Genomic DNA, 113417 nt, shown 5'->3' with positions numbered 1-113417 from the left:
GCCACCCCCGCCTCCAGCAGCACCGCCCGGACCTCTTGCAGGGTCACGTACGCGCCGGGGGCCGGAACGACGTACAGGCACACGGTCTCGCCCAGCTCCTGGTCGGGCATCGCCACCGCGGCGGCCTGCCGGACGCCGGGAACCCGATGGGCGAAGTTCTCGACCTCCTCGGCGTTGATCTTCTCGCCGCCCCGGTTGATGACGTCCTTGTCCCGGCCCGTCACCACCAGGTTGCCGTCCGGGGTCCGGCGCACGACGTCGCCGGTGCGATACCAGCCGTCCCCGACGAACGAGCGGCTGTTGAGCTCGGGCGAGCGGTAGTAGCCCCTGATCGTGTAGGGGCCGCGGGCCAGCAGCATCCCCGGCTCTCCGGGCGGCACCGGCCGCCCGTCCTCGCCCACGATGAGGATCTCGTCGTCGGGGGAGATCGGGCGTCCCTGCGTCCTGGTGATGACGTCCCGCGGATCGTCGAGACGGGTCAGGCACAGCAGGCCCTCTCCCATCCCGAACACCTGCTGCAGCGTGCAGCCCAGCGTGGGGCCGATCTCCTCGGCGACGCCGTCGGCCAGCCTGGAGGCGCCGACCTGCAGCAGTCGCAGCGAACTCAGGACCGCGCCCGGATCGGCGGCGCGATGCTCCAGCCAGCGCTGCACGATCGCCGGCACCACGGACGTGGCGGTGACCCGCTCTCGCTCGATCAGCGGCAGCGCCTGCTCTGGAGCGGGGGAGCGGGCGATCACGACCCTGCCGCCGGCCAGGAGCGCGCCGAGGACACCTGGCCCGGTGTTGACGAACCCGTGGCCGAGCGGGAGCACGGCGAGGTACGTCGTGTCCGGACCGAACGCGCAGATCTCGGCGGCGCTTTTGATCATGTACGTGAGGTCGTTGTGGGTGCGCGGGATGAGCTTGGGCACGCCGGTGCTCCCACCGGAGAGCAGCAGCGTCGCGACGGCGTCCCCGTCCGGCGCGGCCGAGTCGAGCTCCTTCGCGGTCGCGTCCGGATCCTCGGCGGGCTCGCACAAGGCCCCGAAGCCGATGGCCCCTGGCCCGGCCTCGGCGCCCACCACGACGACGTGTTCGCAGCTGGGGACGGCTGCCGCGATCTCCAGCGCCATCGCCCGGTGGTCGAAGCCCTTGAACGTGCCGGGCACGACCAGCATCCGGGCCTCGGCATGGGCGACCACGCCGAGCACCTCGTTCCGGCGATGCTGGGGCAGCAGCCACACCGGCACCGCGCCGAGCCGCAGGCACGCCACGGTCAGGACGACGAACTCCCAGCGGTTCGGCAGCTGTATCGCGACCCGGTCGTCGGGACGCAGCCCGAGCGCGCGCATCCGGGCGGCGAGGCCGTCGGCCCCGGCCATGAGCTCCCGGTAGGTCATCCGGGTCGTGCCGTCGACGAGGCACGTGGCGTCCGGATGCTCCCGCGCGGCCCGCGCCAGGTGCGTGCCCAGCGACAGCCCCTCCCAATAGGAAAGGGCCGTGTAGCGGGCCGCCGCGGCTTCCGGCCACGGAACCATGCCCGATCTGGTCGGGTGTACTGCTGCCGACATGACGCTCCCCGGAAATAGCGGCTCGCACTCTCGCCTGGAGCATAGGAAGCGCTGTCTGAATCCGTCATCTCGGTTATTGCGTGGCCCGAGCGGCACGACTGGAGATGTCCCGGAGATTCGCGCCTGCCGAAAATAGCCTCACCAGGATTGTCAGCTCCCATGATTTCCGCGGTATCCGTTGCAGAGGAGAGATCACTTGAGTGAGCACGCAGTGTCCGGCGAGCCCATTGCCATTATCGGAATGAGTTGCAGGTTCGCGCCGGACCTCAACTCTCCCGAGCGGCTCTGGGAATTTCTCGCCGCCGGCAGGAGCGCAGTCGGTGATATGCCGGAGAAACGCTGGAAGCCGTACGCGGCGAGCAGCCCGCAGGCGACAATGATCATCCGAGAGGCGACCCGCCGCGGCTCGTTCCTCGACGACATCGAAGGGTTCGACGCCGACTTCTTCGGGATCTCGCCCAAGGAGGCCGACTTCCTCGACCCGCAGCAGCGCTTCATGCTCGAGCTCTCCTGGGAGGCCCTGGCGAACGCCGGCATCGCGCCGCTCTCGCTGACCGGCACCGACGCGAGCGTCTACGTCGCCGCCAACTCCAACGACTACGGCCGCCGCCTGCTCGAGGACATACCGCGGACCGGCGCCTACGCGGTGAACGGAACCACGTTCTACGGCATCGCGAACCGGGTCTCGTACTTCCTCGGCCTGCGCGGGCCGAGCATGGCCGTCGACACGGCGTGCGCGGGCTCCCTGACCGCACTGCACGTCGCCGGCCAGGCCCTGCGGTCGGGGGAGACGTCGCTCGCGATCGTCGGCGGCGTCAACATCATCGCCACGCCCGCGCTCAACGTCGCCCTGGAAGGCGCGGGCGCGATGTCCCCCGACGGCCGCAGCAAGGCGTTCGACAAGGACGCCGACGGCTACGGCAGGGGCGAGGGCGCGGGAGTCGTCGTCATCAAGCGCCTGGCCGACGCGCGCCGCGACGGCGACCCCGTGCGGGCGGTCATCCTCGGCAGCGGGGTCTTCCAGGACGGGCGCTCCGACGGCATGATGGCGCCCAACGCCGAGGCGCAGGAGCACATGCTCCGCGAGATCTACGCCCGCATCGGGGTGGCGCCGCAGGACGTCGACTACGTCGAGGCCCACGGCACGGGCACCCCGGCCGGCGACGGCATGGAGATCAAGGCGCTCTCCAGGGTGCTCGGCGCGGGGCGGCCGCACGGACGTCCCTGCTTGATCGGCTCGGCCAAACCGAACATCGGCCACGTCGAGGGCGGGTCGGGGATCGCCGGGGTCATCAAGACGGTCCTCGCCCTCGAGCACGAGCAGCTGCCGCCGAGCCTGCACAACGTGCCGAACCCGGCCCTCGCCGACTCCGGTCTGCGCCTGGTGGGCGCGCCCACGTCGTGGCCCAGGAGCGGGCGCGCCAGGATCGCCGGCGTCTCCAGCTACGGCGTGGGCGGCACGATCGCCCACCTCGTCCTCGAGGAAGGCGACCAGCCCGCCGCACCGGCGAAGGCACATGACCGCACAGCACTGGCGGGTGTCGATTGGCGTGCGGTGCCGGCGAGCGTCGATGGGCGCACAGCGTCGGCGGGCGTCAATGGACGCACGGCGTCGGCGGGCGTCAACGGGCGCGGGGAGCCCGTGGCCGAGGCCGCGTCGGACGAGCCTCAGGTCTTCCCCCTTTCGGCCATGTCGGAGTCCGGGCTGCGCGCGCTGGCGGGCTCCGTCGCGGACTGGCTGACCGGTGAGCGGGACGCGCCGCTGGCCTCGGTCGGGCACACGCTGTCCCGGCGCCGCTCCCACCTGGCGCAACGCGCGGTGGCGATCGCCGGCTCGGCCGCGCAGCTGACCGAGCGCCTGCGTGCCTTCGCCGACGAGGGAACCGCGCCCGGCGTGCTGTCCGCCCGTGTTCCCTCCGGCCGGGAGAACTCCCTGGTCTGGGTGTTCTCCGGCCACGGCGCCCAGTGGCCGGGCATGGGCAGGAAACTGCTCGCCACCGACCCGGTGTTCGCGGCCACGATCGACTCCCTGGCGGACGTCTTCCGCGACGAGCTGGGCTGGACGCCCCGCGAGGCGATCGCCGGCGGCGGCCCCTGGACGGCGGCCCACATCCAGGCGCTGACCTTCGCGATCCAGGCCGGCCTGGCCGCGGTCTGGCGCCGGCTCGGCGTCGAGCCCGACGCGGTCATCGGGCATTCCGTCGGAGAGATCGCCGCCGCAGTGGCCGCGGGCGCGCTCGACCTGGAACAGGCCGCCCGTTTCGCCTGCCGGAGAGCGGCCGCGCTGCAGCGCCTGGAAGGGCAGGGCGCCATGGTGATGGCCGGTCTGTCCTTCGACGAGACCGCCCGGCGCCTGGCCGGCCAGGCCGGCCTCGAGGCGGCCATTTCCGCCAGCCCGCATTCGACGGTCATCTCGGGCGACAAGGACGCCGTGGACCGCCTGGCCGCGCGCTGGGCCGAGGAGGGCGTGGAGCTGCGGAAGGTCGACACCGAGATCGCGTTCCACAGCCGGCACGTGGACCGCGTCCTGGCCGAGGTCGAAGCCGCGGCGGCGGAGCTCACGCCCGTACCGCCGCGCATCCGCCTCTACAGCACGGCCATGGCCGACCCGCGATCGACGGCCGCGCGCGACAGCGCGTACTGGGCCGCCAACCTGCGCAATCCGGTCCGCTTCTCCGAGGCGGTCCAGGCGGCGATCCTGGACGGTCACCGGCTGTTCCTCGAGATCTCGTCGCACCCCATCGTGACCCACTCGATCATGGAGACGTGCCAGTCCCTCGACGTGGACGACGCGGTGCAGGCCGTCACGTTGCGCAGGAACACCGACGAGGCCGAGACGATCCTCGGCAACCTCGCCAAGCTGCACTGCGACGGCGCCGAGATCGACTGGTCACGGCACCACGCCCATGGCCAACTGCTCGGCCTGCCCGCCGCGGCCTGGCAGCACCGCCCGTACTGGATCTTCCAGGAGTCCACGGCGAGCGCCGGGCTCGGGCAGGGACACGAGCCGGACCGCCATCTGCTGCTGGGCGGCAGGATGACGGTCAGCGGCGCCTCCGCCAGGAAGGTCTGGCAGACCCACCTCGACATGTCCTGCCGGCCCTACCCGCAGAGCCACCGGCTCGACGGCGTGGAGGTCACCCCGGCGGCGTCCATCCTCAACACCTTCATGGCCGCGGCGGCCGAGGACGGCGGCGTGCCGCCCGCGCTCGCCGACATCGGGCTGCGCACCGCGCTCGCGGTCGAGCCGCCGCGCGTGGTCCAGATCGTCCGGGAAGGCAGGTCGTTGTCGCTGGCCACCCGGCTCGCCGACGCCGGCGACGACGGCGACGAGTGGATCACGCACACCACCGCGGCCATCGACTCCAGCGGCGTGCTGCCCTCCGGCACGCTGGATCACGCGAGCATCCGCGCCCGCCTGCCGCTGAGCATCCCCGCCAGGATCGACACGATGTTCGCGCGGATGGGGGTCGAGGGTTACGCCTTCCCCTGGGAGCTCGACGAGTTGCGTGGCGACGACCAGGAGCAGCTCGCTCTCATGGTCATCGAGCCCGGCCCGGCCACGCGCGCGAGCAGCTGGGCGCACGTGCTGGACGGGGCGCTGACGATCAGCGCGGCGGTCGTGTCGCCAGGGGACGCCGACGTGCTGTGGATGTCGCGTTCGATCGGCAGAGTGGCCTTCCACGGCGAGCCGCCCGCGCGGATCATCGTGCACAGCAGGCGCGCACCCGCCTCCCCAGAGGACACCGTGGACGTGCTCGTCGCGAACGCGGACGGCGAGATCGTCTGTGAGGTCACCGGCCTGCGGTTCGCGCCGGTCGACCACTTGGGCACCGCCGTTCTGCCGCGAGACCTCGTCCACGAGGTGGCGTGGCGGAGCCTGACCCCCGCCGGGAGCACGTCCGTCGAGCAGGTCGTGCTCGTCGGCGGCGACGACGCGGCCGCCGTGCTCGCCGCCCAGCTCGAAAGCGCGGGCACGCCCTGCGTCGTGGTGTCTGCCGGCGGCACGGACGACTCCTGGGCGACGGAGCTGGACCGCGACCTGTTCACCCGGCCCGGCGCGGTCGTCGTCGTCCCCCCGCTGGGCGGGCCCGGCGACCTGGAAGCGGCGACGGAACGCGCGACCTGGACGCTGATCCGCACCGTGCAGCGCCTGGTGGAGATCGGCAGGAACGGCGGCGCCGCGCCGCAGCGGCTCTGGTGCGTCACTCGCGGCGTGCGGGACGCCCACGACCGGCGCTCCCTCTCGCACGGCCCGCTGTGGGGCGTGTCCCGCATCATCGCCGGCGAGCACCCCGACCTGTGGGGCGGGGCCGTGGACCTCCCCGACGTGCCGGACGACACCGGCTCCCGGCTGCTCGACCTCATGCGCGGCGCCGCGGGTGACGAAGACGTCATCTCGCTGACCGGCCACGGACCGGAGGCCGCGCGGCTGAGCCCGATCGAGCGCAGCGCCGACGGCCGGCCGCTGCGGTGCTCCCCGTCGGGAACCGTCCTCATCACCGGCGGGCTCGGCGCCCTCGGGCTGGAGGTCGCCCGATGGCTGGCCGAACGCGGGGCCCGCAGGCTGCTCCTCGTGAGCAGGAGCGGGCTGCCGCCTCGCGCCGAATGGGACTCGATCGGCGACCCCGACGTCCGCCGCCAGATCGACGCCATCCTGGCACTCGAGGCGCTGGGCGTCACGGTCGCCGTCGTCCGGCTCGACATCACCGACCCCGTCCAGGTCGAAGCGGTGCTCGCGCCCGGCGCGCTCGGGCTGCCGCCGATCACCGGCGTCGTGCACACCGCCGGCGTGGTCAACGACGCGATGGTCGACAAAGTCGATCGCGACGGGCTGCGCGACGTGCTCGCGCCCAAGGTCGACGGCGCGCTGGCGCTGCACCGGCTCTTCCCGCCCGGCCGGCTCGACTTCTTCGTGCTGTTCTCCTCGTGCGGGCAGTTCGCCCGCCTCACCGGGCAGGCGAGCTACGCGGCGGCCAACTCGTTCCTGGACGCCCTGGCCCGGCACCGCAACGCGGGCGGGCACACCGAGACGATCAGCCTCGGCTGGACCTCGTGGCGCGGCCTGGGACTGTCCAGGAACCTCTCGGCCACGATGCTCGAAGCCAACTCGCGCGGCCTGGAAGCCGTCACGGCATCCGAGGCCTTCAGGGCGTGGGCGTTCGGCGACCGGTTCCAGTCCTCCTACCAGGCGATACTCCGGGTGCTGCCGACTCCGCCGAACACGCCGCGGCTGCCGATGTTCAGGGAGCTGACCGCCCCCGACGGCAGCGCCGCCGCCGCGGCGGCGGACGGCATCGCCGTCGACGTGGCCGCGCTCTCCGACGAGGAGGCCCGCGACCTGGTCACGGAGGACGTACGCGCCCAGGTGGCGGCCGAGCTCAACCTGAACCCCGCGGACGTGGACCTCAAGCGGCCGCTCATCGAACTCGGCGTCGACTCGGTGCTTGCCGTGCCGCTGCGCATGCGGCTGCAACGCCGGTACGGGGTCGAGCTGGCGCCGACGATCCTCTGGGCGAAGCCGAACGTCGTCGCGCTGGCCGAATACATGATCGAGAACCTTCGCGCCCGCCAGGAGGCGGACGTGGCGGAGCCGGCGGCCGAACCGCTGGTCGCGCTGGTTTAGGGGGCTCGGCTGAAGCGAGGACCTGGGAAGGGAGCACCGTGAGATCGGCTGAAATCCACCGCATGGCGGACATCGAGGAACGTCACTGGTGGTTCAGGGAGAAGCGCAACATTCTCGCTCGCGAGATCCGCCGCCTGGGCCCGCCGGGACGAGCCCTGGACATCGGGGCCGCCGGCGGCGGGAACTCCCAGGTCCTGGTCGAGCACGGCTGGGACACCGTGGTGGGCGACATCTCGGAGACCGCCGTGGACATCGCGCGCGCCCGCGGGCTCAACGCCGTGCACGCCGACGCGCGCGACCTCCCCTGGCCGGAGGGCACGTTCGAGCTGGTCACCGCGTTCGAGATCCTCGAGCACATCGAGGAGGACCACCTCGCGGCGGCGGAGATCTTCCGTGTCCTCCGCCCGGGGGGCACGGCCCTGATCACCGTCCCCGCCGACATGCGCCTGTGGTCGGCGCACGACGAGGTCGCGCAGCACTTCCGCAGGTACAGCCGTGACGGGCTGGCCCGGTGCATCCAGGACGCCGGGCTCGTCATCGACGAGATGTGGAGCTGGAACGTGCTGCTGCGGCCCGTCGCCGCATGGCACCGGCGGCGGGCGACCGGTAGTGACGTCGTCGCGCCGCCCGCCTGGATCAACGCCTGCCTCACCGTGGTCGTGGCCGCCGAGCGCCACCTCCCGGTGAGGTCGCTCAACGGGGTCTCACTGATCCTGCGGGCGCATCGAGGCACATGACAGCCGGCGGCTACTCGCCGGCGGCGGCGACATCGGCCCGGTGGGCGAGGAAAGCCCACCGGGCCCGGTTGTTGCCGAGGTTGGCCGGCAGCCGTCTGCCCGTGAGGCGCGCCTGGCCCGCCAGGATCGTCAGCCGGCGTTCGTCGAGCCGGGTGAGGCCACGCCGGCGGCGGGCCCGCGAGTACGGTGAGAACGCCGTGCGCGCCAGGGAGGCCACCGCGGCCACGAGAAAGCCCGCCCTGAAGGCGAACCGGAGCAGCTCCACGGCGTCCGACAGCAGGCCCGCTCCCGGAGGCACCAGGTCGCTGAGCACCAACCGGCCGCCGGGCGCCAGCAGGCGGTGCGCCGCACGCAGCAGGACGTTCAGCTCGTCCGCGGTGAGGTACTGCACCACCGAGTGCACCACGATGAGGTCGACGGACCGGTCGGCGAGCCGGGCCAGCCCGTCCGGGCCGATCACCGTCACACTCGGGTGGCGGGCGAACCGGGCGGCCAGAGCGGCCCGCATGGTGTCCGCCGCCTCGCAGAGGATCACTTCCCGGCAGACCTCGGCGACGCGGCCGGCGGACAGCGCCTCACCCGGGCCGTAGTCGAGGACGCGGCCGGCGCCGGGCGGCAGCAGGGCGATGATCTCCTCCGCCATCGCGCTGTAGTGGCATCGCCTGTGGCGGTCGTTGACGTACAGGCTCTGGTCGCCGTTCCACGCGTCGAGCCAGGCAGACATGTGATTCCTCCTCCGAGACCCCTATGCGGGCGACGGCCGGCCGGCCGGGTCCGGCAGGTCGGCGTAGGTGCCGGTGCGGAAGCCGTGCCTGGCGATCCTGTCTCGCAGCTCCCTGCTGGTCAGCGCCGCGAGTTCGCCGGCCCGGTGAAAGCCCCACGAATAGCGGGCGCGGGCGGCGTCGTCGCAACCCTCGCCGGGGTGACAGTTGATCTCGACGGTGGCGGCGCCCGAAGCGGCCAGCCGGTCGATCGTCGTCATGAGCCGGGGCAGCGTGAGGCGGCCCGCCTCGTCGAGTCCGGCGTACGCCTCGGGGTTGAGCAGGCCCGCCGCGCTGGTGCGCCGCGCCAGCCGGCCGCTCAGGTGGCGGATCCCCGCTCCCTTCGGCCCGCGGGCCCGGCTGGACGGCAGCCGTACGGCCCGGACGCGCCAGCGGCGCGCGAGAGCGACGAACACGCGGGAGACCGGCGGCCACAGATGGAGATGCTGATGAGTGTCCAGGTGGGTCAGGCGCAGGCCGCACTCGCCGGTGAGCCGCTCGAGCTGGGCGGAGAACTCCCGCTCGACGTCGGCGGGATCGATCCGTCCCGCCGACGCCCTGGACAGGAAGGCCCGCCAGTCCCGCGGGAAGCCGCCGCGCCGCGTCGTGAGCGTGGGGATCTCCCTGCTGGTCAGCACCGGCGGATCGACCCCGATAAGAGCCAGGTGCGCCCCGGTGCCGAGCGCGGGCTCGTCGGCGAGCCAGCGGGCCGTCCGCCGCACGCACGGCCCGACCGCGAGGACGGACGTGCTGGTCACCACCCCGTGCCGGTGGGCACGCAGGATGCCGCGGGCGATCCCCTCGGTCAGCCCGTAGTCGTCCGCGTTGATGATCAGGAGCCTGGTCATGGGATCACGTGCCGGCGCGTTTCCGCCCGAGGAGGCACAGGTTGATCATCAGCGACCGCAGCGACTGCAGGCGTGCGTCACAGCGGCGCGAGAGGCCGTGCGCCCCCAACTGGAACGGAAACAGGTGCAGTCCCTTCTCCCGGAGCACGGTGATGCCGCTTTCCTCCAGGGGCGCGCGGAGCGAGCGCCAGGTGCTGAAGTTCTCGAAGCCGTCGAACGGCCGCAGGCCGAGGCGGGTCGCGAGCATGACGGCCGGGCGCCAGAGCAGGTTCGGCGTGCTGACCACCAGGTGGCCGCCCGGCTTGAGCACGCGCGCCATCTGGCGCAGGGCCTCGGCGGGGTCGGGCGTGTGCTCGATGCATTCCGAGGAGACCACCACGTCGAAGCGGCCGGGCCCGAAGTGGTCCGCCAGCCGCAGCGCGTCGGCCACCTCGCCGCGGCAGCCGACCCTGCGCCGGGTCTGCTCCACGAGGCCGGCGCCGAGGTCGGTGGCGGTGACGACGGCCCCCCGCTCGTGCAGGCGGCGGCTGAAGTAGCCGAGCCCGCAGCCGACGTCGAGAGCCTCTTTGCCGCGCACCATCTCGTCGGTCAGGAACTCGTCGATGAGCGTTTCGACCCGGCGGGCGGTGTCGTAGAGCGACAGCGCTTCCTCGAAGCGATCCCCGAGCCGTTCGTGGACGTACTCCCGCTCATCGGGACGGCGTGTGCTCACGCTGCCGCACCCCCCGATCTTCTGGCCGCTCTTCCGGGCGTTTGCGGGCGCCGCGCCACGGGCGGATCAGCAGGAACCTGAGCAACGGGGCGGCGGCGACGACCGCGCAGACGGCGAGGACCTCGATCGTCGCCGCCACGGCCGGCGCGAAGCCCTGGAAGGCGAGGATGACCGCGCTGCTCAGCACCACCCGGATGAGGAAGTCGCCCGCCGCTTCGAGCTGATGGTGCGTCGCGTACTGGATGCCTCTGATGCCGAGGGGGAAGCGCCGGTTGACCGCCGTGCCGAGGACGGCGGTGCCGAGCAGCGCGATCGCGTTGGCGGCCATGGCCGGCGTGACGGCGCGCAGGATGAGGAAGAGCAGGAGGTAGGTGATCGTGCTGAGGACGCCGACGACCGCGAGACGCGCCAGGCGCCATGGCCCGCCCGCGGAGCCGGCGGTGCGGTAGTGGGACAGGGGCACCTGCACGTGCAGGGCGTCCGCGATGGCCTTGCGGGCCACGCGGACGAGGCCGAGCAGATCCTCGTACGAGGTGCGCCACAGATCGACGGAGCTGTCCGGGTCGTCCAGGCAGTCGACGGGCACCTCGTGAATGCGCAGGCCGTTGCGCTGGGCGACGAGCAGCAGCTCGGTGTCGAAGAACCACTTGTTGTCGTCGACGGCCGTGAGCAGCGCCTGGACCACCTCGCGGCGGCCGGCCTTGAAACCGCACTGAGCGTCGGTGAAGCGGGCGCCCAGCGTGGCCCGCAGGAGGTAGTTGTACGTCCTGGACAGCACGGCGCGCTTCACGGTCCGGTCGACCTGCGAGCCGTTGGCGTGCCGGGTGCCGATCGAGAGGTCGCTGTGGCCGGACAGCAGCGGGGCGACCAGCGGCAGGAACGCGACGATGTCGATCGACAGGTCGACGTCGGTGTAGGCGACGATCTCCGCCCGGCTCTGCGTCCACGCGCGGCGCAGGGCCAGCCCGCGGCCCTTCATCTCGATCCGGATGGCGTTGACGTTGGCGAGCTCCGCCGCCAGCGACGTGGCCCGCTCCCAGCTGCTGTCCGTGCTGCCGTTGTCGGCGATGGTGATCAGGAACGAGTAGGGGAAGCTGGCGGTCAGATAGGCGTTGAGACGGCGGATGCTCGTCTCAAGGACCTTCTCCTCGTTGTAAATGGGCACGACGATCTCGACGACCGGCGTGGACGACGGGGCCTCCGCCGGGGGAACGTGCTCGGTTAGATTCTTCACAGTGACCCCGTGTCCGTGCGAGGCTGCCGCGAGCGCGAGAGCACGGCCAACGTCAGGACGAGACCGGTGGCCGCGAAGATCACACAGGCGCCGAACGCCGCCTGGTAGCCCGTCGTCATCCCGGCGGGATCGGTTCCGGTCGCGTTGACGGCGATCACCGTCGAGACGATCGCGACACCGATCGCACCGCCGATCTGGAGGGCCGCCGTGTTGATCCCGGAGGCGAGCCCGGCGTCCCGTTCGCCGACCCGGGACAGCGCCGCGGCCGCGGCGGCGACGGTGCCCGCGCCGAGGCCCGTACCGAAGATCAGCAGAGCGAGGAAGAGGTCCCGGAAGTACTGGCCGTCCGCGGGCGCCTGGGTCAGCAGGAACGTGCCCGCGCCCATCAGCACCGCGCAGATCGCGGCGACCGGCCGGTAACCCACCCGGGTGACGACGGCCTGTCCCGCGTAGGCGCCGACGAACGCCATGCCGGGCATGACGGCCTGCTTGAGGCCGAACTCCAGCGGCGAATAACCCAGCGCCTGCTGCGCGTACTGGGAGATGGTGACCGACATGCCGAAGGCGGCCATGCCCATGAGCGCCGTCACCAGGTTGCCGCCGGTCAGCGTACGGCTCTGGAAGATGCGCAGGGGCACCAGCGGCGCCGGGGACCGCCTCTCGAGGAGCACGAAGAGGCCGGCCAGCGCCGCGGCCAGCGCGAACAGCCCCACCGTCTTCCCGCTTGCCCAGCCGGCGGCCGGCGCCTCCACGACGGCGTAGACGACCACGGCCAGCGCCGCGGTGCTGGTCAGGGCGCCCGCCACGTCATACGTGTGCCGCGCGCGCCGCTCGTGGCTCTCGGGCAGGAGCAGCGGGCTCAGCAGCAGCATCACGAGCGCCACGGGGGCGTTGACGAAGAAGACCCACTGCCAGCCCAGGCCGGCGGTGAGAGTGCCCCCGATGACCAGGCCGGCCGTGGCGCCGATCCCGGCGATGCCGGACCAGCCGGCGAGCGCCTTGTTGCGCTGCGCGCCCTCGGGGAACGTGGTCGTCAGGATGGACAGCGCCGCGGGCGCCATCAGCGCGGCGGACACGCCGTGCAAGGCCCGGGCGACGAGCATGACCTCCGTGCTCCACGCGAGGCCGGACAGCAGCGAGACGCCCAGGAACAACGCCGTGCCCCACATGAACATCCGCCGGCGTCCCAGCAGGTCGGCGGCGCGGCCGCCGAGAAGCAGGAGCCCGCCGAAGGTCAGCAGGTTCGCGCTCAGCACCCACTGCGCCTGGGCGGTCGTCATCCCGAGGTCCGCCGCTATCGACGGCAGCGCCAATATGACGATCTGGGAGTCGAGGATCACCATGAAGTTGGCCGTGCACAGCAGCACGAGCGCCGTCCACCGGGGTGCGCCGACCTTGCGGTCGACGATGTCAGTCAGAACCATCTGCTCTCTCCAACGGGCTCACGAGGCGAGGCGGTCCAGGCCCGCCGGAGGGGTCAGCCGGACGGGCAGCGCGCGGTGGCCGTTCATGATGAACGTGCCCTGCGGCTCCAGGTCTTCGGGAGCCACGGCGAGCTCGATCTGGGGGAACCGCTCGAACAGCGCGGGCAGCGCGATCATCGCCTCCAGCCGGGCCAGCGGCGCGCCCAGGCAGTAGTGGAGGCCGTGGCCGAACGACAGGTGCGCCTTGTCCGCGCGGGTGATGTCGAACTCGCCGGCGGTGTCGCCGTGGACCTCCGGATCCCGCCCGATACCGGCGAAGCCCATGAGAACCGGGTCGCCCTTCCTGACGACGACGCCGCCGATCTCGACGTCCTCCGTGGCGAAGCGGAACGGGAGCATCGCGGCGGGGGAGTCCACCCGAATCGTCTCCTCGAAGACGTCGTCCCAGCTCGCCTCGCCGGACTCGACGAGGGCACGCTGCTCGGGGTGGGTGAGGAGGTGGCGTACGGCGTGGCTGAGGACGTTCATCAACGTCTCCGAGCCAGCGCCGAGCATGAGGTGGAGCGTGCCGGCCATCTCCTCGTCGGACAGCTGCGTGCGGTCGTCCCCGTCGGGCTTGACCAGCAGGCTGGTCAGGTCGTCGCCGGGCTCGCGTCGTTTGTGCTCGGCGAGCTCGAGCATCGCCCGGTGCCACTGCTCGACGTTCGCCTCGGCCTCTTCGGGGGAGATGGAGGTGCTGACGTTGACCTCGCCGCCGCGCAACGCGTCGGCCCGGGCCTCCTCCGGAACGCCGAACAGGTCACAGACCACCCGTGCGGGCAGCGGGTAGGCGAACCTCGCCTTCAGGTCCACGACCTCGCCCGGCCGGACTTCCGCCAGGTCGTCGAGGAGCTCCTGGGTGATCTTCTCGATGAGCGGCCGGGTCTCCTTGACGCGGTGGGCGGTGAACCCCCTGGCGATCACCTTGCGCAGCCGCTTGTGGTCGTCGCCGTCCCTGGTGGTCATGTTGTCCATGACCACCCACGTGATCATCGGCCAGTCCGGGGGGATTTCTCCGTTCGCCGCCTTGGGCCAGTTCCTGGGGTCCTTGGTGAAGCGGCTGTCGGACAGCACCTGCCTGGCCACGTCGTGGCCGGTCACCGCCCAGGCCACGATGCCGCCGGGGAGTTCCACTTGAGAGATCGGGCCGTTCGCGCGGACGCGGGCCGCCTCGGCATGAACGTCCAGGCCGGCGGTGTCCAGGACCACCGGGCAGCGAGCTTCCATCGGGTGCCTCCAAAAGACGAGAATCGCCGGAAGATGTCATTCAGGCGGTTATCTCGCATGGTATTGCGCGGCGCTTTTCCGGCAACCTTCTAAATTGCGCTCGCCATGGCCGGGCGCGGCAAAAGGGAGTGCGCCGGCCTCTTCAAGAACGCCGGATCCGGCGGCCACGGCAATTCTGAAGAAAGACCGCGCCGCCCGCCCGGTAGCGTAAGAGAATCCCCAATCGCGCTTAAGCAAAGGAGCGTGCTGATGGTAGAAGCGGCACAGGCGGCCGTCGACCACGGAATGGCGCCAGAGGATCTCCGGCTGGAGAACGACTACGCCGGGCCGCGCGACCTGCCGGTCGAGACCGTGGTCTCCGCCGACGGCACCCGCATCGCGTTCGAGAAGTCGGGGAGCGGGCCGCCCGTCGTGGTCATCGGCGGCGGGCTGAACGACAAGGCGATGTTCGCTCCCTTCGCGCACATCCTGTCCGGGCACTTCACCGTGTACAACACCGACCGCCGCGGGCACGGTGACAGCGACTACGGGGACCCGGAGACGTACACGATCGAGCGCGAGGTCGAGGACCTCGCGGCCCTGGTCGATCACATCGGCGAGCCGCCGGCGCTCTTCGCCAACTGCACCGGGGGAATGGTCGCCATCCACGCCGCCGCCATGGGGCTGCCGCTGGCGAAGCTGGGGCTGTACGAGCCGCCCTACGACTCGCCCAAGGCCACCGACGAGCAGCTGGCCACGCTGAAGCGGCTCGTCGCCGAGGGCCGCAGGGAGGAGGCGGTCACCCACTTCGGGATGAGCATCGTCGGGTTCATCACCGAGGAGACCTTGGCGAAGGTCAAGGGGCACCCGGCCTGGCAGGCGTTCCTGTCCATGGCCCCGTCGGCGGTCTATGACACGATCATCAGCCAGCAGCACAACGCGATTCCCTTCGCGCTGCTGCCGCAGGTCACGACGCCCACACTGCTCGTGAGCGGGCGCAAGAGCTCGGTGGCGATCCAGGAGGCGTGCGTGACGCTCGCCGAGCGGCTTCCCGACGCCCGCCTCATCCGCCTGCCGGACGAGGGGCACCTCTACGACCAGAAAAAGGTGGCTCCCCTCATGGTGGAGTTCTTCGGCTCGTAACCGCGAGGCGACAACCGAGAGGCCCGTCACCGGTTTACGGAGACGGGCCTCTCGGCGTGCGCCGCGCCTTTGTCAGAGGCGTTCCTTCAGATGCACTTCGACTTTGTCGCCCGCCTGCTTCTTCAGCTTGGTGAAGAGGCGCTTGTTGATGGGCAGCCGGTGCGTGCCGTCACCCCACGGCATGAACGCCGTCTGGAACTCGTGCCCGTCCATGGTGCCGGCCACCTTGACCGAACGGCGGGTGCCGAACACCTCGACGGACTCGGGCCATGTGATGAAGGTCCATCCGTCCGACTGCTGGATCGGCACCGTGAACGTCAAGTCGACGCTGGCCATGTCTCACTCCTTACCTTCTGCTTGTCAGGGGCCCCTCGCGGGGACCGGTCAGCCGACCTGCTCGGCCGTCTCCGCCACCGGGTCCCTCAGCTTGGTGGCCACGCGCTCCAGGAGCACGAAGATGAGCACCCCGCCGAGGACCATGAGAACGGCTCCGACGCGCAGCGCGGTGCTGTAGCCCGCGGTGGTCGCGACGTCAGCGGCGACCCCGTGCTGAATCTGGTCGCCGGCGCTGCGGAGCGCCAGCGTCACCAGGGCGGCCAGGCCGAGCGCGCTGCCGACCTGGAGCGAGGTGTTCTGCACGCCGGAGGCCAGACCGGAGTCCTGGACGGTCACCCCGTGCAGCGCCGCGTTCGTCGCGGCCGGCATCGCGGCGCCCGCGAACACGCCGAAGACCACCATGCCCGGCAGGATCCCGCCGAGGTACGTGCTCTCGACGGTGATCATACTCGTCAGGGCGAGCCCTGCACCTGCTCCGATGTAGCCGATCCCGGCCACGGCCTTGACGCCGGCGTGCGGGACGAACGCGGTGCCCAGTCCGATGCCGATCCCGATCCCGATGCCGAGAGGGAGCCAGGCGAAGCCGGTCTGCAGCGGCGAGTAGTCCAGGATGTGCTGCTCGAACAGGGTCATCATGAAGGTGTAGGAGATGAACGCCGCCATGAAGAGCAACGCCACGCCGTTGATCACGGTCCTCGTCCGGTTGGCGAAGAAGCTCAGCGGGATGAGCGGGTCCTTCGCGCGCCGTTCGATGATGAGCATCGTGAGGATCAGACCGGCTCCGGCGACCAGCGGCAGCACGACCGGCGCGGAGCCCCAGGGGCTCTCGGCCGCTTTCAGCAGGCCGTAGACGATGGCGAACAGGCCCACGGTGGACGTGAGCGCGCCCCCCAGATCGAGCTTGGCGTTCTTGCCGCGCACCATCCGGCTCTCGGAGACCATGCGGGGGAGGACCAGGAGGACGACGAGGGCGATCGGGAGGTTGATGAAGAAGATCCAGCGCCAGGACACCACATCGGTGAGAACGCCGGAGATCACGTAACCCGAGGTCCCCGCGAAGGCGATGATGCCGCCCCACGCTCCCAGCGCCTTCGTGCGCTCTTTGGGGTCGGTGAACAGCAGGGCGATCATGCCGAGCGAGGCCGGGGCGGCGATCGACTCGGCGATGCCCTGCCCGATCCTGCCCACGATCATCATGGGCTGGGATACCGCCGCGCCGCACAGGGCCGACGAGACCGCGAACAGTGCCACGCCGATCAGCAGCAGCCGCCTGCGGCCGAAGATGTCGGCGGACCGGCCGCCGAACAGCAACAGCCCGCCGGACATCAGCACGTAGCCGTTGACGACCCAGGCCAGCCCGGACTCCGAGAAGCCGAGCGAGTCCTGGATGTGTGGCAGGGCCACGTTCACGACGGTCATGTCCAGCAGGATCATGAATTGTAAGCCGCAGAGCAGGACGAGCGCCCGCCATCGCCGCGGATCGGCGTGCTGCTGGGGCTCCTCGCTCTCTGAGGCCTTGTTGGTATGCACATCGGCCATGATCATCTCCTTTCGGTGTTCATGGTCGCTTCGGAGATTCCATCCGCACGCTGTCACAGTATGAAATCGGGGCGTCGCTTGATGAAGTGACACGCGCACGATGTCGGTGTGAATTTCTCACTAACACGACATGTCAGACGTTTCTCCGCGTTCAGTAATTCAGCGGGCTGCGACTCAGTTACGAGGCGTGTTCTGATAGGCGGCCAGGCGCCATTCGCCGTCCTGTTTGACGGCCAGCCACGTGGCCCGAATGGCGCGCTCTTCCGGGACGTCGGTTTCGCCCGGCCCCAGGACGCCGCCCTGCGTCAGCAGCACGCTGACCTGGTCGCCCAGGAACCGCAGGTCGATCGGGGTGCCGGTGACCCTTGTGCCCTTGTAGGCGGTTTCGAACGCCGCGGCCATGAATGTGCGGATCTCATTCCTGCCCTTGCGGAACACGCCGGGCAGGATCATGGTGCCGTCCTCGGTGAAGACGTCGGCGAAAGCGGACGCGTCGTGGTCCGCCCATGCCGCGACGATGCGTGCGGTGAGCCCGGCGACCGCCGCCTTGTCCGCGTCCGTGATCGCCGGGGCTGTCTGGTCGATGATGGACATTGATTCACTCCTTTTCGCTGGTTTTCTGGGCAATTCGCCTGAGATCGTTGCGGAATCAGGCGTCATATGATTAACCCGCCGGAGAATGGGCGGGATTGTGCGGATAGCAGGTGCCCCCCGCTCGTTCGACGGCTGCCCGCAGGACGTCATTGGCGTGCCGCATCCGGCTGAGCGCGGCGGGGTCGTCCGGCGGGGCCGTACGGGGGACGGAGAGGACCACGGTCACCGGGTCACGCGGCCTCGGCACGTTCGGCGCGGCGATGGACGCGGTGGGGATCGGATAGATGAGCAGCTGCCCGCCGGCGCCGAGGTCGGCGGGGTCGAGATCGCGCAGCGCGCCGGACAGCAGCGCTTCCGCGTGCCGGCCGGGCAGGAGGAGCGTGGAGCGCGGATGCGGATGGTGCCACGAGCCGTCCGCGCGCAGTCGTGCTTCCACCGGCGCGGCACGGTGCAGGAAATCCCGGTAGGGGCAGGTGTCGATCTGCTCTCCGGCACGGTCATGGCCGAGGTCGCCGACCAGGGCCCGGTCGCCGGGCACCGCCAGAGGCTCGAAGGCGGATGGCTCGAAGGCGCGGGGCGCGGAGCCGGGAGGCTCGAAGGCGGTCACCGTGCTGAGCACGAAGCGCCATCCCGCCGCGCCCGCATGGGCCGCGTGCCCTTCGACGTGGTCGAAGCGGCGATCGGCGACCACCCGCCGCTGGTCGGCGAGGAAGGCGCCGAGTTCGCGGTAGGGGAGCCGGTGGCGACGTGCCGTCGTGGGCGCCGGGGCGAGCGCGAGCGTGGCGCGCGTGATGATGCCGTGCCGGCCCTGGCTTCCCCGTACGGCGTCGAAGAGCTCGGGGTGCTCCGTCCGCGAGCACGTGACCAGCGCACCGGCCGGCGTGACGACGTCGAGGTCGTGGACGTTGTCGGCCACGCAGCCGTGCCGGTGGCTGGCGCCGCTGATCCCGCCGGCGGCCAGCACGCCGCCGACGGACAGCTCGAGGTAGTCGGGCAGTACGGGAGGCGCCGTGCCGGCCGGCAGGGTCACCTCCAGGACCGAGCTCCAGCGTGCCCCGGCCTCGACGCTGACCCGGTCCCGCTCGAGCTCTCCGACCGTGGCCAGCGTGGTCATGTCGATCACGACCCCACCCAGGGCGAGCGCCTGGCCGTCGATGGAGTGCCCCGTGCCCCGGGGCGCCACGGCCAGGCCGTTGTCGCGGCAGTACCGCACCATGGCCGCGACATCCCGCGCGCTGCGCGGGTAGAGCACCGCGGACGGTCGCCGGTGCACCTGGTGCCCGAAGTCCGTGGACGCCGCGGTCAGATCACGGTCCCGGGTGCTGAGCACGCCATCGAACGCGGGCATGACGGCCGGACTCCGCCCCGCGGCGGCTGCGGGGCGGAGTCCGGTCAAGGGTGCTTCCGCCATGGTCAGTCGCCGGTGTGGGACGCGGGCGCCAGCTCCGGCTCGGCCGGGGACGCCGGCCTCCTCCGCCTGAACACGCGTGACACCACACCGGGGCGCATCAGGCTCTGGGGAGGGGCGACGAGCCCGGCGGCCCGCAGGAACGCGACGCTCAACTCGGCGTCGTGCACCGCGGCGGCCTGGAGCCTCGGCACGTAGGCGTTGCCGAGCCTGGCCTTGAGCGTTCTGCGGCCCACCACCCCGGGGAAACCCAGATCCGCGCTCGCGGCCATCTCCCACGGCGCGTCGATGACACCGGCGAGATCGGCGAAGTACCGGCGGGGATCCGGCGGCAGGCCGGCGGCGAGATGCCGGTCCAGCACGGTCGACTCGATCGCGGCCACCGTCATGCCCTGGCCGTACACGGGGTTGAAGACGCACGCGGCGTCGCCGATGACCAGGAGGCCGCGCGGGAACCGCGCCATGCGCTCGTAGTGCCGCCGGATGCTCGCCGGGAACCGGAACATCATCGGCTTGCCCATCGGCACCGCGTCGCGGAGTGCCTCGTAGATCTCGGGAACGGGGAGGGACCTGGCGTAGGCGAGGAACCCCTCGTGGTCGGTCGGCGGGCGATCGCCCAGCAGGCCGGTGAGCGACAGCGCGTACCGGTCGGGCAGGCGCGCGAAGATCGCGCCGCGGGGGATGGCGGGAGTGGCGACCGGGAGGAGGGCGATGTCATCGCCGATCGGGTCGAAGGTGAGCGGTCCGTGGAAATCGCAGGTGGTGTACGTCAGGTCCATCCGGACCTGCTCCACCTCGACCTCCGGGTAACCGAGCTCGGCCAGCCACCGCGGGGTCCTCGTGCCCCGCCCCGTGGCGTCGACGACCAGGTCCGCGTGGAGCGTCTCGATCGCCGGGTCCCCTGACCGGCTCTGCACCCGCGCTCCGGTGACGCGGCCGGCGCGCCGGTCGGCGACGAGAGCGAGGATGTCGGTGTTCTCGCGGATGACGACGTTGCCGATCGCGTCGATCCGGCGGCGGATCCGGTCCTCCAGCAGCGGCCGGCCGGCCGCCACGCAGACCAGCCCGGTCCTCGCCTTTCTGATCAGCTCGCCGTTGAAATACCAGCTGAGACTGGTGCCGAAATCTCCGATCGGCACGCCGAGGGCGCCGAGCTCCTCCGTGAAACCCGGAAACAGCTCGTTGAGTATCTGTTGCCCCCGCGCCAGAAGGGCATGAATATGGTGGCCCTGCGGAATCGCCCGGCGCGGTCCTGCGACGCCGGTGACGTAATCGCGTTCCACTATCGTCACGGTGTCGTAATAGTGGGACAATATGCGTGCGGAAAGCAGACCGGCGATGCTTCCGCCGAGGACCAACGCGTGGTTGCTTGCATTGCCGTCCATGGCCGGGTCCTTCGGGTCGACAGGTGACTCTGCTGCCGACAGTAACGATCGCGCGGGGCGGTGCGGCTACTTCGGAAATGCGATGTCCGCGGCTGCTTCTTCCCTGGTGCGCATTATTTCGAGGCGCGGACCTGAGCCTTGTTCCGGTTTGCCGCGCTGCCTATTCTGACCACGATGGGACACGCGGCGGAATTTCGCTGCCCAATCAATTTGAATCCTCGTAGGAGCCACGGATGGAACCCTTCCGTATCGACATCCCACAGGCGGACCTGGACGACCTCGGAAACAGACTCGCCAACACGCGCTGGCCTGCCGAACCGCTCGACGCGGACTGGTCCCGAGGCGTGCCGCCGGCCTACCTGAAGGAGCTCGCCGAATACTGGCGCACGACCTTCGACTGGCGCGCCGCCGAAGCCAGGCTCAACGCGTTCCCCCAGTTCACCACCACGATCGACGGCGCCAACATCCACTTCATGCATATCCGCTCGCCGGAAGCGGACGCGACCCCGATGATCATGACGCATGGCTGGCCCGGGTCGCCCGCCGAGTTCCTCGACGTCATCGGGCCGCTCACCGACCCCCGTGCCCATGGCGGCGACCCCGGCGACGCCTACCACCTCGTCATCCCGACACTTCCCGGATTCGGGTTCTCCGGACCTCCGTCCGAGTCCGGCTGGACGTTCCCGCGCGTCGCCCAGGCGTGGGGAGAGCTGATGGACCGGCTGGGCTACCAGCGCTACGTCGTCCAGGGCGAGGACATCGGGGCCTGGATCTCGCTGCTGCTCGGCCACATCCGGCCGGCGAACGTCATCGCGGTGCACGTCAACTTCCTCATCACCCCGCCGTCGGGCGACCCGGCTGAGCTGGCCGGCCTCGCCGAGGCCGACTTCGCGCGGCTGGGCCTGCTCACCCGCTACGCCAACGAGCTGTCCGGATACATGAAGCTGCAGGCGACCCGGCCGCAGACCCTGGCCTACAGCCTGACCGATTCGCCCGTCGGGCAGCTCGCGTGGATCGCCGAGAAGTTCAAGGACTGGACCGACTCGGAGAAGGTCCCCGAGGACGCCGTCGACCGCGACCAGCTGCTGACGAACGTGGCCATCTACTGGTTCACGTCCACCGGCGCCTCCTCCGCGCACTTCTACTTCGACAACGCGGACCTGCTGCCGACCGCGCCGACGCCCCCGCCGACGCCGCCGCCCCTGCCCGTGCCGCTCGGCGTGGCCGTGTATCCGCGCGACCCCGCCCTGCCGGTGCGGCAGCTGGCCGACCCGCTCTACCCCGACATCATCCACTGGGCCGAGTACGACCGGGGCGGGCACTTCGCCGCCATGGAGGAGCCCGACCTCTTCGTGAACGACCTGCGGGCGTTCAAATCCGCCCTGTTCAAATCCACTCTGCCGTCCGGCTGACACCCGGACAGGAAGGGAGACCATATGTCCGAGCCCGGGAACAGGCCGCCAGGACTGCGGGCGATGGCGGATCTCGCGACGCCCATGGCGATCCGCGTCGCGGCGACGCTCGGAGTCGCCGACCACATCGCGGCCGGGCGCCGGACGGCTCGCGAAGCCGCCGACGCCCTCGGCGTGCACGCGGGGGCGCTCGACCGCCTGCTCCGCCACCTGGTCGCCATCGGGTTGCTCGACAGGGACGACGCGGGCGCGTACACGCTGACCGGCTTCGGCGAGCAGCTGCGCGACGACCACCCGGCGGGCAAGCGTAAGTGGCTGACCACCGACGGCGCCGTGGGCAAGGGAGACCTGAGCTTCGTCGACCTGGCGTACTCCATCCGCACCGGCCAGCCGGCCTATGCCGTCCGCCACGGCATCCCCTTCTGGGAGGACCTGGGCGCGGACCCCGCCCTGTCGGCGTCGTTCGACGTGTTGATGAGCCATCACATCGAAATGGACAACGCCGGGATCCCCGACGCCTACGACTGGGCGGGCCTCGGGCACGTCGTGGACGTGGGCGGCGGGAGCGGCGCGCTGCTCGCCGTGCTGCTGGCGGCCCACCCCGACCTGCGCGGGACCATCGTCGACCTGCCCGGCCCGGCCGCGAGCGCCCGCCAGGCGCTGCGTGACAAGGGCCTGTCACACCGGGCGGAGGTGGTCACGGGCAGCTTCTTCGACCCGCTGCCCACCGGAGCCGGGGGGTACGTGCTGTCGGCGATCATCCACGACTGGGACGACGACGCGGCCGTCAAGATCCTGCGGCGGTGCGCGGACGCGGCGGGCGAGCGCGGGGTCGTGCTCGTCATCGAGGCCGTCGGAGCGGACGGCGCGTCCCCGAACACCGCCATGGACCTGCGCATGCTGGTCTACACCGGCGGGAAGGAGCGCGGGCTCGCCGAGCTGGGCGCGCTGGCGGCGCAGGCGGGGCTCGTGGTGCGCGGCACGCATCCGGTGGCTGCGCGTTCGTTCATCTCGATCGTCGAGCTGGGCAGAGAATGACCGTCTGATCGCGGTGACGCGAAGGGTCGCCGGGCGGGGCGCGTGCTGCTCCGCCCGGCGTTTCGTGTTTCCGTGAGGGGTCCGGTGCCGCGGGCCGGGGAACGGCCGGCGCATCTCCTATGGCGGCGGCCCTTGGCCGGCGGCGGGACAGGCGTTCCGTGCGACGGCGTCCTGGCCGTTGACACCCGTGACGCCGCCCACCGGGTGGCGGGCGGCGTCACGGAACAGGCGGTCTCAATCGGCGGCGGGCGTGGCGCGGGAGCGCCAGGCCACCAGCAGCGAGACGAGCAGCAACGACAGGCCGATGCCCCAGGCGATCGACAGGACCGAGTAGCCGAACGCCGTGACGACCACGCCGGCCAGCAGGGCGCCGATCGCGGAGGCCAGCTGCATGGCGAAGTCGGACGTGCCCTGCGCCATCGTGCGCAGCGGGCCCGTCACGGACACCGTCAGCAGCACGGAACCGCCGAGGTACCCGAACGACCACCCCAGGCCGAGCAGGAGCAGACCCGCGGCCACGCCCACGGCGTTGTGCGCGGGCGAGAGCGCCAGCGTGGCGGCGGCCAGGACCTGGACGACGAGGCCGATCAGCAGGATCGGCCGCGGCCCGAACTTGTCCGCGAGGTACCCGATCAGGTGGCCCGGCAGGTACATCGCCGCGGTGTGGATGCTGATCGCGATGCCGATGACGCCCAGCGAGGCGGCGCCGTGCTGCATGTGGATCGCCGCCATGTTCATGAGGGAGATCATGGCGGCATGGACGAGCGCCAGCACCAGGATGGCGCGGAACACGTTCGGGTGGCGCAGCACGGTCGCGAGCATGACGCGGAGCGGCTGCCGCGGCGCGGGCGGCTCCTTGTCGAGCGCGCGGGCCAGAGCCAGCGGGTCCGGCCGCAGCATGAAGAGGATCATGCAAGCGCTGATGGCGAGCACGACCGCGATCGCCAGATAGGGACCCGAGAGCCCGGGCAGCCAGTTGCCGCCGATCCCCTCGAGCACTCCCATCAGCGACGGGCCGAGCACGGCCGCGATGGTCGAGCCCCAGCTCAACGCGCCCATGGACCGGCCCGCCCGGTCGGTTGAGGCCAGGTCCGTGGCCGCGAACCTGACCTGCAGGCCGCCGGCCAGGGACGCCCCGATCGCGACCGCGCCCGCGAGGATCGCCGTGAAGCTCGACACCACGGCGCCGAACACGACGAGCACGGCCCCGACGGCGCCGGTGAAATAGCCGGTCGCGATCCCGATCCGCCGGCCACGCGCGACGGCGAGGACGGCCAGCGGAACGCTGAAGACCACGCCGCCGCAGTAGATCATCGCCTGCGCCAGTCCGGCCTTACCGGGAGAGCCGGTCACCTCGTCGGCGATGAGTGAGACCAGGGGACCGGTCATGGCGAACGCGAGTGAGAACACCGCCTGCACGGTGATCAGGGACACGATGATCCGGCGTTGGATGCGCCGGACCTGAAGGTCGGTGCTGATGTGCTCCGCTGTCACGCTCCCCATGTGTCACCGCCCCGGCTCGGTCGCCCGCGCGAGCGATTCGCCGACGCGCCGTTCCAGGTCCTCGTGCCCGTCCTCGATGGGGAAACCGTCGGTCCGCCGGTCCGGCACGCCGGCGGCGAGCACGTACATGGCCGTCTCGGAGATGCCGTCGATGCCGAGCATCGACTCCACTTCCGAGTCGGAGAACGCGTCGTTCTGCGCCGGGCCGAGCCCGACCGCGGTCGAGCACAAGGCGAAGGTCTGCGCCAGATGGCCCGTGTTCAGCAGGACGGTGCGCAGCATCCTCGCGCTGCGGTACTTGTACATCGCGCGCGGCAGGTTCACGGTCAGGAAGCAGACGAAGCCGGCGGTCGTGATCATCTTCTGGGAGAAGAGGACGCGGTCCATCAGCTGCTCGTCGACTCCGGCGGAGACGATCTCCAGGCTGTGGTCTTCTGGCGAATAGTGGTAGACCCCCGGCGGGATCTGCTCCACGTTCCGCACGACCACGTAGCACTCGGACTCGTGCCGGGCGCCGCCGCACGGGCTGGTGCGCAGCATGAGGTTGCCGAGCATTCCGGCGTCGTAGAAATACATCGGCGCGAACGTGTAGTGCAGGACCGTGGACAGGCTCCGCAGCGGGACCGGTTCGTCCTTGTAGGTGCGGTGCGTCCGGCGGGACACCAGGACCTCGCCGAAGTCACGGCGCAGCGGAAGGAACGCCCTGGTCAGGTAGATGCGTTTCACGTCGGAGTTACGCGCGAAGACCGCCGGAGGCGGTCCGTCGGCGGCGATCTCGGCGCGGATCTCCTCGCGCCGCGCCGCCATGCCCGCGTCGGCGACGGCGCCGTCGACGCTGACGTAGGCCGTGTCCTTGGTGCCGAAGTGGAAGAAGGTCGCCGGCTCGCCCCATGGCTGCCAGGCGTCCATGACCCGATCTTCGATGGTGGCTTCGTCCCTGGTACGGAGCAGTCCGGCTTCGGCCAGAGCCTTGATCGCGTCCCTGACCGAGGAAGCGTCGTAGCGATCGAGGCGGTCCGGCACCGTCTCCGGGTCGGTCCAGTCGCCGAACTGCTCGAGGATGTCGATACTGGGCCCGTCTACTGCGACGCCGTTCCTTTCGCCGGTCTCGGACGCGGCGTCGAGATAGTTGTCCAGGACCAGTTCGCCGTCGATCCAATAACCGACCAGTGAGCGTGCCCGGCGCAGTTCCATTGAACGACTCCTCAATGTGATGGAGATGTTGAAGGGGCGGGTCGAGACGACCCGCCCCGTCAACTACTTATTCAGCTGCGCAGCAAAACGGGGTACGGCGCAACTCGGGATTCAGGCCGTTCAGCTGGCCTTGCAGCCCAGCATCTTCTTGGCCTTGAGGGGGGTCTGCCGAACCTTCACCGAGATCTTCATTTCTGTCTCCTTCTTGTCGGATACCAAGAACGGTTTGTCACGTGGGCGGCGGAGCTCTTTGAGTTCCGGTTTCCGCTTGTGCGCTCCGTTCTGTGTCCAGAATGACAAGTCGCGGCGGGGCGGCACTACTTTTAAATTGCTACCCCATGAGGGCCCTGACTTCCGTCGCGCGCGTCCGGGAATCTGGCGGCGATCTCGACGGCCCGGTCGATGTTCTCGCAGTCGACGATGAAGTAGCCGGCGAGACGTTCCGGAGAATCGTGGAAAGGACCGTCGACGGTGGTCAGCGAATCGCCCTGCAGGCGTACCGTCCTGGCGAGGGCCGGGTCGTCCAGCGGCTGCCCGATGACGAGCTCGCCGGACTCCGATATCTCTTTCATGAGCAACCCGAAGTCATTCATGCGCGCGTCTCGTTCATCCTGCGTCAGTCCCTCCTGGTGCATGAACGTCGGGTGCCCCCAGGTCGTGGGATTGCTGTAGATGAAGATCGCGTATTTCATCGTCTCTCCTCGGTCGTCGAGCCGGACCCTTTCGTCATCCGAGTCTGGGTGACGCCCGACCTCGGGGAATAGTGCGCCGGCCACGGACTGGGCGTGAAGTTCTCACACCGCTTCCCCGAGGCGGGCAACTCCGGAGATGCCGCGTGGCCGGGAGCGGTGAACGCTGTTAGGACCCCCGCCGACGACGTCGGTGGCGAGATCTGCACTGAAGGAGCACGTCATGATGGGCACCGCCACGCCGCCGGACGCCTCGGACGACCATCCGGCGGAAGGGACTGCCGCGTTTCTCGACATCGACCTCGCAGCGGCGTTGCGTCACCCGGACCTGGAAGCACTGGCGGCCCGGCTGCACGCCGCCGGCCCCGTGGTGCGGGTGCCCTATCCCGCGGGCGGTGAGATCTGGGTCGTCATCGACCCGCAGCTGGCGCGGGAGGTTCTGGCCGACCCGCGGCTGGCCAAGGACGCGGCGCTCGCGCCGCCGCACTGGACCGAGGTCTTCAGCGTGCTCGGCACCCGGTCGAACCCCCATCCCGGACTGATCGCCGTCGAGGGTGAACGCCACAGAAGGCTACGCGGCGTGCACGCGCCCGCGTTCACGCGGCGCCGGATCCAGGCTCTGGAGCCGGCCATCCAAGCCACGTGTGACCGGCACTTCGACCGGCTCGCGGCCTTCGACCGGCCGATCGCCGACGCCGTCACCGAGTTCTGCTACCCCTTTCCGCTGTCGGTGATCTGCGATGTGCTGGGCGTGCCCGAGGAGCTGCGCCCGGATCTCGCGCAGGCGAGCGAGGACATGGCCTACGGCGCCGACCACGCCGTCCGGCGCGCCGGTCGCCGGCTCATCTACCGGCGCGTCGAGGAGGCGGTGGCGAGCAAGGCCGTCAATCCCGCCGACGATCTGATCACTGCTCTGCTCGCCGTACGCGATGACGACTCCGCCCGGCTCACCCCCGAGGAGCTGCCCGCCGCGATCACTGGTCTGATCTTCGCCGGGCACGAGACCACGGCCGGTCTGCTGGCCGCGCTGTTGCTGACGGTGCTGGTCGACCCGGCCGCCAAGGACGCGGTGAGGACCGACGCCGGCGCCGCCGCCCTCGTCGAGCAGACCCTGCGGAGCTGTCCGCCCTCGCCGAACACCACGTGGCGCTTCGCCGCCGAACCGCTCACCATCGGCGGTTTCCACGTGCCCGCCCGGGCCGCGGTGCTCGTCAGCATCGTGGCGGTGAACCACTGCCCGGCCGCCGGCCACGACGGGGCGCGCCGGGAGCGCGTGGAGCACCTCAGCTTCAGCTTCGGCCCGCACTACTGCATCGGCGCCGAGCTGGCCAGGGCGGAGGCCCGGATCGCGGTGCGCACGTTCGTGGAGCGCTTCCCAGCGGCCCGGCTCGGCGTCGCGGAGTCGGAACTGATCTGGGACAGCAGCCTCCTGCTGCGGCGCATGCGGTCACTGCCGATACGGGTCTCGACCGCCGCCCCTAGGACCCCGGCAGCGGTGGTAGCGGCGGTAGCGGCGGCCTCGCCGTCAGTTACGGACTAACGGGAAGGAAATTCGCATGTCCTCTGCCACGCAGAGCCCACCGCTGACCGCCCCGCCGACGCCGAGAATCTCGGCACACGGCGCCACGAGAAAACACGTGTGGGCCCTTCTGGGCATCTGCGCGCTCGCGGCCGTGCTGTACGGATGGGCCCTCGACTCGGGCAACTACGCGAACGCCTACTACTCGGCCGCCGTCAAGTCGATGACCGGGAGTTTCACGAACTTCCTGTTCGCCGCCGGCGACCCGGCCGGCGTGGTCACCGCGGCCAAGCCGCCACTGGCGTTCTGGCCGCAGGTGCTCATGGTGTGGCTGTTCGGCTTCCACAGCTGGTCGATCATGCTGCCCCAGGTGATCGAAGGGGTCGCCGCGGTGTTCCTGGTGCACCGCACGGTACGTCTCTGGGCGGGGGAGAACGTCGCGCTGCTCGCGTCGCTGATCCTGGCGCTCACCCCGGTGACGGTCGCCATCAACCGCAGCAACAACACCGACACGCTGCTGGTGCTGCTGCTCGTGGCGGCCGCGTACGCGGGCACCCGCGCCGTCCACACCGGCAACGGACGATGGCTGTACCTCAGCGCCTTCTACGTCGGCTGCGGGTTCATGACGAAGCTGATGGCGGCGTGGGTGGTCGTCCCCGCCATCGCGGTGGTGTACCTCGTGTGCGGCACCGCCACGGTCAAGCGCCGGGTGGCGGACCTGCTGGGCGCGGGCGCCGTGCTGGCCGTCACGTCGTTCTGGTGGCCAGTGCTGTTCGACCTGTGGTCCGGCCGCAAGCCGTTCATGGGGGCCACCATGAACGGCGGCGCGCTGGAGAACATCTTCGGATACAACGGCTTCGGCAAGATCTTCAACTTCGGCCAGCAGTACGGCGGATCCGGGCTCAACGTCCAGCTGGCGGCCGTGGGAATGTCCGGCGGCGAGCCGACCATCACCCGGATGTTCGCCCTCGAGGCAGGCGGCCAGATCTCGTGGCTGCTCCCGTTGAGCCTGCTCGTCCTGGCCGTCGTGGGAGCGGCCGGATACCGCAGGCTCTGGCACGCGATCCCGGGGGACCGGCTGCGGCGTGCGGGCTGGCTCCTGTGGGGGACCTGGCTGCTGGTGACGATCGCCGTCTTCAGCTTCACCGAAGGCATCTTCCACCCGTACTACACGACCAGCCTGGCACCCGCGATCAGCGCGATCTCGGCGGCCGGCCTCATGGGCCTGTGGCGCGAGTACCGCGACGGCGCCGGTCGCGCGTGGGTCCTGCTCCCGGCGGCGGTGGCCGTGACCGCGGCCTGGGCGGTCGTGCTGATCTCGCGGGACGCCTCGTGGCACGGCTGGACGCGCTGGGTCGTGCTCGTCACCGCCGCGCTCGCCGTGCTCGGCCTCGTCGCCGGCAGGCAGGCGGCGGGCGGGCACGCGACGGTGGGCCGCTGGGCCCTGCTCGCCGGCGTGGTGTCGATGCTCCTCACCCCGGCGGTGTGGTCGGCGGGCACCGCGATCGAGCACAAGACCAACGGCGGGTTCCCCTCGGCCGGTCCGCCCAACGAGGCCCTGAACGCGCTGACCAGGGGCGAGCTGCCACCAGGGGTGCGGATTCCGGGCATGGAGGACGTCCAGTCCCGGCCGCCACGCGGTGGCGGATTCGCCGGCACCACGCTCTCCGCGGAGAACCGGAAGCTGCTGGACTACGCCGTACGGAACTCCGGGAACGCGGAGATCGCGCTCGCCATCGAGGGCGGCGGGCTCGCGGCGTCGTCGTTCATCATCGACAGCGACGCGGTGGTCGTCAGCATGGGCGGATACCTGGGCGCCGACAACGCGCCCTCGGTCGGCCGGCTCCGACAGTGGGTCGCGCAGGGCAAGCTGAGGTTCGTGCTCTCGGCCGCGCCGGGCGGACCCCGGATGGGCGGCATCGCGGGCATGGGCGGCGAGCGGCAGAAGGAGCGCGTGGCCTGGGTCGAGGGCAACTGCAGCGTCGTCGACCCGGCCACCTACGGCGGGACCCCGCCGCAGGAACGCCTCCTGCCGCTCCCCAGCTTCGGCGACGCGACGCTGTACCGGTGCGGCTGATGCAGCCGGCACGAACGTGACCGGGCGGGCGTGGAGCCGCAGTGCCGCGCCCGCTCGGTCGGCAACGTGGCCGGGCGGGTGTGGGGCCAGAGTGCCGCGCCCGCTCGGCCGGCAACGTGGCCGGACGGGTGTGGAGCCGCGCCTCGAGCGCGACTGCGCGGCGGGGCCGCGCGTGTGAGGTGAAGGATGCGTTTGGAGGCCGTGGGCATCTCCCAGGAGGCAGAGGAGATCTACCGGTTCTTCCTCCGCCGGGACGGCGACGAGGTCGGATCGATCCGGCAGGCGCTGGACCTGGACCCCGACTCGGTCGAGGCCGCAGTCGAGTCCCTCGGCGAGCTCGGGCTGCTCGACCTCAAGGACCGCCACCACGTGGTGGCCGAAGACCCGCGGATCGCGATCGAGCGGCTCGTCGAGCAGCGGATCGAGGAGCTGAACCAGGAGATCCGCCGGGTCATGGCGGCCCGCGAGGCGATCAACTCCCTCGTCGAGGACCGCCGGCGCGGCACGGAGCGGGACACGACCCTGGCGATCGAGCGCATCGAGGGAGTCGACAGGGTCAGGCGGCAGATCGACGATCTAGCGTTCTTCTCCTACACCGAGGTGCTGTGCCTGCACCCAGGGGGAGGCCTGTCGAAGGCCGCCATCGAGACGGCCAGGCTGGCCGACACGCGGCTGCTCCGGCGTGGCCTGACGGTGAAGAGCATCTATCACCCGCAGGCGTTGGACGTGCCTCACCTGGTGTCCTACCTGGGGGAGTTCACCCAGCTCGGCGGTCAGGTCCGCATCACGGAGGAGCGGATGGACCGCATGGTGGTCTTCGACCGGAGCGTGGCGGTCGTCCCGGTCGATCCCAAGGAGAGCTCCAGGGGGGCGCTGCTCGTCCGCGAGCCCGGCCTGGTCTCGCAGCTCGTCATCTATTTCGACGGCTTGTGGGAGGCCGCGGACGAATTCGGGGGACGCCACGGGGAGATCGACGACGGCCCCGGCCTGTCGGACCTGGAGCGGAGCGTTCTCACCGCCCTGGCCTCGGCGGACAAGGACGAGATAGCGGCCAGGGACCTGGGCATCTCGGTCCGGACCTACCGGCGGTACGTCGCCGACCTCATGTCCCGCCTCGGGGCGGTGAACAGGTTTCAGGCCGCCCTTCGCGCCAAGGAGGAGAACTGGATCTAGGGACCGGCGCTCACTCGCCCGCCGCCGTCTCGGCGCTGACGGGTCCCACGGTGCGGTCCACGTCGAGGAGCAGCTCGACGAGCTCGCCGGGGACGGAGAGCATCGGCCAGCGGCCCGTGCGCAGCGTGCGGAACGTCCATCCCGGCTCGTCACGCAGGCGGTCGATGTCCTCGCCGACGCTTCCCGCGAAGTGATCCTTCTCGCACACCACGTACGTCGCCGAGTGACGCGCCGACGGCCGCCCGAGGGTCGCCGGGTCGGAGAGCGAACGCCCAGGATGACCGACGAAGCGCTTGGTGAGCCACCGCGCGTCCCCGGAGGACAGATCCTGCCCGTCGGCGACGGCCGCGATGGGCGGCGGGGGCAGCAGGCCGTCGTTGTCGGCGATGAGCCGCAGCTCTTCCGCGCGCACGCTGCCGGGGAACGCGTCGAGCATCGACCTGCCGTCGTGGGCGAGAAACGCCTCCACGTACACGGTGTGGGCCACCCGTTCAGGCGCCCGATCGACCACGCTGCCGGCGACGATGCCACCGTAGTCGTGGGCGACCAGGATCACGTCGTTCAGGTCCTCCTGGATGAGGACGGACAGCACGTCATCGGCGTGGTCGGCGAGGGTGACGTGCCTTCCGCCGGTGTCCGGCGCCGACAGACCGGACAGCGTGAGGGCGCGGGCCCGGTGGCCCGCAGCCCTCAGCTGCCGCGCGATCCGGTGCCAGATCCACGCTCCGGCCCACAGGCCGGGAACAAGTACGTAGCTCCTCATGGCGCGCCTCTTGGAAACTCGCGGTGGCTGTATTTCCGGCACTCATTCGCATCATGCGGCAACGGTGAATTCTTCGGCGTACGAAGAGCAGAGCCGGGTCGCATCCGATTCGGACACGCGCACCGACCGGCTCTCGTCCAGGAGCGCGATGGCCCCGATGTAGCCGTACCCGGGGGCGAGCGTGTGCAGCCGCACCGAACGGGACGGCAGATCGAGCGGCCAGTCGAGTAATTCGGCCGGCTCCTCGGCGACCGAGACGATCACCTTGTCCGGTGGAATGCGCAGACCGTGGCCGGTCGCCTTGAGCGCCGCCTCCTTGCGCACCCACGCCCTGGCGAACCCGGCCCTGTGCTCCCGCATCGGTAAAGATCGTAACGCGGCGAGCTCCGCCGAGGCCAACGCGGCCTCCGCGATCGGCACGTCCCGCACCGCTTCGACGTCGACGCCGATCGGCACGGCGGGGCAGAGGGCCACCGCCACCCGGCCACCGGAGTGGCTGACGGACGCGTGCAGCGGCCGCCGCGTGCCCAGAATCTGCGGTTTGCCATGTGGCCTGCCACAGTCCGGGCAGCGGCGATCGAGCTGGACCTCCGCCGGAGCCAGGCCCAGCTGCCGCGCCGCCATGGTGCGGAGCAGCCAGCAGGCCGTCACGAACTGCCGCCGTGCCGCCGGGCTGCGATACCTGCCGGCCCGGATGATCTCGGTGGCGCTGAGGTCGGCGCGGAGGGCCTCGGCGGGGAATTCCTGGGCGTCCGCCCACCAAATATGGCATTCGTCGTCGAGCAGTTTTATGGGCATGGTGAGTCCCTGTTGTTTATTGGTGCCGGCGCGCGGTGGAAATTTATTTGTTCAGTCCCACGTAGTGCCGTTGGACTTCACCAGCGATACGAGGCGGAGCAGGAATTTGGCGCCCATTGTTTTCTCCTCTGGATTGTTCCGGATTTTTCCGTTGCTTGCGTAATTTCATGGTGCCGGGGCCGGACACCGGTATCCAGAGAAGTCGGGTTCACCTAGTTGCCGACGGGTGGCATGAAGCTGCCATCGGGTTTTCGACGGGCATTCGGCGGCACGGCCGGAGATGCGCGTGCGGCCGTGCCCCGGCGAGCGTCTAAGCCATGGAACTGACCGTGGTACGGGGCCAGGCGACCCCGGAAGAGCTGGAAGCGATCAAGACGGCCGTGGCCCGGTGCCTGGCCAGGAAGGCGGGCGCGGAGGGCGCGCGCTGGGCCGATCCCGGCAGGTTCCTGCGCGGGCCGCTGACTGCCGGGGGCGAATGGCGGCTGAGCGGCTGGGCCGGCTGACCTATCGGATCGTGCTCTTCCGCCGGCTCCCCGGCGGATAGCGCATTTTGCGATGTGTCCGCCTCCGTCTCGCCGCACATCCTGAGGAGGACGCACGGCCGTACTGACGTCAGGGAGGTCAACCTTGAGCGAGACAGCGACGTTATCCAAGCAAGTGACCGGTCCGGCGATCGCCGCCCTGCCACGCAGGCGCTGGCTGCTCGTCGCGATCAGCAGCCTGGCGGGGTTCGCCCTCACGGTGGTCTGGTCGGCCGCCTTCGTCGACAGCACCATCGGGGGCGCGGTGGCGGACGCCTTCCTCGGCGAGCACGCGGGCGAACAGCCCATCGTGGGCTTCGCGGCCGGGATCGTCTTCGCCTTCGTCAGCGGCCTCGCGGGCACGTTCACCGCGTGCAACATCGCCGTCTTCGGCGCGGTCGCCCCCATGGTGACGACGGGGAACAGGCCGGCGCGGACCCTGGCGCCGCTGGGCTGGCTGACGGCCGGCATGGTCGCGGTCTCGGCGGTCTACGGAGCGATCGTCGGCGCGGTGGGCACCGCGATGCCGCAGTTCTCCACCGCGCAGAACGCCGCCGGCACCCTGTCGCCGCGCAGCATCCAGTCGATGGTGGTCTTCGGGGTCGTCGGCCTGGCCATGCTGTACCTGGGCCTGGCCGCGATCGGCCTGGTGCCCGACCCGTTCGCCCGCGCACCCCGCGCGCGGCTGGTGTTCATGGGCACGCTGATCGGCGGATTCCTCATCGGGCGGCCCTACCCCATGTTCCGCCACCTGTTCAGGGACGCCGCGGAGAGCGGCAACCCGCTGTACGGCGCGGCCGCGTTCGTCCTGCAGTCCCTCGGCAACATCGTCATCATGGCGGTGCTGTTCCTGATCATGGCCAGGTTCGCCGGGAGCAGGCTGCGGCGGTGGCTGCAGGGCAGGCCCGGCCGCGCCGCCGCGCTGACCGCCGTCACGCTGATCGTCGCGGGCGTGTTCACCTTCCTGTACTGGGACCTGCGGCTACTGGCCCGCAGGGAGATCATCCCGTGGTACCCCGTCGCGCCGTGGTCCTGAGGAGACGACGATGTCAACCTTGATCGGCTCGCTGCGCAGGCTCATCCTGGCCCCCTCCCTGGCGGAGGTGACGTTCGCCAGGCGCGGGTTCCCCTGCGCTCCCTCCCCGGCCACGGCACGCCTCGAGTCGATCCCGCAGGCCGTCGTCTGCGGCTTCGAATGGGGCATCGACGCGCGCGACCAGTGGGACCTGGAGCGCAGGCTGGCCATGGTGGACACGGAGCTGCGCGGCTTCGCGTACGAGGGCGCGACCATGGCGTTCACCGTGCTGGACGCCATGGGCCGCGGGACGCGGCGCCGCACCCGTGACCTGCTGCTCGGCCCCGGCCAGCCGCACATCTTCCTGGCCTACATCGGCATCGGCTTCGCCATGGCCCGCCTGCCCAGGCCGCTGTGGAAGAAGGTGCTGCCGGACCTGGACGGCACGCCGTACCACCCCACCATGAGCTGGCTCGCCGTCGACGGATACGGCTTCGACCTGGCCTACTTCCACACGCGGCGATGGGTCGGCGAGCAACGGGTGCCCGACCCCTACCCGTGGCAGGGGAACGCCGCCTACTTCACCCGCGCGGTGGATCAGGGCGTCGGGCGCGCCCTGTGGTTCATTCACGGTGCGAGCGTCCTCGATGTCTCCGCCGCGGTACGGGGATTCGCCGCGCACCGGCAGCCCGACCTGTGGAGCGGCGTCGGCCTGGCCGCGACCTTCGCGGGCGGATGCGGGACCGGCGCGCTGACCGGGCTGCGCGAGGAGGCCGGCGAGCACCGCGCCGAGCTGGCGCAGGGCTCGGTCTTCGCGCTGAAGGCACGCCACTACGCCGGCCACGTGCCGGCCCACAGCGAGGTCGCGGTGGAGATCCTCACCGGGCTCTCCACGACCGGCGCCGCCACGCTCGCGGACGAGGCCGCGGCCGGCGACTACGAAATCTGGCGTGGGCGGATACGGGCGTATTTCGCCGCCGACGCGGAAAACACATATCGCTGATCGCCCCTCGGCAAAACGGCGGGAATATGCGCCCGGCCGTCCGTGAGGCTGCCCGGAAACTCCGTTGAGGCGAGCAAATCCGGAGTTGTCCGGTTTCCCGGCCGCGTGGGTCAATGAGTGAAAGGTCATCTGACGAAAGCTGGAGGGCGGTTTGACCAGTGTGCTGAGGTCATTGCGACGAAAAATCCTGACACCGGATATCGAGGAGACCAGGCTCGGAAAGCGCGGCTTCTGGGTGAAGGACGCGGCCGCCAAGGAATTACTGGAGACGGTCGGCGAGGCGTTTCTGACCGGCTACGCGTACGCCGTGGAGGCGCGCCGCCCGGCCGAGGCGGAGGAGCGGCTTGAGCAGGTGCCCGCGAGGTTCCGGGGCTTCGCCTACGAGGGCGCTGGCATGGGCTTCGCCATCCTGGACTGCCTGACCTTCGGCGACCTGCGCAGAACGCGCGAGTTCCTGCGCGGGCGCGGGCTCCACCACAACTACATGATCTATGTGGGGATCGGCTGGGCCATGGCACGGCTGCCCCGCTTCCTGTGGCCGGCCGACGCCCGGCTCGATCCGCTGCTGCGGTGGCTCGTCCACGACGGCTACGGCTTCCACCAGGCGTACTTCCACACCCGCAAGTACGTGCACGAGCAGGCCCACGAGACCCGGTTCCGCTGGCCGGCCGGCCAGGACCGCTACGCCGCCCGCGCCATCGACCAGGGCATCGGCCGCGCGCTGTGGTTCGTCGGCGGCACGGACGTGGAGCAGGTCACCTCGCTGATCGAGAGCTTCCCCGAGCCGCGCAGAGCCGACCTCTACAGCGGGACCGGCCTGGCCGCCACCTACGCGGGCGGCGCGGACGAAGCCGAGCTGCGCGAGCTGCGCGAGCGGGCCGGCCGCCACGCGCCCCAGCTCGCCCAGGGCAGCATTTTCGCGGCCGAGGCCAGGATCCGCGCCGGCCTGCTGTTCCCGCACACCGAGCAGGCCGTCCAGGTGCTCTGCGGCACCAGCGCGCAGCTCGCGGCGGAGATCAGCCACGAGACCCGGCCCAGCACGCAGCGCGCGGCGGAGGCCGGCGAGACCGGCGCGACGGCAGCGGGACGATCGCCCGCTTACGAGGTTTGGCGGCAGCGCATCGCCGACAGATTCCACTCCCTTGGAGGTGTTACCCCATGACGGCCGCATGGCTGCGCAGACAACTGGCCGGAATCGTCGCCCTGGCGCTCATGATCGCCATGTTCGTGACGAGCCGCCCGACCTTCGCGTCCGACTCGGACAAGGAACGGCTGGCCGGCTCGTACGGCTTCACGCCGATGAGCATCGCGATGCCGGGCGGAGCCCCGCAGCAGACGATCCGCAAGGTGAACAAGGCCTACGAGCACATCAGCGCGTGGATCTCCTCGGTCGGCGCGGCGATCGCGATGAACGACCTCGACGGCAACGGCCGCGACGACGACCTGGTCATCGTCGACACGCGCACCGACCAGGTGGTCGTCACCCCGGTGCCGGGCACGGGCGGCAACCGGTACCAGCCGTTCGCGCTCACGTACGGCTCCCTGCCCATGAACGACGCGATGGCCCCCATGGGCGCCGTCCCGGCCGACTACAACCAGGACGGCCGGACCGACCTGCTGGTGTACTGGTGGGGTCGCACCCCCACCCTGCACCTGCAGCGCTCGACGGCGGCCCGGCTCGACGCCGCGGCGTTCGAGCCGGCCGAGCTCGTGCCGGGCTCCGCCGGGGCGTACCGGGGCGAGCTGTGGAACAGCAACGTCGCCACGGTCGCCGACTTCGACGGGGACGGCAGGCCGGACATCTTCGTCGGCAACTACTTCCCCGACGGCAGCCCGGTCCTCGACAGCAAGGCCGACGGCGGCGTGGAGATGAACGACTCGCTGTCCAACGCGGTCAACGGCGGCCGGGACTACTTCTTCCGCTGGACGGGAGGTACCTCCGGCGACCGGCCCACCGCGGCGTTCACCAAGATCGACAATGCGCTGCCGGCCGACATCTCCACGGGCTGGGAGCTCGGCGCGACCTCGCTCGACCTCGACGGCGACGCGCTGCCCGAGCTGCTGCTGAACAACGACTTCGGCGTCGACAACCTGCTACACAACACCTCCGCGCCCGGCAAGATCTCGTTCTCGCGGGTCAAGGGGGTGCGCAGCCCCGTCGTCCCCAAGTCCAAGACGCTCGGCAACGACTCCTTCAAGGGCATGGGGTCCGACGCGGGCGACCTCAACCACGACGGCATCTTCGACTTCTTCGTCAGCAACATCACCACGCCGTTCGGGATCCAGGAGAGCAACTTCCAGTTCGTCTCCACCGCCAAGGACCAGGCCGACCTGCGCGCCCACTTCAAGCGCGGCGAGGCGCCATGGCAGGACGTCAGCGCGGAAAAGCGCACCGCCTGGTCGGGCTGGGGCTGGGACCCCAAGATCGAGGACTTCGACAACGACGGCGAGGCGGAGATCGTGCAGGCGACCGGGTTCGTCAAGGGCGACGTGAACCGGTGGCCGCCGTTGCAGGAGCTCGCCGCGGCCAACGACGGCGTGACCCGTAACCCCAAGTCCTGGCCCAACGTCACCGAGGGCGGCGACATCGCGGGCAACCAGTGGCTGGCCTTCTTCGCCAAGGGCGGCGACGGGCGTTACGCCAACCTCTCCCAGGAGCTCGGGCTGGCCGTGCCGGTGCCCACGCGCGGCATCGCGACGGGCGACGCCAACGGGGACGGGCTGATCGACTTCGCCGTCGCCCGGCAGTTCGACGCGCCCATCTACTACCAGAACACCAGCAAGTCCACGGGGGCCTTCCTCGGCCTGCGGCTCACGTACGACGAGGCCGCCTCCGCGGGACCGCTGCCCGCGGCCGGCTCGCCCGCGATCGGCGCGGAGGTGCGCGTGACCACTCCCGACGGACGCACTCACATCGGGCGCGTGGACGGCGGCAGCGGCCACTCCGGCAAGCGCGCGCACGCCGTGCACATCGGCCTGGGCCAGAACGTGACCGGTCCGGTGAAGGTGCACCTGACCTGGCGCGACCGCACCGGCCAGGCACGCCGGCAGGATCTTCAGCTCAGCCCCGGCTGGCACGCCATCCAGCTCGGCTCGACCGCGAAGGAGAAGTGACGGACATGGCCGACAAGACAAGCAGGACCACGCCCCGCCACGATCCGAAGGTCGTCACGGCGCTGCGCAGGTTCGCCATCTCGATCACGGTCTTCAACATCCTCGGCTACACCTGGTTCGGGTTCGAGCAGCCCTGGACGTGGCCCTTCGTGGCGCTCGCCACCGCCTACACCGCGGAGATCGTGCTGGAGCTCATCGGCGCCCGCGCGGAGGGCCGCGCGCCGCGCTTCCGCGGCAACGGCTTCCGCGGGCTGGTGGAGTTCCTCTACCCCGCGCACATCACCGCCATGGCGCTCAACATGCTGACCTACGTCAACGACCAGATCCTCGTCATGATGTTCGGCGTCACCGTGGCCGTCGGCGCCAAGTGGGTGCTCAGGGCGCCGGTGCGCGGCCGCCTGCGGCACTTCATGAACCCCTCCAACCTCGGCATCGCGGTGATCCTGCTGCTTTTCCCGTGGGCCAGCATCGCGCCGCCGTACCACTTCACCGAGAACGTGCACAACCCGATCGACTGGATCATCCCCGGCATCATCATCGTCGGCGGCACCATGCTCAACGGCAAGCTCACCAACCGGATGCCCCTGATCCTCGCCTGGGTCGGCGGGTTCGCCCTGCAGGCCGTGGTCCGCGGGCTCATCATCGACGACATCTCGATCCTCGGCGGCCTGTCCATGATGACCGGGGTGGCGTTCATCCTGTTCAGCAACTACATGATCACCGATCCCGGGACGACCCCGTCGAGACCGCTGTCCCAGGTGGCCTTCGGCGGCGGCGTCGCCCTGGTGTACGGCGTGCTCATGGGCATGAACATCCCGTACGGGATCTTCTTCGCCACCGCGATCGTCTGCCTCGTCCGCGGCGGCTTCCTCTGGGCGCTGCACATCGTGGACAAGGCCAGGGCGCTCGACGCCGCGAGGGTGAGCGCGGCCGCGGCGGAGGCGGTCTCCCCGTCAGGGAAAGAGGTCGCGAAAGTATGACGAAGATCGCGATCGTCGGCATGGCCTGCCGCTATCCCGACGCCGCCTCGCCACGTGAGCTGTGGGAGAACGCCGTCGCCGGACGCCGGGCCTTCCGCCGGCTGCCCGACGTGCGCATGCGGCTCGCGGACTACTGGCATCCCGATCCCGCCACGCCCGACCGGTTCTACGCGCGGACGGCCGCCGTCATCGAGGGCTACACCTTCGACCGCGTGGCCCACCGGATCGCGGGCAGCACCTACCGGTCGACCGACCTGACCCACTGGCTGGCGCTGGACATGGCGGGCAGGGCCATGGCCGACGCCGGGTTCCCCGGGGCGGAAGGGCTGCCCAGGCAGAGCACGGGCGTCATCGTGGGCAACACCCTCACCGGGGAGTTCACCCGGGCGAAGGCCCTGCGGCTGCGCTGGCCGTACGTGCGGCGCACGCTCGCGGCGGCGCTCAAGGAGCAGGGGTGGGACGACGACCGGCTGGCCTCGTTCCTGGCCGACTACGAGACGGCCTTCAAGAGCCCGTTCCCGCCCGTGGACGAGGACACCCTCGCCGGCGGGCTGTCCAACACGATCGCCGGGCGCATCTGCAACCACTACGACCTGCACGGCGGCGGCTACACCGTGGACGGCGCCTGCTCCTCCTCGCTGCTGTCGGTGGTGACGGCGGCCAAGGCGCTGACCGACGGAGACCTCGACGTCGCGATCGCCGGCGGCGTGGACCTGTCCATCGACCCGTTCGAGATGATCGGTTTCGCCAAGACCGGGGCCCTGGCCAAGGGCGACTTCCGGCTGTACGACCGGCACTCCAACGGCTTCTGGCCCGGCGAGGGCTGCGGGATCGTCGTGCTGATGCGAGAGGCCGACGCGCTGGCCGCGGGGCACCGGGTCTACGCCACCATCGCCGGGTGGGGCGTCTCCTCCGACGGTGCGGGGAGCATGACACGTCCCGAGGTCAGCGGATACCGGCTGGCCCTGGAGCGCGCCTACCGGCGGGCGGGGTTCGGCGTCGGGACCGTGTCGCTCTTCGAAGGGCACGGCACCGGGACGGCGGTCGGCGACGAGACGGAGCTCACCGCGCTGTCCCAGACCCGAGCGGCCGCCGACCCGGCCGCGCCGCCCGCGGCCGTCGGCTCCGTCAAGGGCATGATCGGCCACGCCAAGGCCGCCGCCGGGGTGGCCGGCCTCATCAAGGCGGCCATGGCGCTGCACGAGCAGGTGCTTCCCCCCACCATCGGCTGCGTCGAGCCGCACCGGGTGCTCACCGAGGAGCACGCGCCGCTGCGCGTGCTGCGCGCCGCGGAGCCGTGGCCCGAGGGACGCCCGCTGCGCGCGGGCGTCACCGCCATGGGCTTCGGCGGCATCAACACACACGTCGTGCTCGAGTCCGAGGCCACCCGGCGGCGGATGTCCAGCCGCACCAGGGCGCTGGCCGCCTCGCCGCAGGACGCGGAGGTCTTCCTCTTCGACGCCGCGTCACAGGACGAGCTGCGGGCGTCGGTGGCGGAGCTGGCCGACTTCGTCCGCCAGGTGTCCTACGCGCAACTGACCGACCTGGCCGCCACCCTGAGCGACCGGCTGCGCGGCCTGCCGTACCGCGCGGCCGTGGTGGTCACCTCGCCGGAGGACGCCGAACGGCAGCTCAGGCGCGTGCTGGCGGCACTGGAGTCAGGGGACACCAGGCTCGTCACCTCGGACGGCAGGGCATGGGCCGGCCGTGCCACGGCCCGGCCCAAGGTCGGCTACCTCTTCCCCGGGCAGGGCTCGGGGCGCGGGACCGGCGGAGGCATGCTGCGCCGGCGCCTGGCCTGTGTCGAGGAGCTCTACCGCGAGGCCGGGCTTCCGGCTGCCGGAGACATGGTGGCCACCTCGGTGGCCCAGCCACGCATCGTCACCGGATCGCTGGCGGGGCTGCGCGCGCTGTCCCTGCTCGGCGTCGAAGCCGACGTCGCCGTCGGCCACAGCCTGGGCGAGATCTCCGCGCTGTGCTGGGCGGGCGCGATGGACGAGCAGACCCTCCTGCGGGTGGCCGCCAAACGCGGGCGCGCCATGGAGCGGGAGAGCGCCAGCGGCGCCATGGCGAGCCTGCGCACCGGCCCCGGCACGGCGTCGGAGCTGATCGGCGAGCTGCCCGTGGTGATCGCCGGATACAACGCGCCCACCCAGACCGTCGTCGCCGGGCCGGTGGAGGCGGTCGAGGAGGTCGGCCGCGCCGCCTCCCGCGCCGGGCTCACCTGGTCCCGGCTGAACGTCTCGCACGCCTTCCACTCCCCGCTGGTGGCGCCGGCCGCGCGGGCGCTGGCGGAAGAGCTGGACGGCGAGCGGTTCCACCGCCTCGGCCGCCGGGTGGTGTCCACGGTCACCGGGAGCACGCTTGCGCCCGGCACCGACGTCGCCGCGCTGCTGCTCCGCCAGGTCAGCGACCCCGTGCTGTTCACGCAGGCCCTGCAGGAGGCGGCCGCAGGGCTGGACCTGCTCGTCGAGGTGGGCCCTGGCCGGGTGCTCAGCGGCCTCGCAGCCGAGCTGACCGACGTCCCGGCGATCGCGCTGGACACCGACGGCGAGTCGCTGACCGGGCTGCTCGGCGTGGTCGCCGCCGCCCACGTGGCCGGGGTGCCGGTCGCGCACGAGGAGCTCTTCCACGGCCGCCTCATCCGGCCGCTGGAGATCGGCGCGGAGTTCTCGTTCTTCGCCAGCCCCGCCGAGTCGGCCCCGCAGACCACGATCAAGGAGGTGCCCGCGCCCGCGCAGCCCGAGCCCGCCCAGGACCGCCCGCAGGCGGGCCCGTCCGGGGAGTCCACCACGGACCTGCTGCGCCGCCTGGCCGCCGAGCGCGCGGAGCTGCCCCTGGAGATGGTGACCGAGGACAGCAAGCCGCTCGACGGCCTGCACCTGAGCTCGGTCACCGCGATGCACATCCTCGACCAGGCCACCCAGCACCTGGGGATACCCGCGGGGCAGGCGCTGCCCAACCTCGCCACCGCCACCCTGCGCGAGCTGGGCGAGGCGCTGGACCAGCTGGCGGCCGAGCCGCACGACCAGCGGGTCACGGGCGTGACGGGCGCGGCGACCTGGGTGCGGCCGTTCGCGGTCGACCTCGTCGAGCGGCCCCGGCCCCGGCGGGCCAGGACCGAGGAGCCGGGACGGTGGCAGGTGTTCGCCCCGGCGGGTTCGGCGCTCGCGGCGCCGCTGCGGGAGGCCCTCGAACGGGAGAAGGCCGGATCCGGTGTGCTGGTGTGCCTGCCGCCGGAGTGCGCGGCGGAAGACCTGGAGCAGGCGCTACTCGGCGCCAAGACCGCGATGGCGGCCGGGCCGGGCACCCGGTTCGTCCTGGTCCAGCACGGCCGCGGTGCGGCGGGGCTGGCCAAGACCCTCCACCTGGAGGCCGCCGGGCTCCGCACGACCATCGTGCACGTACCCGAGACACCCGAGGTGATCACCTGGGTGGCTGAGGAGGTGGCGGCCACCGCCGAATACGCCGAGGTGCACTACGACGCGGACGGCGTGCGGCGGGTGCCCGTCCTGCGCGCGCTGCCGGTGCGCCAGGCACGCGCGGAGGAGCCGCTCTCGTCCGAGGACGTGCTGCTGGTGACGGGCGGCGGCAAGGGCATCACCGCCGAGTGCGCGATCGCGATGGCCGGGCACGCCAAGCTCGCGCTGCTCGGCCGCTCGGACCCGGCCCAGGACCAGGAGCTCGCCGCCAACCTGCGGCGCATGGCCGAGTCGGGGCTCACCGTGCACTACGCCAGGGCCGACGTCACCGACCCCCAGCAGGTACGGCAGGCCGTCGCCGAGGCCGAGCAGGCGCTCGGACCGGTGACCGCGGTGCTGCACGGCGCCGGGCTCAACCAGCCCGCCGGCATCGGCAGCCTGGAACTGCCCGACTTCCTGCGCACGTTCGCCCCCAAGGTCGACGGCCTGCGCAACGTGCTCGACGCGGTGGCGCCCGACCGGCTGCGCCTGCTGGTCACGCTCGGCAGCATCATCGGCCGCGCGGGCCTGCAGGGCGAGGCGCATTACGCGACCGCCAACGAATGGCTGGCCGAGCTCACCGCCGAGGCCGGCCGGCGCCACCCGGCCTGCAGGTGCCTCTGCCTGGAGTGGTCGGTGTGGTCGGAGGTCGGCATGGGGGAGCGGCTGTCGGTGGTGGACCGGCTGGCCCAGCAGGGCATCACGCCGATCCCCGTCGAGCAGGGCGTGGAGATCATGCGCCGGCTGGTCACCGACCCGGACGCCCCCGGCACCGTGGTCATCACCGGCCGCGCGGAGGGTGTCCCCACGATCCAGCACGACCTGCCCGAACTGCCCCTGCTGCGCTTCGTGGACAAGCCGTTGATCCGCTACCACGGGGTGGAGCTGGTCAGCGAGGTCGAGCTGAACGCCGGGACCGACCTCTACCTGGCCGACCACCTGCTCGACGGAAACCTGCTGTTCCCCGCCGTGTTCGGCATGGAGGCGATGGCCCAGGTCGCCGGCGCGGCCATCGCCCGCGAGAGCGCGCCGGTCATCGAGCAGGCCGAGTTCCTGCGGCCGATCATCGTGCCGCAGGAGGCGAGCACCACGCTGCGCATCGCCGCGACGGTCATCGACGACGGCACGGCGGCCGTGACGATCCGCAGCGGCGAGACCGGCTTCGACGTGGACCACTTCAAGGCCGTGCTGCGCTTCGCCGCGGAGGGCCCCGAGGAGGGGGCGCCCGTCCAGGTCGCCGACGGGCTGCCGCCGGTGGCGCTCGACCCGGACACCGACCTGTACGGCGAGGTGCTGTTCCAGGGCAGACGCTTTCAGCGGCTGCGCCGCTACCACCACGCGGCCGCCCGCCACGTGGACGCGGACCTGGCGGTGGAGGCGGACGGCTCGTGGTTCGCCGGCTTCCTGCCCGACCGGCTCCTGCTCGGCGACCCGGGCATGCGGGACGCGCTGATGCACGGCAACCAGGTCTGCGTGCCGAACGCCACGCTGCTGCCGACCGCCGTCGACAGGGTGCACCCGGGCGGCGCCCGGCTGGCCGGCGTGGGCGAGGTGCGCTACTGCGCCAGTGAGCGCAGCAGGGACGGCGACACCTACGTCTACGACATCGCGGTACGCACCAAGACCGGCGAGCTGGTCGAGCGCTGGGAAGGGCTGCGCCTGCAGGCCGTGCGGAAGAACGACGGGCGCGGCCCCTGGTCGGCGCCGCTGCTCGGCCCCTACCTGGAACGCACGCTGGGCGACCTGGCCGGCGCGCAGGTCGCGGTCGTCGTCGAACCGGGCGACGACGCGGCAGAGCTCACCCGGGAACGCCTCACCGCAGGGGGCGCGGGGACAACCCTCGCTTCGACCAGTGCGCAGGTGCCGGGCATGACGCTGCGCGTCGCCGCCCAGGGCACCGTCGCCTGCGAGATCGTACAGATCTCCGGGGACCCGCCCGGGCCGCACGCCGCGCTCGCCGAGCGGATCGCCGCCGAGGCGGCGGAGCGGCAGGACACCGCCGCCGCCAGGATCCGCGCCGCCGAGACATGCCTGCGGCGGGCCGGCCGCACGACGGACGCCCCGCCGGCCCTGCACTCCGCCGCCCGCGACGGGTGGGTGGTGCTGGCCGCCGCGGGCTCGCTGATCGCGACGCTCGTGACCACCGTACGGGAGCTGCCGGAGCCCGTCGTGGTCGCGATCCTCACCGAAGGACGGTCATGACCATGGGAAAGTACTTCGAATATCTCCACACGGTGGGCTTCGAGGAGACCAACATCGTGGGGAACGTCTACTACGTCAACTACCTGCGCTGGCAGGGCAGATGCCGGGAGATGTTCCTGAAGGAGCGCGCGCCCGACGTGCTCGCCGAGCTGCAGGACGACCTCAAGCTGTTCACCCTGAAGGTCGACTGCGAGTTCTTCGCGGAGATCACGGCCTTCGACGAGCTGTCCATCAGGATGCGCCTGGTCGAGCTCGCCCAGACGCAGCTGGAGTTCGGCTTCGACTACATACGGGTCGGCCCCGACTCGAGCGAGACGCTCATCGCCCGCGGCAGGCAGCGGGTGGCCTGCATGCGCGGGCCCAACACCAGGACCACGCCCGCGAGGATCCCCGAGTCCCTGCTCAGGGCGCTTGAACCGTACGCGTCCTAGACGCGGATCCAGGAGGCAAGCGTGCACATCTCCGCATCGACCCCGACGCTCGACGACGCCACCGACTCCAAGGCGCTGCGCACCGCGTTCGGCGCGTTCGCCACCGGTGTCACCGTGGTGACCACCGGTGGCGCCGTCCCCCACGCCATGACGGCCAACGCCTTCACCTCGGTCTCACTCAGCCCGCCGCTGCTCCTGGTCTGCGTCGCCAAGTCCGCGATGATGCACCGGCGCCTCGGAGAGAGCTCCTTCTTCGGCGTCTCCGTGCTCGCCGGCCACCAGGAGGCCGCGGCCAGGCACTTCGCCGACCGCTACCGCGCGCTGGGCGCGGCCCAGTTCGCCCAGGTCGACGTGGAGCTGGGGGAGCTCACCAGGGTGCCGCTCATCGCGGACGCCGCGGTGAGCTTCGAATGCGACCTGTGGCGTGCCTACGACGGCGGCGACCACACGATCTTCCTCGGCAAGGTGCTGTCGATGCGGCAGCGGCCCGGCAGCGACGGGCTGCTGGTGTACCGGGGCCGGTTCGCGGAGATCGGCGCCGCCTCGTCCGAGGGGGTCACGGCATGAGCGTGGTCCAGGTCCCGCCCGCCACGCGGGCGGGAGGGGCGGCCAGACCGCCCGGCCCGCCTCTGTGGGCGGGCCCCGCCCTGTTCAGGCAACTGGTGACGGACCGGCTGGCGCTGCTGTCCGGGGCCGCGGCGCGGTACGGCGACGCCGTACGGCTGACCATCGGCCCCAAGACCATCTATCTGTTCAACCACCCCGACCACGCCAAACACGTGCTGGCCGACAACCACGCCAACTATCGCAAGGGCATCGGCCTGGCCGAGGCCAGGCCGATGCTCGGCGACGGCCTGCTGACCGGCCACGGCGAGGTGTGGCGGCGCCAGCGCAAGGCGATCCAGCCGCTGTTCCAGAACAAGCGGCTCGCCCGGCAGGACGCGATCGTCGCCGACGAGGCCGGGCGGCTGGTGGCCAGGCTGCGTGCGCACGCGGGCGCCGGGCCGGTGGACGTGGCCGGCGAGATGACCACGCTCACCCTCGGCGTGCTGGGCAGGACGCTGCTCGAGGCCGACCTCGGGGCGCACGCGTCGATCGCGCACGCCTTCGAAGGCGTCCAGGACCAGGCGATGTTCGAGATGGTCACGCTGGGGGCGGTCCCGCTGTGGTTGCCGTTACCGCTGCATCTCCGCTTCCGCCGCGCCCGCAGGGCACTGCACAGGATCGTCGACTCGCTGGTGGCCGAGCGGGCCGCCCGCCCGACCGACGGGAGCGACCTGCTGTCCCTGCTGATCGCCGGCACCCGGCAGGACGCCGGCCCGCGGGCCGCGCGCGAGCGCCTGCGCGCCGAACTGGTCACCATCCTGCTGGCCGGGCACGAGACCACGGCGAGCACCCTGTCATGGGCCTTCCACCTCCTCGACCGGCATCCCGGCGTGCGCGAGCGCCTGCACGCCGAGGCCGTCGCGGTGCTGGGCGACCGGCCGCCGACGTACGAGGATCTGCACCGGCTCACCTACACCACGATGGTGCTCGAGGAGGTCATGCGCCTCTACCCGCCGGTGTGGGCGCTGACCCGGGTGGCGGTGGACGGCGACGAGGTGGGCGGTTACCGGGTGCCCTCGGGGGCGGACGTCCTGATCAGCCCGTACACGCTGCACCGGCATCCGGGTCACTGGCCGCAGGCGGACCGGTTCCGCCCCGAGCGGTTCGCCCCCGACGCGCGGTCCGACCGCGCCAGATACGCCTACATTCCGTTCGGCGCCGGGCCGCGCTTCTGCGTCGGCAGCCACCTGGGGATGATGGAGGCCGTCTTCGTGCTGGCCATGGTCTCCCGCGAGCTGCGGCTGACCGGCCGGCCCGGTCGCCGGGCGATTCCCGAGGCGATGCTGTCGCTGCGCGTACGCGGCGGGCTGCCGATGACCGTCAGCGTGCTGAAGGGACGAGACGATTGAGCATCTTCGAGCTGGACATCACCCCTGAGGCCCTCGAGGAGGCCGTGCGGGCACTGCCGCCCTCCATGGCCCGGCTCCGCGAGGACCTGGGCAGGCTGCGCAAGGAGATCGCCGAGGGCCGCCCCCAGGGGGTGGCGCGGCAGCACGCGCTGGGCAAGCTCACCGCCAGGGAGCGGCTGGACATCCTCCTCGACGAGGGCTCCTTCGTCGAGCTGGACATGCTGCGCCGGCACCGGGCGCAGGGGCTGGGCATGGACCGGCAGCGGCCGCACACCGACGGGGTCGTCACCGGGTCCGGCACGATCGAGGGCCGCCGCGTCTTCGTCTACGCGCAGGACTTCACCGTCTTCGGCGGCTCGCTGGGCGAGGCGCACGCCCTGAAGATCCAGAAGGTGATGGAGCTGGCGCTGTCCACCGGCTCGCCGTTCATCGGGCTGAACGACAGCGGCGGCGCCCGGATCCAGGAAGGCGTGCTGTCGCTCAACGGCTACGGCGGCATCTTCCAGCGCTTCGTCCAGGCGTCCGGAGTCATCCCGCAGATCAGCGTCGTGCTCGGCCCCTGCGCCGGGGGCGCGGCCTACTCGACGGCGCTGGCCGACTTCACCTTCATGGCCGGCGACACCGCGCAGCTGTACCTGACGGGGCCGGACGTGGTGGAGGCGGTGACCGGCGAGCGGGTGACCCACGCCGAGCTCGGCGGCGCGCAGGTGCACGGCAGCAGGTCGGGCGTGTCCACGTTCGTCTACGACGACGAGGAGAGCTGCCTGCTCGGCGTCCGCGACCTGCTGTCCATGCTGCCGAGCAACAATCTCGGCCGCCCGCCCGCGCTCCCGCCGTGCGGCGCGACCACCGACCTGCGCCCGCGCCTGGCCGAGATCGTGCCCGCCGAGCCGCACAAGCTGTACGACATGCGCCTGGTGCTGGCCGAACTCGTGGACGACGGCGACCTCCTCGAAGTGCACCATGGCTGGGCGCGCAATGTGATCTGCGCCCTGGCCAGGATCGACGGTGAAGTGGTCGGCGTGGTGGCCAACCAGCCCATGGTGCTCGCCGGGGTGCTCGACGCGTCGGCCGCCCAGAAGGCGGCGCGTTTTGTCAGGTTCTGTGATGCCTTCTCGATTCCCTTGGTGACGCTCGTCGACGTTCCCGGCTTCCTGCCCGGCAAGGACCAGGAGCACGCCGGGGTGATCCGGCACGGCGCGAAGCTGCTGTACGCGTACTGCGAGGCGACCGTGCCGCGCATCTCGGTCGTCATCAGGAAGGCGTACGGCGGGGCGTACATCGTCATGGATTCGCGTTCCATCGGCACCGACCTGTCGCTGGCCTGGCCCACCAACGAGATCGCCGTGATGGGCGCGGAGGGCGCGGTGAACGTCATCCACCGCAGGCGGCTGGCCGCGGCGGCCGACCCCGTGGCCGAGCGGGCCGAGCTGCTCGAGCAGTACAAGCAGGAGCTCATCCAGCCCACCTACACCGCCGAGCGCGGGCTCGTGGACGACGTGATCGACCCTGCCGAGACCCGGGCGGCCGTCGCCCGCGGGCTCGCCATGCTCCGCGACAAACGCAAGCACCCGGCTCCGCGCAAGCACGGGAACGTCCCGCTCTGACAACACCGGCCCCGCCCGCTCCACGGGCGGGGCTTTCGCGTGTCCCGGACCGGGGTGACAACATGCGGTAACCCGCGTGCAGCTTCCTGCCGCCGCCGCGCCTGGATCGTGCCCTTCGCCGGTCGCACAGTGGAGTGCGTCAACACGATCAGTGCCGGGTGACCGCCAGGCGGGCACCCGGCCGGGAGGAGGGCGGCACCGTGCTGATCCAGCTGACGATGCGCCAGGTGCGCGGGCTGCCGCTGCCCGGCTCGCCGGTGGACGGGATCCGCATCATGGCGCTCCTGCCCAGCGGCTGGCACAAGGACCTCGCCCAGGCGTCGGGGGACATCGTCATCCGGGTGCGTCCCGACGAGCCGATGAGCAGCGCGCAGGTCGGCGATCGGGTGCGGGAGATTCTCGCCAACCCCGAGGTCGACCGCTGGGAGCTGGTGGGCTGCCAGCCGCAGGACGACTCGTGAGCTTCCCCGCGTCATTCCCGCGCCGCGGCCACCCGAGGACGACGGGCGCCGCGCCGCGGCTTGACGTACGAGAACCAGAGGATGGCCGCCGCCGAGGCCAGCAGCAGCGCGGTGACCACCCACTCGTTGGAGCCGCTCGGTCCGTAGACCCGGTTGGCGGCCCCCACGTCCAGGGCGCGCGCCGGTTCGCCGGCCCGGTGCGTGGCGCGGTCGCTGCCGTACATCTCGATGCCGGACCTGACCACGGCGCCGTCGTCGGAGCGGAACTCGCCGATCCAGACGCACGACTCGTGCCCCGGGTGCTGGATGCAGGACAGTTCCCGGGGGACGAAGACGCCCGGCCTTCCGTCCGCTCGCGCCGCCCGCACCACCGTGCCGAGGTTCGGCGTCGCCAGGTAGGCGAGCAGGCAGGCGAAGAGGGTCAGCGCCACGGTGAAGGCAGGGGAGCGCCTGCCGGGGGCCTTCATCAGCCCGTGGCGAGGGCGCAGGTGCACCGCATCTGACCGGCTTCCGCCCGGCTCGGGCGCCGGTGCAGGATCATCGCCACCACCATGGGTGCGAAGACCAGCGCGTTGTAGAACAGGTGCAGCTCCATGCGGGGCAGGACGAGCTGGAGGATGCTGGTCGGCACGGGGCGGCCGAGCAGGTTGGCGCCGGTGAGCGCCTGCCCGAGCAGCAGCAGGTGCTCCAGGTGGTGCCAGACCTGGATGCCCAGAGAGATGTTCCACCACAGGCGTGCCCTGCCGACGAAGCCGCCTCTCAGCATGATCAGGCCGACCAGCATCAGCAGCGCATAGCCGTAGTGCATCCACTCGGAGGAGACGAGCCAGGGGAAGGGCACGCCGAGCACGCCGCGCGCGTCCTTCAGCGGCCAGCCCAGGACGTAGACCTGGACGGCCTGCGCGATGTGCTCCGCCCAATGGGCGATGACGATGAAGAGGAACACCCCGAGGCCGGCCTTGTGGTGCCGGGTGTTGAGCCGTCGCGTCCATCCGTCCGAGTGCTGCGCGAGCGCGGCATCGACAGCCATACGTGAACCTCAATTCTCGGCTGGAGATCGTCTCACCAATGTCCATTGGAAGGTGGCAGGCCGCATCTTGGATAGTGCGGAGCGGCGGTTATGCCGATCGCCGCCACCGACGAGCCCACGTAGTCGACGGTGCCGATCCCCTGCAGCATGCCCACGTACGTGACGACACCACAGATCAGGAGCCCGGCCGAGTGCGGCAAGCTCGTCAACCAGGCGGCCCGCACGTTGACGGAGTCCCTGACCTGACAGTGGCCGAACGGCAACTTGTCAGCTGAGCGTCCAGAAACTTTCTGGAAATTTAGCATCGAATGCTGGCTCAATCCTGCGGTGATCAGCCGGAACATAGCACTTTGCACCCTCTTGACACGCCGAAACCCTGACCCATAAGTTGCCGCAATATTAACGGGAATTCTTCGAAAGTTTCGGCGTCATGCCGGCGATCAGCCGAAAGGGTGGCATGAGGGGCCAGGTACCAATCGACAAGTGGCGGGACGCGCGGTTGTCTCCCGCCGAGCGGGCCGAGGCGCTCATCCCGCTCATGACGCTGGAAGAGAAGATCGCCCAGCTCGTCGGCGTCTGGGTCGGCGCCGACGCCTCAGGGGGAGGCGTCGCCCCGCACCAGGAGGAGATGGCGGGCGTCGAGTGGCGCGAGGTCATCGCCAACGGGCTCGGCCAGCTGACCCGCCCGTTCGGGAGCGCGCCGGTCGATCCGGTCGCGGGCGCCCGCTCGCTGGCCGCCTCGCAGGAGCAGATCGTGGCGGCGAGCAGGTTCGGGATTCCGGCCCAGGTGCACGAGGAGTGCCTGACCGGCTTCGCCGCCTGGGGCGCGACCGTCTACCCGACGCCGCTGAGCTGGGGCGCGTCCTTCGACCCCGAGCTGGTCGAGGAGATGGCCGGGCGGATCGGCCGGTCCATGCGGGCCGCCGGGATCCACCAGGGCCTCTCGCCGGTCATCGACGTGACCCGCGACTACCGCTGGGGACGCACCGAGGAGACCATCGGCGAGGACCCCTATCTGGTCGGCACGGTCGGCGCGGCCTACGTACGCGGGCTGGAGAGCGCGGGGATCGTCGCCACGCTGAAGCACTTCGCCGGCTACTCCGCCTCCCGGGGCGGGCGCAACCACGCGCCTGTGCACATGGGGCGCAGGGAGCTGGCCGACGTGATCCTGCCGCCGTTCGAGATGGCCCTGCGCCTGGGCGGCCCCCGGTCGGTGATGAACTCCTACGCCGAGATCGACGGCGTTCCCGTGGCGGCGGACGAGGGCCTGCTGACCGGGCTGCTGCGGGAGGAGTGGGGATTCGCGGGCACGGTGGTGTCGGACTACTTCGCCATCCGGTTCCTGCAGAAGCTGCAGGGCGTCGCGGCGGACGCGGCGGAGGCGGCCGGCCTGGCCCTGCGCGCCGGGATCGACGTCGAGCTGCCCACGGTCGACACCTTCGGCGCCCCCTTGGTCGAGGCGGTGAAGGCGGGGCAGGTCGACGAGGCGCTGATCGACCGCGCCCTGCGCCGGGTGCTGGCGCAGAAGGCCGAGCTCGGGCTGCTCGACGAGGGGTGGCGGCCGCTGCCCGGCGAACCCGAGGACGTGCGCCTCGACGACGAGGAGAGCCGGGAGCTCGCCCTGCGCCTGGCGCGCGAGTCCGTCGTCCTGCTGCGCAACACCGGCGACATCCTGCCGCTCGCCCCGGGCCGGCGGGTGGCTCTCGTGGGCCCGGTGGCCGACGACCCGATGGCGATGCTCGGCTGCTACGCCTTCCCCGCGCACGTGGGCCCGCATCCCGAGCACGGGCTCGGGATCGACATCCCGTCGCTGCGCGAGGCGCTCGGCACGCTGGTCCCCGATCTGACGTACGAGCCGGGCTGTGGCATCACCGGCGACGACACCTCCGGCATCGCGGCGGCCGTGGCCGCGGCCGAGGAGAGCGACGTGTGCGTGGTCGTCGTCGGCGACCGGGCGGGGCTGTTCGGGCGCGGCACCTCCGGCGAGGGGTGCGACGCCACCGACCTGCGCCTGCCCGGCGTGCAGGCCGAGCTCGTCAGGGCCGTGCTCGCGACCGGCACTCCGGTGGTCCTGGTGCTGCTGGCCGGGCGGCCGTACGCGCTGGGGCCGGAGTTCGACGCGGCCGCGGCCGTGGTCTTCGGCTTCTTCCCGGGCCAGCGGGGCGGCCAGGCGCTGGCGGAGGTGCTCACCGGCGCGGTGAACCCGTCCGGGCGGCTGCCGGTCAGCGTGCCGCGCGACGCCGGCGGCCTGCCTTCGACGTACCTGTCGCCGCCGCTCGGGCGCCGGACGGAGGTGTCGTCGGTGGACACGACGCCCGCGTACCCGTTCGGGCACGGGCTGAGCTACACCACGTTCGCGTGGGAGCCGCTCGACACGGACGCGGCCGAGTGGCCGGTGGACGGCGAGGTCACCGTCGGGGTGACGGTCCGCAACACCGGGTCGCGCTCCGGCACGGAGGTCGTGCAGCTGTACCTGCACGACCCGGTCGCGCAGACGACCAGGCCGGTGGTGCGGCTGGTCGGCTACGCCCGCGTCCCGCTGGAGGCCGGGCAGGCCGCGCGCGTGTCGTTCACGGTCCCGGCCGACGTCGCCTCGTTCACCGGCCTGCGCGGCCGGCGCATCGTCGAGCCCGGCGACGTCGAGCTGCGCTTCGGGCGCTCCAGCGGTCAGGCGGCGGCGGTCGTGCCGCTGCGGCTGACCGGCGCCGAGCGCGAGGTCGGGTACGACAGGCACCTGCTGGCCACGGCCCGCATCACGCGCGAGGAGGAGTGATGAGTACGACGCTGGACAACCCGCCGCAGGACGCCCGGCGGGCGCGGCCGGAGCCCCACCGGCGCAGGCGGGCGAAACCGGGCACGTGGCGGCAGGCGATCCGCCGCGACTGGCAGCTGTACTCGCTGGCGATCCTGCCGCTGCTGTTCTTCGCGATCTTCCGGTACGCCCCGATGCTCGGCAACGTGATCGCCTTCCGCAAGTTCGAGCCGGGCGGCAGCATCTTCGGCGAGACCTGGGTGGGCCTGCGGTACGTGAAGATGTTCCTCAACGACCCGTCGTTCTGGACCGTGTTCACCAACACGCTCGTCCTCGGGGCGCTCACCCTGCTGTTCTGCTTCCCGCTGCCGATCGCGCTGGCGCTGCTGCTCAACGAGGTGCGCAACCGGCGCGTCAAGCGGTTCCTGCAGTCGGTGTCCTACCTGCCGCACTTCCTGTCGATGGTCATCGTGGCCGGCATCGTCATGCAGATGCTGGCCATCGACGGGCCGATCAACCAGCTGGTGAAGACGTTCGGCGGGGAGGCCACCCCGTTCATCCAGAAGCCGGAGTGGTTCCGCACGATCTTCGTCTCGTCGGAGGTCTGGCAGACCGTCGGCTGGGGGACCATCCTCTACCTGGCCGCGCTGACGACCATCGACGGGCAGCTCTACGAGGCGGCCCGGATGGACGGCGCCGGACGGTGGCGGCAGATCTGGCACGTCACCCTGCCGGGCATCCGGCCGACGGCGATCACGCTGCTGATCCTCAACATCGGCACGTTCATGGCCGTGGGCTTCGAGAAGGTCCTGCTGCTGTACAACCCGCTGACGTACCCGACCGCCGACGTGATCTCCACGTACCTGTACCGCATGGGTGTGGAGTCCAGCAACCTCAGCTACGCCGCCGCGATCGGCCTGTTCGAGGCGCTGATCGGGGTGGTGCTGATCTCGTCGGCGAACGTGATCTCCCGTCGCACAGTAGGGACGAGCCTGTGGTGACGATCGAGAAGAGCCGCGGCTACCGCGTCTTCCAAGGGATCAACGCCGTCATTTTGACCGGCGTCGTGATCGTGACGTTGTACCCCTTCGTCAACATCATCGCCCGCTCGTTCAGCGAAGAGCGCTACATCGTCGGCGGGCAGGTCAACCTCATCCCGCGCGGGTTCAACATCACGACCTACAAGCTCGTGGTCTCGGACCCGATGTTCTGGACGAACTACCGCAACACCGTGCTCTACACCGTCGTGGCCACCGCCATCGCGATGGTGCTCACCACGTGCTACGCGTACGTGCTGTCCAAGAAACACCTCAAGGGCCGCACGTTCCTGGTCTGGGTGGCCGTCTTCACCATGATCTTCTCCGGCGGCCTGATCCCCCAGTACGTGCTGGTCAACGGCCTCGGGCTGACGAACTCCATCTGGGCCATCGTCCTGCCCAACGCCATCAGCGTCTTCAACCTCCTGGTCATGAAGGCGTTCTTCGAGGGGCTGCCGCAGGAGCTGGAGGAGGCCGCCGCCATCGACGGCCTCAACACCTACGGCGTCCTGTGGCGGATCGTGCTGCCGCTGTCGAAGGCGGTCATCGCCACGATGGTGCTGTTCTACGCCGTCTCGTTCTGGAACTCGTGGTTCACGGCGTTCCTCTACCTGAACGACACGAAGTTGTTCCCGGTGACCATCTACCTGCGCAACCTCATCGCCGGCGCCACGGGCGCCGAGTCGGCCGGTGCGTCGCTCACCGAGGCGTCGGCGGCCGCGGCCAACATCCAGTCGGTGACGATCATGCTCACCGTCCTTCCCATCCTGGCGGTCTACCCCTTCGTGCAGCGGTACTTCGTCTCGGGCGTCATGCTCGGCGCGGTCAAGGGATAGCCATTGTCCATCCGAAAGGAACCCCCCATGCAGCACATCTCCCGGCGTCAGGCACTCATCGGGCTGGGTGCGCTCACCTTCGCCGTCGCCGGATGCGGCGCGGACGAGGCCCCGAAGAAGGCCGCCGACGTGTCGGCGAACAAGGCGGGCGCGATGGCGAACTACGGCGTCAACCAGCAGTTCAAGGCCACCGAGCCGGTCTCGTTCGACGTGCTCTACAACAACCACCCGTTCTACCCGGACAAGAGCGACTGGCTGTTCTGGCAGGAGCTGACCAAGCGGACCGGCGTGACGCTCAAGCCGGTGGAGGTGCCGCTCAGCGACTACGACAAGAAGCGCGGCCTGCTGGTGGGCTCCGGCCAGGCCCCGCTCATCATCCCGAAGACCTACCACCCGGCGGAGGAGGCGTTCGTCTCCTCCGGCGCCATCCTGCCGGTCAGCGACTACTTCGACCTGATGCCCAACTTCAAGGACAAGGTCGCCAAGTGGAAGATGGAGCCGGAGCTGGACACGCTGCGCCAGGCCGACGGCCGCATCTACCTGCTGCCGGGTCTGCACGAGGAGATCTGGATCGACTACTCCCTGGCGGTGCGGACCGACATCCTGGAGAAGCACAAGCTGGAGATCCCGAAGACCTGGGACGATCTGTACACCGTGCTCAAGGCGCTGAAGAAGGAGTACCCGGACCTCTACCCGATGACCGACCGGTTCGGCGTCCCCACGCCCGGCGGCAACCTGTTCAAGCTCGTCGCCCAGGCCTACGGCGCCAAGGGCGGCTGGCAGTACCAGCACGCGACCTTCGACACCGCGAGCGGCAAGTTCGTCTACACCGGCGCGATGCCGCAGTACAAGCAGATGCTGGAGTACCTCGCCAAGCTGGTGAAGGAGAAGCTGCTCGACCCGGAGAGCTTCACCCAGCAGGACGAGCAGGCCAAGCAGAAGTTCAACTCCGGCAAGTCGTTCGTGATCAGTGCGAACGCGCAGTCGATCGTCAACGACTACCGCCCGACGCTGACCAAGCTCGTCCCCGGCGCCAAGGTCGCCAAGATCCCGGTGCCCGTGGGCCCGATCGGTGAGTACAAGATCGACACCCGGCTCGAGAACGGCATCATGATCTCCAAGAAGGCGCTGGAGAACAAGAACTTCGTCGCCATGATGCAGTTCATCGACTGGCTCTGGTACTCCGACGCGGGCGAGGAGTTCGCCAAGTGGGGCGTCGAGGGCACGACGCACACCAAGGACGCCTCGGGCAACTTCAAGCTGGCCAAGGACATCGACTTCGTCGGCCTCAACCCCGGGGCGCCCAAGCACCTGCAGAAGGACTTCGGCTTCTCCAACGGCGTCTTCGCCTACGGCGGCACCACCAAGCTGCTCAACTCCACCTTCTCCGAGGAGGAGGTGGCGTTCCAGAACGTGATGAACGCGCGCAAACCGTACCCGATCGAGCCGCCGCACCCGTTCAACGACGAGGAGCGCGAGCAGGCCACGCTGTGGGAGACGCCGCTGAAGGACTTCGTCACCCAGCAGACGCTCAAGTTCGTCCTCGGCGAGCGCGACCTGAGCGAGTGGGACGCCTACGTCAAGGAGCTGGAGGCAAAGAACATGACCTCCTACATCAACCTCGTCAACACCGCCTACGAGCGGTTCAAGAAGGACCACGGCTGATGCGGGTTCCCCCGGAGGCCTCGGGGCGGCTGTCCGACGCCTGGCGCTTCTGCGTCGGCACCGGCCGCTTCGAGCTGGCGCTGCGCCGCGACTACCAGGATTCGCTGGCGCTGATCCAGCGGGAGATCGGCTTCCGGCACATCCGGGGGCACGGGCTGCTGAGCGACGGGGTGGGCGTCCACCAGCCGTACGAGTACGCGGGCGCGCGGCACGTGCGCCACTCGTTCACGTACGTCGACCAGGTGATCGACGCCTACCTCGAGCTCGGGATCCAGCCCTTCGTCGAGCTCGGCTTCATGCCCTCGGGGCTGGCCTCCGGCGACCAGAGCGTGTTCTGGTGGCACGGCAACGTCACCCCGCCCAGCTCCTGGCGGGAGTGGGCCGACCTGGTCAGGGCCACCGTCGCGCACCTGGTCGACCGGTACGGGCTCGACCGGGTGCGCACCTGGCCGATCGAGGTGTGGAACGAGCCCAACCTCAAGGACTTCTGGCAGGACGCCGACCAGGACGCCTACCACCGGCTGTACGAGGTGAGCGCGCACGCCGTCAAGGAGGTGGACGCCTCGCTCCAGGTCGGCGGCCCGGCCATCTCGCCCGGCTCCGACGAGTTCCTGGTGCGCTTCGCGGACTTCGTGGCCGAGCGCTCGCTGCCGATCGACTTCGTCAGCCGGCACGCGTACACCTCCGGCCCGGCCCAGCACGTGCCGTTCGGCGTCCACCAGACGCTGGCGCCCGCGGCGAAGCTGCTCGAGCAGTTCGCCACGCCGCGGCGCCGGGCACACGGTGCGGCTGTCCGTCCCGGTCGGGGACGCCGCCTCGGCGTTCGAGCTGCGCTCGTCGGTGAGCGAGGAGAAGGGCAACGCCTGGGCGGCCTGGTGCGAGATGGGCCGCCCACGCTCGCCGAAGGCCCGGGAGCTCGACGTGCTGCGGGAGGCGGCCGAACCGGTCCGCAGCCACCGCAGCCTGCCGGTCTCTGGCGGGTACGCGGACCTGGATCTCACGCTCGGCCGCCACGAGGTTACGCTGGTCGAGCTCACGCCGGTGGTGGACGAGACGCCGCCGTGGTGGAACGACGGGCGGCTGCTCGGCCTGGGCTGCCCGGATTGAGAGGAGAGCCGATGAGCGAGGTGACGGCTGCTCGGTCCGGGAGCGGCGAGGTGCCGGCCGGGCGGCGGTTCGGCCAGGGGCCGCTCTCGCGCGCCGCCACGCTGGTCTACAGCCTGCTGGTGGTCGAGGGCATGTTCCTGCTCGCGAGCGCGCCCGGCCTGCTCGCGCTCACCCTGCTCGGCGGCGACGCGAGCAACGTGCCGCTGGCCGCCGCCTGCGCGCTGCCGCTCGGCCCCGCGCTGTCCGCCGCCCTCTACGCGCTGCGCCACCGCAGCAGGGACATGACGGACCTCCACCCGGCGGCGGCGTTCTGGCGCGGCTACAAGGCCAACGTGCGCGGGGTGCTGAAGATCTGGGTGCCCTGGCTGGCAGGCCTGGCGGTCGTCGGGACGAACCTGGCGAACTTCGCCGCCGCCGGCGTTCCGGGATGGTGGGCGGTGCTGCTGCTGGTCGTCGCGGTGGCGGCGATGTTGTGGGTCGCCAACGCCCTGCTGATCACGTCGCTGTTCGAGTTCCGGGCGGTGGACGTGGCGCGGCTGGCCTCGTACTTCCTCATGCGCCACCCGAAGGCCACGTTCGGCAACGCGGCCCTCCTCGTCGTGGCGGGCGGGCTGACAATGGTCGTCACCGAGCTGGTGCCGGCGCTGCTGGCCTCGGCGTTCGCCGCGGCGCTCCTGTGGAACAGCCGCCCGGTGATCGCCGAGGTCCGGGAGCGCTTCACCGCTTAGGGGATGTGCCTTCCGCGCGCGTCGGGCACGCCCGACTTGCGGAAGAAGTAGGCATTGACCTGGTCGCGCCACTCCTCGGCGCAGCGGATCTGCTCGTCGAGGAGCTCACGCACCCGGGCGTACACGTCCGGGGGCACCGCGCCGGAGCCGGCGAGCTTCTCCCAGAGCAGCCGGGACTCGGCCACCTCCTCGGCGCCCGCGAAGTGGGTGTCGTAGATGTGCTGGATGACCGTCGAGCCGCTCTGCAGCACATGCCCGTACGGGACGTGGTGGAAGAAGAGCAGCAGCTCGTCGGGGCACCTCTCGAGCGACTCGTAGATGTCCGACCACGGCTCCGGGTACTGGCCGGTGAAGCCGGTGCCGGTGGCGCGCGTGCGGTCCACGCCCACGCCGTCGCGGTCGGCGAAGTGGTACGTGCCCCACGGCGTGTACTCGTACCCGTCCACGTCCGGGCCGTAGTGGTGGCCGGGACGCACCATGAAGCCGACGCCGAGGGGCGCGGTGTAGCGCTCGTACGTGCGCCACGAACCGTCCATCATGGCGTGCAGGGTGCGCCGCAGCGGCTCGCCGGGCCGCGCGAAGGTGAGGTCCATCCACTCGTCGAGGATGGCGGCCGGGTCGAGGCCCGGGTCCCAGGCGAGGCGGCCGAACGCGTACAGGTTGGCCTGCGCGAGCGGGTGGCCGGTCCAGAAGCGGTCGTCGCCCACGTTGGAGACCGCGACCAGGTCGCCCGCCTCGGCGACGTCCTCGAACGCCAGGACCTCGCTCCACATCGGGGCCAGGTAGCAGACGTGCCGCTGCTGGCCGGTGTACTCCTGCGTCACCTGCAGCTCCACCGCCAGGCGGGTCCCCTGCATCTGCAGGATCACCGGGGAGACCGGCTCGCGCGGCTGGAAGTCCATGGGACCGTGCTTGACCTGCAGGATCGCGTTGTCCAGGAACCGGCCGTCGAGCGGGGCGAAGTGGTCGTAGGCCGCGCGGGCGCGGTCGGTCGAGCGGTCGCGCCAGTCCTGCCGGTGGTTGTAGACGAAGGCCCGCCAGTGGACGACCCCGCCGAAGGGGGCCAGGGCGTCGGCGAGCATGTTCGCGCCGTCGGCGTGGGTGCGCTCGTACGCGAACGGGCCCGGCTGCCCCTCCGAGTCAGCTTTCACGACATATCCGCCGAAGTCTGGAATTGTCGCGTAGACGTGCTCGGTGGTCTCCGCCCACCACCGCCGGACCTCCTCCGCCAGCGGGTCGGCGGTGGGGAGGCCGCCGAGCTGAATGGGGGAGGCGAAGTTGACCGACAGGTGCACGCGGATCCCGTACGGGCGGAACTCGGCCGCGATGGCGGCCACCTCGCCGAGCCGGTCGGTCAGCAGGTGGGCCTCGGTGGCGTGCACGTTCACGTTGTTGATCGCGACCGCGTTGACGCCGGAGGCGGCCAGCAGCCGCGCGTAGGCCCGCACCCGGGTCAGGTCCGGGCGCGGCGCGCCGTCCGCCCAGAAGATCGACCCGCCCGCGTAGCCGCGCTCGACCTGGCCCATCACCGGGTGCACGTCGATGTTGTCCCAGTGGTCGAGCATGCGCCGCCGCATCGCGGGCCGGTGGTGCTCCACCGGCCACTCGCCCTCGAACGCCGCCTCGCCCAGCCGTACGACGTGGAAGAACCCGTAGAGCAGCCCGGCGGGATCGCCGCCGGCCACGGTCGTCACGCCGTCCCGCCGGGAGATCGCGTACCCGTCCGCGCCCTCGGACCCGGACAGGGTGAGCACGAGGTCGGACGGTCCTCCGTCCGTGACGCTGCCGCCGTACCGGGCGGCGGCCTGCGCGACCTCCTCCCGCACGGTGTCGGCGAGCGGCCCGTCCGCCTGTACGAGGGTGCGGCGGGAACCGATCGCCCTGAACGCCTCGGGCGGCAGCCACGCCGGATGGACGTCGGTCAGTTCGGGAATGCTCACGGGGCTCCTTCGGTACGGCACCGAGGGATGAATCTACCGAAACGGCGCCCGCCGCGAGAGGTCAGGGGCTCGCCTGTCAGGCGCCGCGCGGGGCCGACAGAGTGGCGGAGATGTTGCCGACGCGGCCGAGCGGGTCGAACTCGACGAGCGCCTCGAAGCCCGGTCCGGTGAGGGTGAGCTGATCGGCGTTCTGGCCGGGAGCGACGCCGAGGCCGCGGCGCACGGCGTAGCTGTGTACGGCGCGGCGGTGCTCCGTCAGCAGCGGCAAGGTGAGTGCCTGCTGCAGGACGCGCATGAGGCGAGCGGGCTCCGGCGGCGGCAGCTGGAAGTCCGGGTGCTCGATGAGGAACGCGACCCGCGTGCCGCCGCCCGCGTCGCCGTTGTAGGCGGTCCAGTGGCCGCTCACGGCCTTGGCGGCCTCGGTGAGGATCGCCGCGGCGAAGGCAGGATCGGCAGGGGAGCCGGGCAGCACGCCGAACGGGACCTCGGCGGCGGCGAGCTCCGCGATGTCGTGCTGCTGCCCGAAGTCCCGCAGCGTCGCGGAGAGCGCCGTCAGCGCCTCGGGGAAGCCGGACGGGTTCGCCCAGGCCCACAGCCACGAGTCCGGTCCCGGGGCGGCGGAGCCGAGCAGGTGGAAGCGGGTGCAGGTGATCGTGTGGTCCCCGGTGAACTCGAAGCGCTGCTCTCGCAGGTCGACGCTCCAGTTGTGCTCGCCGAGCACCTCTTCGAGGTGGATCTGGTGCTCGAGCGAAAGGATCGCCGCGTCGTCAAGGAGGTTGGCAAGGGTGAGTGATTCCGGCATCCGGGCAGATTAGGGGGTTTCCGGGGATGCGTCTAATCGGGTGGCCGCCCGTCCCGGGGACGGGCGGCCGACCTTTCAGCGGACTCTCACCTGCGAGGCCGCCGTGCCTCCGCCGGGCGCCTCCCAGCCGGCCACCACCGCCGGGTGGGCGGCGAGGGCGCGGGTCAGGGGGACGGTCACGGTCGTGGTCCCCTTGCTGGAGACCGTGACGACGCGGCTGCCCGCCGTCCCCTGGTCATCCCGGACGAACACGTGCGCCTTGCCTGCCGCGTTCGCCCGCACCGTCACCTTCACCCCCGACTGTGAGGCCGTGGCGGAGGTGAGCCAGCCGCTCTCCGACTCCTTCGCCGCCGGGCCGCCCGCGAGCGGCACGTGCACCCGTACCGCCTGCTCCAGCGATTGCGGCGAGTCCAGGCTGGACAGGCCCGTGTCCGGGATCACCGGGTCGGGGACGGGCCGGTCGGCGGGCGGCCGGTAGCCGGTCAGCGAGGCGACACCCCACCGGTACGGGTCGCCCTGCACGCCGCCCCACGTCGACCAGCCGATCCGGGTCTGGCCGGTCTTGTCCTGGGTGTCGGAGTCGTAGACCAGGATGTTCAGGCCCAGGTGAGCGGGGTCGATCGAGCCCGGCAGGACCGCCATCGGGATGGACATCTCCACCGTGTAGCCGCCCGGGGCGACCTTCGAGGCCACCCGCATGCCCGGCGCGGTCTGCTCGCCCGGTCCCTGGCGGTTGTCGGCGTCCCGCTCGAAGCACGGCGGCCCTTCAGCGGTCACCGGCAGCACCGCCGCCTTGAACGTGGTCGAGGTGTTCTCGGACGTGCCGCGCGGGTCGAACGTGACCTCCACCGCGTCGGTACGCCAGTGCCGCTTGCAGTCGGCGGCCGCCAGCCGCGTGCCGAGCACGTCGTCCTTCACCTGGACCAGCAGGTAGAGGGTGTCGTCGTGCCAGGCCAGCCTGGCCGTGCCCGAGCAGTCGGCCGCCGACGAGCACGCGGTGCCCTCCCACAGGCGCGAGATGTCGAGGGCGGACCCCGGGTACTCGCCGTCGCCCGCCATGCCGTCCACGGTCGGCGAAGCCTGCGGAACGGAGGTCGCCGGGACCAGCTCGAGCGCCGGCTTGCTCACGACCGCGCCGTCCACGCTGATGGTGTACGCGTAGTCGCCGCCCTGGTTGGACGTCTTCAGCGAGGGGTCGGAGTTGGTGACGGTGAACGGCACCGTCGCCGAGGCCCCGGCCGCCAGGTCGGTGTAGGGCGCCTCCACGCGGTCCGCGGTGAACCCGGCGGGCAGGTCGACCCGCACGGTGCCGGACCTGGCGGCGTCGCTGATGTTGGTCACCACGACGCCGACCTGCCTGGAGCCGCCGGAGGGCAGCGTGAGCACGGGCGTGACGATGCCGCGCAGCTGCGGCACGCCGACCTCGGAGATCCACTTCTCGAACTGGGCGACCTGCGGAAGGAGCTGCTGCGTCGCCCGTACGGCGGGGCTGATCTCGACCTGACGGTCGGTGTACCCGCCGCCCTGCTCGGTGGTCAGCGCGGCCGAGACACGCGCCCGCCCGCTGCCCTGGGCCGGCGTCACTGTGAACGTCGCCGTCCCCGTGCGTCCCGCGGCGAGCCTGCCCAGGTCGCCCGAGCCGCTGACCTGCCAGCCCTCCGGGAGGCCCAGCTTCACCGACGACCGGCCCAGCGGCTCGCGCGCGGGCGCGGTCGCGGTGACCTTGACGGTGAACGGCGTGCCAGGGCGCACGTCGAACGTGCTGGTGCTCAGGCCGAACGAGGTGCCGAGCGGGACCGTCCCCGAAGCCCTCGTCAGGGCCCCGTCGAGGATCGCCGTGGGCGCCGCGGCCGCCGCGCTGCCGGGCGCGGGGAACGGCACCCGCGAGTCCACCTGCGTGAAGAAGTCGCAGCCCAGCTGGTTGGGGTCCGACGGCACGTCGGGGAAGACGGCCCACCCCTGGGAGGCGTACGTGCGCTGTGCCTCGCGCTCGACGGCCGCCCACGTCTTGCCCTGTACCTGGGAGGCGCGTCCGCCCCACACGCCGTACACGTTCTGCGCGGGGTTGGTGGGACGGAAGGTCGAGGCGCAGGACGGGCCGGTCTGCGAGGTGCCGCGACCGCCGCCGAGCAGCAGCCGGGCGGGCGCGAACGGCTTCAGCCCCTCACGGGTGATCTGCTCGGGGAACGCCTTGGGGTCGGCCGCCGCGTAGAACGCCTGCACGGCCAGCCGCGCCGCCTGCTGGTGGTTGCCGTGGTTGCCGGGGGAGGGCGCCGGGTCCATGGTCAGGATCACCTCGGGCCGGGTCTGCCGGACCAACCGCACGACCTTCTCCAGGGTGTCCGCGCCCCAGATCTGGTCGGTCAGCGGTGCGCTCACCGTGTAGTAGAAGTCGACGTCGTCGAGGTTGAACACCTCGCGCACGCCCGCCTTGCCGACGGCCGACCGCTCCTCGGCCTCGCGCAGCAGCCCGAGCGCCGGGCCCTCCTCGGGCCCGACCGCGTTGCCGCCGCCCTCGCCCCGGGTGACGGTGACGACGCCGGTGCGGACGTCGTGGTCCTCCTTCCACTGGCCGAGCGTGGACAGGCTGAACGCCTCGTCGTCGGGGTGCGCGCCGACGAACAGCGCGTCGAGGTCCACGGGCGAATCGGCGGAGGCTGCGGACGGTACGGCAGGTAAGACGGCGAGCGCGACCGTGGCGGCCAGCACCAGCGACAGGCGTTTACGCATGGAACCTCCGGAAAGAGCGGCTACTCGCGGACTGCCCCCTGGAGCAGCCCGCGGACGAAGTGGCGCTGAAGGAACAGGTAGAAGATCACCACCGGGGTCGCGACGATGACCGACCCGGCGGCGAGCAGGGTGAAGCCGGAGGTGTACTGGCCCTGGAAGAAGGCCAGGCCCAGCGGCGCGGTCCGCAGCGACTCGCTGGTCACCATGATCAGCGGGATGAGGAACTCGTTCCACGTCCACATGAAGACCAGCACGGTCAGCGTGACGACGGCGGGCCGGGCCGGCGGCACCAGCACCTGCCACAGGATGCGCCAGGTCGAGGCGCCGTCGATGCGGGCGGCCTCCACGATCGCGCGGCTGGAGGCGCGGAAGTACGCCCGCATCCAGAACGTGCCGAACGCCACCGACAGCGCCACCTGCGGCAGCGCCACCGACCAGAACGTGTCGATCATCCCGAGCGAGCGCAGGTCGAAGTAGAGCGGCACCGCGATGGCCTCGCTCGGCATCATGATCCCGAGCATGAACAGGTAGAACAGCACCGACTGGCCGCGGAAGCGCATGGTGCCGAACGCGTACCCGCTCATGATCGACAACACCACGCTCACGACCACGACGAACGACGACACCGCCAGGCTGCTGCGCAGGTACGTGCCGAAGTGGCCGATCTCCCAGGCCGCCGTGAAGTTGCCCAGCCCGGACGTGCCGCCGCTGTCGGCGGGGCCGAGCGCGGCGGACAGGATCGTCACGATGGGGAAGAGCGCGAACGCGGCGAACACCGACAGGATGACGTAGTTGGCCACCCGCTCACCGCGCGAGATCACGAGTCCCTCCTGTCCGCGAACCGGTTGATCCCGAACGAGATCACGAAGATGACCACCGTGAGCGTGACGCCGATGGCCGCCGCCGAGCCGATCTGGCTGAGCCCGAAGGCCCGGTGGTAGACCTCGTACGACGGCACCGACGTGGAGTCGCCGGGCCCGCCCCGCGTCGTGACGTACACCAGGTCGAACGTGCGCAGCGCGGCGATCACCGTCAGCGTCAGCGCGACCGCGATCTCCCCGCGCACCGACGGCAGCGTGACTGCGAAGAACTCCCTGACCGCGCCCGCGCCGTCCAGCCGCGCGGCCTCGTACAGCTCGCCGGGGATGCGGCTCATCCCGGCCAGCAGCAGCACGGTCACCAGGCCGGTCTCGAACCAGGTGCCGACCACCCCGACCGCCGGCAGCGCGAACGTGTAGTCGCCCAGCCAGCCCCTGGTCAGCGAGTCGAGCCCGAGCGCGCCGAGCAGCCCGTTGAGCGTGCCGTCCGGTGCGTAGACGCGCCGCCAGGCCACGGCCACCACGACCATGGCCACCACCTGCGGCAGGAACACGACCGTGCGGAAGAAGCCGAGGCCGCGCACCTTGGCGTGGTTGAGTATCGCGGCCAGCCCCAGCCCGATGACCAGCGGCCCGGCAGCGTAGAACACGATCAGCACCAGCGCGTGGCCGAACGCCGCCCGCAGCCCCTCGTCGGCGACGATCGCGACGTAGTTGTCCAGGCCGACCCAGCGGCCGAGCGACAGCCCGTCCCAGTCGTACAGCGACAGCTGCACCGCGCGCCCGATCGGGTAGAGCAGGAAGACCGCGTAGACGGCGAACGCCGGAAGCAGGTAGAGGTAGGCGATGCGGCGCGGCTCTCCGGGAGGCCGGCCCCAGGTCATCGGTCGGGTCACCCGTTGCTCTCGGCGAACGTCTTGTAGTCCTTCTCCAGCGTGGCCAGGAACTCCTGCGGGCTCTGCTTCTTGGCCAGCAGGTCCTGCAGCGCCGCGCCCAGCGTGTCGGCGAACGTCGGGGTCGCGTAGTCGAGGTACGGCACCAGCCCGTCCTTCGCCGTCACCGTGCCGAACGCGGTGAAGACGTCCTGCTGCGGCCCCGCCGTGACGCTCTGCTGCGCCGTGTCGGCGACGGGCAGGTTGCCGGTGGTGGTGAGCACCTTCATCGCGTCGGCGCTGGTGATGAAGTCGATGTACGCCGCCGCCGCGTCGGGGTGGGGGCTCTTGGCCGTGATCGCGAACGGCAGCCCGGTCCCGCCGGTCGCGACGGGCGGCGCGTCGGCCGTGGCGCCCGGCGGCAGCATGAAGCCCAGGTCCTTGCCCAAGGACTTCTGCAGGTCGGCGAGGAGCCAGGTGCCCGCGATCATGAAGACGCCCTCGCCCTTGCCGAACGCCTGCCACGCCGGGTCGTAGCCCTGGCCGTTGAAGCCCTTGTTGAAGTAGCCCTTGTCGACCCAGCCGACGAGCTCCTCGGCGGCCCTGGTGTTCTCCGGCGTGTTCCACGAGGCGCCCTTGCGGCCGAAGGCCAGCGTGCTGATCTGGTCCTTCGGTACGCCGCGGCCCTGCACCGTGCCGAACACGTGGATGGCCGGCCACTTGTCGAGGTTGCCCAGCTGCATCGGCACCTCGCCGGCGGTCTTGGCCTTGGCCAGCGCGGCCTCGAACTCGGCCCACGTCTTCGGCGGCTGCAGGCCGAGCTTGGTCAGCTTGGCCTTGTTGTAGAAGACGCCGACGACCTCGCCGACCTGCGGCAGGCCGTACAGGTTGCCCTCGCCGAACACCTTGCCGTCGGCGCTGTAGCTCGAATAGCGCAGCACCGACTGCGGGTAGCGCTTCTTCCATCCGTACGCCTCGGCGTAGGCGTCCAGCGGGCGGAGCTGCCCGGCCTTGACGAACGCGCCCATCGAGGAGCGCCCGTTGTTGGCCTCCACGACGTCGGGCGGCTCGTTGCCGCTCAACGCCAGGCGCAGGGTGGTGTTGAGGTCGTCGAAGGAGCGGCTCACCCGGTTGAGCTTGATGTTGGGGTATTTCGCCTGGAAGGCGGTGTTGAGCTGCTTCATCTGGGCGGCCTGACCGCCGCGTACCTCCTGGTCCCAGACCGTGAGCGTGACGTTGCCGAGGCTCGGGGCGTCGGTGCGTACCGTCGAGAGCGGGGTCGCCGCGGGGCCGGGCGGGGCGGAGGAGCCGGGTGCGCACGCGGCGAGGGCGAGGGAGCCGGCGGCGAGCACGGCGAGCGCCCGGAGTGGGGGGTTCATGGTGTTACTCCTTCTGCGCAGGCACGCGGGGCGTGCCGGGGTCCTCGTCCTCGGGCCGGTCCGGCCGGGCCGCGGAGGGCTGAGGGCCGACGTCGGCGTACCGGGCGATGGTGGCGGCGGCGCGGCGCACGGCGCCCACCGGGAGGGCGGGCACCAGCTTGTCGAGGAAGGCGTAGCGGCGGGCCAGCGAGCTGCCGTAGGCGCCGGCGTGGTCGGCCGAGTCGCGCACCTCGTGCCACCAGTCGGCGATGTCGCCCCAGCCGGGCGCGGCCAGCGAGCCGCCGAACTGCTGCACCGCCAGGGCCGCGCAGAGCTGCGCGAACGCCAGCCGGTCGGCCAGCGGCCAGCGGGACAGCGTGCCGAGCACGAAGCCCGCGCCGAAGACGTCGCCCGCGCCGGTCGGGTCGAGCGCCGTCACCCGCGGAGCGGGCACGAACGCCTCCTCTCCCGACGCGGAGTCGATGGCCATGGCGCCGTTGGCGCCGTCGGTCACCACCGCGACGGGCACCTTGTCGGCGATCGCGTAGAGGGCGTCGCGCGGGGTGTCGGCGCCGGTGTAGGCCATCGCCTCGACCGCGTTGGGCATGAACGCGTGGCAGAGCGCGAGCTGGTCGAGCAGGGACCGCGACCACACTCCCGAGGGATCCCAGCCCACGTCGGCGAAGATGAGGGCGCCGTCGCGGCGGGCCAGCTCCGCCCAGTTGCACGGACTGTCGGGGGAGTCGAGCGGGTCCTCGGTGGAGAGCGGCACGATCACCGCCTTGGACCGGGGCGGCGTGCCGATCATCTCGGACGCCGCCATGGGAGCCGCGTGGCCGTGCGTCACCATGCTGCGGTCGCGGTCGACCGCCATGGAGACGGTCACCGGCGAGTGCCAGTGCTCGAAGCGCCGCGACCTGGACAGGTCGACGGACTCCTGCTCCTCCAGCGTGCGCCAGCAGAAGTCACCGTAGTCGTCGTCGCCGAACGCGGCCGCGAGCGAGGTGCGCAGCCCCAGCCGGCTGGTCGCGATGGCGAGGTTGGCGATGCCGCCGGGGCACGAACCCATGCCCTCGGCCCAGATCTCGGTGCCGGCCGCGGGCATCGCGGGCAGGCCGGTGAAGATGATGTCGAGAAAGACCGTGCCCGCCAAAAAGACGTCGAACTGCGGCCCGTCCGGGGTGCGCTCGTCGGCGAGAGGGTCGTAGGCCTGCATGGACACGGGATGAATCCTCCCCGACACGAATCGAGATGTGCGCAATCTTGCACGTTTGCTCGCACACTTCAAGTCTTCCCTGGGAGTTTCTGGTCAAAGATGCATACTCCTGCGCGAATCTGACTGATAGACTCGCGCCGTGCTTCAGCGCCTCAGGCATGCCGAGATCATGCGCCGGGTCCGACTCTCAGGCGCCACCAGCGTTCGCGATCTCGCCAGCCAGCTCGGCGTCAGTCCGTCCACCATCCGCAGGGACCTCGAGGTGCTCGACCGCGACGGCACGCTGCGGCGCGTCCGCGGCGGGGCCCTGCTCCTTGACGACGGGCTCCTCGACGGCGGGGTCAGCGTCGACGCCGACGCCGACCGGCCGTTCGCCGAGGTGGCGGCCGTGGACGAGCAGGACAAGGAGGCGGTGGCGGTCCGCGCCGCGGAGCTGGTGAACGACGGCGAGGTGGTCCTGCTCGACATCGGCACGACGACCATGCGCCTGGCCCGCCGGCTGCGCGGGCGCCGCGTCACCGTGGTCACCTCCAGCCTCGCCGTGCTCGACGTGCTGCGCTCCGACCCCGAGGTCGAGCTGCTGCTGCTCGGCGGCATGGTGCGCCGGCCGTACCACTCGCTGGTCGGGGTGCTGACCGAGGCGGCGCTCAGCCAGGTGGTCGCCGACCGCGTGTTCCTGGGCGTCAGCGGCGTGCGGCCGGACGGGCAGCTCGTGGACACCACGCTGGCCGAGGTGCCGCTGAAGCGCGCCATGATCGCCTCGGCGGGGCAGGTGGTGCTGCTCGTCGACCGGCACAAGTTCCCCGGCACCGGCGCGCTGCGGGTGTGCGGTCCCGAGGACATCGATGTGATCGTGACGAACGAGGGCGCCGACGAGGTGACGTTGCGCAACTGCGCGGCGGCGGGCGCCGAGGTGATGCTGGCATGAAGGGGTTTGCATGAAACTGGCCGTTCTCGGGGGCGGCGGCTTCCGTGTGCCGCTCGTGTACGGCGCGCTCCTGCGCGACACCGCCAAGCCGCGCGTGGAGCAGGTGGTGCTCCACGACGTGTCGCAGGACCGTCTCGAGGCCATCCGTCACGTGCTGCGCCAGCTCGCCGCCGGGCACGACGATCCGCCGGAGATCCAGATCACCACCGATCTGGACACCGCGCTGCGCGACGCCGCTTTCGTCTTCTCCGCCATCAGGGTCGGCGGCCTGGCGGGCCGCACGGCCGATGAGCGGGTCGCCCTTGACCTGGGCCTGCTCGGGCAGGAGACGACCGGTCCCGGCGGCATCTCCTACGGCCTGCGCACCATCCCGGTGGCGGTGCACGTGGCGGAGCGGGTGGCCGCGCTCGCGCCCCGGGCGTGGGTCATCAACTTCACCAACCCCGCGGGCATGATCACCGAGGCCATGCGGCATGTGCTCGGCGACCGCGTGATCGGCATCTGCGACTCGCCGATCGGGCTGATCAGGCGGGCCGCCGCCGCGCTCGGGCTCGACCCCGCGCGCGTGTCGCCCGACTACGTGGGGCTCAACCACCTCGGCTGGCTGCGCGGCCTCGTCCATGACGGGCGCGACGTGCTGCCGGAGCTGCTGGCGGACGAGGCCGCGCTGCGGCAGGTGGAGGAGGCGCGCATCTTCGGCGCCGACTGGGTGCGCACGCTGGGCGCGCTGCCCAACGAGTACCTGTACTACTACTACTTCACCCGGGAGTCGGTCGCCGCGATCTCCGGGCAGACGCGCGGCGAGTCCCTGGTGCGGCAGCAGGACGACTTCTACGCGGCCGTGCGGGCGCGGCCCGGCGAGGCACTCGCCGAGTGGGTCAGGACACGCAGGCTGCGCGACGAGTCGTACATGGCCGAGGCCCGTGACGCCACCGAGGCCGGCGAGCGCGCCGCCGCCGACCTGGAGGCGGGCGGCTACGAGGGCATCGCGCTGGCCCTCATGGCCGCCATCGCCCGCGGCGAGCCCACCTCCATGATCCTCAACGTGCGCAACGGCGCCGCCGTGCCCGGGCTGCCCGCGGACGCGGTCGTCGAGATCCCGTGCGCGGTGGACGGCTCGGGCGTCCGCCCCCTGGCCACCCATGCCCTGCCCGGCCGCTTCCTGGGCCTGATGCAGCAGGTCAAGGCGGTGGAGCAGGCCGCCATCGAGGCCGCCATGACCGGCTCGGCCCGCCTGGCGGTCGAGGCGTTCGCCCTGCATCCCCTGGTCGACTCGGTGACGACGGCGCGCCGGCTGCTCGACGGCTACCGGGCCCGCATCCCGGAGCTCGCCGCCGTCATCCCCGGCTCCTCGGGGGCGTGACCGGCGGCGCGCTCTCGCGCCCGATCATTGGTCTTGGAGATCCGAACGCACGTCCACCCGGAGGTGCCATTCCTGGCACGGTGGAGCCGGCAAACGGCCTCCGGAGCTGGTGTCATTAGGTTCGAATCCTGCAGGGGGCACTCGATCTTGACCAGCGGTTCCGACCGCTGACCAGGGCGAGCATCGTACAAACGGGCGGGCCTCCAGTCTCACGGAGTCTCTCCCGTTCTCGTTGACGCTCACCGGTTATGAGCCAGGACGGATGGTCATTCTGTGCCTCAGTGCGACGTTCCTACCCGAAGTAATTAATGATCACCCCCGGGCTGCCCTCGCCTAGAGTGATCTTTTCCATGCTTAGAGTGGCACCGCGGGTCGCGGCAGCTCGCGAAGGCTTGCTGGCATGCAATCAAATACATATATCGTCGATTGCATGACGGACCGCTGGCAGATCGAGCTCTAACCCGAGGTGCGGGATCGGCTGGAGCTGCTGCCCTTTCGGTTGTACCGGCGGGTGGAGGACAAGGCCGACCGTCTGCTGGATGAGCCGACAACGCTCGGCGAGCCGTACTCGCGCCACTTGGGAGGCAAGCTACGCGAGCTGCGATTCGAGCTGGACGGCGAGGCAGTGCGTATCCCGTACTGGCTCGCGCCCGGGCCGCGGATCGTTCTGCTGACGGTGTTCCGCAAGACGAAGATGCGTGAAGCGTCGGAAGTAGAGCGTGCCCATCAGGCACAGAAGGTCTGCGAGGCCGAGCACGGCCATGCTCAGCACACCTACGATCGGCGCAAGGAGAACGGATGAACCACAGCACGTGGAAGACACGCCGAACCCGGCAGCTTGCCGGTGAGTCGGTGGAGTACGACCAGGAGTACGTTGACGCAAGGTTGGCCGGCGATCTTGGGCAGGCGGTCTACAACCGCCGGATCGAGCTGGGCCTGTCCCAGGCCGAGCTGGCCGAGCGGGCCGGGATGACACAGCCTCAGGTCTCCCGGATGGAGGGCGGCGACACCGTGCCCACGCTCCCGCTGCTTCGGCGCCTGGCGAAGGCCCTGGACGGTGTGTTGAACGTCGCCATCGACGAGGGAGACTCCCGCGTGACTTTCACCCCGCACGCCGCGTGAACCCGAACCCGGTTGTTGGATTGGGCGAGAGTTCGCTCCAGTTGCTGTAGCCCGGCATGTGCTCGGCAGGGCGCACGGCTACCGTGAACATCTCCGGATCGTCGAACACCGGCTCTCCGTTCGGTCGGCGCGTGTAGGGGACACGTCTGTAGTCGACGCCGTTGCTCCGATCGAAGCTCATCCAGGTGATGGCTTCCTCTTCCCCTTCACGCAGAGGATGGTTCGAAACGGCTCGGCTGTAGACCTTGTCGGGTGTGAGCGCATGGCGGGGCCGCTGGATCAAACAAATAGGCATTGAAGGAAAGCTCGGGGAGCACGATCATTCGGCTGCCGCCTGACGCGGATGAGGATCAGGTACGCGGCCGTCGTTCTTGCCGTGGTGACGTGGCTGACGTCGAGCACCAGGGCGGGGAGGCCGCGGGGACTGTCGGCCATCTGGTTGATGCGCGTGATCAGCTGGTCGGTGTCGGGCCAGGTGATGTGGTCGCCGATCGTCATCACCGTGCAGGAGGGGTGGGCGTCGATGGTCAGCTGCATCAGATGGCTCCGATGGCTGGTGTGACAGTCCGCGCCACGCGCTGCGAGCGGTGCCTGGATGGGCCGTGGCGTGGGTGGCGCTCGCGGGCGATCGAGTGTGGATGGTTCATGCTGGTGCACGGGATGGAACGCCGCGCCCGGGTCCAGTCCGGATGTGCACCTCACAACCCCTATGTTATCGTAATTGCGAAGAATCGTAATTAGTCATGAGATGGCTTGGCGCGTGAGTGTTTCGGCGCCGGTGGAAGCAGGGGTGACGTGAGTACGGCATTTGCCGCGGCTATCCGGGAGCGGGCGCAGGTGGCCTTGCAGGCTTTGCGAGCTGCCCGCCAGGACGGGGATGCCCATGCGGTCTTGGTGGCCGAGGGTGAGTGGGAGGACGTGCGGCGGCTTGCCGATGCGCACGCGGTGAGCATTCAGGGTGCTGTCGAGGCGGTGGTGGCCGAGGCCGGCGGCGCTGGCCCGGCGGGGGAGGATGTGGCGTGATGTCGGTGCCGCTGTATGAGGCCAAGGCCGAGCTGTTTCGCCTGCTGGGCCATCCGGTCCGGATTCGGGTGCTGGAGCTGCTGCAGGACGGGCCGATGCCGGTGCGGGAGCTGCTGGCCGCGATTGAAGTGGAGCCGACCGGGCTGTCGCAGCACTTGGCGGTGCTGCGCCGCTCGGGCATGGTGACCGCGCAGCGCGAGGGGGCCACCGTGGTCTACGCGCTGGCCGGTGGCCGGGTGGCCGGGCTGCTGCGCGCCGCTCGTGAGCTGCTGACCGAGAAGCTGGCGGGACAGAACGAGCTGCTCAGTGAGCTGCTGCGGGATGAGGCGGGAAGCCGCACCGCGTGAACACGTTCGTGTCGGCGGGCTGGGCCCGCTTGCGTGCGCTGCTGCCCGGCCTCGCCGCGCCGGCCGCCACCCGCGACGGGACCTGCTGGCCGGGCTGACGGTGGCGAGCATGCCGCTGTCACTCGGTTTGGAATCTCCTCTGGGCTGGGTGCGGCCGCCGGGACTCGCCACCGCCGTTGCCGGCGCGTTCGGCGGATCCGGGCTGCAGGCGTCCGGCCCGGACCGGGGTGAGAACCGTGGTCCTGCTACCGATCATGCATAGACAGACGCTCATACTTTGTGATCATCCCGGTGACGGCCGAGCGGGTCTTGATGCGTGCAGGGCGCTCATCACACGGACTCGACGGGAAGCGCGCACGTGGGGAACACGCGAAAAGGCTGTCTGGGCGAGGGGGATTTCGACCAGACAGAGGCAGCCGATCGGCGCCCAGCGGGGTCGTTCGCATTCGGCAGCATGGGCCGATCCGTCCTGCATGTCGCAGATCAGCGACAGAGCTTGGTTGCTCCTACTTGGTGCCGCACATGAGGGAGCACGAAGTAGCGTGACTTCCCCGCCATTGCTGCTGGGGTAGGGGCTGACGCGGGTGTCAGGTGAAGTGCATCGCGATGGCGATGCCCACCACGTGAGTCGTGACCACGATGACAATCAGAGAGATGAAGACGAACTTGGCTGGGCCGTGTTCGAAGGTCTTGCCTTCCTCGAGTGGCTTGCGCTTGGCCACGCGGTCGGCAATGCGCTCTTCGAGCGGCTTCCGATAGAACATGGACGCCTAGCCCTGCTCGTGGTTGGAGACATGTTGGGGTTGCTCGTCGCTGTCCATCTCGCCGTCGGAGACGAGTTCTGTGCGGAGGCGTTCGAGGTCGAGCCTGTGGTTGGCGTACTTCAGCTCGCGAGCCACCTTCGTCTGCTTGGCCTTGGCTCGTCCCCGTCCCATATCTGCCCTTCCTCACGAGGAGCCGCCCTCGGCCCCGCCGTTTGTGGACTATGTCCATCTCTCACACGTCACTGATGGTATCGCACGATCCTTGAGGTCATCAAATCATCATGATTTGAAGAATTATTCAATTTGCTTCATCATGAAGTGTTGTGCCCGTCGGGGGCCGCCGAGGAGTTGTCTCGTTCGAGGAGTGAGGGTTTGACCGTATTCGCGGAGGAGTTGCGTGCCCGGATCGGTGAGGTCGAGACCGAGCTACATCAGGACTCGGACGACCACACGGTGTCGGTGCTGGCTGACCGGCTGGAGAACCTGCTGCGGATCGCCGGGCAGCACGGCATCGAGGTGGCATGATCATGCCGGTTCCGCTCTATCAGGCCAAGGCGGACTTCTTCCGGACGTTGGGCCATCCCGTGCGTATCCGCGTGTTGGAGCTCCTGCATGACGGTCCCCTGCCGGTCCGGGATCTGCTCAACGAGATCGACATCGAGGCATCCAGCCTGTCGCAGCAGCTGAGCGTCCTTCGCCGGGCTGGAATCGTCACGGCTAGCCGCGAGGGCGTCACCGTGGTGTATGAGTTGGCCACTTCCGAGGTGGCCGAGCTGCTGGTGGCGGCACGGCAGATCTTGACGCGCCTGCTGGCAGGGCAGGGTGAGTTGCTGGCCGAGCTGCGAGCGCAGGGGACGCGATGAATATGGTCAACATCTGGGGGCATGTGCGCAGCTTCCTGCCTCGTCCCTCTGATTGGGCGGCGGCGCGGCGGGATCCGCGGCGGGATCTCCTGGCCGGGGTGACCGTGGCAGTGGTGGCGTTGCCGTTGGCGCTGGCCTTCGGGGTGAACTCGGGGCTGGGAGCGCAGGCCGGGCTTGTCACCGCGATTGTGGCCGGGTTGCTGGCGGCCGTGTTCGGCGGCAGCAACCTGCAGGTGTCCGGTCCGACCGGGGCGATGACGGTCGTGCTCGTGCCGATCATGAGCCAGTACGGCCCTGCCGGCGTGTTGACCGTGGGGCTGATGGCCGGGCTCGTACTGGTGGCTCTGGCGGTGGCCAGGGTAGGCAGGTTCGCGCGGTTCATGCCGACATCGGTGATCGAGGGGTTCACGGCGGGCATCGCGGTCGTCATCGCATTGCAGCAGGTGCCAGCCGCGCTGGGCGTGGCGGGCGCTCAGGGGGAACGGGTCTGGCAGGTGGCGGCCGATGCGGTGGCCCGTTTCGCCGCGCACCCGGACTTCCAGTCGGTGGTGATGGCGCTGGCGGTGGCGGCGCTCATGCTGGCCGGTGCCCGGTGGCGGCCAGGCGTGCCGTTCTCGCTGATCGGGGTCGTGCTTGCGACTGTGGTGGCGGAACTGGCCGGGTTGGACGTCGCCAGAATCGGCTCATTGCCCAGTACACTGCCGGCGCCGTCGCTGGGGTTCCTGGATGTCGGGGCGCTTGCCCTGTTGCTGCCTTCCGCGCTGGCTGTTGCGGCGCTGGCCGCGCTGGAGAGTCTGTTGTGCGCGTCGGTGGCCGATGCGATGAGCGTCAACGAGCGGCACGATCCGGACCGGGAGCTGTTCGGTCAGGGGATCGCGAACCTGGTGGCGCCGCTGTTCGGCGGAGTGCCGGCGACGGCGGCGATCGCGCGAACCGCGGTCAATGTACGCTCGGGCGCCCGCTCGCGGGTGGCGGCGGTGACGCACGCGCTGGTGCTGGCTGTGATCGTGTTCGCCGCCTCAGGGCTGGTAGGCCGGATCCCGCTTGCTGCACTGGCCGGAGTGCTGCTGGCCACCACGGTGCGGATGGTTGAGGTGGGCTCCCTGCGCGCGATCGCCCGGGCGACGCGGAGCGACGGGCTGGTGATGGGGCTGACCTTTCTGGTGACGGTGGCCTTCGACCTGGTCACCGCGGTAGCGGTGGGGATCGGCGTGGCGATCGTGCTGGCGCTGCGCGCGGTGGCCCGTACGGTCCGGGTCGAGCAGGTGCCGCTGGAGGGCGGAGACCACAGCGAGGAGGAACTGCGGCTGCTGGCCGAACACATCGTCGCCTACCGTTTCGATGGGCCGATGCTGTTCGCGGCGGCGCATCGCTTCCTGTTGGAGCTGTCGGAGGTGTCGGACGTACGGGTTGTCATCCTCCGCATGTCGCGCGTCTCGACCATCGACGCGACCGGGGCGCAGGTGCTGGGGGACGCGATCGCCCGGCTGGAGCGGCGCGGGATCACCGTGCTGTTGTCCGGGATCAAGCCTGGTCACGACCAGGTGCTGGCCGCTCTGGGCGTGGCTGAGCACCTCCACCGCGACGGGCTGGTCTTCGCCGATACGCCAGAGGCCATCGCGCACGCGCGCCGGCTTCTCGCAGGCGAGACGCGGGCTACCCAAGGCGTGACCGTGCGTATTTGAACATTTCTCCGTTCGGGTTACGTGACACACAATTGGTGTGTCGGCGCCTCGTGTGAGGGGGAGGCCATGAACGAAGGCTTGCCTTCCGAAGCTTGCATCATCGTCGGCGTTGAAGACTCGCCCGCCTCCAGGTGGGCCTTGGTGTGGGCGATCGCCGAGGCACGGCTGCGTCGCCTGCCGTTGGTGGCGGTGCATGTGAGCCGTGCTCCCCTTCACCCGAGCGTGGAGGCTCTGCCGTACGATCACACGCTGTTCCCGGATGAGGTCGAGCGCGGCCGTGATCTAGTAACGCGGTTGTTCCGGGATGTGGCCGGCGGGGTCCCGGACGAGACAGTGATCATCACTAGGGTGGGCCATCCGGGCCACCACCTGGTAGACCTCGCCCGGGAGAAGGATCTGCTCGTGCTGGGGCGCGGCACGCGCAGTTGGCTGAGCCGCCTGATCCTGCCATCAGCCCGTCGGTATTGCGCACGTAATGTTCGGGCCACGTTGGTCACCGTGCCGCCGAGCCCGGCGGCCGACAAGCCAGAGCACGCACCCGGATCCTCTCGACTGCGAAGCCTTTGGATTCGGATCCTGTCGTCGCATGCAGACGATGCCGGTCTTTACTGACGGGGCTATGCGGACTCCTCGAGGAGCCGGGAGGTGAGCGCCGTGTCGAGGTCGGCGTCGATCATGTCGCCGAACCCGCTGTCTCTCAAGGCCCACAAGGTCAGCTTGTCGTGGGGCGCGCAGACCCGGACGCGGCGATGGGCCGCCAAGTGGCTGACGGCGTTGACTACTGCGGTCCGGCCCACGTAGCCCCAGCCTGCCATGTCGGTCAGATCGAGGATGAGCGGCCGGTCGCTGTCGCACACCTCCGGGCCGACGGTTGCCACGACCAGATCGGGAGCGTTGAAGCTCACGTACCCGGAGATCCGCAGAATGTCGATGTGTGCGCGTGTCTCGTAGGCCCACTGGAACGTCATGTGGTCGCCTTCTTGCGCGGATGTCTGCCGACAGCAGGGACCGTTGGGGCTGCGGAGATCTTGAAGGCAGCACCTGCGTAGGTGAGCAGACGGCTGTTGCCGCAGGCGGGACACTCGCCCTTGAGGATTGCCGTCGGGCGGTGATGGCGGCGGCAGTCCAAGCACAAGAGAACCTTCACCAGCTTCCTCCCTTCTTGCCAACCTTACCATTTGCCAAAGTTGGCAATTAACGATGACGAAGAATGGCGTGTGCGGTGGCGCCAGTCCGGATGCCCGCCTGTGTGATCAAGGCTCCGCCCGGTGCCCAGATGCCCGAGCCGCCAGAGGTCATGGGGTAGTCGCCGGTGGGGCCGGCGAAGCTCGCCGCCGCGACCCAGACGCCATGCTGGACGGCAATGGCTCGCATGCGAACATCGCGGCGGACCCCGGCAGTGAGGGAGAACAGCGTGCTGGCTACATAGATGTCCACGCCCAAAGCCGTGGTCGCTGCGGCGTGTTCGGGGACGCCGGAATCCCGGCAGATCGCCAGACCGAGCCGCCAGCCGTCCACCTCCACCACCGCGGAGCTCTCGCCCGGCGTGAACCGGTCCAGCTCGGGTGGGTGCAGGTACATCTTCCGATAAGCAACCGCCGCGCCGTCGCCGTCGATCACGAGCGTGGCGATGTAGTCGCGGCCGTTCTCGCCGTGGATGGGCGCTCCGGCCAGCGCAACGGTACGGCTCGCGGCGCAGGCTTTCATGATCGGGCCAAGCCGGGAGTCGTCGGCGCTGATCGCCGGTGTGGTCAGTTCGTAACCAGTCAGCGACAGTTCCGGGAAGATCACCACGCGGGCTTGGCCGGAGGTGATGGTGGCCGCGTGGACGGCTGCGTTCGCGGCAACGTCGTGTGGGGTGCAGTAAGGCTGAGCAACGGAGATGCGCAGTGGCTGACGCATGTGGACTCCCGACCTCAAGGGGGCGGACATGGGCGAGCGGAAGGTCGGCGGGGGCTACCGACACCGGCCGCCCGCCGTCTGGTGAGAGGGGATCATCCCCCCTTGGAGGTGGTGGCGCGCAGGTCCTCCAGCAGTTCGGCTTGCCCGGACAGCACGCCGGTCAAGATCGAGCGGGCCACGGCCAGCAGCTCGGCAACCTGTGGGCTGGTGATGGAGTAGTAAACGGTCGAGCCTTCCTTGCGCGTGACGACGAGGTTGGCCCGCCGCAACAGAGCAAGCTGCTGGGACAGGTGCGCAGCTTCGATGCCGACCTCAGGCAGCATTTCCGAGACCGAGTGCTCACGCTCGCTGAGCAACTCCAAGATCCTGATTCGGGCCGGGTGACCCAGAGTCTTGAAAAACTCCGCCTTCAGTTGGTATAGCGGCCGGCTCAACGCGGTCTCCTGTCGTGAACGCACTTTGGTTTGCCTACTCAAGCACAGCGGTCCCGTTGGGGTGATCCGTCGATTTTAAGCAATTGCCAATCTCGGCAACCGGACCCGGCCCCCGCAGCATCTATGTCCGGCCGCCCCATCTGATCGCAGGGGCTGGGTGGCTGTCGTCAAGATCGCAGTCGATGCGCTCGTGCACGCGGACGACTCCCTCGACTTGCCTGACCAGCTCCACCAGGTCCGCGACGGTGGAGCGCCGCTCGACCCGGCCGAGGAGCGTGACCACACCGCTGCGGACATGCGCCGCAACGTGCCCGGGATGAGAGGCAAGGATCATGTTGGCGACTTCGAGCAGGATGTCCTTGTCGGGTCGTTGGCGGATGCGTAGCAGGTCGGAACGGGTCACGATGCCCAGTAACTGGCCGGTCTCGGGTCGAACGACCGGCAGGCGGCCGATGTGATAGCGGCTCAACACGCGCACGGCCTCTTCGGCGCTGGCTTCGGGGCCGATGGTGTAGGCAGGTGCGGTCATCAGTCGTCCGGCGGAGCTGCCGTGCCCGGCAACGAGGTCGGCTCCGGCAATCACGCCGCATACCTGACGAGCGCGGTCCAGGACGGGCACGCCGCTGATGCCGTGGGCGTAGAGCAGCGCCACGATTTCCTGGAACCGTGTCGCTGTGCCGACGGTGACGACTTCGGCAGTCATGACCTCGTGTACGCGAGTCTTCTGCACAGTGGGACCTCAGCCGAGTCGGTGGATCAAGTTGCGGTATTCTTCCCACAACTCTTTGGGCAGGTGGCTTCCGAACTTCTCGAAGTGCCCCGGGATCAGCGAGGCCTCCTCGCGCCAGACGTCGGCGTCGACGCTGAGCAGCGTATGGAGGTCCTCGTCGGAGATATCCAGCCCCTCGGTGTCGAGCGCCTCAGGTAGTCGCCCGATGGGCGTCGAGACGGCGGAAGCTATACCGTTGAGCCGCTCGACGATCCACTTGAGCACGCGGCTGTTCTCGCCGAACCCGGGCCAGATGAACTGGCCTTCGGCGTTCTTCCTGAACCAGTTGACGTAGTAGATCCGGGGCAGCTTGGCGCCCTTGCGGCGGCCGATGTCGAGCCAGTGGTCGAAGTAGTCGCCCATGTTGTAGCCGCAGAACGGCAACATGGCGAACGGGTCGTAGCGCAGCTCCCCGACCTTGCCCTCGGCCGCGGCGGTCTTCTCGGAGGCGACGTTGGCCCCCAGGAACACCCCGTGCTGCCAGTCGAAGGCTTCGATGACCAGTGGTACGGCGGTCGCCCGCCGGCCGCCGAAGAGGATCGCTGAGATGGGCACGCCCTTGGGATCCTCCCATTCGGGGGCGATGGTCGGGCACTGGGAGGCCGGGGTGGTGAAACGTGCGTTCGGGTGCGCAGCAGGTTCACCGCCGACAGGGGTCCACTCGTGCCCCTTCCAGTCGGTGAGATACACCGGTGGGGTGTCGGTGAGGCCCTCCCACCACACGTCGCCGTCGTCGGTGAGCGCGACGTTGGTGAAGATGCTGTTGCCCCAGAGCGTCTTGATCGCGTTGGCGTTGGTCACCTGGCCGGTGCCGGGCGCGACGCCGAAGAAGCCGGCCTCCGGGTTGATCGCGTAGAGGCGGCCGTCGTCGCCGAAGCGCATCCACGCGATGTCGTCACCGATCGTCTCGACCTTCCAGCCGGGGATCGTGGGCTGGAGCATGGCGAGGTTGGTCTTGCCGCAGGCGCTCGGGAAGGCCGCGGCGATGTAGCGGGTCTCGCCGGAGGGCGGGGTGAGCTTGAGTATCAGCATGTGCTCGGCCATCCAGCCCTCGTCGCGGGCCATGACGCTGGCGATGCGCAGGGCGTAGCACTTCTTGCCGAGCAGGGCGTTGCCGCCGTAGCCGGAGCCGTACGACCAGATCTCGCGGGTCTCCGGGAAGTGGCTGATGTACTTCGTCGAGCTGCACGGCCAGGGCACGTCCTCCTGGCCCGGCTCCAGGGGCGCCCCGACGGAGTGAACAGCCTTGACGAAATTCCTTCTTTGCGCGATGAGCTCGAGCGCCTCCGCCCCCATGCGGGTCATGATCCGCATGGAGACGGCGACGTACGGCGAGTCGGTGATCTCGACGCCGAGCTGCGAGATCTCGCCGCCGAGCGGGCCCATGCAGAACGGGACGACGTACATCGTGCGGCCGCGCATGCAGCCCTTGAACAGCTGCCCGAACGTCCGGCGCATCTCGTCCGGAGCGATCCAGTTGTTGGTGGGCCCCGCGTCCTCCTCGCGCTCGGAGCAGATGAACGTGCGATCCTCGACCCTGGCCACATCGCTCGGATCGGACGTGGCGTAGAAGCTGTTGGGCCGTTTCTCTGGGTTGATGCGGGTGAATGTTCCCTGTCTGACCAGGAGATCAGTCAGGTACTGCCACTCGGCCTGCGAACCGTCGCACCATGCGATCCGGTCGGGATGGGTAAGATCAGCGATCTCGTTCACCCACGTGTTGACCTCGATCAATCCCGGATGGCGCAGTCGTGCCTGATCGAGCCCCATGTACCTGTCCGACATGACTCCCCCTTCACCGAGGCTCTTCGTGCTGTTCTGCCAGCATCTGCCTCGCCAGAACGTTGCCAAGCTTCCTGCCAGCCGCGTCCAGCAGATCTGTGACAACCAGGCTGCTCAACGTGTCGATCACCGTGTTGCTCCCCCGACACGTGGTGACGATCCCCGCCCCTCGAAGCACGGACAGCTGGTGCCGATAGGCAGGAGGGCTCGACGCCGCGCTCCATGAGCCGTTCACGTACAGGACGTGCTCTATCAGCGAGCGGTCTCAGGAGGTGAATCCGCAAGGCGTGCGCCAGCGCTCGAAACAACTCGGCCTCACCTTGGGCTGGCGGGATCGGCGCACTCGCACGTCACCCGCCCTCCGGAAGGTCGCGGACAACCTCGAGCGCGGTCGTGTCCACCCCGTGATTTTGAGCGACGGTCAGGAGGTGACGGACGCGTTCGGCGTACACCTGCACACCATGATCATCCCCCACGGTGCGGGCGTCGCTTAGCCGCTTCGCGGCGGCGTTGATCACCGTGCACAGCTCGACAGCGAACTCGTCCATGCTTTCGCTCTTCCCTGGAGAGGCCACAGAACACTCTTTCGCGCTTAAAATACCAACTATCTTGGCAATTGCTAAGATTCGCATTTATGACCCTTGCAGGGCCGGCATGGGCGCGGTTCCTGCAACATCGGCCAGATGCTGCACCGCGCGCTCGACGGTGCTGCGCTGGCCTGCTCGTGCGCGAGCCAGCCCCCGCTGACGTGATCCTCACCGCACGCGAGCCCTTCGATTTCGCCGCCTCGCTCGCCTTCCTGCGTCGTTTCCCGCCCACCGCAGGCGAGCAGCGGCTCACCGCCGACACCCTGACCAAGGCCTTCCGAGTGGCGGGCCAAACGGTCCTGGCCCGCGTCACCGCCACCGAGGCCGGGCTGGAGCTCACCCCGGACCTCGACCAGTTCCTGGCCATCCCCGAGGAGCGGCTGACCGCCCTGGTGGGAAACCCGCGCAAAGGCGCACGGCTGTACGCCGCCCTGCGAACCTGGGGCGAAGTGTCCGAGCCGTTCCTGCGTGACGGGCCGTACGAGGAGGTCAAGAGCTTCCTGCTCGGCCTGCCGGGCATCGGGCAGCGAGCACGAGTTGCGCGCGATGGCCGAGCGCTACGGACCCTGGCAGGGCTACTGGGCCCACTACCTCCGAGTTGCCGCCCAGTCTGGGCGTCGACAACCTGGGCCGCCGCAGGAGCACGCGCCGATCTCAACGAGGCGCCTGTAACGGGTCAGCTCGAGTGCCCCACTGAGAAGGGCCCCACCGTGAGTGGGGAATGGTTCCTCGAACTCCTCGCGATTCCTTGACCGGCGCGTTGGCTACACAGCAGACCTAAGTCCAGAAGCAATTGCTAAGGTTAGCAAGTCCACAAGTAGAGGGAGTATGCCGATGTCCGGAGTGGCGCGCATCGTGATCAGCGCGACGGCGACGCTGTTCTGCGTGGGATGTCGGACCGTCAGCAGCATGTCGGCCTTGCGCGATGGATCGAGTTGCCCCTCCTGCGGAGACACCCGATTCCTTCCGTGGAACGGCAGTCGCTGGGAGCCCTACGCCGTTGATCTTCGCCACCGCTGAGGGTCGTGCTCTCCCGCCTTGGTGAGTGCGGCCAGGATGTGCTGCATGCACTCCTGGGTAGCGCTCTCGGCGGCCGTGACATCACCGGCAGCAATCGCGTGGGCGATCGCGTCGTGCGGGATGTGAGTGCTGTTCAACGATGTGCCCGCAGCTGTGATGCTGGCGCGCATGGCCGCGGAGAAGCCCGTACACAGGTCGATCAGCACCCGGTTGTGCGTGGCGCGCACGACCGACAGGTGAAAGGCCAGATCAGCCTCAACGAACGCGTCCGGATCGCCGGAATGCCAGGCGCGCTCACGCTCGGCCAGCGCCGCGTCGATCAGCCGCACATCCTCGACGGTTCGGTGGGCAGCGGCCAACCTGGCCGACTCAACCTCCAGAGCTTGGCGGACTTCGAAAATCTCCAGTTGCTGGGCCTGTCGCAGGCGGCGCAGCATCGCTCCCGACAGTTCGCTGGCGGCCCGCGTGTAGGTGCCATCACCCTGGCGGCTCTCCAGGAGGCCCGCATGAGTAAGTGCGCGAACGGCCTCGCGGATGGTGTTACGACCCACGCCGAGCCGCTCGCTGAGCACCGTTTCGGTGGGGATCTTGCTGTTGACCGGCCAACGTCCCGAGGTGATCTGCTTGCTCAGCTGATCGATGACCTGGTCGACGAGCGAAGCTCGATGTGCTGGCTGCAGAGCCACCTCAGTCTCCTCAAAGCTCCTATTGCCCAGTGATGGGATGGATTATTTCAGAACAAGCGCACTGATCTCGTGGATCTCTCGCGGAATGGCCCGCAGACGCGAGGAGCCCCGGCATGGATACCGGGCGCTCGTATCCGCTCCTCGCCTCGCTCGATGAGCGCCGTGAGCGAGAGAAGGCATTCTCCTCGGCCGTCAGCCGGGAGATCCGCCGCAACCGGTACCCCACAGGCGGCCAATACCGGCCGCACGCGGCTCGGGCCCGCGCCGACGCGCCGGCCGCTTCCCCGGCCCTGCGTAAGACCTTTCCTGATCGGGCGGAGCTGCATGTGTCACGAGACCATCTACCAGGCGCGCTACGTCCAGGGGCGCGGCGAGAGCGCCAGTACTTCCCCAAGGGCACGGACCTATCCGTCCACACCCGCGAGACCTCGACGCGGTTTCTGCGGAATTGAACGCCAGACCAGGAAAGACACTCGGCTGGGACACCCCGGCTGAACGCCTCGCGGAGCTTCTGGCGACCCGCGTCTGACCGAGGGCCTGTCACAGACGTTGATCAGTGGCTGTCTTCGGTAGGGATGGTTTGTCGTACCTACCTGGCATGATCGCTTGTCGTCCGAGGCAGCTTGCTCTGATCTGATGGGAGTTACAGACAATGACCATTGATGATGCCCGGAAGAGCGCCGTCCAACCCGAGGATCTCAGCCGGTACATCGTCGAGCGGCTCAACGCGGGCGATGTCGAAGGGCTGGTGGCGCTGTACGAACCGGACGCAGTGCTGGCGTTGCCGGACGGCCAGGTGGCCCGGGGGGCCGATGAGATCCGTCAGGCATATGAGCGTCTGGTCGCCAATCGACCCACCTTTGCCCCTGGGCGACAGCAGCCCACGCTGCGTAATGGCGACCTGGCGCTTACCTCGGTGCGTTTGCCCGACGGCGGCATCACGGTCGAAGTGGCTCGCCGTCAGGATGACGGCACGTGGTTGTGGGTGATCGATCAGCCCAGTCTCCTGGGTTAGAGAGTCATTGGTTGATGGCGGGATGGACGGCGACCTCAGCAGCCGCCGCCTCCGATTGGGTTTCCGTCTTCCCCCGACACGGGAGCACGGAAACCCAATCGGCTCGCGCTATGCTGACCGCTGCCAGCAAAAGTGATCACAGTGTTGCGACGATCCCTCGAATGCGCCCCCTTCGGGGGTGAGGGGGCCTCCTCAACATTCTCGCTGATTCGTCCAAGAGCGGATATCACACCGCCTCCAGCAGGCCTGAGCAGACGCTGAATTCGAACAGGTCAGCGCTGATCTTGGCCTGATGCGAGAAGGTGACAGCATCGGCGCGTGACAACGACTCCCAGCACAATGAGTCCGTCAACATCAAAGCGCGCGCCGCTACCGACGGCAGCGCCGTCGCAGACCCTGTCTCCGCCTCGTGTCGCAGTTCGGCCACGTCGCTCTCCGACGTCGTACTCGCAGTGACAGCCTGCAATCGGCCGAGGAGGAGCGACAGCTCACCCGCGAGATACTGCTGCGTCATGTCGGCCTCCTCCCAGGTTGGGAGAAGACCAGCGTAACCCCGGATGGCTGGCTACGGGACTTCCCTCTCTGCGCGCTGCTCTACAGGTTGATCGGAGGGAGCCTGTCGTAGGGGAAGAGGGGGCCGGTACGGCAGATGTTCATGCCAGTGATGCGGCAGCGTTTACAGCCTGCGTTGGTGCATCGCAGGGGCGGAGCACGGCCAGCCCGGCCTCCCAGCCGATGAGCAACAGCGAGCGAGCGGCCGACGGCGACTTTTATGTCCCATCCGACGCCGAAAGGGCCGCGTAGTTGAAGCCCCTGTCCGAGCTCGCCGAGCGAGGCACCGCATTGCACCCGGAGAGTGGACACCTGCAGCGGCTCGCTGGTGGAGGGGACGAGGGACAACGTTGCGACGCCTGGCGTGTGCCTTGGCACAGCGATGAGCCGGTATGGCTGCGGGGCCATGGCCCAGGCTCCGTACCGTTCATCGAACGGTACGGAGGGTGCCAAGCCCGGTCAGAGATCGTTGCCTGCGTAGGAGAGGTTGAAGCTCTTGTTGACCAGCGGGAAGTCGGGCACGATGGCGCCGCTGAGGGCGACGGGCAGCGCGGGCCAGTTGAAGAAAGACGGATCCACGATCTTGACGCGTGTGAGGGCACCTTCGGGGGAGAGCTGGACGCGGTGGACGATGGTGCCGCGCCAGCCCTCGACGATTCCGACACCGGAGAGGCGGTCTTCGGAGAGCGGGACGCTCGCCGTGCAGGCATCGAGGAGCCGCGTGATCAGGGTGATAGAGGTGGCGATCTCCTCGGCGCGGATCTGGAAGCGGGCGAGCACGTCGCCGCCGGTCCTGGTGGCGACGGTGAACTGGCCGAGGTCGGTGAAGGGGTGGTCGCGGCGAGCGTCGACATCGAGGCCGCTGGCGCGGGCGACGTAACCGAGGGTGCCCAGGTCGCGGGCCGCCTGGGCGGACAGTATGGCGGTGCCGGTGAAGCGGTCGGCGATGACGGTGTGGCCGAGGGCGAGGTCGACGATCTCGGTCACGTCGGCGCCGATGGCGGCCAGCGCGTGGGGGTCGGGCAGGGAACGTAGCGCGACGCCGCCCAGCCTGACGCCGCCGCGCAGCAGCCGGTGCCCGGTGACCTGGTCGTTGATGCGCAGGAGTTGCTCGCGTACTCGCCCGGTCTGGGCGTGCAGCACGGAGTGGGCGACGTCGTTGCAGAGCGCGCCCAGATCGGTGACGTGGTTGTAGAGGCGTTCGAGTTCCAGCAGTACGGCACGGCCGCGCTGGGCCTCGTGGGGTACGTGGGTGCCGGTGGCCTCCTCGATGGCCAGGCAGTAGGCCAGGGTGTGGCCGACGGTGGTGTCGCCGCTGATCCGTTCGGCCAGCGGCAGGCCCTCCTCCGGCCTCCGGCCCTCGAAGAGTTTCTCGATGCCTTTGTGGACGAACCAGAGGCGGGCCTTGAGTTTGAGGATGGTCTCGCCGACGACGGAGAAGCGGAAGTGGCCGGGTTCGATGAGTCCGGCGTGCACGGGGCCGACGGGGATCTCGTAGACGCCGGGGCCTTCTACAGTGACGAAGGGGTAGGGGCCCTCGGGGTCGCCGAAGGCGGGCGGGGGTCCGGCGTCGGGGTGCATCGGGTACCAGCCGCGGGGCCAGTGGTGGTGGCGGACCAGGCGGCGGGGGAGCGGGTGGCCGATCGGCTTGATCCCGTACAGGTCATGCATTTCCCGCTCGAAGCGCCCAGCCGGGAAGGACAGCTCGGCCAGGCTGGGGACGATTGGTTCGGCCAGGGGCAGTCGCAGTTCGGCATGCCGGTCGGGATTGGCGGCCGTGAACAAGTAGACGACCTCAGTCGCGTCGGCGGAGACGAGCGCGAGACGGTAGCCGTCGGCGAAAAGCTCGGCCGCGCCAGAGAGCAGCTCGTCGTGGGTCACGGCGTCGCTCCAGCGATGTCGGCGGCGGCTTGCAGGAGGTCGCCCAGCGGGCCGAGAGTGACGCCAAGGACTGCACACGCGGCAAGCCCGGCGACCAGGACAGCGCTGTTCGTGCGCGGCACGGACAGCTGCGGGCTCCCTGGCGGGCCGAGCAGCATGGTCCGGCTATGCCGCCCGATGGCACCCACGATGACCAGCATGAGGACCAGCGCGATCGTGACCGCCCAGCCCAGACCGGCGGCGAAGGCAGAACGGACGATACCGACCTCACTGGCGAACAGGCTGAACGGCGGCATGCCGAGCAGCGCGAGCAGCCCGAGCGCGAACACCCCGGCCAGCAGCGGTGCCCGGGTGGCTAGCCCCTTGACGGAGGCGATCCGGCTGCTGCCGGTCGCCTGATGGAGATGCCCGGAGGACAGGAACAGCACCGACTTGCCAAGCCCGTGGCCAAGGACGTGCAGCAGCACCGCGACCAGCGCGAGCCGGCTGCCGACGGCGGCGCCGAGCGCGACCAGTCCCATGTGCTCGATGCTGGAGTAGGCCAGCAGCCGCTTGTAGTCGCGCTGCCCGAGCAGCAGTACGGCGGCCACGGCGAGTGAGGCCAGCGCGGCCGCCACCAGCAGCACCCGCATCGAAGTGACGCCCAGCACGGCGTCGGCGATCACCTTCACGCGCAGGATCGCGTAGAAAGCGACCGACAGCAGCACTCCGGACATCAGCGCGGAGACCGGGGCGGGTGCCTGGCTGTGCGCGTCAGGCAGCCAGGCATGCATCGGAGCCAGCCCCGCCTTGGTGCCGAACCCGAGCACGACCAGCACGGCGGCGATCCGCATGACGCCCGGATCGAGGTCGGCGGCCTGCCGCGCCAGAGCGGCCCAGTCCAGCCCGACCGCGGAGTGCACGCCCGCGTAGTTGACCAGGACGATGCCGAGGAAGGCCAGCGCGATGCCGACCGAGCAGATCACCACGTACTTCCAAGCCGCCTCGGTGGCGCTCTTGGTCCTGCGGAACCCGACGAGGAATGCGGTCAGGATCGTGGTGGCCTCGATCGCCACCCACATGATGCCGAGGTTGGCAGCCAGCACCGCCAGCGCCATCGCCGCCACGAACGCCTGGGTGAGCACGCCATAGCGGCGCAGCGCCGGATGCCCGGTGTGCCCGGCGGCCAGTTCCGCGGCCAGATAGGCAGGGCTGGCAAGCATCGCCAGGAGCGCCACCGCGCCGATCACGATCAGCATGAACGCACTCAGCGCGTCCACCCGCAGCAACCCCCACAGCGCGCCACCGGACCCGAGCCTGGCCAGCGCGACCGCGGAGGCCAGCACCCCGGCCGCAGCCAGCGAGCCCAGCCACGCCGTCACCCGGGTCCAGCCGAGGACCGCATACAGGCCGCCCGCCAGGGCGGGCAGCAGGATGGGAAGGATCAGCATCAGTCGTGCAACTCCCGCAACTCATCCAGATCGGTCCCGCCGAAGGCCGCCCGCATCCGCGTGGTCAGCACCTGCAGCACCAGTACGGCCAGCAGTACGTCCAGCGACACCCCGAGCTCCACCACGAGCGGAACCCCGCTGGTGGTGAGGAAGGCGGTGGCGGTGATGGCGTTGTCCATCAGCAGGAACCCCACCACCTGCGACAGCGCCCGCCGCCGGGTCACCAGCACGAAGAAACCGACCAGCAGCACGGTCAGCGCGACCGGCACCGCCTGCGTGGCAGGGCTCGGCGCCAGCCGTACCAGCGGCTGCGATACGGCGTAGGCGAGCATGGCCAGCACGGCCACCACCAGCAGCGAGGTGGCCACGTTGACCAGCGGCTGGGTCTCGCGCGCCTCCCCACTGGAAACCAGGGCTCGGCGCATCAGGTAGGGAAGGAGCCCGGCACGCAGCGCGCCGACGCCGATACCGACCAGCACCAGCTCGACCGAGCCCTGGTCAGCTCCGAGCACGACCACCATCGCGCCCAGGGCGAGCCCCTGGAAGGCGAACAGCCACACAATGGCGGCCAGGTCACGCCGCCAGAGCACCAGCACCCCGGCCAGCAGGAACGCCCCGCAGGCCAGGTTGAGAGCTTGCACGTACAAGGGCACCTCACGCCAGGAAGAAGGAGGCCGCGACCGCCAGCAGCGCCATCACGAAGGAGCCGGCCAGCAGCTCGGGGATGCGGAACAGCCGCAGCTTGGCCATGAACACCTCGCCCGCCGCGAGCAGCGCCCCCAGCACGGCGACCTTGACCACCAGCACCACCATGGCCACCAGTACGGCCACGACTCCGGCTCCCGCGGTGACGATGCCCCACGGAGCGAACAGACTGGCCAGCAACCCGAGCAGGACCGACAGCCGAGCGGCGGAGGCCCACTCGATCAGCGCCAGGTCCGGCCCGGCGTACTCGAGGATCATCGCCTCGTGGATCATGGTGAGCTCGAGGTGCGTGGCAGGGTTGTCCACCGGGATGCGGCCGGTCTCGGCGATGGTGACGATCGCCAGCGCTGCCGCGGCCAGCAGGCTGACCGGCGAGACCACTGTGAGTGGCTGCTCGGCGGTGTAACCGACGATCGCGCCGAGATCGGTGGAGTCCGCCCGTACCGACAGCGCAAAGACCGACACCAGGATGGTGGGCTCCACGAGGGCCAGCACGGTCATCTCGCGGCTGGCGCCCATTCCGCCGAACGCCGTCCCGGTGTCGAGCCCGCCCAGCGCCAGTGTCACCGAGCCCAGCGCGAGCAGCGCCACCACGGCGAACAGGTCGGACACGCCTGCCATCGATTCCGTGCTGACCAGCGGCACCGCGGCCGCCGCCACCAGTGCCGTGGCGGCCAGCACGAGCGGCGCCATCCGGAACACCCAGCCGGTGCCGTCCGGAGTGATCGGCTGCTTACGTACCAGCTTGCGCAGGTCCCGCCACGGCTGCAGCACGCCGGCCCCGGCCCTGCCCTCCAACCGGGCCCGCACCTGCCGCATCATCCCCACCAGCAGCGGCGCTCCCAGCACGACCAGAATCACCTGCAGCAGCGGGGTCACCGGAGCACCGCCAACACGATCAGCGCACCGGTCAGCGCGTAGAAGCCGTAGGCCAGGTAGCGGTGCACGCTGCCGTTGGCCAGCACCCGCGCGGACCGTCCGACCGCCTTGAGCCCAGCCAGCACCGGCTCGTACAGCCGGTGCTCGATCCTGTCGGGGATGCGGGCCTGGAAGCGCACCCGCTCCACCAGGTAGGCCGACTCTCGGACCGGTGTCACGTCCACATCACTCTCCGGCGCCAGCACGTCGTCGAACACCCTTTGCAGGGGCTCGGCGAACGAGGTGGCTGTGTACTCCATCCGTGCCGACATCGGGCCCGCCCCGCAATCCCACAGCCGGGCGGCCCGCCGTACCCGCCGGGTCGAGATCAGCCGGAGCACTGCCAGCAGCGCGGCGACGGCCAGCACCAGCGAGCCCGCGATCAGTACCGGTGAGATGGTGCCCAGCACCCCGTTCAGTCGCAGAGCGACCTGCCCGGACACCGCGGGCGCGCCTGGCAGGATCGCGCTCAGCCCGGGCAGCACCGCGGCGGGCGCGAGAGCCAGGAGCGCGCAGCAGGCGGCTGCCGTCCCCATCCCGGCCAGCATCGAGGGCGGACTCTCCGTCGCCGACTCGGCTCCGCTACCGCGCGGCCGCGCCAGGAACCCCACCCCGAACGCCTTCACGAACGTCGCCACCGCCAGCCCGGCTGACAGCGCGATCACCCCTACGGCCAGTGGCATCGTGATCGCGCCCGCCACCCCGGACGAGGGCAGCGCATGAATCAGGCTCTGCAGCAGCAGCCACTCGCTGACGAAGCCGTTGCCTGGCGGTAGCGCCGACGCGCACAGAGCACCGATGGCGAACAGCACGGTCGTGTACGGCATGCGGGACCGCAGCCCGCCGAGCGCGTCGAGGTCTCGGGTGCCGGTGGCGCGCAGCACCGAGCCCGCCGACAGGAACAGCAGCGTCTTGAACCCCGCGTGGTTGACCACGTGCAGGACAGCCGCCGTCAGCGCCAGCGCGGCCAGCGCCGACCCCGGTCCGAAGAACCCGGCTGCACCCACGCCGACCAGGACCAGGCCCATGTTCTCGGTGGTGGAGTAGCCGAGCAGCCGCTTCAGATCGGTGCTCACAGCCGCCTGCAGGATGCCGAACAGCGCCGACAGCGCCCCCACCCCGAGCACCACCAGCCACCACCATTGCGGCCCGCCACCCAGCAGGTCCAGGCCGACCCTGGCGATGCCGTACACGCCCAGATTCACCATCGCCGCGCTCATCAGCGCCGACACGTGGCTTGGCGCCTCCGGGTGCGCCCGCGGCAGCCACACGTGCAGCGGCACGATACCCGCCTTGGAGGCGAACCCGGCCAGCGTCGCCAGGAAGACCACATTGCGAGCCGCGGGGGACAGCGTCGCACCCCGCAACTGGTCGAACGCCTCGCCGCCCGCGCCCGCCGCGAAGAACGCCAAGCCCGCCAGAATCGCCACGAACCCCAGATGCGTCATCACCGCGTACCACAGCCCAGCCCTGCCCACCTCGGCACGGTGTGCGTGCTCGGCCAGCACCAGCAGCAGTGACGTCAGCGCCATCAGCTCCCAGCCCACCAGCAGCGTGCTCACGGTTGCCGCCGCAGGGACCAGCAGCATCGACGCCACGAACAGCGGCAGCGTGGCCTGCACCACGCGACCCGACTCCCGGGCGTAGCCGACCGCGTAAATGCCGGCGCACACCGCCACGCCGCCGGTCACCGCCACGAACACACCGCCCAGGGGATCCAGCGACAGCCGCACCCCCGCCAGCGGCAACACCTCCGGCAGCCAAGCCGCCCAGCGCCCCCCGGCCAGCGTCGACGCCCCGGCAGCCACGCCCAGCGCGCCACCGCCCGCTGTACCCCATCCCGTGACGGCGGAACGGAGCCAGGACGGTACCACTAGCGCGGCCACGGTGGTCACCACGCACACGGCCAGAGCCGCAACGAACAGAGAACCCGTCATCGGCCGGTCAACCCGCGCAAAGCCTCGACGATCGCCTCAGGCCGCGGCGGGCAGCCCGGCACCTCGACATCCACCGGAACCACATCCGCGACCGCGCCGGCCACCCCATAGGCACCCGCGAACACCCCGCAGTTCCTGGCACAGTCACCCAGCGCGACCACCATGCGTGGCTCGGGCACCGCCTCATATGTGCGGCGCAGCGCCACCTCCATGTTGCGCGTCACAGGCCCGGTGACAATGAGAGCGTCGGCGTGCCGTGGGGAGGCCACCAGCCGCGCCCCGTAGCGTTCCGCGTCATAAACAGGGCCGAATGCCGAGGCGATCTCCACCTCACATCCGTTACATGAGCCCGCATCCACATGCCGGATCTGGACTGACCCGCCCAGCTCCGGGGCCTTGCTGCCCGTTTCTGTGCGCTCCGGCGTGGGCTCCGCCACCCGCCCTGTATTCCTGATTTTTCGCCACAAACCCGCCACAATGACTCCTTGCTCCGTGCTCATGTACCGAACATCTCGCAGGAGTCATCCGGGCCGCGGAGGGTGTGTATCCGCGCGGCGCAGCTCGGCCAGCAGCTCACCCTGACCGGCGATCATGTCGGTCAGGATCCGCCGCGCAGCCTGCAACAGATCAGCCACATCCGTGCTGCTCAAGGCATAGATGACAGTGCTGCCCTCACGACTGGCGGTCACGATGCCCGCCCTGCGCAGCACCGCCAACTGCTGGGACATGTTGGACGGCTCCACCTCGATCGAGGTGAGCATGTCCCGCACCGACAAAGGCCCCCTCTGCAAAAGCATCAGCACCTGAATCCTTACCGGATGCCCCAGCGTGCGAAAGAACTCCGCCTTCGCCTGATACAGCGGAACCGGCATCAGGCCCCACGCTCGCCATCTACCGCGATCCCATGCTCCGCAGCCAAGCGCAGAATATCCTCCAGGTCGGCGGACCGAACCTGCATCTCGTAGGCGTCGCCCGATTCCATGGCGGCCTGCAGTGCCTGGCGTGCTTCGCGCAGCCTGCGCCGCATACTGCCCGCGAAGTCCTCCACCTGCGCCTCCCGATCCAGGGAACCAGCGATCCCATAATGTCGCTAATTGAAGAGTTCTTCAAACCCTATGTCGCGAAGACTTGCATCTGCCAAACTCGACAGTTACCCGAAACCTTGGTCTTTCTGGTACGAATCCATCCTCGTAAAGGGGCCTTCGCGAACACGACGACGCCACCGAGGCACTAGCACCAGCCACGGGCGGACCAGCAGTTCCTGGTCAGGCAAATGTGTTGGATATTCGGCGGATACTACGTCGACATGGACCCGGGACCCGCGGGCTGCCCGGGCAGAAGGCAAGTCACCGGATCTCGGCCCGCGTGCCCTGGGCGGCCCTGCGGCGTGGCCAGTTCCTGCGGCATGGCCATGCCGGGCATTGTGCCGGGCGTGATCGCGGGTGCGCCGTGCCCGTGGCCGCTCATCCAGGCCATGCCGGCCGCTTGTCCCTGATGGTGAACGCCATATCGACGGCCTGTGGGTTTGTCCATGGCCGGTTCAGCCTCCCGGCGGTCCGGCCCATGATCGGATGCTTACGAGAGCCCTTTTGTCCTTCTCCGCATTCGGCCAGGGAGCGTCAGAGGAGTTCAGCGCCACACAACTGGCAGAAACGGGTCGCGGGCAGTTCGGTGCGGACGGAGACAGGATCTCCCGCGACGGGGATGCACCGGTTAGGTGAGCAGGGTGTGGGCCAGGCCGATGGCGGCGCCGGCGGCGATGAGGTAGGCGTTGTTGAGGCGGGTCTTCCACAGCAGCCCGAGCGTGGCCAGCGCGATGACCGCGGTGAGCGGGTCGATGATCGCGGTTCGGCCGAGCTGGAACGACACCCCGGCCATGAGGGCGAGCGCGGCGCCGTTCACGCCGTCCAGCAGGGCGGAGGTCCACGCGCGGGAGCGCAGCCAATCGGTGAGCTTGGTGAGCAGGCCGACGAAGACGAACGAGGGCAGGAAGATGGCCACGGTGGCCAGGAAAGCGCCGATCGGTCCGGCGATGAGGTAGCCGAGGAAGGTGGCGGTGGTGAACACCGGGCCGGGGGTGACCTGGCCGATGGAGATGGCGTCGATGAGCTGCTGGTTGGTGATCCAGCCGAGCCGGTCGACGAAGTCGCCGCGCAGGAAGGCCAGCAGCACGTACCCGCTGCCGTACAGCACGGAACCGATCTTCAGCATGGTGCCGAACAGCTGAGCGAGCTGGCCGCCCGTCGGATCAGGGAAGAGCGGGGAGCCGCCGAGGGTGAGCCATGGGGCGGCCAGCACGCCCTGCAGCCGGTCCGGGCGGTGCACGGCGCGGGCTGCGACGGCCAGCAGCGCGCCGGCGGCCAGCACCAGCAGCTCGTTGACGCCCAGCAGGTAGGCGGCCAGCGCGGCGACCGCGAGCGCGCCGAGCCAGACGTTTTTGATGACGGTGCGGAGCAGGCCGAACAGGGCATGCGCGATGATCGCGATCACCACGGGGACGACGCCGTACAACACGCCCCCAGCCGCCGGCGTGCTGCCGTAGGTGACATACGCCCAGGCCAGTGCGGTGACGATGAGCGCGGCCGGGAGGATGAAGCACACCCCGGCGGCGATCAGGCCGCGCCAGCGGGCCCGATCGTAGCCGAGGTGGATGGCCAGTTCGGTGGAGTTGGGGCCGGGGATGAGGTTGGTGGCGCCCATCAGGTCCACGAACCGTTGGTCGCTGACCCAGCCGCGGCGGCGCACCAGCTCATCGCGCATCATGGCGGTGTGCGCGGCCGGGCCGCCGAAGGCGATCGTGCCGAGCTTGAGGAACAGCAGCGCGACTTCCCCGGTCGTCCGCCAGCGCGAGCCTGGCTCACGTTCCCGGTCGTGACCGGGAGGGCCTGCCGGAGTGCCGGCGTGGTGCTCATCCACCGTTGTCGTCTCTCCCGTGGCGTGGCGTGGTGTGACCTTCAGGGCTCGGTACGGCCGCCGGGACATCTGGCCACAGATAAACGCATATCGATATCGGATGACGATAGCGAACCTTGGTCTGACGCTTGGCATCGGGGGCCGATATCGGGGTACGAGGGTCCAGGCGGGCACCATGTCCAGCGCAAACAGGGGAGATCTCATGGCTGACCAGGCCTCCGGCACCGAGGACGTTGGCCGGGTGATGGAGACCATGCCACTGCTCCCGCAAGGCCTCGATCGGCGCGACCGAGCTGCTGCGTAGCTGCCGCATCACCGTTCCACGGGGATGCACGGACGGAAGACGAGGAGGGCGATGAAGACCCGGGTGAACGACATGTGGTGGCGGCTGGTCCGCACGCGCGCGCCTGGCGCGGTGGCGTGGATCCGGCTGTATGTGGGGGCGATCTTCGCCTCCGAAGGGGTACAGAAGTTCCTGTTCCCCGGCGATCTCGGCGCCGGCAGGTTCCAGGCGATCGGATTTCCCATGCCGGGTTTCGTCGCCGCCCTGGTCGGCGTGTTCGAGATCGCCTGCGGGGTGCTGCTGCTGGCCGGGCTGCTGACCCGGCTCGCCGCCCTGCCGATGATCGTCGACATGGTCGTCGCGCTGGCTTTGACCAAGGTGCCGATCCTATGGGGGAGCTCCGCCCTGTTCGCCGATGAGCAGGGCTGGTGGGATTTTGCCCACGAGTCGCGTACCGACCTGGCGATGCTGTGCGGCAGCACCTTCCTGCTCACTGTGGGCGCCGGACGCTTGTCGCTGGACGCCATCCTGCAGCGCCGTCACCCGGCGAACCGGGCGTACCCGGCAGCAGCGCGCTGACGGCGGCATCCGCGCCTACGCCTGCTTTCCTCTGTCCTGGGATCGGCTCGAGGAGTGCGCTTACGCGACGCCTGGTGGCCGGTCGGCCTCGGGCAGCACCTCGCGGGCCAGTTCCGCCAGCGCGGCACGGTCCTGAGCCAGCGCCGCCCGCCCCGCCTCGGTGGCCCGGTACACCCGACGTACCCGGCCGTCGACCACTTCCTGGTGGGAGACGAGCAGCCCGTCGGCCTCCAGCCGGTGCAGCGTCGGATACAGCGTGCCGGGGCTGATGGCATAGCCATGCTGTTTGAGCTCCTCGGTCATCCATGCCCCGTGAATGTCCTGCTCGGCCGCGTGGTGCAGGATGTGCAGCCGCACCGCCCCGCGCAGGAACTCCCGCATCGACCCTCCCCGCCTTGACTTGACGTCATCGCCCCCTCCAGCTTATGACGAAACCGATATCGGCTTGCGATGCCGCACTCCACGGTCGACGCCTGGAGCGCGCTGCTCACCTGTCGTTCGCGCCGCGTTCACCGTCCGAGAACGGCTACGCCCCTCCGCCACGCCCCACGCTGGCCCGGCTTCCGAAGTCATAGGACCAGACTCCGTCAAGGATCTGCGCCGCAGTGAGCACACGATCCGGCGTGCGCATCAACAACCGCAGCAGCGCGAACTCATGAGGGCTCAGCTCAACCGGCTCGCCGCCGCGGCTGACCTCGCAAGCCGCTTGTCCATCACCAAACCCCCGACCATCAGCCAGCCCGCGGCCGGCCAGGACCTGGTAGCCGCGAAAGCCCGAGGTCACCCTCGAGAGTCTGGCACTGCGGACTGCGGACGCGGCCGGTCCGCGTCGACGGTGATGACGTGGTGGAAGAAGGCTTTGACCCGGCTGATCACGCCGGGCCCGTAGTGCCCGACGCCGGGGACCACGTCGTACCGGACGGGGATGCCGTGCTGTTCCAGGCTGCGTTTGAGGGCGAGCATCCGCATGGTGCGGGGGATGCCCTCGTCGTTCACCCCCTCGATCCAGGCGGGATGTCCTGGCGGGACGTTGTTCACGTGGGTCTGGGTGTCCTCGGCGCCGATCACCAGGTGCATCGCCGTCGAGCCCAGGGCCGCGGGATCCACCCTCCTGCCCATCGCTTCCTCGGCGCCTGCGATGCCCGCCGGCCAGCGCAGAGTCTCGTCGAGGAGGGTGACCGCGCCGGGTGCGCCGATCGACACCGCGCGGACGCGTTCGGGATGCAGGTAGGCGAAGCGGTGGGCGTACTGGCCGCCTCCGGAGTAGCCGAAGAGGAGGAAGCGCCGGCTGTCGACGCGGTAGACAGCGGAGATCTCCTCGACCATGGCGAGGAGGACCTGGTCGAAGCGGATGCCGCGGTGTTGGAGGTACTTGTAGCCGTCGAACTCGCCAGGGTCAGGGATGCCGACGGGGAAGAGGGGGGCGAGCACGATGCAGTTGTTCGCCTGGCCGAAGTCGGTGAAGGAGTCCCGGTACGACTGGACGTCCCGCTCGGTTCCGTGGACCAGCACCGCGAGCGAGTAGACCGTGTCGGCGTCGATCCGGTAGTCGTCGGGGACGTACAGGCAGTAGGAGAACCTCTGGTCGTACTGGGAGGCGTACAGCGGGGTGCGGCCGATGTCGTACACGGAGAGTTCGCGCGGTTGGTGCATGATCGCTCGTATCAGTCAGAGGTGGATATGTGCGGCGGCAGAGCGTAGCGTGGCACGGCCACGTGCACGGATGACCAGCCGCCGTGCACGCATTGGTTCACCGTGACCTCCGCGACCGCGCCCAGCAGCTCATAGGCCTCCGCCGGCAGGTAACCGTACTCGGCGGTCAACCGGCGGCGCAGCTCGCCCATCGCCGAGCGGAGGTTGTCGTCCACGCCGACCCCGTGGGCGCAGCCGACCGCGCCGATCCGGTGCGGCTCGTCGAGGTGGGGCGCGGTCATGGCCGCCCCCGTGCCCTGCCGCACGTCGACCGTGACGGTGACGTCGGCGCTGGTCTCCAGGGCGGTGCCGGTGATCTCGGCGTCGCCCATCAGCGCGTGCACGTCCCCCAGGGACAGCAGCGCGCCGGGCACCTCCACCGGCAGCACGAGCACACTGCCCGCCCGCAGGGCCTGGCAGTCCATGTTGCCGCCGCATCTCGGGTGGGACAGCAGCGAGGAGAAGGGGTCCCTCGCGGGGGCCACGCCGAGCGAGCCGACCATCGGCCGGGCCGGGAGCGCCAGCGGTCCCCGCGAGGTGGGGAACCACACGGTGTCGCCGTCGATGGGGCAGATGCGGGTGTCGCCGAGCGGCGCGTCCACGTCGGGGAGGTCATGGATGAGAGTCACCGCGTACGGGCCGAGCCGGATGTCGTGCACCGTGACGGCCAGCGCGTCGCCCGGCTGCGCCTCGGGGATGGCGACGGGGCCGGACACGGGGTTGAACGCGCCGATGACCGTCAGCAGCTCGGCCTCGGTGCGGAAGCGCTGCTGCGGGGAGTCGATCCGGTTGGAGAAGCAGTCGAGCGTCTCGAAGACGAGGCTCGTCCCGCTGCTCACCTCGAACACCGGGGGCAGCCCGGGATCGTGGGCGAAGTGGTGCAGGCTCCGCGGCACGCGCACCGCCGTCGCCGGCTCAGCCATGGACCTGCTCCAGCGCCACCGGCCGGCCGTATACCGACGGCACCGCCTCGTGCGGCGCGTTGAGGGCGGCCCGCGCGCGGGCGAGCGCTCCCGCGTCGAGGTCGACCGTGATCAGCTCCGTCCCGTTCTCGGCGCAGGCCAGCACCCGTCCCCAAGGGTCGATCGCCATGGAGTGGCCGAAGGTTGCGAACCCGTCGTCGCTGACGCCTTCCTGGGCCGGGGCCAGGACGTAGGAGAGGTTCTCGATCGCCCGCGCGCGCAGCAGCGGCTCCCAGTGCACCGCGCCGGTGACCGCGGAGAAGTTGGACGGCACGCACAGCACGTCGGCGCCGGAGCGGGCCAGCGCCCGGTAGAGCTCGGGGAAGCGCAGGTCGTAGCAGATCGACAGGCCGAAGGTGAGCCCGCGGTAGGACACGTTGACGAGTTGTTCACCGGGCGTGGTGTAGGTGCCCTCGTCCTCGCTCACGTCCGCGGTCTGGAGCCGGAACAGGTGCACCTTGCGGTACTCCGCCGCGATGTGCCCGGACGGGTCGATGAAGACGGCGGCGTTGTACGGTCTGCCGGGGTTCTCCGAGGCCAGCCACAGCCCGCCGACCAGGACGGCGATGCCGTGCCTCGCCGCCGCCGCACGGAGCTGCGACAGCGTGGGCCCGTCGCGGTCCTCCACGAGGTCGGGCGCGGGCGCGCCCCGGTAGGCGCACGCCTCGGGGAGCAGGACCAGCTCCGCGCCGAGGTCCGCGGCCTTGCCGAGGCAGGCCAGCATGTCGTGGACATTGGCGTCCCGGTCTGGTCCTGAGGACATCTGGGCCAGGGCGACTCGCATGGATCTCCCGTTCATTCGAAGCTGAGGTCAGGGGTGGCCGCGAGCAGCGCGCGGGTGTAGGAGTGAGCCGGGCTCTGGGTCACCTGCGTGGCCGGCCCCTGCTCCACGATCCGGCCGCGGTGCATGACGGCGATGTGGTCGGCGACGTGTACGGCTGTCGCGAGGTCATGGGTGATGAGCAGGATGCCCAGCTCCCGGGTTCTGCGCAGCTCGTCGAACAGCTTGAGCACCCCGGCCCTGACCGAGACGTCCAGCATGGAGACCGGCTCGTCGGCGATCAGGTAGTCGGGTTCGAGGACGAGGCTGCCGGCGATGGCGACGCGTTGCCGCTGCCCTCCCGACAGCTCGAAGGGCCGCCGGTCGAGGAACGACTCCACCGGCGTGAGCCCGACCGCCGCGAGGGCGGCGTCGACGCGTTCGTCGCGCTCGGCTCGCGGGACTCCGTGGATGGCCAGCCCTTCGGCGACGATGTCCCGGACGCACTGGCGCGGGACCAGGGATTCGTACGGGTCCTGGAAGATCATCTGAACGCGGCGGCGGAACGCCTTGAGCTGCCCGCCACGCAGAGCGGTCAGGTCGACGCCGTCGGCCGTCACCCGACCGCCGGCCAGCTGCTGCATCCGCACCAGACACCGGGCCAGCGTGCTCTTGCCCGATCCGGACTCACCGACCAGCGCGAGGATGGTGCCCTTGTCCAGCGACAGCCGTACCCCGTCAACCGCGGGCACAGCCTGCGGCGGGCGGCGCCGCAGCGCGTCCGCGACCGACCGCCGCGCGCCGTATCTGACCAGGACGTCTTCGGCTACCAAACTCATGCCGTCACCTCCAGGAGATGGCAGGCGCGGGTCCGGCCGCCGCCCAGGTCGGTCAGCGGCGGTGCGCTGCCCGCGCAGCTCTCCAGCGCTTCGGCGCAGCGCGGCTGGAAGGCGCAGCCGGTCAGGGGCAGGTCGAGCCGGGGCGGCGCGCCGGGGATCGAGGTCAGCGGCCGCCGTCCGGCCAGGTCGGGCGTGGCCTCCACCAGCCGCCGGGTGTACGGATGGCGTGGCCGGCGCACGATGTCCGCGCAGGGCCCGCTCTCCACGATCGTGCCCGCGTACATGACGGCGGCCCGATCGCACAGGTGCGGCACGAGGGCGAGGTCGTGCGTGACCAGCACCACGGCCAGCCCGAGTGAGTCGCTGAGCTGCCTGAGCAGGGTGACGATCTGGTCCTGCACGATCACGTCCAGGGCCGTGGTCGGCTCGTCGGCCAGCAGGATCCTCGGCTGGCAGGCCAGCGCGAGAGCGATGACGGCGCGCTGTCGCTGGCCGCCGGACAGCTCGTGCGGGTAGCGGGAGCTCGTGTCCTTCGGCAGGCCGACGAGGTCGAGCACCTCGCGGGCACGGAGTTTGCCGTCCTGCCGGGAGCCGCCGTGGATGCGTACGGCCTCGACGATCTGGGCGCCCACCCGGCGTACCGGGTTGAGGGCGTTCATGGCCCCTTGGAAGACCATCGCGATGTCGCTCCAGCGGTGCGGGCGCATCGTCGCCTCGCCGCCGGCGAGGATGTCCTTGCCGTCCAGCAGCACTTGGCCGGAGACGGTGGCGCCGGCGGGCAGCAGGCCCATCATGGCCAGCATCGTCGTGGTCTTGCCGCAGCCGGACTCGCCGACGAGCGCGAGCCGCTCTCCCGGGGCGAGGTCGAGGCTGACGGAGCGTACGGCGCGCACTCCGGAGGAGAACTCCACGACCAGGTCGCGAACGCCGATCAGGCTGCTCATCGGGGCACCACCTGGAAATACTTGCGGGCCACGTGCGCGACCTTGAGCCGGGGGTTCAGGGTGTCCTCGATCGACTGGGACACCCAGTAGCAGCACATGACGACGAGCGAGATGGCGACGCCGGGCGGCGCGAAGGCCCACCAGGCCCCCTGCGTCATCGCCGTGCGCTGGAACGCGAAGCGGATCATGGTTCCCCAGGTGACGGTGTCGGGGTCGCCCAGCCCGAGGAAGGTGAGCGCGGTCTCGGTGAAGATCGCCAGTGCGATTGTGAGCGCGGCCATCGCGCTCAGCAGCGGGGCCAGCTGAGGCACCAGAAACCGCGTGATCACGCGGAGGTGGCTCGCGCCGAGCCCGAGGATCCGCCGGATGTGCGGCCGGTTCCTGAGCGAGGCGGTCTCCGCCCTGACGACACGGGCCGTGGACGTCCACAGCAGCAACGCGATCACCACGACGAGGTGGCCCAGGCTGCTTCCCCACACGGCCGCGATGACGATGCCCAGCGGCAGGGCGGGGATCACGATGGCGTAGTCGGTGATCCGCATGAGCAGGCCGTCGATCCAGCCGCCGAAGTAGCCGGCCACCACGCCGACGCAGCCGCCGACCACGACCGCCACCAGCGCGGCCGCGGCACCGATGAACAGCGTCGGCCGCGTGCCGTACAGCAGGAGGCTGAGCACGTCGTGGCCGCCGTCGTCGAGGCCGAGTGGATGCGCCAGGCCGGGCGGGCCGAAGACCGGGCCCACCTGCAGTGCCGGATCGTGCGGCGCCAGCCACCCGGCCAGCAGCGCGACCAGCGTGAGCAGCACGAGCATGCCCGCGCCCGCGGCGGCACGCGGGTTGGCGCGCAGGCGCTTCATCGGGCCACCCGCGGATCGAGCCGGACGTAGAGCAGGTCCGCCAGGAGGTTGAGGGTGACCACGGAGACGGTGAGCACGAGGAACACTCCTTGCAGCATCGGATAGTCGCGCTGGACCACTGCCTCGTACATCGCCCGGCCCACGCCCGGCCAGGAGAAGACGGTCTCCACCAGGATCGATCCGCCGATGAGACCGCCGAGCGACAGGGCGACGAGCGTGGTGATGGGCAGCATGGCGTTCGGCAGCACGTGCCTGGCCAGCGTGCGCGCCGGGCCGGCGCCGAGCGCCCTGGCCGTCAGCACGTGGTCGTCGCCCAGCGTCTCCATCATCGAGGAGCGCACCACCAGCGTGTACTGGCCGAACACGATGAGCGCGATGGTGAGCGCGGGCAGGGCCATGTGCCTGGCCAGGTCGGCGAGCCGCTCGCCCCAGGTGGGGTCGATCAGGAACTCGTCGTACATGCCCTGCGCGGGCAGATATCCGCCCAGCAGCAGGATCAGCAGCAGCCCGAGGAAGTGTGTGGGGACGGAGTAGAAGGCGATGGCGGTGTTGGTGCTCAGCCGGTCGACCCAGCCGCCGCGGTACCAGGCCGCCAGCGCGCCGGTGATCAGACCGATCAGCAGCGCGAGGAGGAGACCGGCGGTGACGAGTGGCAGCGTGTTGGCGAAGGCCTCCACCAGGCGGTCGCCCACCTTCTCCTGCGTGGCGAACGAGACGCCGAGGTCGCCTTGGGCGAGGCGGCCGAGGTAGATCCAGTACTGCTCCCAGAGCGGCTGGTCGAGGCCGAACTGCTGGCGCAGTGCCGCGCTGAGCTCCGGCGAGCCGCCGGGGACGCGTGACAGGTTCGCCACGGCGTCTCCCGGCAGCACGCGGAACAGCAGGAAGTTGAGCGTCACCACCGCGTACACGGTCACCAGGGTTGCCAGCAGGCGCCTGACCAGGTGGCTGGTGCCTGACATCAGGAAGCGGCCGTCGCGGACATGAGCCCGTAGCGGGACTGGGAGTCGAGGATGCCGAGCGGGGAGTCGCCGAACCCGGTCCACTTCTTGGCGTGCCCCTCGACGACGTCGTCGTAGTGGGTGACGATGTACGGCCGGGCGTCGTAGACCATCTGCTGCATCCGCCAGACGAGCTCCTTGCGCTCCTTGTCGTCCACGGCGCTGGCCTGCTGGTCGTAGAGCTCGTCGTAGGCCTTGTCGCAGTAGCCGGAGTCGTTCCAGCTTCCCCATTGCTCGCAGGTCATGCCGTTGAGCAGGAAGTCGGGGTCGCGCTGGGCGATCCAGCCCCACTGGGAGAGGGTGAACTGTTCGTACTTCTTGTCCGGGCCGGTCAGCTGGTCGAAGGCGGTGGCGTTGTCGGCCGGTCGCGGTTTGAGCTGGACGCCGATCTTCTTGAGGTCCTCGCTGACGATCTGCAGGGCGCGCTCGCCCTCGCCGCCCTCGACGTCGGGGATGATCACCTCGTACGACATCGGCTTGCCGTCCGCGACCCGGATGCCGTCCGGGCCGGGGCGGTAACCGGCCTCGTCGAGCAGGGCGGCCGCGCGGGTGAGGTCGAAGTCCACGGGCTTGACCGACGGGTTGTACCAGTCGCCGCTCGCGGGCGGCACGATGGAACTGCCCGGCGTGCCGTACCCGAGATAGGCGACCTCGATGATCCGCTTGCGGTCGACGGCGTGCTCGAAGGCCTCACGTACCTTCGCGTTCCTGAGCTCGGGGTGGGCCTTCTGATGCGGGCTCTGGTTGATGATGAGGTCATGGAAGCGGAAGCCCGGCTGCCGCGACACGGTGAAGCCGGCCTGCTCGACCGGTTTCGCGGCGGTGATCGGCAAGGGCGCCGCGTAGTCGATCTGCCCGGTCTTCAGCGCGTTCACCATCGCGTCGGGGCTGGTGAAGAACTGCAGGCCGAAGCCGCCCAGCTTGGGTTTGTCCCCGTACCAGTTCGGGTTCGGCTCCATCAGCGCGATCTGGTCCTTGGAGTACTTGCCGAGCCGGAACGGTCCACCCGTGACCAGCGGTGCGGGGTTGGGCGCCTGCTTAAGCTGCATGCCGTCGCCCGTCGCGTACTTCTCCCACACGTGGGCGGGCAGCACGGGGACCTTCGCCAGGCGGCCCAGCACGTTGGCGGTCGGCTTCTCATAGGTGATCACGACCTGCTCCGGGGAGGCCGCCGAAGCGGCCTTGACGTTCTTCACCGACGAGGCTTCGGAAGCGGTCGGACCCTTGCGATATTTCACGATCGTGTTGATGGTGAAGGCCACGTCGGCGGCGGTGAGCGGCTTGCCGTCCGACCACTTGGCGCCAGGACGCAGGTCGAACGTCCAGGTGAGCTTGTCGGCGCTGGCGGTCCACTTCGTCGCGAGATCGCCTTCCACGGCGCCTGAACCGGTGTACTGGGCGAGGAACGGGTAGTTGTACCGGAAGATCATCGCGCACGTCGTGCCGGTGGAGGCGAACGGGTTGATCGAGTTGCAGGTGAAGGTCGTGCCGATCCGCAGCACGCCGCCACCCCTCCCCGCGGCCTGAGACGCCGCGCCGGAGCCGCCGGAACATCCCGCAGCCAGCAGTCCTACCAGTGCAAATGCGGTGAGTCTAGTCTGAGGTTTCACCGTCGCGCCTTCCTTCTCCACAACCCACGAGGACTACCCGTACGGACCCGGACGCCGCTCCGGCGGCGGCCGTGTCGGCCGGGGGGATCACCGGAGCTTGTGTGGGATGGAGACGCAGTATATCGGTTGGCCTTTTCCTGGCAAGGGGCTGTTTTCCGGCAGTGGCCGAGGTCAAGGGGAGTCGCGTCGAGCGCTTGATACCGATATATTTGCGGCGTGCCCCTGCCTCAGGTGAAGTCATCCCGGCCCTACACGAGCGCCCAGCAGTTCGCGTACGAAGAGCTGCGCAGCTGGATACTCAACGGGGTCCTCCAGCCGGACGAGGTCGTCCGCGACGTGGAGATCGCGCAGTTCCTCGGTGTGAGCCGCACACCCGTGCGCGAAGCCCTCATCCGGCTCGGCCAGGAGGGCCTGGTGGAGGCCAGCGCCAGCCGCATGACCAGAGTGGCCGCGCTACCTCTGGGCAGGGCTCCCCATCTGTTCCAGGTCGGCGCGACACTCGACGCGCTGGCCGCCGAGCTCGCGGCGCCGCTGATGACCGAGAGCGATCTACACCTGATGGAGGGCCTGCTCGACGCCCTGACCCATACGAGCGCGCCCGACCGGCTGAGCACCCTCGATGAGGAGTTCCATCGGGTTTACTACCGCAGGGCCGGAAATCCGGTGCTGATCGAGGTGCTGGAGTCCCTCGACGAGCAGCTCCGCCGCATCGAGCGCCACATTTGGGGATATGTCCGGATACATGAGGAGGCCAACGAGGAACACCGCGTCCTCTTGGAGGCCCTCCGCGCCGGCGACTCCGCCGCCGCCGCGGCGGCGGCCCGCGCCAATTGGCTCCGCTCCTGGCAACGCGGCGAAGAACTCCTCCGGCCGACGACCTCAGCCTAGAAGCACTCGCCACCGGATGACCGCGATCATCCCATGATTACTCTAGGGCCGGACATGCCGGTCTTCCTGGGTATTCTCGGCGTAGCGGATGGCGGTCTTGGGGTCCAGGCCGAGGACGGCGGCGAGGTGGAGCGGGTCGGGGCCGTGCGTGAGGGCTTCTTCGAGTTGCCGGTCGACGCGCAGGCGCTCGAGGGTCGCGGCTTGGCCACGTAGTCGGGTCTTGGCGAAGTGGATGGTGCTGATCGGGCCCGTTCCGTGGGCGCTCATCTGGTTGATGAGCAGGTGCGGGTTGGCGGTGCTGGGCCAGTGGGTGCGGCGGCGGTCCAGCCATTCGAGCAGGATCTGGTGGGTGAAGTCGTCGATCGGTCGGGGGCGTCCGGCGATGGTGAGTCGACGATTGCCCAGGCCGACGTCCTCCAGCAGCAGGGCGCGGATCGCGCCGGGGCGGGCGGCGTGGACGGCCGGCGCAAGCGAGATCGCAGCAGTTCAGCGTGTAAGGCGTGGCGGTGTTCATGCGGCCAAGGGCTCGACGCGGGTCTCGCCGGGCGTTGGACCGCGGGTGTCGTCAACGTCCGTGTCGGCCGGCGAGGTCGTGGTGGGTAGTCGCCTGCCTCGGGCTCAGCCGATGAGTTCTTGCGGGATGCCGGGTCGGTACGGGTATGACTCCTTCCGCTGATCCGGCGACCGTCATGGACGGCTCCACGACTCTCCGCAGGATGTGCTACGCCGTCGTGCCTGCTTGAGCGCGCCGTTGATCTGTGCGGAGGTCACGCTTGGCCGCCGAAGCCGAGGGCGGTCACGCGGCTGCCGGCAGCAGCTTGGGAGTGCGGCGATTCGGCGCTCTGCGGTGCTGTTTTTCGGCTTAGGCTGCGAGAACGGAGTGACGGGCGACAGGAGCTGGGGCCCTCGCTGCCTGAGCTGCCCAGGCCACTTCACGGAACAGGGCTCGTGGGAGACGTTGTATGGACTGGTTGGTCTCGCTGGTAGGGGCCGGGGTGATCATGGCCGCTCTGCGGGACTTGTTCCATACGCTCTGGCACCCCACTCGTCACGGCGGTCTCAGCCGATTCGTCATGGCGGCGCTGTGGAGACTGGCCCGGCATGTCCGTGCGCGCAGGCGCGTGGTGGGGCTCGTGGGGCCGCTCGCCATGGTGACGGTGGTCGGCACGTGGGCCGCCGTCATCATCCTGGGCTGGGCCATCGTCTACTGGCCCCACATGCCGGAGTCGTTCACCTTCACGCCTGGTTCAACGGCGGCGCAGCAGCCGGCGCTGCTCGACTCCGTCTACCTCTCGCTCGTCATCGTCGCCACCCTTGGGCTGGGGGACATCGCGCCCGCCGAGGGCTGGCTTCGTCTGGTCTCGCCGCTGGAGGCTCTCGTCGGTTTCGTCCTCCTGACGGCCACGGTCACCTGGGTGCTCGAGATCTACCCGGCGCTGGCCCGCCGTAGGGTCCTGGCGGTCCGGTTGGCGCTTCTCCAACGCTCGGACCCGTCCCTCCAGCAGCTCGACTCCATCGTGGGCGCCACACTGCTGGAAAGTCTGGCCACCGACGTGGCGCGTGTGCGGATCGACTTCACTCAGTACGCCGAGGCGTACTACTTCCATGACGGCGAAGACCACTCGTCCCTGGCGGCCACGATCGGCTACGCCGATGACCTCGCCGAGCGCGGAAAGGCTGCCCAGCGGCCGGACGTGCGCCTGACCAGCGATCTGCTCGCCGGCGCGCTGCAAGACCTTGCCGCCATCCTTGACCAGCGCTTCCTCCACACCGGCGGAACACCGACGGAAGTCTTCACCGCGTACGCGGTCGACCACGGGCGCGGCCGCACACAGCCCTGACCACGGCGCCCAGACGGACGCCTCAGCTCTGCTTAAGCGCCGTCCAGCCCGGACACCCGCACCCCAGACCACGAGGTGCACGTTGGCGCGGACGGCGCCGAGTGGGACGGGGCCTGTTCGGCTCGCGGGTAGCCATCCGTATCCAGGCCTTGGACGCGGCTGCACCGTGCGGTGTGACGATGGCCCAACCAGCGTTCCGCCCTTCGGAGAGGTAGGCCCTTGTCTATCCAGGGCCGGACGCCCACCTCGAACACCATGACACCAGCCCTGGACGGTGACCGATCAAGGTCACGATGCCGGCCGACGCCCTTCGACTGAGCCGGGCCACCGTGACACGCTCGAAAGGTCCCAATCCGTGTCAGCCGGGCTCTGCCGTGCTGGCCCATCGCTCATCGGAACAGCGCATCGTCGATGGTGAAGCGCGCCAAGCGCCGAAAGGCCCGCGAAAGAGGACTTTGGGCACGTGCGACTTCGAGACCTTCGTTCCTTTCGGTCCTGCGGCCCGAATCTGACACCTTGGACGATCCCGTGTGACGTCGATCCGCCATGCCGCGTCCACGAGAGCCTCCTACATCCCCGAGGGGACGATGAGGAGGTCATCCTTGTCGAAGGTCACCGCGGACTTGACGTCCACAACGCCCTCGATCACCCGGATCCGTTCCGTCAAGACGACGGCCTGTGATTTCCACTCGACCCCGCCGCTGATTCTCACCACGCCCTGGTCGATCTCGATCGTGAACGCCTCGGGATTCGGAAGCACGGCCCTGATGTCCGCATCCAACTCCTCGGTCGGACGGGTGAAGACGCGCAACACATCGTGCCGGTGCAGGGTGCCGATGATCCGTCCGGAGACCACGTCGATCACGGGCAGCTGCTTGATGCGCTTGGCGTGCATCAGCCGGGCCGCGTCCCGTACGGGGGTGTCCGGCGTGATGGTGAGCGCCGGCGACGTCATGAGCTGAGCCGCCGTCACCCCGGCGGCCTTCTGGTGCTCCAGCCGCCGCCTGCGGGACTCGATTATCGGCACGCTGTACCGTGCCGTGTCGGTCTCCTTGAGCAGCAGGTCGTCCTCGGAGACCACACCCACCGGCCGCCGGTCCGCGTCGATCACGGTGACCGCGCCCACCCCGAACCGCTTCATCGCCTCCACGATCTCCGCGAATGAGGCATCCTTCAGCACGGCGATGGCCACGCGGCCCATGATGTCCTTGACTTCGATCGACATGAAATCCACCTCCACTCTCACGGTGCCCGAGTGCGGCCTCGCCCAGCAGTGGCCAATGTCCCCGATGTCGGTGACCAAGGTCATGACCAGCGGTGGTTACGCGCGGACGACCGCCACTGGGCAGTGGGCGTGGTGCAGAACGCCTCGACTGACGGAGCCGAGCACCATCGAGCCGAGGGCGCCGCGGCCGTGTGAACCCACCACCAGCAGGTCCGCTCGTTCGGACGCGTCGGTGAGCGCGTTCACCGGATCCGCCGACTGGACGTCCTCGACCAGCCTCACTTCCGGGTAGTCCCTGCTGAAGACGGCCAGCCGGTCGCGGACGACCTGATGCTGCGCCGTACGGACCTCGTCCATGTCGTAGGAGGCCTCCGGAGCGAAGGCGTGCACCGGCACCTGCCAGGCATGCAGCACCCGCAGCGCGCTCCCTCGAAGCCTCGCCTGCTCGAAGGCGTAGACCAGCGCGGGCTCGCACTCCGGCGAGTCGTCCACCCCGACCACGATCTCTCCATACGTCGGCCGATGTTCGCCCCGAACCACCACGACAGGACAGCGCACGTGGCCGGCCACGTGCGTACTGACCGAGCCAAGCAGCGCGCCGGCGAGCCCGCCCCGCCCGCGGCTGCCGACCACGATCTCTGTGGCGTCCTCGGCCTGTTCGCGCAGAACCTCGGCAGGCGCGCCCTCGATGTCCCGCGTCCCGACCTCCACGGTGGGCTGGCGCTCGCGGACAAGCGCCTCGGCCTCACGCAGGATCCGCTGCCCCTCGCTCAGCAGCGCATCCGGTATGGCGGCGTTGGGGAATTTGCTGACCTGGTACGGCGAGCGATCCACGGCGTGCACGAGCCGCAGCGGCACCCGCATGCGGAACGCGTCCTTGGCGGCCCACTCCACCGCGGCCCGCGCGGCCACGGAGCCGTCCACTCCTACGATGATCATGGCGTGTCCTCCTTCGTCACCTCCATCGGACCGCGCTTGCCTCGGTCCCCAGCAGGGCCGGAGGTCGGTCGCGTCAGGGACGAAGGGCCCTGCCTGCTTGGGGACCACATGGGTAGCTTCATGAGCACTATCAGCCAAGGGAAGGACCCGCCCATGACCGGCAGTGGTGACTTCGGACGTCGCATCAGCTATCACCGAGACCGGCTCGGCCTCACCCTCGAGCAGGTCGCCGACCGAGCGAACATGTCCACCGGATACGTCCAGTACCTGGAAAGCCATCTGGACATGCCCGACATGGGTACGGTGACTCGCCTGGCCGCCGCTCTGGAGACCACGGTCCAGGACCTGCTGGGCGGCGGGCGCGATCGCCCACCCGGCCCTGGTCCCGCCGCGGCCGATCCGGCACTGGAGGTTCTCGAGCCCGAGGAGTGTCTGCGGCTGGTCGCGCCTGGCGGCATCGGCCGGGTGGCGTTCAACAGTCCGGACGGGCCCACGGTGCTGCCCGTGAACTACAAGCTGCATGAGGGTGCCATCGTCTTCCGCACGGCCCACGGCGGTCCCATGGACCAAGACCTGCGCACCGGCGTGGAAGGCGTGGACATCAAGATCGGCTTCCAGGTGGATCGGATCGACGAAGCCCAGCGGGCGGGCTGGAGCGTCCTCGTCCAAGGCCCCGCCCACCACGTGCCGGAGGACGAGGTGGGAAAGGTCGCCGACGCCGGCGTCACCCCGTGGGCGGGCGGCGAGCGTCAGTTGTACATCCGCATCGTCCCGCACCAGATCACCGGCCGCCGAATCCATGGCCTCTGAGAAGTCTGCTGTCGGACGTGGTATGCCCGTAGCTCCCCATATGCGAGCTGGTCGGGACATGGCGCCGTATCGACTACCGCGTTCGCGCGTCCGGTTCCGAGCTTGGCGGACAGGCCGATGATCGAATCGTCCTCGACCTGCAGCCGGATCGCGATGCGGTCCAGCCGGCCGTTCAGCTCAGGTACCACCTCGGGCAGGGCTCTCTCAGGAGTGGAATCTCTGTCGCACCTTGGTGGGTGTCCGGCTTCAGGATCGTCGCGCGGGGTCGTGTACGGATAGGGGCCGAAGGTGCCTACGCGGCCCGCAGCGGCAGAGACGGCCGCCGCGGCTCGGGCAGCTCGTTGCGGCCGTGCTCGGCAAGCAGCCGCACCACCTCGTCGTCGGCGAGCCCGGCCTGGGCGTGGATAGTAGTGTCCATGCCCCCACCAGATCATTCGCGGTGGCGGGCACGCGCGAGCGGAAGGCCCCCTCTCAAGAGGACCTTCGGCGCGCTCTTGGAGCGGGGGGCGTTCAGGTGAAGGCTGGGTCAGCCACAGCGCCCCAGCATGCTCGCCAAGCTCAGGTACGGCCCGCCCTTGCCCGTGCACTCCTCGCCGACCGAGCTCAATGCGCATCCGCCTACCATGCTGAGCAGCAGGGTGGCGCGCGGCCGAGCCAGAAATGCGCGGCCTGCCGATGCGCGTGTCGAAGGCGGCCGAGCCTAACGCGGCCGAGAACGTATGCGGCGTGGCCAGCCATTCACGCGCGCCCTTCCCGCGGGAGACCAGCGACGCGGTGGCCTGCTGGGCGGCGGACTGACGGGTGGAGGCCCGGCTCATGGAGAAGGCGTGCGTCGGCGCGCCCACTACGAGCAGCCCGACCTCCTGTCCCATCTCCGAAGGCGCGGAGCCGACCTCGACCACCATGGCCAGCATCCGCGAGGCCAGCCCTTCGGCCATGGCCTCGGCGATCTGCTTGGTGTTGCCGTACATGGATTCGTAGACGACCAGCGCGTCCATCGTGCGACTCCTATCTGGTCTGATGGGGCAGGACGGGTTCGAGGTGGAACATCCCGGTGACGACTTCACCGACCCCTTTGGCTGGCCGGAGCCGTCCGGCGACGGCCATCAGCACGTCGCGGGCCGTGACCATGCCGATCAATCCGTCCGTGTCGACCACAGGCAGAGCGTCGCACTCGGCGTTGAGCATCGCCGCCGCGACCCGGGCCAACGGAGTCTCCGGCCCGACGACCGGCCGGCGCTCGGACCTCAGCATCGTCCGGACCTGGCGGTTGGACTGCTCCTGCGGCCCGCCGGACCAGGACGCCGCCACCTGCTCGCGCGTCAAGATGCCCAGTACGTGACGCCCGTCGACGACCGGCAGGTGATGCACGTCGGCGCGGCGCATCAGCTCCCAGGCCATCAACGGTGACTCGTCCGGCTTGACGACCACCAGAACGCGGCTCATCACCCGCTCGGCGGTCAGTGCTTCGACGGTCATGGCTCCTCCTTCGCGTGTGGCCGCACGACGGCGACCGGGCAGGTCACGTGGTGCAGCACGCCGTGACTGACCGAGCCGAGCACCGCCGAGGCGAAGCCGCCGAGCCCGCGGGAGCCCACCACAACCAGATCGGCCGTCCGAGCCGCGTCGATCAGCGCTTTGACCGGGTGCTCGCACGGCTGCTCGTCGGTGATGACGAGATCGGAGTTCCTCTCGCGCCAGGGAGTGATGCGCTGCTGCACTGCGTGGGCCTCCTGCCGAATGAGATCCGCGATCAGGCTGCTGTAGGCGACGGCGTACGGCGAGAATGCCGGTATCTGCCAGGCGGAAACGATGTGCAACACGACGTGGCAGAGGCAAAGACACCCGCCGGGTGCGGCCATGCGGTCTGGCCCGGCTCACAGTCACTGTGGCTGTGGAGTTGTGACTGCCGACCACTGCCAATGATCCGCTGCCGGGCAAGGCGCGCCGTGGGGATGGGGATCACTGTCGCACCTCGGCGGATGTCTGCCTCAAGGATGATCGTGCGAATCGGGTACGGGTAGGTCCGGAGGTCCTCGCTTCATCGGGACTTTCAGCCGATCCCGCCGAATGGTTCTTCAGTGACCTCGCGGGCTGACCCTCCGGCGGAGGACGTTGGTCCTGGTCATAAGGGTCGACTGGCCCTGGCCTGCCCCCATCGACCACTTTCAGGCTGGGAAGGTGATGAAGAATCCACAAGGTGCGGAGGTCGGCATGAAACGTGCCGCACTAGCGGCCATCGCGACCGGGGCGGTGCTGGCGACCGCGGCCACGGTGACCGGCATTGCCAACGCTGTGGCCGACACTACGTCGCAGGTCGTCGCCACGTGGCAGCCGGCCGCCTCACCGACTCCCCGGGGGGCCATGGGGCCGTGCAACTGGGTCGATGACGTGTACGTCAGCGACGAGGCCGGCTATCTGCCCCAGATGGTGGCCCATCACGAAGAAGCAGTGGCCGCGGCTGGGCAGCTGCAGCGCTCGAGCCGACCTCAGATGCGCGCCCTGGGCGCCTCGATCGTCACGACCCAAAACGCCGAGATCGCCACCATGAAGAGCTGGCTGGCCAAGTGGTATCCGAGGCATCCGGCGGCGCGCGATTACCGGCCGATGATGCGCGACCTGTCCAGGCTGTCCGGTGATGCGCTCGATGAGACGTTCCTGCAGGACATGATTCCACACCACATGGCGGCGATCATGATGTCGCAGCAGTTGCTGGCGTCCGGGCGGGCCGAGCATGCCGAGGTCGCCAACTTCGCCGCCAAGGTACGCGACACCCAGCACACTGAGATGTTCCAGATGCGGCGCTACCTGGCCGACTGGTTCGGGGAATCGAGTATGCCCTGTGGAGGATGGGACCGGCCAGGCCCACCTGGGCCGGGTCCATATGGGCCGGGCCCACACAGGCCAAGCGACATGATGGACAACTAGCCGACATCGCGGCATGGCGTCAACTGCGCGGCGACGGAGTCGGCCGGGCTCGGCGATGATCCGTTGGCCTGGCTACCGGGTTGAACAGGCGGTCGAGCAGTTCGAGTCGCTCGCGAACATCGACTTGTAGAACCGGGCGGTGATGACGTCGGGCGACGGTTCACGTCCAGGGAGATGGTGTGCGGGTGATCAAGCCCTTGGACTGGTACGGGTGAGATCCATGTGACAAGAGACGGCCACTCCGTAATCCTTCGATTCGCTCACATCAACACGAAGGGGACGAA

105 protein-coding genes and 4 pseudogenes (1 of these 109 running past the window's edge) are annotated in these 113417 nt (G+C 70.0%); 44 read left to right on the top strand and 65 right to left on the bottom strand.

Annotated elements, in window-relative coordinates; genetic code table 11:
* Positions 1-1553 carry the 5' portion of a (2,3-dihydroxybenzoyl)adenylate synthase gene (locus ABN273_RS36430; RefSeq protein WP_349453656.1) on the bottom strand. Its footprint begins 115 nt before the window's first position, so the window shows 1553 of its 1668 coding nt (coding positions 1-1553); the start codon lies at positions 1551-1553; its stop codon lies beyond the left edge, outside the window.
* Between the two features lie 211 nt (positions 1554-1764).
* Here ABN273_RS36430 and ABN273_RS36425 point away from each other — a divergent pair, with 211 nt between their 5' ends.
* Both ABN273_RS36425 and ABN273_RS36420 read left to right on the top strand, forming a co-directional pair.
* Complete coding sequence (locus ABN273_RS36425; protein WP_349453708.1) at positions 1765-7179, top strand: type I polyketide synthase; 5415 nt, start codon at positions 1765-1767, stop codon at positions 7177-7179.
* Between the two features lie 38 nt (positions 7180-7217).
* Positions 7218-7916, top strand: a complete 699-nt coding sequence (locus ABN273_RS36420) for a class I SAM-dependent methyltransferase (RefSeq protein ID WP_349453655.1) — start codon at positions 7218-7220, stop codon at positions 7914-7916.
* A 10-nt stretch (positions 7917-7926) separates the two neighbouring features.
* On the opposite strand, the gene ABN273_RS36415 is transcribed toward ABN273_RS36420, so the two are convergent.
* From ABN273_RS36415 to ABN273_RS36390, 6 genes are read right to left on the bottom strand one after another with little or no spacing between them, the layout of a single operon-like run.
* Positions 7927-8640, bottom strand: a complete 714-nt coding sequence (locus ABN273_RS36415; RefSeq protein WP_349453653.1) for a class I SAM-dependent methyltransferase — start codon at positions 8638-8640, stop codon at positions 7927-7929.
* A gap of 21 nt (positions 8641-8661) precedes the next feature.
* Complete coding sequence (locus ABN273_RS36410; RefSeq protein ID WP_349453652.1) at positions 8662-9525, bottom strand: ChbG/HpnK family deacetylase; 864 nt, start codon at positions 9523-9525, stop codon at positions 8662-8664.
* 4 nt (positions 9526-9529) lie between these two features.
* Positions 9530-10237, bottom strand: coding sequence for a class I SAM-dependent methyltransferase (locus ABN273_RS36405; protein WP_349453650.1), 708 nt, complete (start codon positions 10235-10237; stop codon positions 9530-9532).
* Positions 10215-11471: a glycosyltransferase gene (locus ABN273_RS36400; protein ID WP_349453649.1), complete on the bottom strand. Its 1257-nt coding sequence runs from the start codon at positions 11469-11471 to the stop codon at positions 10215-10217. The genes ABN273_RS36405 and ABN273_RS36400 overlap by 23 nt, the downstream gene beginning before the upstream one ends.
* Complete coding sequence (locus ABN273_RS36395) at positions 11468-12895, bottom strand: MFS transporter (protein ID WP_349453648.1); 1428 nt, start codon at positions 12893-12895, stop codon at positions 11468-11470. The genes ABN273_RS36400 and ABN273_RS36395 overlap by 4 nt, the downstream gene beginning before the upstream one ends.
* Positions 12896-12913: 18 nt before the next feature.
* A complete protein-coding gene (locus ABN273_RS36390; RefSeq protein WP_349453647.1) occupies positions 12914-14161 on the bottom strand; it encodes a cytochrome P450 family protein in 1248 nt (415 codons plus the stop codon).
* A 249-nt stretch (positions 14162-14410) separates the two neighbouring features.
* Between ABN273_RS36390 and ABN273_RS36385 the strand changes: the two genes are divergently transcribed.
* Entirely contained in the window at positions 14411-15283 is an 873-nt protein-coding gene (locus ABN273_RS36385; protein ID WP_349453646.1) for an alpha/beta fold hydrolase, read from the top strand.
* Positions 15284-15355: 72 nt separating this feature from the next.
* Here ABN273_RS36385 and ABN273_RS36380 read toward each other — a convergent pair whose 3' ends face one another.
* The 5 genes from ABN273_RS36380 to ABN273_RS36360 form a co-directional block, all read right to left on the bottom strand.
* Positions 15356-15619, bottom strand: a complete 264-nt coding sequence (locus tag ABN273_RS36380) for a DUF1905 domain-containing protein (protein ID WP_349453645.1) — start codon at positions 15617-15619, stop codon at positions 15356-15358.
* Between the two features lie 48 nt (positions 15620-15667).
* Positions 15668-17158 carry an MFS transporter gene (locus ABN273_RS36375; RefSeq protein ID WP_349453644.1) on the bottom strand — a complete coding sequence of 497 codons (1491 nt, stop codon included), beginning with the start codon at positions 17156-17158 and terminating at the stop codon, positions 15668-15670.
* 174 nt (positions 17159-17332) lie between these two features.
* Entirely contained in the window at positions 17333-17752 is a 420-nt protein-coding gene (locus ABN273_RS36370; protein ID WP_349453642.1) for an SgcJ/EcaC family oxidoreductase, read from the bottom strand.
* A 70-nt stretch (positions 17753-17822) separates the two neighbouring features.
* The gene (locus ABN273_RS36365) at positions 17823-19100 is read right to left on the bottom strand and encodes an FAD-binding protein (RefSeq protein ID WP_349453641.1); all 1278 of its coding nucleotides are present in this window, start codon (positions 19098-19100) and stop codon (positions 17823-17825) included.
* Positions 19101-19165: 65 nt separating this feature from the next.
* The gene (locus ABN273_RS36360) at positions 19166-20545 is read right to left on the bottom strand and encodes an FAD-dependent oxidoreductase (RefSeq protein WP_349453640.1); all 1380 of its coding nucleotides are present in this window, start codon (positions 20543-20545) and stop codon (positions 19166-19168) included.
* A 233-nt stretch (positions 20546-20778) separates the two neighbouring features.
* Between ABN273_RS36360 and ABN273_RS36355 the strand changes: the two genes are divergently transcribed.
* Positions 20779-21957, top strand: a complete 1179-nt coding sequence (locus ABN273_RS36355) for an epoxide hydrolase family protein (RefSeq protein WP_349453639.1) — start codon at positions 20779-20781, stop codon at positions 21955-21957.
* 24 nt (positions 21958-21981) lie between these two features.
* Positions 21982-22995 (top strand): methyltransferase, encoded by a 1014-nt coding sequence (locus ABN273_RS36350; protein WP_349453638.1) that lies wholly within the window; start codon positions 21982-21984, stop codon positions 22993-22995.
* Positions 22996-23229: 234 nt separating this feature from the next.
* Here the strand turns inward: ABN273_RS36350 and ABN273_RS36345 are convergent, their stop codons facing one another.
* The 3 genes from ABN273_RS36345 to ABN273_RS36335 all read right to left on the bottom strand — a co-directional run bounded on the left by ABN273_RS36345 (position 23230) and on the right by ABN273_RS36335 (position 26384).
* The gene (locus ABN273_RS36345; RefSeq protein ID WP_349453637.1) at positions 23230-24498 is read right to left on the bottom strand and encodes an MFS transporter; all 1269 of its coding nucleotides are present in this window, start codon (positions 24496-24498) and stop codon (positions 23230-23232) included.
* A gap of 3 nt (positions 24499-24501) precedes the next feature.
* Positions 24502-25692, bottom strand: a complete 1191-nt coding sequence (locus ABN273_RS36340; protein WP_349453636.1) for a SagB/ThcOx family dehydrogenase — start codon at positions 25690-25692, stop codon at positions 24502-24504.
* A gap of 323 nt (positions 25693-26015) precedes the next feature.
* Positions 26016-26384: a YciI family protein gene (locus ABN273_RS36335; protein WP_349453635.1), complete on the bottom strand. Its 369-nt coding sequence runs from the start codon at positions 26382-26384 to the stop codon at positions 26016-26018.
* A 220-nt stretch (positions 26385-26604) separates the two neighbouring features.
* Here ABN273_RS36335 and ABN273_RS36330 point away from each other — a divergent pair, with 220 nt between their 5' ends.
* From ABN273_RS36330 to ABN273_RS36320, 3 genes are all read left to right on the top strand, one after another.
* Positions 26605-27921: a cytochrome P450 gene (locus tag ABN273_RS36330; RefSeq protein ID WP_349453634.1), complete on the top strand. Its 1317-nt coding sequence runs from the start codon at positions 26605-26607 to the stop codon at positions 27919-27921.
* 16 nt (positions 27922-27937) lie between these two features.
* Positions 27938-29977: an ArnT family glycosyltransferase gene (locus ABN273_RS36325; RefSeq protein WP_349453633.1), complete on the top strand. Its 2040-nt coding sequence runs from the start codon at positions 27938-27940 to the stop codon at positions 29975-29977.
* 186 nt (positions 29978-30163) lie between these two features.
* A complete protein-coding gene (locus ABN273_RS36320; protein WP_349453632.1) occupies positions 30164-31150 on the top strand; it encodes a LuxR C-terminal-related transcriptional regulator in 987 nt (328 codons plus the stop codon).
* A 10-nt stretch (positions 31151-31160) separates the two neighbouring features.
* Here the strand turns inward: ABN273_RS36320 and ABN273_RS36315 are convergent, their stop codons facing one another.
* Together ABN273_RS36315 and ABN273_RS36310 are read right to left on the bottom strand one after the other, a co-directional pair.
* Positions 31161-31913 (bottom strand): alpha/beta fold hydrolase, encoded by a 753-nt coding sequence (locus ABN273_RS36315; RefSeq protein WP_349453631.1) that lies wholly within the window; start codon positions 31911-31913, stop codon positions 31161-31163.
* A gap of 51 nt (positions 31914-31964) precedes the next feature.
* Positions 31965-32711, bottom strand: coding sequence for a 4'-phosphopantetheinyl transferase family protein (locus ABN273_RS36310; RefSeq protein WP_349453630.1), 747 nt, complete (start codon positions 32709-32711; stop codon positions 31965-31967).
* A 317-nt stretch (positions 32712-33028) separates the two neighbouring features.
* Between ABN273_RS36310 and ABN273_RS36305 the strand changes: the two genes are divergently transcribed.
* The 12 genes from ABN273_RS36305 to ABN273_RS36250 all read left to right on the top strand — a co-directional run bounded on the left by ABN273_RS36305 (position 33029) and on the right by ABN273_RS36250 (position 49461).
* Complete coding sequence (locus ABN273_RS36305; protein ID WP_349453629.1) at positions 33029-33214, top strand: acyl-CoA carboxylase subunit epsilon; 186 nt, start codon at positions 33029-33031, stop codon at positions 33212-33214.
* Positions 33215-33338: 124 nt separating this feature from the next.
* The gene (locus ABN273_RS36300) at positions 33339-34268 is read left to right on the top strand and encodes a hypothetical protein (RefSeq protein ID WP_349453628.1); all 930 of its coding nucleotides are present in this window, start codon (positions 33339-33341) and stop codon (positions 34266-34268) included.
* Positions 34269-34278: 10 nt separating this feature from the next.
* Entirely contained in the window at positions 34279-35250 is a 972-nt protein-coding gene (locus ABN273_RS36295) for a DUF1702 family protein (protein WP_349453627.1), read from the top strand.
* Positions 35251-35422: 172 nt separating this feature from the next.
* Complete coding sequence (locus ABN273_RS36290; RefSeq protein ID WP_349453626.1) at positions 35423-36412, top strand: DUF1702 family protein; 990 nt, start codon at positions 35423-35425, stop codon at positions 36410-36412.
* On the top strand, positions 36409-38364 hold the full coding sequence (locus ABN273_RS36285; RefSeq protein ID WP_349453625.1) for a CRTAC1 family protein: 1956 nt from the start codon (positions 36409-36411) through the stop codon (positions 38362-38364). Before ABN273_RS36290 ends, ABN273_RS36285 begins: the two co-directional genes overlap by 4 nt.
* A 5-nt stretch (positions 38365-38369) precedes the next feature.
* Positions 38370-39344, top strand: a complete 975-nt coding sequence (locus tag ABN273_RS36280; protein ID WP_349453624.1) for an enediyne biosynthesis protein — start codon at positions 38370-38372, stop codon at positions 39342-39344.
* Complete coding sequence (locus ABN273_RS36275; RefSeq protein WP_349453623.1) at positions 39341-45007, top strand: type I polyketide synthase; 5667 nt, start codon at positions 39341-39343, stop codon at positions 45005-45007. The genes ABN273_RS36280 and ABN273_RS36275 overlap by 4 nt, the downstream gene beginning before the upstream one ends.
* On the top strand, positions 45004-45438 hold the full coding sequence (locus ABN273_RS36270; protein WP_349453622.1) for an acyl-CoA thioesterase: 435 nt from the start codon (positions 45004-45006) through the stop codon (positions 45436-45438). Before ABN273_RS36275 ends, ABN273_RS36270 begins: the two co-directional genes overlap by 4 nt.
* Before the next feature lie 21 nt (positions 45439-45459).
* Positions 45460-46005, top strand: coding sequence for a flavin reductase family protein (locus ABN273_RS36265; RefSeq protein WP_349453621.1), 546 nt, complete (start codon positions 45460-45462; stop codon positions 46003-46005).
* Entirely contained in the window at positions 46002-47393 is a 1392-nt protein-coding gene (locus tag ABN273_RS36260; RefSeq protein WP_349453620.1) for a cytochrome P450, read from the top strand. The genes ABN273_RS36265 and ABN273_RS36260 overlap by 4 nt, the downstream gene beginning before the upstream one ends.
* Before the next feature lie 65 nt (positions 47394-47458).
* Complete coding sequence (locus tag ABN273_RS36255; RefSeq protein WP_349453707.1) at positions 47459-49000, top strand: acyl-CoA carboxylase subunit beta; 1542 nt, start codon at positions 47459-47461, stop codon at positions 48998-49000.
* A 158-nt stretch (positions 49001-49158) separates the two neighbouring features.
* Positions 49159-49461 (top strand): hypothetical protein, encoded by a 303-nt coding sequence (locus tag ABN273_RS36250; RefSeq protein ID WP_349453619.1) that lies wholly within the window; start codon positions 49159-49161, stop codon positions 49459-49461.
* Between the two features lie 11 nt (positions 49462-49472).
* Here ABN273_RS36250 and ABN273_RS36245 read toward each other — a convergent pair whose 3' ends face one another.
* From ABN273_RS36245 to ABN273_RS36235, 3 genes are read right to left on the bottom strand one after another with little or no spacing between them, the layout of a single operon-like run.
* Complete coding sequence (locus ABN273_RS36245; RefSeq protein ID WP_349453618.1) at positions 49473-49928, bottom strand: hypothetical protein; 456 nt, start codon at positions 49926-49928, stop codon at positions 49473-49475.
* Positions 49928-50491 carry a hypothetical protein gene (locus ABN273_RS36240; protein WP_349453617.1) on the bottom strand — a complete coding sequence of 188 codons (564 nt, stop codon included), beginning with the start codon at positions 50489-50491 and terminating at the stop codon, positions 49928-49930. The genes ABN273_RS36245 and ABN273_RS36240 overlap by 1 nt, the downstream gene beginning before the upstream one ends.
* 32 nt (positions 50492-50523) lie before the next feature.
* Positions 50524-50835 (bottom strand): hypothetical protein, encoded by a 312-nt coding sequence (locus ABN273_RS36235; protein ID WP_349453616.1) that lies wholly within the window; start codon positions 50833-50835, stop codon positions 50524-50526.
* Positions 50836-50948: 113 nt separating this feature from the next.
* On the opposite strand from ABN273_RS36235, the gene ABN273_RS36230 reads away from it, so the two are divergent.
* The 6 genes and pseudogenes from ABN273_RS36230 (at position 50949) to ABN273_RS59765 (ending at position 57888) form a co-directional block, all read left to right on the top strand.
* The gene (locus ABN273_RS36230) at positions 50949-53264 is read left to right on the top strand and encodes a beta-xylosidase/alpha-l-arabinosidase (RefSeq protein WP_349453615.1); all 2316 of its coding nucleotides are present in this window, start codon (positions 50949-50951) and stop codon (positions 53262-53264) included.
* Entirely contained in the window at positions 53264-54244 is a 981-nt protein-coding gene (locus ABN273_RS36225) for an ABC transporter permease (RefSeq protein WP_349453614.1), read from the top strand. Before ABN273_RS36230 ends, ABN273_RS36225 begins: the two co-directional genes overlap by 1 nt.
* Complete coding sequence (locus ABN273_RS36220; protein ID WP_349453613.1) at positions 54241-55116, top strand: carbohydrate ABC transporter permease; 876 nt, start codon at positions 54241-54243, stop codon at positions 55114-55116. Before ABN273_RS36225 ends, ABN273_RS36220 begins: the two co-directional genes overlap by 4 nt.
* A gap of 27 nt (positions 55117-55143) precedes the next feature.
* Positions 55144-56781 carry an ABC transporter substrate-binding protein gene (locus ABN273_RS36215; RefSeq protein ID WP_349453612.1) on the top strand — a complete coding sequence of 546 codons (1638 nt, stop codon included), beginning with the start codon at positions 55144-55146 and terminating at the stop codon, positions 56779-56781.
* Positions 56781-57536, top strand: a pseudogene (locus ABN273_RS59770) (GH39 family glycosyl hydrolase); the annotation flags it as partial. The gene ABN273_RS36215 and the pseudogene ABN273_RS59770, both read left to right, overlap by 1 nt.
* Before the next feature lie 28 nt (positions 57537-57564).
* Positions 57565-57888: a GH39 family glycosyl hydrolase gene (locus tag ABN273_RS59765; RefSeq protein ID WP_502911184.1), complete on the top strand. Its 324-nt coding sequence runs from the start codon at positions 57565-57567 to the stop codon at positions 57886-57888.
* 724 nt (positions 57889-58612) lie between these two features.
* Here ABN273_RS59765 and ABN273_RS36205 read toward each other — a convergent pair.
* From ABN273_RS36205 to ABN273_RS36175, 7 genes are all read right to left on the bottom strand, one after another.
* A complete protein-coding gene (locus tag ABN273_RS36205) occupies positions 58613-60556 on the bottom strand; it encodes an alpha-glucuronidase (RefSeq protein WP_349453610.1) in 1944 nt (647 codons plus the stop codon).
* Positions 60557-60632: 76 nt separating this feature from the next.
* Positions 60633-61358, bottom strand: a complete 726-nt coding sequence (locus ABN273_RS36200) for a DUF6882 domain-containing protein (protein WP_349453609.1) — start codon at positions 61356-61358, stop codon at positions 60633-60635.
* A 75-nt stretch (positions 61359-61433) separates the two neighbouring features.
* Positions 61434-64088 carry a sugar-binding protein gene (locus ABN273_RS36195; protein ID WP_349453608.1) on the bottom strand — a complete coding sequence of 885 codons (2655 nt, stop codon included), beginning with the start codon at positions 64086-64088 and terminating at the stop codon, positions 61434-61436.
* A 20-nt stretch (positions 64089-64108) separates the two neighbouring features.
* The gene (locus ABN273_RS36190) at positions 64109-64909 is read right to left on the bottom strand and encodes a carbohydrate ABC transporter permease (RefSeq protein WP_349453607.1); all 801 of its coding nucleotides are present in this window, start codon (positions 64907-64909) and stop codon (positions 64109-64111) included.
* Positions 64906-65802: a carbohydrate ABC transporter permease gene (locus ABN273_RS36185; protein ID WP_349453606.1), complete on the bottom strand. Its 897-nt coding sequence runs from the start codon at positions 65800-65802 to the stop codon at positions 64906-64908. Before ABN273_RS36185 ends, ABN273_RS36190 begins: the two co-directional genes overlap by 4 nt.
* On the bottom strand, positions 65799-67157 hold the full coding sequence (locus tag ABN273_RS36180; protein ID WP_349453605.1) for an extracellular solute-binding protein: 1359 nt from the start codon (positions 67155-67157) through the stop codon (positions 65799-65801). Before ABN273_RS36180 ends, ABN273_RS36185 begins: the two co-directional genes overlap by 4 nt.
* 4 nt (positions 67158-67161) lie before the next feature.
* Complete coding sequence (locus ABN273_RS36175; RefSeq protein WP_349453706.1) at positions 67162-68352, bottom strand: carbohydrate kinase family protein; 1191 nt, start codon at positions 68350-68352, stop codon at positions 67162-67164.
* Positions 68353-68491: 139 nt separating this feature from the next.
* Between ABN273_RS36175 and ABN273_RS36170 the strand changes: the two genes are divergently transcribed.
* From ABN273_RS36170 to ABN273_RS36155, 4 genes are all read left to right on the top strand, one after another.
* Positions 68492-69280 carry a DeoR/GlpR family DNA-binding transcription regulator gene (locus ABN273_RS36170; RefSeq protein WP_349453604.1) on the top strand — a complete coding sequence of 263 codons (789 nt, stop codon included), beginning with the start codon at positions 68492-68494 and terminating at the stop codon, positions 69278-69280.
* 10 nt (positions 69281-69290) lie between these two features.
* Positions 69291-70643 carry a 6-phospho-beta-glucosidase gene (locus ABN273_RS36165; RefSeq protein WP_349453603.1) on the top strand — a complete coding sequence of 451 codons (1353 nt, stop codon included), beginning with the start codon at positions 69291-69293 and terminating at the stop codon, positions 70641-70643.
* Positions 70644-71109: 466 nt separating this feature from the next.
* The gene (locus tag ABN273_RS36160) at positions 71110-71445 is read left to right on the top strand and encodes a type II toxin-antitoxin system RelE/ParE family toxin (protein ID WP_349453602.1); all 336 of its coding nucleotides are present in this window, start codon (positions 71110-71112) and stop codon (positions 71443-71445) included.
* Positions 71442-71765, top strand: coding sequence for a helix-turn-helix domain-containing protein (locus tag ABN273_RS36155; RefSeq protein WP_195894072.1), 324 nt, complete (start codon positions 71442-71444; stop codon positions 71763-71765). The genes ABN273_RS36160 and ABN273_RS36155 overlap by 4 nt, the downstream gene beginning before the upstream one ends.
* Here ABN273_RS36155 and ABN273_RS36150 read toward each other — a convergent pair.
* Both ABN273_RS36150 and ABN273_RS36145 read right to left on the bottom strand, forming a co-directional pair.
* The gene (locus tag ABN273_RS36150) at positions 71746-72048 is read right to left on the bottom strand and encodes a hypothetical protein (RefSeq protein WP_349453601.1); all 303 of its coding nucleotides are present in this window, start codon (positions 72046-72048) and stop codon (positions 71746-71748) included. The two genes, ABN273_RS36155 and ABN273_RS36150, sit on opposite strands and share 20 nt — an antisense overlap.
* Positions 72045-72302 (bottom strand): hypothetical protein, encoded by a 258-nt coding sequence (locus ABN273_RS36145; RefSeq protein ID WP_349453600.1) that lies wholly within the window; start codon positions 72300-72302, stop codon positions 72045-72047. Before ABN273_RS36145 ends, ABN273_RS36150 begins: the two co-directional genes overlap by 4 nt.
* A gap of 258 nt (positions 72303-72560) precedes the next feature.
* Here ABN273_RS36145 and ABN273_RS36140 point away from each other — a divergent pair, with 258 nt between their 5' ends.
* Positions 72561-72788 (top strand): hypothetical protein, encoded by a 228-nt coding sequence (locus ABN273_RS36140; protein WP_349453599.1) that lies wholly within the window; start codon positions 72561-72563, stop codon positions 72786-72788.
* Positions 72788-73135: an ArsR/SmtB family transcription factor gene (locus ABN273_RS36135; RefSeq protein WP_349453705.1), complete on the top strand. Its 348-nt coding sequence runs from the start codon at positions 72788-72790 to the stop codon at positions 73133-73135. Before ABN273_RS36140 ends, ABN273_RS36135 begins: the two co-directional genes overlap by 1 nt.
* 587 nt (positions 73136-73722) lie before the next feature.
* Here ABN273_RS36135 and ABN273_RS36130 read toward each other — a convergent pair.
* On the bottom strand, positions 73723-73899 hold the full coding sequence (locus ABN273_RS36130) for a hypothetical protein (protein WP_349453598.1): 177 nt from the start codon (positions 73897-73899) through the stop codon (positions 73723-73725).
* Between the two features lie 57 nt (positions 73900-73956).
* Positions 73957-74070 (bottom strand): annotated as a pseudogene (locus tag ABN273_RS36125) (DUF3073 family protein); the annotation flags it as partial.
* Between the two features lie 201 nt (positions 74071-74271).
* Here ABN273_RS36125 and ABN273_RS36120 point away from each other — a divergent pair.
* The 4 genes from ABN273_RS36120 to ABN273_RS36105 all read left to right on the top strand — a co-directional run bounded on the left by ABN273_RS36120 (position 74272) and on the right by ABN273_RS36105 (position 77059).
* Positions 74272-74424 (top strand): hypothetical protein, encoded by a 153-nt coding sequence (locus tag ABN273_RS36120; RefSeq protein WP_349453596.1) that lies wholly within the window; start codon positions 74272-74274, stop codon positions 74422-74424.
* Between the two features lie 2 nt (positions 74425-74426).
* Positions 74427-74762 (top strand): ArsR/SmtB family transcription factor, encoded by a 336-nt coding sequence (locus tag ABN273_RS36115; protein WP_349453704.1) that lies wholly within the window; start codon positions 74427-74429, stop codon positions 74760-74762.
* Positions 74759-76447 (top strand): SulP family inorganic anion transporter, encoded by a 1689-nt coding sequence (locus ABN273_RS36110; protein WP_349453595.1) that lies wholly within the window; start codon positions 74759-74761, stop codon positions 76445-76447. Before ABN273_RS36115 ends, ABN273_RS36110 begins: the two co-directional genes overlap by 4 nt.
* Before the next feature lie 66 nt (positions 76448-76513).
* Positions 76514-77059 carry a universal stress protein gene (locus ABN273_RS36105; protein ID WP_349453594.1) on the top strand — a complete coding sequence of 182 codons (546 nt, stop codon included), beginning with the start codon at positions 76514-76516 and terminating at the stop codon, positions 77057-77059.
* A gap of 5 nt (positions 77060-77064) precedes the next feature.
* On the opposite strand, the gene ABN273_RS36100 is transcribed toward ABN273_RS36105, so the two are convergent.
* From ABN273_RS36100 to ABN273_RS36075, 6 genes are all read right to left on the bottom strand, one after another.
* Positions 77065-77415 carry a hypothetical protein gene (locus ABN273_RS36100; protein ID WP_349453593.1) on the bottom strand — a complete coding sequence of 117 codons (351 nt, stop codon included), beginning with the start codon at positions 77413-77415 and terminating at the stop codon, positions 77065-77067.
* Positions 77416-77641: 226 nt separating this feature from the next.
* A complete protein-coding gene (locus tag ABN273_RS36095) occupies positions 77642-78349 on the bottom strand; it encodes a carbon-nitrogen hydrolase family protein (protein WP_349453592.1) in 708 nt (235 codons plus the stop codon).
* A 92-nt stretch (positions 78350-78441) separates the two neighbouring features.
* Entirely contained in the window at positions 78442-78807 is a 366-nt protein-coding gene (locus ABN273_RS36090) for an ArsR/SmtB family transcription factor (RefSeq protein WP_349453591.1), read from the bottom strand.
* Positions 78808-78904: 97 nt separating this feature from the next.
* On the bottom strand, positions 78905-79486 hold the full coding sequence (locus ABN273_RS36085; protein WP_349453590.1) for a CBS domain-containing protein: 582 nt from the start codon (positions 79484-79486) through the stop codon (positions 78905-78907).
* 36 nt (positions 79487-79522) lie between these two features.
* On the bottom strand, positions 79523-81337 hold the full coding sequence (locus ABN273_RS36080; RefSeq protein WP_502911181.1) for a phosphoenolpyruvate carboxykinase (GTP): 1815 nt from the start codon (positions 81335-81337) through the stop codon (positions 79523-79525).
* Between the two features lie 347 nt (positions 81338-81684).
* A complete protein-coding gene (locus ABN273_RS36075) occupies positions 81685-81882 on the bottom strand; it encodes a hypothetical protein (RefSeq protein WP_349453589.1) in 198 nt (65 codons plus the stop codon).
* A gap of 176 nt (positions 81883-82058) precedes the next feature.
* Between ABN273_RS36075 and ABN273_RS36070 the strand changes: the two genes are divergently transcribed.
* Positions 82059-82673, top strand: a complete 615-nt coding sequence (locus ABN273_RS36070; protein ID WP_349453588.1) for a DNA glycosylase family protein — start codon at positions 82059-82061, stop codon at positions 82671-82673.
* A gap of 240 nt (positions 82674-82913) precedes the next feature.
* Here the strand turns inward: ABN273_RS36070 and ABN273_RS36065 are convergent, their stop codons facing one another.
* Positions 82914-83627, bottom strand: coding sequence for a FadR/GntR family transcriptional regulator (locus ABN273_RS36065; RefSeq protein ID WP_349453587.1), 714 nt, complete (start codon positions 83625-83627; stop codon positions 82914-82916).
* Between the two features lie 377 nt (positions 83628-84004).
* Between ABN273_RS36065 and ABN273_RS36060 the strand changes: the two are divergent.
* Both ABN273_RS36060 and ABN273_RS36055 read left to right on the top strand, forming a co-directional pair.
* Positions 84005-84156: pseudogene (locus tag ABN273_RS36060) on the top strand (IS30 family transposase); the annotation flags it as partial.
* Between the two features lie 123 nt (positions 84157-84279).
* Complete coding sequence (locus ABN273_RS36055; protein WP_349453586.1) at positions 84280-84642, top strand: YybH family protein; 363 nt, start codon at positions 84280-84282, stop codon at positions 84640-84642.
* Between the two features lie 226 nt (positions 84643-84868).
* On the opposite strand, the gene ABN273_RS36050 is transcribed toward ABN273_RS36055, so the two are convergent.
* From ABN273_RS36050 to chrA, 10 genes are all read right to left on the bottom strand, one after another.
* Positions 84869-85156, bottom strand: a complete 288-nt coding sequence (locus tag ABN273_RS36050) for a hypothetical protein (protein ID WP_349453585.1) — start codon at positions 85154-85156, stop codon at positions 84869-84871.
* A gap of 497 nt (positions 85157-85653) precedes the next feature.
* Positions 85654-87075, bottom strand: coding sequence for a hydrogenase large subunit (locus ABN273_RS36045; protein ID WP_349453584.1), 1422 nt, complete (start codon positions 87073-87075; stop codon positions 85654-85656).
* Positions 87072-88505: a proton-conducting transporter transmembrane domain-containing protein gene (locus ABN273_RS36040; RefSeq protein WP_349453583.1), complete on the bottom strand. Its 1434-nt coding sequence runs from the start codon at positions 88503-88505 to the stop codon at positions 87072-87074. The genes ABN273_RS36045 and ABN273_RS36040 overlap by 4 nt, the downstream gene beginning before the upstream one ends.
* Entirely contained in the window at positions 88505-89146 is a 642-nt protein-coding gene (locus ABN273_RS36035) for a hypothetical protein (protein ID WP_349453582.1), read from the bottom strand. Before ABN273_RS36035 ends, ABN273_RS36040 begins: the two co-directional genes overlap by 1 nt.
* 13 nt (positions 89147-89159) lie before the next feature.
* Positions 89160-90089, bottom strand: a complete 930-nt coding sequence (locus ABN273_RS36030; protein ID WP_349453581.1) for a respiratory chain complex I subunit 1 family protein — start codon at positions 90087-90089, stop codon at positions 89160-89162.
* Positions 90086-92014, bottom strand: a complete 1929-nt coding sequence (locus ABN273_RS36025; protein WP_349453580.1) for a proton-conducting transporter transmembrane domain-containing protein — start codon at positions 92012-92014, stop codon at positions 90086-90088. Before ABN273_RS36025 ends, ABN273_RS36030 begins: the two co-directional genes overlap by 4 nt.
* A 47-nt stretch (positions 92015-92061) precedes the next feature.
* Positions 92062-92565, bottom strand: a complete 504-nt coding sequence (locus ABN273_RS36020; RefSeq protein WP_349453579.1) for an NADH-quinone oxidoreductase subunit B family protein — start codon at positions 92563-92565, stop codon at positions 92062-92064.
* A 21-nt stretch (positions 92566-92586) separates the two neighbouring features.
* The gene (locus ABN273_RS36015) at positions 92587-92937 is read right to left on the bottom strand and encodes an ArsR/SmtB family transcription factor (RefSeq protein WP_349453578.1); all 351 of its coding nucleotides are present in this window, start codon (positions 92935-92937) and stop codon (positions 92587-92589) included.
* On the bottom strand, positions 92937-93113 hold the full coding sequence (locus tag ABN273_RS36010; protein WP_349453577.1) for a hypothetical protein: 177 nt from the start codon (positions 93111-93113) through the stop codon (positions 92937-92939). Before ABN273_RS36010 ends, ABN273_RS36015 begins: the two co-directional genes overlap by 1 nt.
* Before the next feature lie 665 nt (positions 93114-93778).
* Positions 93779-94981: a chromate efflux transporter gene (gene chrA, locus ABN273_RS36005; RefSeq protein WP_349453576.1), complete on the bottom strand. Its 1203-nt coding sequence runs from the start codon at positions 94979-94981 to the stop codon at positions 93779-93781.
* Positions 94982-95333: 352 nt separating this feature from the next.
* Here chrA and ABN273_RS36000 point away from each other — a divergent pair, with 352 nt between their 5' ends.
* Positions 95334-95840 (top strand): DoxX family protein, encoded by a 507-nt coding sequence (locus ABN273_RS36000; protein ID WP_349453575.1) that lies wholly within the window; start codon positions 95334-95336, stop codon positions 95838-95840.
* A 60-nt stretch (positions 95841-95900) separates the two neighbouring features.
* Here the strand turns inward: ABN273_RS36000 and ABN273_RS35995 are convergent, their stop codons facing one another.
* The 10 genes from ABN273_RS35995 to ABN273_RS35950 form a co-directional block, all read right to left on the bottom strand.
* Positions 95901-96221 (bottom strand): Rv3488 family transcriptional regulator, encoded by a 321-nt coding sequence (locus tag ABN273_RS35995; RefSeq protein ID WP_349453574.1) that lies wholly within the window; start codon positions 96219-96221, stop codon positions 95901-95903.
* A 145-nt stretch (positions 96222-96366) separates the two neighbouring features.
* Positions 96367-96624, bottom strand: coding sequence for a winged helix-turn-helix domain-containing protein (locus ABN273_RS35990; RefSeq protein WP_349453573.1), 258 nt, complete (start codon positions 96622-96624; stop codon positions 96367-96369).
* Positions 96621-97493: a hypothetical protein gene (locus ABN273_RS35985; RefSeq protein ID WP_349453572.1), complete on the bottom strand. Its 873-nt coding sequence runs from the start codon at positions 97491-97493 to the stop codon at positions 96621-96623. The genes ABN273_RS35990 and ABN273_RS35985 overlap by 4 nt, the downstream gene beginning before the upstream one ends.
* Positions 97494-97504: 11 nt before the next feature.
* Complete coding sequence (locus ABN273_RS35980) at positions 97505-98455, bottom strand: acetamidase/formamidase family protein (protein ID WP_349453571.1); 951 nt, start codon at positions 98453-98455, stop codon at positions 97505-97507.
* Positions 98448-99278 carry a carbon-nitrogen hydrolase family protein gene (locus ABN273_RS35975; RefSeq protein WP_349453570.1) on the bottom strand — a complete coding sequence of 277 codons (831 nt, stop codon included), beginning with the start codon at positions 99276-99278 and terminating at the stop codon, positions 98448-98450. The genes ABN273_RS35980 and ABN273_RS35975 overlap by 8 nt, the downstream gene beginning before the upstream one ends.
* 11 nt (positions 99279-99289) lie before the next feature.
* Positions 99290-100093, bottom strand: coding sequence for an ABC transporter ATP-binding protein (locus tag ABN273_RS35970; protein WP_349453569.1), 804 nt, complete (start codon positions 100091-100093; stop codon positions 99290-99292).
* Positions 100090-101037 carry an ABC transporter ATP-binding protein gene (locus ABN273_RS35965; protein WP_349453568.1) on the bottom strand — a complete coding sequence of 316 codons (948 nt, stop codon included), beginning with the start codon at positions 101035-101037 and terminating at the stop codon, positions 100090-100092. Before ABN273_RS35965 ends, ABN273_RS35970 begins: the two co-directional genes overlap by 4 nt.
* Complete coding sequence (locus ABN273_RS35960) at positions 101034-101894, bottom strand: ABC transporter permease (protein WP_349453567.1); 861 nt, start codon at positions 101892-101894, stop codon at positions 101034-101036. The genes ABN273_RS35965 and ABN273_RS35960 overlap by 4 nt, the downstream gene beginning before the upstream one ends.
* The gene (locus tag ABN273_RS35955) at positions 101891-102853 is read right to left on the bottom strand and encodes an ABC transporter permease (RefSeq protein WP_349453566.1); all 963 of its coding nucleotides are present in this window, start codon (positions 102851-102853) and stop codon (positions 101891-101893) included. The genes ABN273_RS35960 and ABN273_RS35955 overlap by 4 nt, the downstream gene beginning before the upstream one ends.
* Positions 102853-104394, bottom strand: coding sequence for an ABC transporter substrate-binding protein (locus ABN273_RS35950; protein WP_349453565.1), 1542 nt, complete (start codon positions 104392-104394; stop codon positions 102853-102855). The genes ABN273_RS35955 and ABN273_RS35950 overlap by 1 nt, the downstream gene beginning before the upstream one ends.
* Positions 104395-104718: 324 nt before the next feature.
* On the opposite strand from ABN273_RS35950, the gene ABN273_RS35945 reads away from it, so the two are divergent.
* Complete coding sequence (locus ABN273_RS35945; protein ID WP_349453564.1) at positions 104719-105390, top strand: GntR family transcriptional regulator; 672 nt, start codon at positions 104719-104721, stop codon at positions 105388-105390.
* Positions 105391-105432: 42 nt separating this feature from the next.
* Here ABN273_RS35945 and ABN273_RS35940 read toward each other — a convergent pair whose 3' ends face one another.
* Positions 105433-105657, bottom strand: coding sequence for a hypothetical protein (locus tag ABN273_RS35940; RefSeq protein ID WP_349453563.1), 225 nt, complete (start codon positions 105655-105657; stop codon positions 105433-105435).
* A gap of 695 nt (positions 105658-106352) precedes the next feature.
* Between ABN273_RS35940 and ABN273_RS35935 the strand changes: the two genes are divergently transcribed.
* Entirely contained in the window at positions 106353-107231 is an 879-nt protein-coding gene (locus tag ABN273_RS35935; RefSeq protein ID WP_349453562.1) for a potassium channel family protein, read from the top strand.
* Positions 107232-107799: 568 nt separating this feature from the next.
* Here ABN273_RS35935 and ABN273_RS35930 read toward each other — a convergent pair.
* Positions 107800-108456 carry a CBS domain-containing protein gene (locus tag ABN273_RS35930; RefSeq protein WP_349453561.1) on the bottom strand — a complete coding sequence of 219 codons (657 nt, stop codon included), beginning with the start codon at positions 108454-108456 and terminating at the stop codon, positions 107800-107802.
* Positions 108457-108552: 96 nt separating this feature from the next.
* A complete protein-coding gene (locus ABN273_RS35925) occupies positions 108553-109395 on the bottom strand; it encodes a universal stress protein (RefSeq protein ID WP_349453560.1) in 843 nt (280 codons plus the stop codon).
* Between the two features lie 153 nt (positions 109396-109548).
* Here ABN273_RS35925 and ABN273_RS35920 point away from each other — a divergent pair, with 153 nt between their 5' ends.
* Complete coding sequence (locus tag ABN273_RS35920) at positions 109549-110205, top strand: pyridoxamine 5'-phosphate oxidase family protein (RefSeq protein ID WP_349453559.1); 657 nt, start codon at positions 109549-109551, stop codon at positions 110203-110205.
* Positions 110206-110497: 292 nt separating this feature from the next.
* Here the strand turns inward: ABN273_RS35920 and ABN273_RS35915 are convergent, their stop codons facing one another.
* The 4 genes and pseudogenes from ABN273_RS35915 to ABN273_RS35900 all read right to left on the bottom strand — a co-directional run bounded on the left by ABN273_RS35915 (position 110498) and on the right by ABN273_RS35900 (position 112067).
* Positions 110498-110623 (bottom strand): cation-transporting P-type ATPase, encoded by a 126-nt coding sequence (locus ABN273_RS35915; RefSeq protein WP_349453558.1) that lies wholly within the window; start codon positions 110621-110623, stop codon positions 110498-110500.
* Between the two features lie 421 nt (positions 110624-111044).
* Positions 111045-111203: pseudogene (locus ABN273_RS35910) on the bottom strand (flavodoxin family protein); the annotation flags it as partial.
* A gap of 10 nt (positions 111204-111213) precedes the next feature.
* Positions 111214-111684, bottom strand: a complete 471-nt coding sequence (locus ABN273_RS35905; RefSeq protein WP_349453557.1) for a CBS domain-containing protein — start codon at positions 111682-111684, stop codon at positions 111214-111216.
* Positions 111681-112067, bottom strand: coding sequence for a universal stress protein (locus ABN273_RS35900; RefSeq protein ID WP_349453556.1), 387 nt, complete (start codon positions 112065-112067; stop codon positions 111681-111683). The genes ABN273_RS35905 and ABN273_RS35900 overlap by 4 nt, the downstream gene beginning before the upstream one ends.
* 352 nt (positions 112068-112419) lie before the next feature.
* Between ABN273_RS35900 and ABN273_RS35895 the strand changes: the two genes are divergently transcribed.
* Positions 112420-113133, top strand: coding sequence for a DUF305 domain-containing protein (locus ABN273_RS35895; RefSeq protein ID WP_349453555.1), 714 nt, complete (start codon positions 112420-112422; stop codon positions 113131-113133).
* The last annotated feature ends 284 nt before the right edge of the window (positions 113134-113417 follow it).

The sequence above is a fragment of the Nonomuraea sp. B19D2 genome (assembly GCF_040137845.1).
Lineage (GTDB): Bacteria > Actinomycetota > Actinomycetes > Streptosporangiales > Streptosporangiaceae > Nonomuraea.
The sequence above is the reverse complement of the archived record's forward strand: the minus strand, read 5'-3'. Positions and strand labels throughout refer to the sequence as shown.

Bases quoted from the DNA above. Each gene is read 5' to 3' on its own strand.
- ABN273_RS35900 (WP_349453556.1), bottom strand. From the start codon at position 112,067: ATGGCCGCACCCGGCGGGTGTCTTTGCCTCTGCCACGTCGTGTTGCAC.
- ABN273_RS35925 (WP_349453560.1), bottom strand. From the start codon at position 109,395: ATGATCATCGTAGGAGTGGACGGCTCCGTGGCCGCGCGGGCCGCGGTG.
- ABN273_RS36155 (WP_195894072.1), top strand. From the start codon at position 71,442: ATGAACCACAGCACGTGGAAGACACGCCGAACCCGGCAGCTTGCCGGT.
- ABN273_RS35895 (WP_349453555.1), top strand. From the start codon at position 112,420: ATGAAACGTGCCGCACTAGCGGCCATCGCGACCGGGGCGGTGCTGGCG.
- ABN273_RS36105 (WP_349453594.1), top strand. From the start codon at position 76,514: ATGAACGAAGGCTTGCCTTCCGAAGCTTGCATCATCGTCGGCGTTGAA.
- ABN273_RS36095 (WP_349453592.1), bottom strand. From the start codon at position 78,349: ATGCGTCAGCCACTGCGCATCTCCGTTGCTCAGCCTTACTGCACCCCA.
- ABN273_RS36260 (WP_349453620.1), top strand. From the start codon at position 46,002: ATGAGCGTGGTCCAGGTCCCGCCCGCCACGCGGGCGGGAGGGGCGGCC.
- ABN273_RS36315 (WP_349453631.1), bottom strand. From the start codon at position 31,913: ATGAGGAGCTACGTACTTGTTCCCGGCCTGTGGGCCGGAGCGTGGATC.
- ABN273_RS36235 (WP_349453616.1), bottom strand. From the start codon at position 50,835: ATGTTCCGGCTGATCACCGCAGGATTGAGCCAGCATTCGATGCTAAAT.
- ABN273_RS36375 (WP_349453644.1), bottom strand. From the start codon at position 17,158: ATGGCCGATGTGCATACCAACAAGGCCTCAGAGAGCGAGGAGCCCCAG.
- ABN273_RS36200 (WP_349453609.1), bottom strand. From the start codon at position 61,358: ATGCCGGAATCACTCACCCTTGCCAACCTCCTTGACGACGCGGCGATC.
- ABN273_RS36395 (WP_349453648.1), bottom strand. From the start codon at position 12,895: ATGGTTCTGACTGACATCGTCGACCGCAAGGTCGGCGCACCCCGGTGG.
- ABN273_RS36050 (WP_349453585.1), bottom strand. From the start codon at position 85,156: ATGACGCAGCAGTATCTCGCGGGTGAGCTGTCGCTCCTCCTCGGCCGA.
- ABN273_RS35970 (WP_349453569.1), bottom strand. From the start codon at position 100,093: ATGAGTTTGGTAGCCGAAGACGTCCTGGTCAGATACGGCGCGCGGCGG.
- ABN273_RS35905 (WP_349453557.1), bottom strand. From the start codon at position 111,684: ATGACCGTCGAAGCACTGACCGCCGAGCGGGTGATGAGCCGCGTTCTG.
- ABN273_RS36240 (WP_349453617.1), bottom strand. From the start codon at position 50,491: ATGGCTGTCGATGCCGCGCTCGCGCAGCACTCGGACGGATGGACGCGA.
- ABN273_RS36380 (WP_349453645.1), bottom strand. From the start codon at position 15,619: ATGGCCAGCGTCGACTTGACGTTCACGGTGCCGATCCAGCAGTCGGAC.
- ABN273_RS35985 (WP_349453572.1), bottom strand. From the start codon at position 97,493: ATGCACCAACCGCGCGAACTCTCCGTGTACGACATCGGCCGCACCCCG.
- ABN273_RS36080 (WP_502911181.1), bottom strand. From the start codon at position 81,337: ATGTCGGACAGGTACATGGGGCTCGATCAGGCACGACTGCGCCATCCG.
- ABN273_RS36280 (WP_349453624.1), top strand. From the start codon at position 38,370: ATGGCCGACAAGACAAGCAGGACCACGCCCCGCCACGATCCGAAGGTC.
- ABN273_RS35920 (WP_349453559.1), top strand. From the start codon at position 109,549: ATGACCGGCAGTGGTGACTTCGGACGTCGCATCAGCTATCACCGAGAC.
- ABN273_RS35965 (WP_349453568.1), bottom strand. From the start codon at position 101,037: ATGAGCAGCCTGATCGGCGTTCGCGACCTGGTCGTGGAGTTCTCCTCC.
- ABN273_RS36130 (WP_349453598.1), bottom strand. From the start codon at position 73,899: ATGTTCTATCGGAAGCCGCTCGAAGAGCGCATTGCCGACCGCGTGGCC.
- ABN273_RS36295 (WP_349453627.1), top strand. From the start codon at position 34,279: ATGTCAACCTTGATCGGCTCGCTGCGCAGGCTCATCCTGGCCCCCTCC.
- ABN273_RS36275 (WP_349453623.1), top strand. From the start codon at position 39,341: ATGACGAAGATCGCGATCGTCGGCATGGCCTGCCGCTATCCCGACGCC.
- ABN273_RS35995 (WP_349453574.1), bottom strand. From the start codon at position 96,221: ATGCGGGAGTTCCTGCGCGGGGCGGTGCGGCTGCACATCCTGCACCAC.
- ABN273_RS35935 (WP_349453562.1), top strand. From the start codon at position 106,353: ATGGACTGGTTGGTCTCGCTGGTAGGGGCCGGGGTGATCATGGCCGCT.
- ABN273_RS35960 (WP_349453567.1), bottom strand. From the start codon at position 101,894: ATGAAGCGCCTGCGCGCCAACCCGCGTGCCGCCGCGGGCGCGGGCATG.
- ABN273_RS36285 (WP_349453625.1), top strand. From the start codon at position 36,409: ATGACGGCCGCATGGCTGCGCAGACAACTGGCCGGAATCGTCGCCCTG.
- ABN273_RS36195 (WP_349453608.1), bottom strand. From the start codon at position 64,088: ATGCGTAAACGCCTGTCGCTGGTGCTGGCCGCCACGGTCGCGCTCGCC.
- ABN273_RS35940 (WP_349453563.1), bottom strand. From the start codon at position 105,657: ATGAGCGCCCACGGAACGGGCCCGATCAGCACCATCCACTTCGCCAAG.
- ABN273_RS36110 (WP_349453595.1), top strand. From the start codon at position 74,759: ATGAATATGGTCAACATCTGGGGGCATGTGCGCAGCTTCCTGCCTCGT.
- ABN273_RS36350 (WP_349453638.1), top strand. From the start codon at position 21,982: ATGTCCGAGCCCGGGAACAGGCCGCCAGGACTGCGGGCGATGGCGGAT.
- ABN273_RS36255 (WP_349453707.1), top strand. From the start codon at position 47,459: ATGGCCCGGCTCCGCGAGGACCTGGGCAGGCTGCGCAAGGAGATCGCC.
- ABN273_RS36020 (WP_349453579.1), bottom strand. From the start codon at position 92,565: ATGAGCACGGAGCAAGGAGTCATTGTGGCGGGTTTGTGGCGAAAAATC.
- ABN273_RS35980 (WP_349453571.1), bottom strand. From the start codon at position 98,455: ATGGCTGAGCCGGCGACGGCGGTGCGCGTGCCGCGGAGCCTGCACCAC.
- ABN273_RS36305 (WP_349453629.1), top strand. From the start codon at position 33,029: ATGGAACTGACCGTGGTACGGGGCCAGGCGACCCCGGAAGAGCTGGAA.
- ABN273_RS36180 (WP_349453605.1), bottom strand. From the start codon at position 67,157: ATGAACCCCCCACTCCGGGCGCTCGCCGTGCTCGCCGCCGGCTCCCTC.
- ABN273_RS36135 (WP_349453705.1), top strand. From the start codon at position 72,788: ATGTCGGTGCCGCTGTATGAGGCCAAGGCCGAGCTGTTTCGCCTGCTG.
- ABN273_RS35915 (WP_349453558.1), bottom strand. From the start codon at position 110,623: ATGGACACTACTATCCACGCCCAGGCCGGGCTCGCCGACGACGAGGTG.
- ABN273_RS36310 (WP_349453630.1), bottom strand. From the start codon at position 32,711: ATGCCCATAAAACTGCTCGACGACGAATGCCATATTTGGTGGGCGGAC.
- ABN273_RS36330 (WP_349453634.1), top strand. From the start codon at position 26,605: ATGATGGGCACCGCCACGCCGCCGGACGCCTCGGACGACCATCCGGCG.
- ABN273_RS36040 (WP_349453583.1), bottom strand. From the start codon at position 88,505: ATGCTGATCCTTCCCATCCTGCTGCCCGCCCTGGCGGGCGGCCTGTAT.
- ABN273_RS36015 (WP_349453578.1), bottom strand. From the start codon at position 92,937: ATGCCGGTTCCGCTGTATCAGGCGAAGGCGGAGTTCTTTCGCACGCTG.
- ABN273_RS36415 (WP_349453653.1), bottom strand. From the start codon at position 8,640: ATGTCTGCCTGGCTCGACGCGTGGAACGGCGACCAGAGCCTGTACGTC.
- ABN273_RS36355 (WP_349453639.1), top strand. From the start codon at position 20,779: ATGGAACCCTTCCGTATCGACATCCCACAGGCGGACCTGGACGACCTC.
- ABN273_RS36225 (WP_349453614.1), top strand. From the start codon at position 53,264: ATGAGTACGACGCTGGACAACCCGCCGCAGGACGCCCGGCGGGCGCGG.
- ABN273_RS36385 (WP_349453646.1), top strand. From the start codon at position 14,411: ATGGTAGAAGCGGCACAGGCGGCCGTCGACCACGGAATGGCGCCAGAG.
- ABN273_RS36340 (WP_349453636.1), bottom strand. From the start codon at position 25,692: ATGGAACTGCGCCGGGCACGCTCACTGGTCGGTTATTGGATCGACGGC.
- ABN273_RS36055 (WP_349453586.1), top strand. From the start codon at position 84,280: ATGACCATTGATGATGCCCGGAAGAGCGCCGTCCAACCCGAGGATCTC.
- ABN273_RS36335 (WP_349453635.1), bottom strand. From the start codon at position 26,384: ATGAAATACGCGATCTTCATCTACAGCAATCCCACGACCTGGGGGCAC.
- ABN273_RS36245 (WP_349453618.1), bottom strand. From the start codon at position 49,928: ATGAAGGCCCCCGGCAGGCGCTCCCCTGCCTTCACCGTGGCGCTGACC.
- ABN273_RS36075 (WP_349453589.1), bottom strand. From the start codon at position 81,882: ATGGACGAGTTCGCTGTCGAGCTGTGCACGGTGATCAACGCCGCCGCG.
- ABN273_RS36365 (WP_349453641.1), bottom strand. From the start codon at position 19,100: ATGCCCGCGTTCGATGGCGTGCTCAGCACCCGGGACCGTGATCTGACC.
- ABN273_RS36270 (WP_349453622.1), top strand. From the start codon at position 45,004: ATGACCATGGGAAAGTACTTCGAATATCTCCACACGGTGGGCTTCGAG.
- ABN273_RS35955 (WP_349453566.1), bottom strand. From the start codon at position 102,853: ATGTCAGGCACCAGCCACCTGGTCAGGCGCCTGCTGGCAACCCTGGTG.
- ABN273_RS36360 (WP_349453640.1), bottom strand. From the start codon at position 20,545: ATGGACGGCAATGCAAGCAACCACGCGTTGGTCCTCGGCGGAAGCATC.
- ABN273_RS36410 (WP_349453652.1), bottom strand. From the start codon at position 9,525: ATGACCAGGCTCCTGATCATCAACGCGGACGACTACGGGCTGACCGAG.
- ABN273_RS36325 (WP_349453633.1), top strand. From the start codon at position 27,938: ATGTCCTCTGCCACGCAGAGCCCACCGCTGACCGCCCCGCCGACGCCG.
- ABN273_RS36345 (WP_349453637.1), bottom strand. From the start codon at position 24,498: ATGGGGAGCGTGACAGCGGAGCACATCAGCACCGACCTTCAGGTCCGG.
- ABN273_RS35930 (WP_349453561.1), bottom strand. From the start codon at position 108,456: ATGTCGATCGAAGTCAAGGACATCATGGGCCGCGTGGCCATCGCCGTG.
- ABN273_RS36085 (WP_349453590.1), bottom strand. From the start codon at position 79,486: ATGACTGCCGAAGTCGTCACCGTCGGCACAGCGACACGGTTCCAGGAA.
- ABN273_RS36100 (WP_349453593.1), bottom strand. From the start codon at position 77,415: ATGACGTTCCAGTGGGCCTACGAGACACGCGCACACATCGACATTCTG.
- ABN273_RS36370 (WP_349453642.1), bottom strand. From the start codon at position 17,752: ATGTCCATCATCGACCAGACAGCCCCGGCGATCACGGACGCGGACAAG.
- ABN273_RS36115 (WP_349453704.1), top strand. From the start codon at position 74,427: ATGCCGGTTCCGCTCTATCAGGCCAAGGCGGACTTCTTCCGGACGTTG.
- ABN273_RS36320 (WP_349453632.1), top strand. From the start codon at position 30,164: ATGCGTTTGGAGGCCGTGGGCATCTCCCAGGAGGCAGAGGAGATCTAC.
- ABN273_RS36390 (WP_349453647.1), bottom strand. From the start codon at position 14,161: ATGGAAGCTCGCTGCCCGGTGGTCCTGGACACCGCCGGCCTGGACGTT.
- ABN273_RS36215 (WP_349453612.1), top strand. From the start codon at position 55,144: ATGCAGCACATCTCCCGGCGTCAGGCACTCATCGGGCTGGGTGCGCTC.
- ABN273_RS36175 (WP_349453706.1), bottom strand. From the start codon at position 68,352: ATGCAGGCCTACGACCCTCTCGCCGACGAGCGCACCCCGGACGGGCCG.
- ABN273_RS36230 (WP_349453615.1), top strand. From the start codon at position 50,949: ATGAGGGGCCAGGTACCAATCGACAAGTGGCGGGACGCGCGGTTGTCT.
- ABN273_RS36000 (WP_349453575.1), top strand. From the start codon at position 95,334: ATGAAGACCCGGGTGAACGACATGTGGTGGCGGCTGGTCCGCACGCGC.
- ABN273_RS36165 (WP_349453603.1), top strand. From the start codon at position 69,291: ATGAAACTGGCCGTTCTCGGGGGCGGCGGCTTCCGTGTGCCGCTCGTG.
- ABN273_RS35975 (WP_349453570.1), bottom strand. From the start codon at position 99,278: ATGCGAGTCGCCCTGGCCCAGATGTCCTCAGGACCAGACCGGGACGCC.
- ABN273_RS36145 (WP_349453600.1), bottom strand. From the start codon at position 72,302: ATGCAGCTGACCATCGACGCCCACCCCTCCTGCACGGTGATGACGATC.